At 63.1% G+C, this 112,955-nt stretch carries 108 protein-coding genes, 2 tRNA genes and 1 pseudogene (2 of these 111 only partly in view); 50 read left to right on the top strand and 61 right to left on the bottom strand.

What is annotated here, in order from left to right; translation table 11 throughout:
- The 5 genes in view from AB8841_RS24620 to AB8841_RS24640 are tightly spaced (at most 12 nt apart) and all read left to right on the top strand, a layout consistent with a single transcriptional unit that may run on beyond the window.
- On the top strand, positions 1–1,332 hold the 3' portion of the coding sequence (locus AB8841_RS24620; protein WP_370438392.1) for a dipeptide ABC transporter ATP-binding protein. It extends 534 nt beyond the left edge of the window; the window shows 1,332 of its 1,866 coding nt (coding positions 535–1,866); its start codon lies beyond the left edge, outside the window; it ends in the stop codon at positions 1,330–1,332.
- A gap of 2 nt (positions 1,333–1,334) precedes the next feature.
- Positions 1,335–3,254, top strand: a complete 1,920-nt coding sequence (locus AB8841_RS24625) for an ABC transporter substrate-binding protein (protein WP_370439357.1) — start codon at positions 1,335–1,337, stop codon at positions 3,252–3,254.
- Positions 3,251–4,270: an ABC transporter permease gene (locus AB8841_RS24630; protein WP_370438393.1), complete on the top strand. Its 1,020-nt coding sequence runs from the start codon at positions 3,251–3,253 to the stop codon at positions 4,268–4,270. Before AB8841_RS24625 ends, AB8841_RS24630 begins: the two co-directional genes overlap by 4 nt.
- On the top strand, positions 4,267–5,430 hold the full coding sequence (locus AB8841_RS24635) for an ABC transporter permease (RefSeq protein WP_370438394.1): 1,164 nt from the start codon (positions 4,267–4,269) through the stop codon (positions 5,428–5,430). The genes AB8841_RS24630 and AB8841_RS24635 overlap by 4 nt, the downstream gene beginning before the upstream one ends.
- Before the next feature lie 12 nt (positions 5,431–5,442).
- Positions 5,443–6,264: an FkbM family methyltransferase gene (locus tag AB8841_RS24640; RefSeq protein ID WP_370438395.1), complete on the top strand. Its 822-nt coding sequence runs from the start codon at positions 5,443–5,445 to the stop codon at positions 6,262–6,264.
- A 102-nt stretch (positions 6,265–6,366) separates the two neighbouring features.
- Here AB8841_RS24640 and AB8841_RS24645 read toward each other — a convergent pair whose 3' ends face one another.
- The gene (locus AB8841_RS24645) at positions 6,367–7,863 is read right to left on the bottom strand and encodes a DEAD/DEAH box helicase (protein WP_370438396.1); all 1,497 of its coding nucleotides are present in this window, start codon (positions 7,861–7,863) and stop codon (positions 6,367–6,369) included.
- A gap of 331 nt (positions 7,864–8,194) precedes the next feature.
- Between AB8841_RS24645 and AB8841_RS24650 the strand changes: the two genes are divergently transcribed.
- From AB8841_RS24650 to glpK, 4 genes are all read left to right on the top strand, one after another.
- Positions 8,195–8,830, top strand: coding sequence for an HAD family hydrolase (locus AB8841_RS24650; protein ID WP_370438397.1), 636 nt, complete (start codon positions 8,195–8,197; stop codon positions 8,828–8,830).
- A gap of 99 nt (positions 8,831–8,929) precedes the next feature.
- A complete protein-coding gene (locus AB8841_RS24655) occupies positions 8,930–10,162 on the top strand; it encodes an MFS transporter (protein ID WP_370438398.1) in 1,233 nt (410 codons plus the stop codon).
- 54 nt (positions 10,163–10,216) lie between these two features.
- Positions 10,217–11,737, top strand: coding sequence for a glycerol-3-phosphate dehydrogenase (locus AB8841_RS24660; protein WP_370438399.1), 1,521 nt, complete (start codon positions 10,217–10,219; stop codon positions 11,735–11,737).
- Positions 11,738–11,755: 18 nt separating this feature from the next.
- A complete protein-coding gene (gene glpK, locus AB8841_RS24665; RefSeq protein WP_370438400.1) occupies positions 11,756–13,252 on the top strand; it encodes a glycerol kinase GlpK in 1,497 nt (498 codons plus the stop codon).
- A 60-nt stretch (positions 13,253–13,312) separates the two neighbouring features.
- Here glpK and AB8841_RS24670 read toward each other — a convergent pair whose 3' ends face one another.
- Positions 13,313–13,735, bottom strand: a complete 423-nt coding sequence (locus tag AB8841_RS24670) for an HIT family protein (RefSeq protein ID WP_370438401.1) — start codon at positions 13,733–13,735, stop codon at positions 13,313–13,315.
- Positions 13,736–14,301: 566 nt separating this feature from the next.
- Here AB8841_RS24670 and AB8841_RS24675 point away from each other — a divergent pair.
- On the top strand, positions 14,302–14,496 hold the full coding sequence (locus AB8841_RS24675; RefSeq protein ID WP_370438402.1) for a general stress protein: 195 nt from the start codon (positions 14,302–14,304) through the stop codon (positions 14,494–14,496).
- A 77-nt stretch (positions 14,497–14,573) separates the two neighbouring features.
- On the opposite strand, the gene AB8841_RS24680 is transcribed toward AB8841_RS24675, so the two are convergent.
- The 3 genes from AB8841_RS24680 to AB8841_RS24690 form a co-directional block, all read right to left on the bottom strand.
- Positions 14,574–15,122, bottom strand: coding sequence for a hypothetical protein (locus tag AB8841_RS24680; protein ID WP_370438403.1), 549 nt, complete (start codon positions 15,120–15,122; stop codon positions 14,574–14,576).
- Positions 15,123–15,153: 31 nt separating this feature from the next.
- Positions 15,154–15,390: a hypothetical protein gene (locus tag AB8841_RS24685; protein WP_370438404.1), complete on the bottom strand. Its 237-nt coding sequence runs from the start codon at positions 15,388–15,390 to the stop codon at positions 15,154–15,156.
- Positions 15,391–15,674: 284 nt separating this feature from the next.
- Complete coding sequence (locus AB8841_RS24690) at positions 15,675–16,160, bottom strand: PRC-barrel domain-containing protein (protein WP_370438405.1); 486 nt, start codon at positions 16,158–16,160, stop codon at positions 15,675–15,677.
- Between AB8841_RS24690 and AB8841_RS24695 the strand changes: the two genes are divergently transcribed.
- The gene (locus tag AB8841_RS24695; protein ID WP_370438406.1) at positions 16,159–16,356 is read left to right on the top strand and encodes a hypothetical protein; all 198 of its coding nucleotides are present in this window, start codon (positions 16,159–16,161) and stop codon (positions 16,354–16,356) included. The two genes, AB8841_RS24690 and AB8841_RS24695, sit on opposite strands and share 2 nt — an antisense overlap.
- A 310-nt stretch (positions 16,357–16,666) precedes the next feature.
- Here AB8841_RS24695 and AB8841_RS24700 read toward each other — a convergent pair whose 3' ends face one another.
- Together AB8841_RS24700 and AB8841_RS24705 are read right to left on the bottom strand one after the other, a co-directional pair.
- A complete protein-coding gene (locus tag AB8841_RS24700) occupies positions 16,667–17,179 on the bottom strand; it encodes a hypothetical protein (protein ID WP_370438407.1) in 513 nt (170 codons plus the stop codon).
- 316 nt (positions 17,180–17,495) lie between these two features.
- Positions 17,496–18,302, bottom strand: coding sequence for a response regulator (locus AB8841_RS24705; protein ID WP_370438408.1), 807 nt, complete (start codon positions 18,300–18,302; stop codon positions 17,496–17,498).
- 183 nt (positions 18,303–18,485) lie between these two features.
- Here AB8841_RS24705 and AB8841_RS24710 point away from each other — a divergent pair, with 183 nt between their 5' ends.
- Both AB8841_RS24710 and AB8841_RS24715 read left to right on the top strand, forming a co-directional pair.
- Positions 18,486–18,695 carry a NepR family anti-sigma factor gene (locus AB8841_RS24710; RefSeq protein ID WP_370438409.1) on the top strand — a complete coding sequence of 70 codons (210 nt, stop codon included), beginning with the start codon at positions 18,486–18,488 and terminating at the stop codon, positions 18,693–18,695.
- Between the two features lie 2 nt (positions 18,696–18,697).
- Complete coding sequence (locus AB8841_RS24715) at positions 18,698–19,237, top strand: sigma-70 family RNA polymerase sigma factor (RefSeq protein ID WP_370438410.1); 540 nt, start codon at positions 18,698–18,700, stop codon at positions 19,235–19,237.
- A 130-nt stretch (positions 19,238–19,367) separates the two neighbouring features.
- Here AB8841_RS24715 and AB8841_RS24720 read toward each other — a convergent pair whose 3' ends face one another.
- Positions 19,368–19,541 carry a DUF1328 domain-containing protein gene (locus AB8841_RS24720; RefSeq protein WP_009494036.1) on the bottom strand — a complete coding sequence of 58 codons (174 nt, stop codon included), beginning with the start codon at positions 19,539–19,541 and terminating at the stop codon, positions 19,368–19,370.
- Between the two features lie 215 nt (positions 19,542–19,756).
- Between AB8841_RS24720 and AB8841_RS24725 the strand changes: the two genes are divergently transcribed.
- Positions 19,757–19,963, top strand: coding sequence for a hypothetical protein (locus tag AB8841_RS24725; RefSeq protein ID WP_370438411.1), 207 nt, complete (start codon positions 19,757–19,759; stop codon positions 19,961–19,963).
- Positions 19,964–20,016: 53 nt separating this feature from the next.
- On the opposite strand, the gene AB8841_RS24730 is transcribed toward AB8841_RS24725, so the two are convergent.
- Positions 20,017–20,877 (bottom strand): SDR family oxidoreductase, encoded by an 861-nt coding sequence (locus AB8841_RS24730; protein WP_370438412.1) that lies wholly within the window; start codon positions 20,875–20,877, stop codon positions 20,017–20,019.
- Positions 20,878–20,992: 115 nt separating this feature from the next.
- The gene (locus tag AB8841_RS24735) at positions 20,993–22,321 is read right to left on the bottom strand and encodes a solute carrier family 23 protein (protein WP_370438413.1); all 1,329 of its coding nucleotides are present in this window, start codon (positions 22,319–22,321) and stop codon (positions 20,993–20,995) included.
- A gap of 282 nt (positions 22,322–22,603) precedes the next feature.
- Here AB8841_RS24735 and AB8841_RS24740 point away from each other — a divergent pair, with 282 nt between their 5' ends.
- On the top strand, positions 22,604–23,623 hold the full coding sequence (locus AB8841_RS24740) for an alpha/beta hydrolase (protein ID WP_370438414.1): 1,020 nt from the start codon (positions 22,604–22,606) through the stop codon (positions 23,621–23,623).
- Between the two features lie 36 nt (positions 23,624–23,659).
- Here the strand turns inward: AB8841_RS24740 and AB8841_RS24745 are convergent, their stop codons facing one another.
- On the bottom strand, positions 23,660–24,607 hold the full coding sequence (locus AB8841_RS24745) for an NAD(P)/FAD-dependent oxidoreductase (RefSeq protein WP_370438415.1): 948 nt from the start codon (positions 24,605–24,607) through the stop codon (positions 23,660–23,662).
- A 159-nt stretch (positions 24,608–24,766) separates the two neighbouring features.
- Here AB8841_RS24745 and AB8841_RS24750 point away from each other — a divergent pair, with 159 nt between their 5' ends.
- The gene (locus AB8841_RS24750; protein WP_370438416.1) at positions 24,767–25,645 is read left to right on the top strand and encodes an aldose 1-epimerase family protein; all 879 of its coding nucleotides are present in this window, start codon (positions 24,767–24,769) and stop codon (positions 25,643–25,645) included.
- Between the two features lie 247 nt (positions 25,646–25,892).
- On the opposite strand, the gene AB8841_RS24755 is transcribed toward AB8841_RS24750, so the two are convergent.
- The 8 genes from AB8841_RS24755 to pseH form a co-directional block, all read right to left on the bottom strand.
- On the bottom strand, positions 25,893–27,002 hold the full coding sequence (locus tag AB8841_RS24755; RefSeq protein WP_370438417.1) for a hypothetical protein: 1,110 nt from the start codon (positions 27,000–27,002) through the stop codon (positions 25,893–25,895).
- A gap of 342 nt (positions 27,003–27,344) precedes the next feature.
- Entirely contained in the window at positions 27,345–28,598 is a 1,254-nt protein-coding gene (locus tag AB8841_RS24760; RefSeq protein WP_370438418.1) for a hypothetical protein, read from the bottom strand.
- 117 nt (positions 28,599–28,715) lie between these two features.
- Complete coding sequence (pseI, locus tag AB8841_RS24765) at positions 28,716–29,768, bottom strand: pseudaminic acid synthase (RefSeq protein ID WP_370438419.1); 1,053 nt, start codon at positions 29,766–29,768, stop codon at positions 28,716–28,718.
- A 57-nt stretch (positions 29,769–29,825) separates the two neighbouring features.
- Positions 29,826–30,920: a UDP-2,4-diacetamido-2,4,6-trideoxy-beta-L-altropyranose hydrolase gene (gene pseG / locus AB8841_RS24770; protein ID WP_370438420.1), complete on the bottom strand. Its 1,095-nt coding sequence runs from the start codon at positions 30,918–30,920 to the stop codon at positions 29,826–29,828.
- Positions 30,917–31,624 (bottom strand): pseudaminic acid cytidylyltransferase, encoded by a 708-nt coding sequence (gene pseF / locus AB8841_RS24775; RefSeq protein WP_370438421.1) that lies wholly within the window; start codon positions 31,622–31,624, stop codon positions 30,917–30,919. Before pseF ends, pseG begins: the two co-directional genes overlap by 4 nt.
- Positions 31,621–32,781, bottom strand: coding sequence for a UDP-4-amino-4,6-dideoxy-N-acetyl-beta-L-altrosamine transaminase (gene pseC / locus AB8841_RS24780; RefSeq protein WP_370439358.1), 1,161 nt, complete (start codon positions 32,779–32,781; stop codon positions 31,621–31,623). Before pseC ends, pseF begins: the two co-directional genes overlap by 4 nt.
- Positions 32,782–32,788: 7 nt before the next feature.
- Positions 32,789–33,787, bottom strand: a complete 999-nt coding sequence (gene pseB / locus AB8841_RS24785; protein ID WP_370438422.1) for a UDP-N-acetylglucosamine 4,6-dehydratase (inverting) — start codon at positions 33,785–33,787, stop codon at positions 32,789–32,791.
- A gap of 775 nt (positions 33,788–34,562) precedes the next feature.
- The gene (pseH, locus tag AB8841_RS24790; protein ID WP_370438423.1) at positions 34,563–35,138 is read right to left on the bottom strand and encodes a UDP-4-amino-4,6-dideoxy-N-acetyl-beta-L-altrosamine N-acetyltransferase; all 576 of its coding nucleotides are present in this window, start codon (positions 35,136–35,138) and stop codon (positions 34,563–34,565) included.
- An 828-nt stretch (positions 35,139–35,966) separates the two neighbouring features.
- Between pseH and AB8841_RS24795 the strand changes: the two genes are divergently transcribed.
- Complete coding sequence (locus tag AB8841_RS24795) at positions 35,967–37,844, top strand: glycosyltransferase family 2 protein (RefSeq protein ID WP_370438424.1); 1,878 nt, start codon at positions 35,967–35,969, stop codon at positions 37,842–37,844.
- Between the two features lie 399 nt (positions 37,845–38,243).
- On the opposite strand, the gene AB8841_RS24800 is transcribed toward AB8841_RS24795, so the two are convergent.
- The 4 genes from AB8841_RS24800 to AB8841_RS24815 form a co-directional block, all read right to left on the bottom strand.
- A complete protein-coding gene (locus AB8841_RS24800) occupies positions 38,244–39,665 on the bottom strand; it encodes a DUF6395 domain-containing protein (RefSeq protein ID WP_370438425.1) in 1,422 nt (473 codons plus the stop codon).
- Complete coding sequence (locus AB8841_RS24805; protein WP_370438426.1) at positions 39,662–40,612, bottom strand: glycosyltransferase family 2 protein; 951 nt, start codon at positions 40,610–40,612, stop codon at positions 39,662–39,664. Before AB8841_RS24805 ends, AB8841_RS24800 begins: the two co-directional genes overlap by 4 nt.
- An 895-nt stretch (positions 40,613–41,507) precedes the next feature.
- Positions 41,508–42,662, bottom strand: a complete 1,155-nt coding sequence (locus AB8841_RS24810; protein ID WP_370438427.1) for a glycosyltransferase domain-containing protein — start codon at positions 42,660–42,662, stop codon at positions 41,508–41,510.
- A 112-nt stretch (positions 42,663–42,774) separates the two neighbouring features.
- Entirely contained in the window at positions 42,775–44,082 is a 1,308-nt protein-coding gene (locus tag AB8841_RS24815) for a nucleotide sugar dehydrogenase (RefSeq protein ID WP_370438428.1), read from the bottom strand.
- Between the two features lie 414 nt (positions 44,083–44,496).
- Between AB8841_RS24815 and AB8841_RS24820 the strand changes: the two genes are divergently transcribed.
- Positions 44,497–45,390, top strand: coding sequence for a glycosyltransferase family 2 protein (locus tag AB8841_RS24820; RefSeq protein WP_370438429.1), 894 nt, complete (start codon positions 44,497–44,499; stop codon positions 45,388–45,390).
- A gap of 144 nt (positions 45,391–45,534) precedes the next feature.
- On the opposite strand, the gene rfbA is transcribed toward AB8841_RS24820, so the two are convergent.
- From rfbA to AB8841_RS24845, 5 genes are all read right to left on the bottom strand, one after another.
- Positions 45,535–46,422 carry a glucose-1-phosphate thymidylyltransferase RfbA gene (rfbA, locus tag AB8841_RS24825; RefSeq protein WP_370438430.1) on the bottom strand — a complete coding sequence of 296 codons (888 nt, stop codon included), beginning with the start codon at positions 46,420–46,422 and terminating at the stop codon, positions 45,535–45,537.
- Positions 46,423–46,555: 133 nt separating this feature from the next.
- Positions 46,556–47,113 carry a dTDP-4-dehydrorhamnose 3,5-epimerase gene (rfbC, locus tag AB8841_RS24830; RefSeq protein WP_370439359.1) on the bottom strand — a complete coding sequence of 186 codons (558 nt, stop codon included), beginning with the start codon at positions 47,111–47,113 and terminating at the stop codon, positions 46,556–46,558.
- A 61-nt stretch (positions 47,114–47,174) separates the two neighbouring features.
- Positions 47,175–48,236, bottom strand: coding sequence for a dTDP-glucose 4,6-dehydratase (rfbB, locus tag AB8841_RS24835; RefSeq protein ID WP_370438431.1), 1,062 nt, complete (start codon positions 48,234–48,236; stop codon positions 47,175–47,177).
- Between the two features lie 608 nt (positions 48,237–48,844).
- Positions 48,845–50,329: a phosphomannomutase gene (locus AB8841_RS24840; protein ID WP_370438432.1), complete on the bottom strand. Its 1,485-nt coding sequence runs from the start codon at positions 50,327–50,329 to the stop codon at positions 48,845–48,847.
- Positions 50,330–50,406: 77 nt separating this feature from the next.
- Positions 50,407–50,613, bottom strand: coding sequence for a hypothetical protein (locus tag AB8841_RS24845; RefSeq protein WP_370438433.1), 207 nt, complete (start codon positions 50,611–50,613; stop codon positions 50,407–50,409).
- On the opposite strand from AB8841_RS24845, the gene AB8841_RS24850 reads away from it, so the two are divergent.
- Complete coding sequence (locus AB8841_RS24850; RefSeq protein WP_370439360.1) at positions 50,604–51,014, top strand: LysR substrate-binding domain-containing protein; 411 nt, start codon at positions 50,604–50,606, stop codon at positions 51,012–51,014. The genes AB8841_RS24845 and AB8841_RS24850 overlap by 10 nt on opposite strands.
- 133 nt (positions 51,015–51,147) lie before the next feature.
- Here AB8841_RS24850 and AB8841_RS24855 read toward each other — a convergent pair whose 3' ends face one another.
- The 10 genes from AB8841_RS24855 to AB8841_RS24900 form a co-directional block, all read right to left on the bottom strand.
- Complete coding sequence (locus AB8841_RS24855) at positions 51,148–52,521, bottom strand: MmgE/PrpD family protein (protein WP_370438434.1); 1,374 nt, start codon at positions 52,519–52,521, stop codon at positions 51,148–51,150.
- A 43-nt stretch (positions 52,522–52,564) separates the two neighbouring features.
- Positions 52,565–53,368 carry a crotonase/enoyl-CoA hydratase family protein gene (locus AB8841_RS24860; protein ID WP_370438435.1) on the bottom strand — a complete coding sequence of 268 codons (804 nt, stop codon included), beginning with the start codon at positions 53,366–53,368 and terminating at the stop codon, positions 52,565–52,567.
- Positions 53,365–54,927, bottom strand: a complete 1,563-nt coding sequence (locus AB8841_RS24865) for a class I adenylate-forming enzyme family protein (RefSeq protein ID WP_370438436.1) — start codon at positions 54,925–54,927, stop codon at positions 53,365–53,367. The genes AB8841_RS24860 and AB8841_RS24865 overlap by 4 nt, the downstream gene beginning before the upstream one ends.
- Positions 54,928–54,937: 10 nt before the next feature.
- Entirely contained in the window at positions 54,938–56,137 is a 1,200-nt protein-coding gene (locus tag AB8841_RS24870; RefSeq protein WP_370438437.1) for an acyl-CoA dehydrogenase family protein, read from the bottom strand.
- Complete coding sequence (locus AB8841_RS24875) at positions 56,134–56,976, bottom strand: nitrilase-related carbon-nitrogen hydrolase (protein ID WP_370438438.1); 843 nt, start codon at positions 56,974–56,976, stop codon at positions 56,134–56,136. Before AB8841_RS24875 ends, AB8841_RS24870 begins: the two co-directional genes overlap by 4 nt.
- A gap of 65 nt (positions 56,977–57,041) precedes the next feature.
- Complete coding sequence (locus AB8841_RS24880; RefSeq protein WP_370438439.1) at positions 57,042–57,935, bottom strand: glycine betaine ABC transporter substrate-binding protein; 894 nt, start codon at positions 57,933–57,935, stop codon at positions 57,042–57,044.
- A gap of 43 nt (positions 57,936–57,978) precedes the next feature.
- On the bottom strand, positions 57,979–58,743 hold the full coding sequence (locus AB8841_RS24885; RefSeq protein WP_370438440.1) for an ABC transporter permease: 765 nt from the start codon (positions 58,741–58,743) through the stop codon (positions 57,979–57,981).
- Positions 58,740–59,888, bottom strand: a complete 1,149-nt coding sequence (locus tag AB8841_RS24890) for an ATP-binding cassette domain-containing protein (protein ID WP_370438441.1) — start codon at positions 59,886–59,888, stop codon at positions 58,740–58,742. The genes AB8841_RS24885 and AB8841_RS24890 overlap by 4 nt, the downstream gene beginning before the upstream one ends.
- A gap of 15 nt (positions 59,889–59,903) precedes the next feature.
- Entirely contained in the window at positions 59,904–60,554 is a 651-nt protein-coding gene (locus AB8841_RS24895; RefSeq protein ID WP_370438442.1) for an ABC transporter permease, read from the bottom strand.
- A gap of 83 nt (positions 60,555–60,637) precedes the next feature.
- Positions 60,638–61,618 carry a GlxA family transcriptional regulator gene (locus AB8841_RS24900; protein WP_370438443.1) on the bottom strand — a complete coding sequence of 327 codons (981 nt, stop codon included), beginning with the start codon at positions 61,616–61,618 and terminating at the stop codon, positions 60,638–60,640.
- 298 nt (positions 61,619–61,916) lie between these two features.
- Here AB8841_RS24900 and AB8841_RS24905 point away from each other — a divergent pair.
- Positions 61,917–62,857: pseudogene (locus AB8841_RS24905) on the top strand (IS630 family transposase).
- On the opposite strand, the gene AB8841_RS24910 reads toward AB8841_RS24905, so the two are convergent.
- Both AB8841_RS24910 and AB8841_RS24915 read right to left on the bottom strand, forming a co-directional pair.
- Positions 62,797–63,423, bottom strand: a complete 627-nt coding sequence (locus AB8841_RS24910) for a hypothetical protein (protein WP_370438444.1) — start codon at positions 63,421–63,423, stop codon at positions 62,797–62,799. The pseudogene AB8841_RS24905 and the gene AB8841_RS24910 overlap by 61 nt on opposite strands.
- 127 nt (positions 63,424–63,550) lie before the next feature.
- A tRNA-Gln gene (locus AB8841_RS24915) sits at positions 63,551–63,625 on the bottom strand.
- Positions 63,626–63,781: 156 nt separating this feature from the next.
- Between AB8841_RS24915 and AB8841_RS24920 the strand changes: the two genes are divergently transcribed.
- Positions 63,782–63,858: transfer RNA gene (locus AB8841_RS24920), tRNA-Pro, on the top strand.
- Between the two features lie 482 nt (positions 63,859–64,340).
- On the opposite strand, the gene AB8841_RS24925 is transcribed toward AB8841_RS24920, so the two are convergent.
- Positions 64,341–65,390 (bottom strand): acyltransferase family protein, encoded by a 1,050-nt coding sequence (locus AB8841_RS24925; RefSeq protein ID WP_370438445.1) that lies wholly within the window; start codon positions 65,388–65,390, stop codon positions 64,341–64,343.
- A gap of 468 nt (positions 65,391–65,858) precedes the next feature.
- Here AB8841_RS24925 and AB8841_RS24930 point away from each other — a divergent pair, with 468 nt between their 5' ends.
- Complete coding sequence (locus AB8841_RS24930) at positions 65,859–66,629, top strand: metallophosphoesterase (RefSeq protein ID WP_370438446.1); 771 nt, start codon at positions 65,859–65,861, stop codon at positions 66,627–66,629.
- 222 nt (positions 66,630–66,851) lie between these two features.
- Here AB8841_RS24930 and AB8841_RS24935 read toward each other — a convergent pair whose 3' ends face one another.
- Complete coding sequence (locus tag AB8841_RS24935) at positions 66,852–67,175, bottom strand: hypothetical protein (protein WP_370438447.1); 324 nt, start codon at positions 67,173–67,175, stop codon at positions 66,852–66,854.
- A gap of 574 nt (positions 67,176–67,749) precedes the next feature.
- Here AB8841_RS24935 and AB8841_RS24940 point away from each other — a divergent pair.
- Complete coding sequence (locus AB8841_RS24940) at positions 67,750–68,145, top strand: DoxX family protein (protein WP_370439361.1); 396 nt, start codon at positions 67,750–67,752, stop codon at positions 68,143–68,145.
- 62 nt (positions 68,146–68,207) lie between these two features.
- Here AB8841_RS24940 and AB8841_RS24945 read toward each other — a convergent pair whose 3' ends face one another.
- Complete coding sequence (locus tag AB8841_RS24945) at positions 68,208–68,900, bottom strand: hypothetical protein (RefSeq protein ID WP_370438448.1); 693 nt, start codon at positions 68,898–68,900, stop codon at positions 68,208–68,210.
- Positions 68,901–69,092: 192 nt separating this feature from the next.
- Here AB8841_RS24945 and AB8841_RS24950 point away from each other — a divergent pair, with 192 nt between their 5' ends.
- Positions 69,093–69,383 carry a hypothetical protein gene (locus tag AB8841_RS24950; RefSeq protein ID WP_370438449.1) on the top strand — a complete coding sequence of 97 codons (291 nt, stop codon included), beginning with the start codon at positions 69,093–69,095 and terminating at the stop codon, positions 69,381–69,383.
- 350 nt (positions 69,384–69,733) lie between these two features.
- On the opposite strand, the gene AB8841_RS24955 is transcribed toward AB8841_RS24950, so the two are convergent.
- Positions 69,734–70,345, bottom strand: coding sequence for a biotin transporter BioY (locus AB8841_RS24955; protein ID WP_370438450.1), 612 nt, complete (start codon positions 70,343–70,345; stop codon positions 69,734–69,736).
- Between the two features lie 125 nt (positions 70,346–70,470).
- On the opposite strand from AB8841_RS24955, the gene AB8841_RS24960 reads away from it, so the two are divergent.
- Positions 70,471–71,382, top strand: a complete 912-nt coding sequence (locus tag AB8841_RS24960) for an MBL fold metallo-hydrolase (RefSeq protein WP_370438451.1) — start codon at positions 70,471–70,473, stop codon at positions 71,380–71,382.
- 117 nt (positions 71,383–71,499) lie between these two features.
- On the opposite strand, the gene AB8841_RS24965 is transcribed toward AB8841_RS24960, so the two are convergent.
- Genes AB8841_RS24965 through AB8841_RS24975 form a run of 3 tightly spaced genes read right to left on the bottom strand, consistent with a single transcriptional unit; the run spans position 71,500 to position 74,607 of the window.
- Positions 71,500–72,279, bottom strand: a complete 780-nt coding sequence (locus tag AB8841_RS24965; RefSeq protein ID WP_370438452.1) for a DUF1499 domain-containing protein — start codon at positions 72,277–72,279, stop codon at positions 71,500–71,502.
- Positions 72,279–73,370, bottom strand: a complete 1,092-nt coding sequence (locus tag AB8841_RS24970) for a M48 family metallopeptidase (protein ID WP_370438453.1) — start codon at positions 73,368–73,370, stop codon at positions 72,279–72,281. The genes AB8841_RS24965 and AB8841_RS24970 overlap by 1 nt, the downstream gene beginning before the upstream one ends.
- A gap of 10 nt (positions 73,371–73,380) precedes the next feature.
- Positions 73,381–74,607 (bottom strand): DUF898 family protein, encoded by a 1,227-nt coding sequence (locus AB8841_RS24975; RefSeq protein WP_370438454.1) that lies wholly within the window; start codon positions 74,605–74,607, stop codon positions 73,381–73,383.
- A 196-nt stretch (positions 74,608–74,803) separates the two neighbouring features.
- On the opposite strand from AB8841_RS24975, the gene AB8841_RS24980 reads away from it, so the two are divergent.
- From AB8841_RS24980 to AB8841_RS24990, 3 genes are all read left to right on the top strand, one after another.
- Positions 74,804–75,292 carry a MarR family winged helix-turn-helix transcriptional regulator gene (locus tag AB8841_RS24980; RefSeq protein ID WP_370438455.1) on the top strand — a complete coding sequence of 163 codons (489 nt, stop codon included), beginning with the start codon at positions 74,804–74,806 and terminating at the stop codon, positions 75,290–75,292.
- Between the two features lie 5 nt (positions 75,293–75,297).
- The gene (locus AB8841_RS24985) at positions 75,298–76,143 is read left to right on the top strand and encodes a patatin-like phospholipase family protein (RefSeq protein ID WP_370438456.1); all 846 of its coding nucleotides are present in this window, start codon (positions 75,298–75,300) and stop codon (positions 76,141–76,143) included.
- Between the two features lie 161 nt (positions 76,144–76,304).
- The gene (locus AB8841_RS24990) at positions 76,305–76,496 is read left to right on the top strand and encodes a hypothetical protein (RefSeq protein WP_370438457.1); all 192 of its coding nucleotides are present in this window, start codon (positions 76,305–76,307) and stop codon (positions 76,494–76,496) included.
- Between the two features lie 277 nt (positions 76,497–76,773).
- Here AB8841_RS24990 and AB8841_RS24995 read toward each other — a convergent pair whose 3' ends face one another.
- On the bottom strand, positions 76,774–77,364 hold the full coding sequence (locus AB8841_RS24995) for a L,D-transpeptidase family protein (RefSeq protein ID WP_370438458.1): 591 nt from the start codon (positions 77,362–77,364) through the stop codon (positions 76,774–76,776).
- A gap of 198 nt (positions 77,365–77,562) precedes the next feature.
- Between AB8841_RS24995 and AB8841_RS25000 the strand changes: the two genes are divergently transcribed.
- Positions 77,563–78,504, top strand: a complete 942-nt coding sequence (locus tag AB8841_RS25000; RefSeq protein WP_370438459.1) for a histone deacetylase family protein — start codon at positions 77,563–77,565, stop codon at positions 78,502–78,504.
- Positions 78,505–78,629: 125 nt separating this feature from the next.
- On the opposite strand, the gene ribB is transcribed toward AB8841_RS25000, so the two are convergent.
- From ribB to AB8841_RS25015, 3 genes are all read right to left on the bottom strand, one after another.
- Entirely contained in the window at positions 78,630–79,919 is a 1,290-nt protein-coding gene (gene ribB / locus AB8841_RS25005; RefSeq protein ID WP_370438460.1) for a 3,4-dihydroxy-2-butanone-4-phosphate synthase, read from the bottom strand.
- A 288-nt stretch (positions 79,920–80,207) separates the two neighbouring features.
- Complete coding sequence (gene aroC / locus AB8841_RS25010) at positions 80,208–81,323, bottom strand: chorismate synthase (RefSeq protein ID WP_370438461.1); 1,116 nt, start codon at positions 81,321–81,323, stop codon at positions 80,208–80,210.
- Between the two features lie 50 nt (positions 81,324–81,373).
- The gene (locus tag AB8841_RS25015) at positions 81,374–82,252 is read right to left on the bottom strand and encodes a LysR substrate-binding domain-containing protein (RefSeq protein ID WP_370438462.1); all 879 of its coding nucleotides are present in this window, start codon (positions 82,250–82,252) and stop codon (positions 81,374–81,376) included.
- Positions 82,253–82,350: 98 nt separating this feature from the next.
- Here AB8841_RS25015 and AB8841_RS25020 point away from each other — a divergent pair, with 98 nt between their 5' ends.
- Positions 82,351–82,653, top strand: a complete 303-nt coding sequence (locus AB8841_RS25020; protein ID WP_370438463.1) for an antibiotic biosynthesis monooxygenase — start codon at positions 82,351–82,353, stop codon at positions 82,651–82,653.
- 259 nt (positions 82,654–82,912) lie between these two features.
- Here the strand turns inward: AB8841_RS25020 and AB8841_RS25025 are convergent, their stop codons facing one another.
- The 4 genes from AB8841_RS25025 to AB8841_RS25040 all read right to left on the bottom strand — a co-directional run bounded on the left by AB8841_RS25025 (position 82,913) and on the right by AB8841_RS25040 (position 86,219).
- On the bottom strand, positions 82,913–83,506 hold the full coding sequence (locus AB8841_RS25025; protein ID WP_370438464.1) for a histidine phosphatase family protein: 594 nt from the start codon (positions 83,504–83,506) through the stop codon (positions 82,913–82,915).
- Between the two features lie 11 nt (positions 83,507–83,517).
- Positions 83,518–84,342 carry an enoyl-ACP reductase FabI gene (gene fabI, locus AB8841_RS25030; RefSeq protein WP_370438465.1) on the bottom strand — a complete coding sequence of 275 codons (825 nt, stop codon included), beginning with the start codon at positions 84,340–84,342 and terminating at the stop codon, positions 83,518–83,520.
- Between the two features lie 122 nt (positions 84,343–84,464).
- Positions 84,465–85,421, bottom strand: coding sequence for a DnaJ C-terminal domain-containing protein (locus AB8841_RS25035; protein ID WP_370438466.1), 957 nt, complete (start codon positions 85,419–85,421; stop codon positions 84,465–84,467).
- A 264-nt stretch (positions 85,422–85,685) separates the two neighbouring features.
- Positions 85,686–86,219 (bottom strand): RT0821/Lpp0805 family surface protein, encoded by a 534-nt coding sequence (locus AB8841_RS25040; protein ID WP_370438467.1) that lies wholly within the window; start codon positions 86,217–86,219, stop codon positions 85,686–85,688.
- Between the two features lie 44 nt (positions 86,220–86,263).
- Between AB8841_RS25040 and pdxH the strand changes: the two genes are divergently transcribed.
- Entirely contained in the window at positions 86,264–86,872 is a 609-nt protein-coding gene (gene pdxH / locus AB8841_RS25045; protein WP_370438468.1) for a pyridoxamine 5'-phosphate oxidase, read from the top strand.
- 87 nt (positions 86,873–86,959) lie between these two features.
- Positions 86,960–87,682: an SDR family NAD(P)-dependent oxidoreductase gene (locus AB8841_RS25050; RefSeq protein WP_370439362.1), complete on the top strand. Its 723-nt coding sequence runs from the start codon at positions 86,960–86,962 to the stop codon at positions 87,680–87,682.
- A gap of 76 nt (positions 87,683–87,758) precedes the next feature.
- On the opposite strand, the gene AB8841_RS25055 is transcribed toward AB8841_RS25050, so the two are convergent.
- Positions 87,759–88,829, bottom strand: a complete 1,071-nt coding sequence (locus AB8841_RS25055; protein ID WP_370438469.1) for a citrate synthase/methylcitrate synthase — start codon at positions 88,827–88,829, stop codon at positions 87,759–87,761.
- 75 nt (positions 88,830–88,904) lie between these two features.
- Between AB8841_RS25055 and AB8841_RS25060 the strand changes: the two genes are divergently transcribed.
- From AB8841_RS25060 to AB8841_RS25085, 6 genes are all read left to right on the top strand, one after another.
- Positions 88,905–90,014, top strand: coding sequence for a citrate synthase (locus tag AB8841_RS25060; RefSeq protein ID WP_370438470.1), 1,110 nt, complete (start codon positions 88,905–88,907; stop codon positions 90,012–90,014).
- Entirely contained in the window at positions 90,011–90,460 is a 450-nt protein-coding gene (locus tag AB8841_RS25065; protein WP_370438471.1) for an NUDIX hydrolase, read from the top strand. The genes AB8841_RS25060 and AB8841_RS25065 overlap by 4 nt, the downstream gene beginning before the upstream one ends.
- On the top strand, positions 90,457–91,014 hold the full coding sequence (locus AB8841_RS25070; RefSeq protein WP_370438472.1) for a TIGR02301 family protein: 558 nt from the start codon (positions 90,457–90,459) through the stop codon (positions 91,012–91,014). Before AB8841_RS25065 ends, AB8841_RS25070 begins: the two co-directional genes overlap by 4 nt.
- Positions 91,015–91,222: 208 nt before the next feature.
- On the top strand, positions 91,223–91,486 hold the full coding sequence (locus AB8841_RS25075) for a hypothetical protein (RefSeq protein WP_370438473.1): 264 nt from the start codon (positions 91,223–91,225) through the stop codon (positions 91,484–91,486).
- A 355-nt stretch (positions 91,487–91,841) separates the two neighbouring features.
- Positions 91,842–92,498 carry a LysE family translocator gene (locus tag AB8841_RS25080; RefSeq protein ID WP_370438474.1) on the top strand — a complete coding sequence of 219 codons (657 nt, stop codon included), beginning with the start codon at positions 91,842–91,844 and terminating at the stop codon, positions 92,496–92,498.
- Positions 92,499–92,716: 218 nt separating this feature from the next.
- Entirely contained in the window at positions 92,717–93,499 is a 783-nt protein-coding gene (locus tag AB8841_RS25085; RefSeq protein ID WP_370438475.1) for a prephenate dehydrogenase/arogenate dehydrogenase family protein, read from the top strand.
- Between the two features lie 130 nt (positions 93,500–93,629).
- Here the strand turns inward: AB8841_RS25085 and AB8841_RS25090 are convergent, their stop codons facing one another.
- A complete protein-coding gene (locus tag AB8841_RS25090; protein WP_370438476.1) occupies positions 93,630–94,970 on the bottom strand; it encodes a dihydroorotase in 1,341 nt (446 codons plus the stop codon).
- 75 nt (positions 94,971–95,045) lie between these two features.
- Between AB8841_RS25090 and AB8841_RS25095 the strand changes: the two genes are divergently transcribed.
- Both AB8841_RS25095 and AB8841_RS25100 read left to right on the top strand, forming a co-directional pair.
- Positions 95,046–95,939, top strand: a complete 894-nt coding sequence (locus AB8841_RS25095) for a folate-binding protein YgfZ (RefSeq protein WP_370438477.1) — start codon at positions 95,046–95,048, stop codon at positions 95,937–95,939.
- Positions 95,940–96,043: 104 nt separating this feature from the next.
- A complete protein-coding gene (locus AB8841_RS25100; RefSeq protein ID WP_370438478.1) occupies positions 96,044–97,996 on the top strand; it encodes a PAS domain S-box protein in 1,953 nt (650 codons plus the stop codon).
- Between the two features lie 313 nt (positions 97,997–98,309).
- On the opposite strand, the gene AB8841_RS25105 is transcribed toward AB8841_RS25100, so the two are convergent.
- Positions 98,310–99,080, bottom strand: coding sequence for a calcium-binding protein (locus AB8841_RS25105; protein WP_370438479.1), 771 nt, complete (start codon positions 99,078–99,080; stop codon positions 98,310–98,312).
- Between the two features lie 320 nt (positions 99,081–99,400).
- On the opposite strand from AB8841_RS25105, the gene AB8841_RS25110 reads away from it, so the two are divergent.
- The 7 genes from AB8841_RS25110 to AB8841_RS25140 all read left to right on the top strand — a co-directional run bounded on the left by AB8841_RS25110 (position 99,401) and on the right by AB8841_RS25140 (position 105,451).
- The gene (locus AB8841_RS25110; protein ID WP_370438480.1) at positions 99,401–100,036 is read left to right on the top strand and encodes an FMN-binding negative transcriptional regulator; all 636 of its coding nucleotides are present in this window, start codon (positions 99,401–99,403) and stop codon (positions 100,034–100,036) included.
- A complete protein-coding gene (aac(6'), locus tag AB8841_RS25115; protein ID WP_370439363.1) occupies positions 100,036–100,491 on the top strand; it encodes an aminoglycoside 6'-N-acetyltransferase in 456 nt (151 codons plus the stop codon). The genes AB8841_RS25110 and aac(6') overlap by 1 nt, the downstream gene beginning before the upstream one ends.
- Positions 100,492–100,683: 192 nt before the next feature.
- Entirely contained in the window at positions 100,684–101,292 is a 609-nt protein-coding gene (locus AB8841_RS25120) for a DNA-3-methyladenine glycosylase I (RefSeq protein WP_370438481.1), read from the top strand.
- Positions 101,293–101,883, top strand: coding sequence for a YfbR-like 5'-deoxynucleotidase (locus AB8841_RS25125; RefSeq protein ID WP_370438482.1), 591 nt, complete (start codon positions 101,293–101,295; stop codon positions 101,881–101,883).
- A 4-nt stretch (positions 101,884–101,887) separates the two neighbouring features.
- Positions 101,888–102,406: a tyrosine phosphatase family protein gene (locus AB8841_RS25130; protein WP_370438483.1), complete on the top strand. Its 519-nt coding sequence runs from the start codon at positions 101,888–101,890 to the stop codon at positions 102,404–102,406.
- 53 nt (positions 102,407–102,459) lie between these two features.
- A complete protein-coding gene (locus AB8841_RS25135) occupies positions 102,460–105,165 on the top strand; it encodes a DUF2339 domain-containing protein (RefSeq protein WP_370438484.1) in 2,706 nt (901 codons plus the stop codon).
- A gap of 37 nt (positions 105,166–105,202) precedes the next feature.
- Positions 105,203–105,451, top strand: a complete 249-nt coding sequence (locus tag AB8841_RS25140) for an exodeoxyribonuclease VII small subunit (RefSeq protein WP_370438485.1) — start codon at positions 105,203–105,205, stop codon at positions 105,449–105,451.
- 140 nt (positions 105,452–105,591) lie between these two features.
- Here the strand turns inward: AB8841_RS25140 and AB8841_RS25145 are convergent, their stop codons facing one another.
- Positions 105,592–106,794 (bottom strand): DUF563 domain-containing protein, encoded by a 1,203-nt coding sequence (locus tag AB8841_RS25145; protein WP_370438486.1) that lies wholly within the window; start codon positions 106,792–106,794, stop codon positions 105,592–105,594.
- A gap of 9 nt (positions 106,795–106,803) precedes the next feature.
- The gene (locus tag AB8841_RS25150) at positions 106,804–108,048 is read right to left on the bottom strand and encodes an O-antigen ligase family protein (protein ID WP_370438487.1); all 1,245 of its coding nucleotides are present in this window, start codon (positions 108,046–108,048) and stop codon (positions 106,804–106,806) included.
- A 139-nt stretch (positions 108,049–108,187) separates the two neighbouring features.
- On the opposite strand from AB8841_RS25150, the gene dxs reads away from it, so the two are divergent.
- Genes dxs through AB8841_RS25165 form a run of 3 tightly spaced genes read left to right on the top strand, consistent with a single transcriptional unit; the run spans position 108,188 to position 112,088 of the window.
- Positions 108,188–110,104, top strand: coding sequence for a 1-deoxy-D-xylulose-5-phosphate synthase (dxs, locus tag AB8841_RS25155; RefSeq protein WP_370438488.1), 1,917 nt, complete (start codon positions 108,188–108,190; stop codon positions 110,102–110,104).
- Positions 110,105–110,110: 6 nt separating this feature from the next.
- Positions 110,111–110,839, top strand: coding sequence for a TlyA family RNA methyltransferase (locus AB8841_RS25160; RefSeq protein WP_370438489.1), 729 nt, complete (start codon positions 110,111–110,113; stop codon positions 110,837–110,839).
- Positions 110,832–112,088, top strand: coding sequence for a class I SAM-dependent RNA methyltransferase (locus tag AB8841_RS25165; RefSeq protein WP_370438490.1), 1,257 nt, complete (start codon positions 110,832–110,834; stop codon positions 112,086–112,088). The genes AB8841_RS25160 and AB8841_RS25165 overlap by 8 nt, the downstream gene beginning before the upstream one ends.
- A gap of 91 nt (positions 112,089–112,179) precedes the next feature.
- Here AB8841_RS25165 and AB8841_RS25170 read toward each other — a convergent pair whose 3' ends face one another.
- Positions 112,180–112,955, bottom strand: partial view of a DUF4239 domain-containing protein gene (locus AB8841_RS25170; protein ID WP_370438491.1) — the 3' portion only. 13 nt of this gene lie beyond the right edge of the window; 776 of the gene's 789 nt are visible here — the last part of the coding sequence; the start codon falls outside the window, past its right edge — the gene reads right to left on this strand; its stop codon occupies positions 112,180–112,182.

A 112,955-nucleotide genomic window follows, 5' to 3' on the forward strand; every position in this document is an offset into this window, starting at 1 on the left:
ATCACGCGCCCGTCCCTCCTGATCGCGGACGAGCCCACCACCGCGCTCGATGTGACGACGCAGGCCCAGATCCTCGATCTCATCAAGGAGCTCCAGGCCGAAACGGGCATGTCGGTGCTGCTGATCACCCACGATCTCGGCGTGGTGGCCAACATCGCCGACGAGGTCGTGGTCATGTATCGCGGCCGGGTCATGGAGGCGGGTTCGCGCGAGGATATCTTCCGCAATCCCCAGCACCCCTATCTCCAGGCGCTCATGCGCGCCGTCCCGCGCTTTGCCATGGCTGAGAACGAGCGCCTGACCCCCATCCGCGAGGTGAAAAGCTCCGCCCTGGCGCGAGTGCATGCTCCCGAGAGACCACAACCCGAAGGGCCGATCCTCAAGGCCGAGGGATTGACGAAGTGCTTCACGCTCCGGTCCGGCAGCTTCTTCGGCGAGCCGCGCACCATCCGCGCGGTGAACGGGGTCGATCTCGCATTGCCGGTCGGGCGGACGCTGGGGCTCGTCGGGGAATCCGGCTGCGGCAAGACCACGGTGTCGAAGATGATCATGCGCGGGCTCGAGCCGGATTCCGGCCGGGTCCTGTTCGACGACGGCACCGGCCTGAAGGACGTTCACCGCCTCGAAGGCGAGGATCTGACAACCTATCGTCGCTCCGTGCAGTTCATCTTCCAGGATCCGTTCTCGTCCCTCAATCCGCGGATGACGGTCTACGAGCTTCTCACCGAACCTCTCCGCATTCACGACATCGGCACCTCCGACGAGCGCTATCAGCGCGTGAAGCAGCTGCTCGACATGGTGGGTCTCGACCGGCGCTCGCTACGCCGCTACCCGCATTCCTTCTCGGGCGGCCAGCGCCAGCGCCTCGGCATCGCTCGGGCGCTGGCGCTCGAACCGCGCGTGCTTTTGTGCGACGAGCCGGTCTCGGCCCTCGACGTCTCCGTGCAGGCCCAGGTTCTGAACCTGCTGAAGGATCTCCAGGCGGCGCTCGGGCTCTCCTATCTCTTCGTGTCGCACAATCTGGCCGTGGTGGATTACATCGCCGACACCATCGCGGTCATGTGCCGGGGCTACATCGTCGAGGAGGCGCCGAAATCCTCGCTTTTCCGCAACCCCGCTCATCCCTACACGCAGGCGCTCCTTGCGGCCGTGCCGGATCCGGACCTCGATCGCCCGCTCGATTTCGCGAAGCTTCGGGCCGACGGCTTCTCGAATCCCGCGGAATGGCCCGAGCCGTTCCGCATCCCGGACGGCGAATTCGGCACGATGGAAGAGATCGAGCCCGGCCATCGGGTCCGCCTGGGACGCGCCCCGGCACTGGAGGTCGCGTGATGATGACCCGGCTGCAAACGGCGCCCCTCGTCCTCTCTCTCGTCTTCTCTCTCGCCTCGGCCTGCACCTTCTCGATGCCCGCCGGGGCGCAGGAGCTGAAGGAGTCGACCTACTTCAAGAACCATGACAGGACGCTGCCGCCGGTTGCGGAGCGCCTTCCTTCGACGCCGCTCGTCGTCGATGCGACGGGCGAACCCGGCGGCGAAATCGTGACCCTCGTGCCGCGGGCCCGCGACATCCGCTACATCTCGACCTACGCCTATACCCGCCTCGTCGGCTACGACAGACATCTCGAGCTTCAGCCCGATCTGCTCGAGTCGTTCGATAATCAGGGCGACATGGTCTTCACCTTCACCCTGCGCGAGGGCCATCGCTGGTCCGACGGAACGCCCTTCACGACGGAGGACTTCCGGTATTACTGGGAGGACGTCGCCCTCAACAAAGAGCTCTCGCCCGCCGGCCCTCCCGAATTCATGCTGGTGGACGGAAAGCCGCCGCGCGTCGAGGTGCTCGACGAACGCAGGATCCGCTACAGCTGGGACACGCCCAACCCGCGCTTCCTGCCGCAGCTCGCGGGGCCCATCGATCCCGGGATCTATCGGGCGTCGAAATACCTCAAGCAGTTCCACGCGAAATACGCGGACCAGGCGTCCCTGGACGAGAAGGCCAGGCAGCAGAAGCTGAAATCCTGGGCCGCCCTTCACAACCGCATGGACGACATGAAGGAGCAGACCAACCCGGACCTGCCGACCCTCATGCCCTGGCGCGTGACGAACGCTGCGCCCGCCAACCGCTTCGTGTTCGAGCGCAATCCCTATTATCACCGCGTCGACAGGAAAGGGCATCAGCTTCCCTATCTCGACCGCATCCTCATGGACGTCTCCGCCGGCGGGCTCTTCGCCGCCAAGGCCAATGCGGGGGAAACGGATCTCCTGTTCCGCGGCCTTACCATGAGCGACATCCCGGTGCTCAAGGAGGGTGAGAAGGTGCAGGGCTACAGAACGCTGCTCTGGCCCTATGCGCGCGGCACGGAGCTGGCGCTCTACCCCAACCTCAACGCGGTCGATCCGGTCTGGCGCCGGCTCAACCGCGACGTCCGTTTCCGCCGCGCCCTATCATTGGGCATCGACCGCAAGACCCTGAACAACGCCCTGCTCTTCGGGCTCGGAACGGAGGGCAACAATACGGTGGTGCCGGAAAGCCCGCTTTTCTCGCCCGAGCTGCGCACGCTGTACGCCGAATACGATCCCGCCGAGGCCTCGCGTCTCCTCGACGAGGTCGGCCTGACGCAGCGCGACGGCGCGGGCTTCCGCCTGCTGCCGGACGGGCGCGAGCTTGAGATCATCGTCGAGACCGACGGCGAAAGCAGCCTCGTGGTGGACGGACTGACGCTGATCGGCGAATTCTGGCGCGAGATCGGCGTCAGGCTGTTCGTGAAACCGCAGGACCGCACGGTTCTGCGCAACCGCGCCTTTGCCGGATTGACCATCATGGTCGCGGCCCCCGGCCTCGACAATGCCTTGCCCACGGCGATCATGCCACCGACGGATTTCGCCCCCAAGCGCCAGGACAACTACGCCTGGCCCAAATGGGGCCAGTATATCGAGACCAAGGGCATGAACGGCGAGGCCATCGACGTGCCCGAGGCGAAGCGCCTCGCGGAACTCTACGAGGCCTGGATGGGGACGGCCGACAAAGCCGAGCAGACCCGGATCTGGGAAGAGATGCTCCACAATCACGCGGAGAACCAGTGGGTGATCGGCACGGTGTCCGGCGCCCTGCAGCCGATCGTGGTCAGAAACGGATTGCAGGGGCTTCCCGAAAGAGCGCTCTATAGCTGGGAACCCACGGCCATGATCGGCATCTACCGGGTCGACGAGATCTATTGGAACAAGGCAGCGGGCAAAGAGGCGCGCCGATGATCCGTTTCCTGCTGCGCCGTCTCGTCACCATGGCGGTCACGCTCTTCATCATCTCGGCCCTCGTGTTCTTCATTATCAAGCTGCCGCCGGGGGATTATCTCTCCAACCTGATTTTCGAGCTGCGCGCGCAGAACGACAACGCCTCCATCGCCAAGGCCGAGTTCCTGATCAAGCAATACGCCCTCGACCGGCCGGCCTGGGAGCAGTACCTGATCTGGATCGGCGCGATGCCGGGGCCGGACGGGTTCTCGGGCCTGCTTCAGGGCGATTGGGGCTGGTCCTTCGAATATGACAGGCCCGTCGTGGAGGTGGTGGGCGACGCCCTGTGGCTGACGCTGCTCGTGAACCTCGCGGCGGTCATCTTCATCCACCTGGTCTCGATTCCCATCGCGATCTATTCCGCAACGCGGCAATATTCCGTGGGCGATTATCTGGCGACGTTCATCGGCTATATCGGACTTGCAACCCCGAGCTTCCTGCTCGCCCTCATCCTTCTCTACTATCTGAACCGCTGGCTCGGCATCTCCATCGGCGGTCTCTACGACGCGAAGTTCGCCGGCGAACCCTGGGACTGGCCCAAGATCCAGTCCCTTCTCGCGCATCTCGTCGTCCCTACCATCGTCATCGGGCTTGCGGGCACCGCCTCGATGATCCGGCGCATGCGCGCCAACCTGCTCGACGAGCTGGGAAAGCAGTATTACGTGACCGCGAAGGCCAAGGGCCTGGGACCCACCAAGGCCCTCCTGAAATATCCCTTCCGCATGTCGCTCAACCCCTTCATTGCGGATATCGGCAACCTGCTGCCGCATCTTGTGTCAGGATCCGTGCTGGTCTCGCTGGTGCTGAGCCTCCCGACCGTGGGACCCATTCTGCTGAGCGCGCTGAAGAACCAGGATCAGTTCCTCGCCGGCTTCATCCTCATGTTCGTCGCCGTGCTCACCGTCGTGGGCATGCTGATCTCCGATCTTCTGCTGGCCTGGATCGATCCCCGGATCCGCATGGGAGGCGGGCGATGAACACGCTCTCCACCCGCGCACGGCACTATGTGGATCCGACGCCCTTCGATCCGGGCGTCACGGAACCCATCGGCACGGAAAGCGAGAGCTTCTATCGCGCATCGTCGTGGCAGCTCATGTGGTGGAAGTTCCGGCGCCACAAGGTGGCGGTCGCGGCGGCCTTCGTGCTGCTCGCCTTCTATCTGGTCGTTCCCTTCGTCGAGATCATCGCTCCCTACAACCAGACGAAACGCCACGGCGACTTCCTCTACGCGCCGCCGCAGCCGATCCACCTCATTCACGACGGCCGCTTCGTCGGCCCCTACGTGTACCCCTACAAATTCACCTTCGATCTGGAGACGTTCCGCAGGGTCTACACCGTCGACCGATCCCAGCCGCAGCCGATCCGCTTCTTCTGCCGGGGCGATTCTTACGAGTTCTGGGGCGTCTGGAACACGGATTTCCATCTCGTCTGCCCGCCCGAGAGCGGCACGATGTTCGTTCTCGGCACGGACCGGCTGGGGCGCGACCTCTTCTCGCGCATCGTCTACGGCTCGCGCATCTCGCTCACCATCGGCATCATCGGCATCGCGGTCTCGTTTGCGCTGGGCCTCTTCTTCGGCGGGCTGGCCGGCTATCTCGGCGGCTGGGTGGATCACGTGATCCAGCGCATGATCGAGATCCTGCGCTCCTTGCCGGAGCTGCCCCTCTGGCTTGCGCTGTCGGCGGCGCTTCCGCCGAACTGGAGCCCGATCCTCGTCTTCTTCGGCATCACGATCATTCTCGGGCTCCTCGACTGGCCGGGCCTGGCGCGCGCCGTCCGGTCCAAGCTTCTGGCTCTGCGCGAGGAGGATTTCGTGAAGGCCGCTGAGCTGATGGGCGCCTCCAAGAAGCGCGTCATCGCGCGCCATCTCATCCCGAACTTCATGAGCCATCTGATCGCCTCGGCGACGCTCTCGATCCCCTCCATGATCCTCGGCGAGACCGCCCTCTCCTTCCTGGGCCTGGGCCTTCGCCCCCCGGTGACGAGCTGGGGCGTCCTGCTCAACGAGGCCCAGAACCTCGCCGCCGTGCAGCTTCATCCGTGGCTGCTCTTTCCCATGGTCCCGGTCATCGTGGTGGTGCTCGCCTTCAACTTCATGGGCGACGGCCTGCGCGACGCGGCCGATCCGTATCATTGATCGGACGATGACGTGCTGGAGCATCTCAAAGACCGGCTCGCCGACTGGCTGGGGATCCCGCGCCTGAATCATGCGGTCTCGTTCCTGCTGATGCGGGACCTGAACGTGCTCTCGGCGGCTCCGAAAGGCGCGGAAGGCCATGCGGGGCTGCGAACCGCGTTCCTGCACCTCATCGACGTCCTGAATCCCGACACGGTCTGCGACATCGGCGCCCTCGACGGGGCGTTGTCCCTGGCCGTGCGCGACAAGGCTCCGGAATGCGAGATCATCGCCTTCGAGGCCGATCCCAAGACCCATGCGCATCACGCGCCGGCGCTCCGGGCGCGCGGCGTCGATTACCGCAACCTCGCCGTCTCCGGCACGGACGGGCGCGCCACGATCCACGCGCCGCGCGGCCGTCCCGAGGGGAAGTCCTCGCTGCTGCTGAGGAACGAAGAGACCACCTATGACGATTACGATGTCGAGATGCGGACCCTCGACAGCCTGTTCGGAGATCGCCCGAACCGGAGCTTCTTTCTCTGGATCGACGTCGAAGGCGCTGCCGAACTCGTCCTTGCAGGCGCGAGCCGCGTGCTGCACCGGACGCTCGCCGTCTTCGTCGAATGCGAGACCGTTCCCTTCTGGCGGGAAGGAGGGAGCGCGGGCCATGTGGCCGAGACGCTGATGAAGGCGGGTTTCGTGCCCGTGGCCCGGGATCGGGAATACGGCGATGACCAGTTCAACGCCCTGTTCGTGGCAGGCCGCGTGGCCCATCGGCTCGCGCCATCGCTGTTTCAGGCGGGTTCGCCGCTGAGGAGAAGTTTGGCTGCTCCGCCGGCCCAAGGCCGGGCATGACGGAAACGGGGCCGGCTTGAGTTCTCACCATCGTCCGCCGCTTCCGTAACAGGAATGAAAAAGGGCGCCTCGCGGCGCCCTTCTCATCTCGTTCGATGCCTTTTAGCGGCGGCGCGGGCTCTTTTCGAGCCATGCCACCTGGGCTCCGTCGCGCCGTCCTTCCGCGGAGCGGGACGCGGGACGGCCCTGCTGCTGGGTGCGCTGCCCCTGGGCTGCGGGCTTCTGAGCCTGCGCGGAACGCTGCGGCTGCGCGGAACGCTGCTGCTGATGGCCGGCGGGATGGCCGCCCTGCGGCTGGGCGCCGCCCGGCTTGCCGCCGCGGCGGCGGCGCTTGGGGCCGCTCGTATCGTTCGGATCGGCCTGGCGCGACTGGCCGTGGCCCTGCTGGCCCCGGGAATGCGGAGCCGGACGCCCGCGCTGCGGCTCGCTGCGGCGCTCGGAATTCTCCGACGGAGGCGGAGCGGCAGGCAGGCCCTCCGGCAGGGGCATGACCGGCACCTTCAGGCGCGTCAGCTTCTCGATGTCCTTCAGGTAAGCCTTTTCCTCGTCGTTGCAGAACGAGATCGCCAGGCCTGAAGCGCCGGCACGCGCGGTGCGGCCGATGCGGTGGACATAAGATTCGGGCACGTTCGGCAAATCGTAGTTGATGACGTGGCTCACGCCTTCGACGTCGATGCCGCGCGCGGCGATGTCGGTCGCCACCAGGACCCGGCACGAGCCGTCACGGAAACCAGCCAGCGCCCGCTCGCGCTGCGGCTGGGACTTGTTGCCGTGAATGGCGGCGCCCACGATGCCGGCCTTGTCGAGACCGCGCACGACCTTGTCGGCGCCATGCTTGGTGCGGGTGAAGACGAGCACGCGGTCGATGGCCGGATCGCGCAGGAGCGTTTCCAGCAGAACCTGCTTGCGGTTCGTGGGCACGAAGATGACGCTCTGGTCGACGCGCTCTGCCGTGGTGGCGACAGGCGTCACCGCCACATGGGCCGGATCGCGCAGGAAGGAATCGGCCAGCGTCGAGATCGTCTTCGGCATGGTGGCCGAGAAGAACAGGCTCTGGCGGTCCTTCGGCAGCAGGGTCACGATGCGCTTCAGCGCATGGATGAAGCCGAGATCGAGCATCTGGTCGGCCTCGTCGAGGACGAGGATCTCGATATCCCTCAGGAACAGCGACTTGCGGTCCACGAGATCGATGAGGCGGCCGGGCGTCGCGACGAGCACGTCGATGCCGTTCGCCAGCGCCTTCTCCTGACGGGAGATGGTGACGCCGCCGAACACCACTTCGGTGCTGAGCCGGAGGTTGCGGCCATAGGCCTTGAAGCTGTCGGCGATCTGGCCGGACAGCTCACGGGTCGGGCTGAGCACGAGGACGCGGGGGCTCTTGGGCTTGCGCGGCTTCGGGTTCTGCGACAGGCGATGCAGGATCGGCAGCGCGAAGGCTGCGGTCTTGCCGGTGCCGGTCTGGGCGATGCCGCAGACGTCGCGGCCTTCCATGGCATAGGGAATGGTCTGGGCCTGGATGGGCGTGGGCTTCTCATAACCCTCGACGGCCAGGGCCTTCAGGATCGGCTGGGCCAATCCGAAATCGGTGAAGAGTGTCAAAGTGTATCTTTCGAACGGATGCGGTGAGCCGCAAAGCAAGTTCGGCTTAAGTCAAGCAAAGGCGCTTCAGGGCTCTCGTGGCGACAGCCCGCGTGATGGGGCCATCGTATGGGTCAAGCGATTGAAGAAGGGGACCGGGTTTTCGCCGTCGAGGCGAATTTCCGTCACGCAGTCCCGCTCAAGCGGCTCGTATCGAGCGCTGACGCCGTGCCGTTCATATGAGGGCTAAAGGCCTATCCGTCAACCTCGGAGCCTGACATAAAGGCCCAAACCATCATCGCGGGCCTGGGCCGGAATCCGGACACTCGCGTCAGAATCCATGCGGGAAACCATGCGGGGCAAAGTTTTCTTGTTCGATATGGACGGCACCTTGATCGATTCCACCGAGGTCATCGAGGAGATCTGGCATCGCTGGGCGGACCGGCACGGCATCGACGGGAATGCCGTACTCGCCAAGTCCCATGGACGGCAGGCCGCCGAGACCGTCCGCCTCTTCGCCCCCGAAGGGACCGACCAAGCGGCCGAAACGGCCTGGTTCAACACTCAGGCGGAACAGGGGACGGCGAGGATCAGGGCCGTTCCGGGCGCGCGGGATTTCCTTTCCCGCCTGGAGCCGCACGAATGGGCCATCGTGACGTCCGGAAAGCGCTCGCTCGCCGAGGAATGGATGGCGGCGGCAGGGCTGCCGTTGCCGGAAACCTTCATCGCGGCCGAGGACGTGTCCCGGAGCAAGCCCGACCCGGAAGGCTACCGCAAGGCGGCGCAGCTTCTGGGTTTCGACGCGAACGACGCCATCGTCTTCGAGGATGCCCAGGCCGGCATGGAAGCGGGGCGCAAGGCGGGGGCGAGGGTCGTCGGGATCGGCCCCTCGAGCCACCTCTCGCACCTCGCCGATGCCTGGATCTCCGACTTCCGGCAGATCGAGCCGGTCAGGGACGATGCGGGCGGCTTCAGGCTTCACCTCTAAGATCTCGTCCCCCGAGAGCAGCGGACCCAGCGGGCCGCGCTCGCGAAAACCGGATCCACTTTTCCGCACGATGCGCTAGACCACGGCTGAAGGATCGCCATGTCCGCTCCCGCCCGAATGCCCTGGGCCTTCGTCTCCGCGCTGTCCCTGACGGTGCTGATTTCCTACGGCACGATCTTTTATGCCTTCGCGCTCTTCGTGGATCCGATGGGCCGGGAGCTCGGCTGGAGCAAGTCCGACCTGATGGCGGCCTATTCGCTCGCCCTCGGCATGTCCGCCTTCTTCGCCGTTCCGGTCGGACGGCTCATCGATCTGGGCTATGGCCGCACGGTGATGACCGCCGGCTCGGTGCTGGCGGCGGTGCTCCTGGCGCTCTGGTCCCGGGTCGAGAGCTATCCCGCCTTCGTGGTCATCTGGATCGCCATGGGGCTGTCCATGAGCAGCGTGTTCTACGAGCCGGGCTTCGCGGTTCTGGCCCGCAGGCTCGGCTTCGTGGCCCGCCGGGGCATCACCTTCATGACCCTGGTCGGGGGCTTCGCGAGCACGGTCTTCATCCCCCTCACCCACCTCCTCATCGAATATCTGGGCTGGCGCAGCGCCCTCCTGGTCCTCGCGGGCTTCAACATCCTCGTCTGCGCAACGGTCCACGCGGTCTTCATCCCCCCGGCCCTGAAGGCTCATCCCCGCTCCCCCGACGCCCCGTCCCGCGCCCTTCCGGCCAGCGCCCGCTCGGTCCTGCGCAGGGCCTCGTTCTGGTGCTTCGTGGCGGCTTCCGTGCTCCAGGGCCTGATCGCGGCGGGCCTGCCGATCCACCTGATCCCCCTGCTCACCGAAAGGGGCTACGGCCTGGAGATGGCGGTGGCCGCCTTCTCGATCATCGGCCCTGCCCAGGTGGCGGGACGGATGGCCATGGCGGCGGGCGAGCGCGCCTTCGGCATGAAAGGCACCGGCATCGTCACCCTGGGACTGGGAGTCCTCGCCTTCGCGCTCCTGCCCCTGCTTCCCGCCGGGTCCTGGCTGGTCGCCGCGTTCGCCGCGCTCTTCGGCGCCTCGAACGGGATGATGACCATCGTGCGCGCGCTCCTGCCGCCCGAGCTGTTCGGCCGCGACAACTACGGCGTCGTCCAGGGCATGATCGCCATGCCCGTACGCCTGACCACCGCCTCGGCTCCATTTCTGTTCGGGACGCTGTGGGCCTGGTGGGGCAGTTACACGGCGGTCATGATCCTGTGCTTGGCCATTTCCATCGCGTCGCTCGGCTTCTTTCTGGTTGTCCTGTTGTTGCAAAAGGGGCGTGAAAAGCCTGAAAATTTGCTTGCGTTAGACGGCTAAAGAACTCATGTGCTCACTGACTGAAATGGCTTGGTTTAAAGAAAGACGCGTTCCGTGACGGCAGTAACTGATCTCCTCATCGTCGGCGGCGGCATCAATGGTGCGGGCATCGCCCGCGATGCGGTGGGCCGGGGCCTCTCCGTGGTGCTCTGCGAACAGGGCGATCTGGCAGGCTATACGTCTTCCGCCTCGACGAAGCTGATTCACGGTGGCCTGCGCTATCTGGAGTATTACGAGTTCCGTCTGGTCCGCGAGGCCCTGTTCGAGCGCGAACGCCTGCTCAATTCCGCGCCGCACATCATCTGGCCCCTGCGCTTCATCCTGCCTCACGAGAAGGGCATCCGCCCGGCCTGGTTCGTGCGCCTCGGCCTCTTCCTCTACGACCACCTCGCCCCGCGCAAGAAGCTGCCGGGCACGGAAACCATCAAGCTCACCACGCACCCGGCGGGCAAGGGCCTCAAGCCCGGCTTCGACACGGCCTTCGTCTATTCCGACTGCTGGGTCGAGGACAGCCGCATGGTGGCGCTCAACGCCATCGACGCCTTCGAGAAGGGCGCCGACATCCGCGTGCGCACCAAGCTCGTCTCCGCCCGCCGCGAGGGCAGCTTGTGGGTGGCGACCCTCCAGAACGTGGAGACGGGCGCGACCCAGGAGGTCCGCGCGAAGGTCATCGTCAACGCAGGCGGGCCCTTCGTGGCCGACGTGCTCAACGCCAAGCTCGGCCTCAACACCACGAAGAACGTGCGCCTCGTGAAGGGCAGCCACATCGTGGTGCCCAAGCTCTTCGACACGAAGGAGGCCTTCATCCTGCAGAACACGGACAAGCGCATCGTGTTCGCGATCCCCTATCAGGGGAAATTCACCCTCATCGGCACCACCGACATCCCGGTGGAATCGGTTCCGGACCGGAAGGTCGAGATCAGCTCCGAGGAAGTGCAGTATCTCTGCAACGTGGTGAACCACTTCTTCAAGAAGCAGGTCACCCCGGCGGACGTCGTGTGGAGCTATTCGGGCGTGCGCCCCCTCTTCGACGACGGCTCGTCCAGCGCCTCCGCCGTGACCCGCGACTACGTGTTCGACATGGACGCCCCGCAGGGCCAGGCGCCGGTGCTGTCGATCTTCGGCGGCAAGATCACCACGTTCCGCAAGCTCGCCGAGCACGCCCTCGACGAGCTGAAGGCCGTCTTCCCGGCCATGAAGCCGGCCTGGACCGAAACCGCCAAGATGCCGGGCGGCGACATGCCCGACGCGGATTTCGACCGGTTCTTCGCGGGCGTGCGCCAGCGCTGGCCCTTCCTGCCCGAGCCGATAGCCCTCCGCCTCGCCCGGGCCTACGGCACCCGCATCGCCGAGCTTCTAGGCGAGGCCAAGTCCATGGCCGATCTCGGCGAGGATTTCGGCGCCGGCCTGACCAGGGCGGAAGTCGATTACCTCGTACGCCGGGAGTGGGCGCGCAGCGCCGAGGATATCCTGTGGCGGCGCTCCAAGCTCGGATTGCACGTGCCGGCTGGTGCTCCGGCCAAGATTGATGCCTATATAGCCAAGCAGAAAGCAGCATCCATCGCGGCCCAGTAAGCACCGGAAGGCATGCCCATGGCTCAGTTTATCGGCGCAATCGATCAGGGCACGACCAGCTCGCGCTTCATCGTCTTCGACAAGGCCGGAAGCATCGTCTCCGTCGGCCAGAAGGAGCATGAGCAGATCTATCCCCGGCCCGGTCACGTGGAGCACGATCCGCTCGAGATCTGGCAGAATACGCAGAGCGTGATCCAGGAGGCCCTGGCGAAGAAAGGGCTGTCGCCCCGCGACCTCGCCGCGATCGGCATCACCAACCAGCGCGAGACCACGCTGATCTGGGACCGGCGCACCGGCAAGCCCCTGTACAACGCCCTCGTCTGGCAGGATACCCGCGTCGACCCGATCGTCGAGGAATTCGCCAAGGAGGGCGGCCATGACCGCCTGCGGGCCAAGACCGGGCTGCCGCTTGCGAGCTATTTCTCGGGCCTGAAGCTCCGCTGGCTCCTCGACAACGTTCCCGGAGCCCGGGAGAAGGCTGAAGCCGGCGACGTGCTGTTCGGCAATATCGACACCTGGCTCGTCTGGAACCTGACGGGCGGGGCGAACGACGGCTGCCATATCACCGACGTGACCAATGCCAGCCGCACCCAGCTCATGAACTTGGAGACCCTCGACTGGGACGAGGACATCCTGTCCCTGTTCGATATCCCCCGGGCCTGCCTGCCGAGCATCAGGTCGTCGAGCGAGGTCTACGGCGTCGCCAAGGACAATCTCGCGGGCGTTCCTATCGCGGGGATCCTCGGGGATCAGCAGGCGGCCCTCGTCGGTCAGGCCTGCTTTCAGCCGGGCGAGGCCAAGAACACCTACGGCACCGGCTGCTTCATGCTCATGAACACCGGCGAGACTCCCTACCCGTCGAAATGCGGCCTGCTGACGACGATGGGCTACAAGTTCGGGAACGAGAAGCCGGTCTACGTGCTCGAAGGCTCGATTGCGATCGCGGGCGCTCTGGTGCAGTGGCTGCGCGACAATCTCGGCATCATCCAGGCGAGCCACGAGATCGAGACCCTCGCCCGCAGCGTGGAGGACAATGGCGGCGTCACCATCGTGCCGGCCTTCTCGGGGCTCTATGCGCCGCACTGGAACTCCCATGCCCGCGGCCTGTTCGGCGGGCTGACGCGCTATGCCACCAAGGCCCATATCGCCCGCGCGGCTCTCGAGGCGACCGCGTTCCAGACCCGCGAGGTGCTGGAGGCGATGACGAAGGATACGGGCATCGCCGTGAAGGAGCTGCGCACGGATGGCGGGATGGTGGTCAACGAACTGCTCATGCAATTCCAGGCCGACATCCTCGACGTTCCCGTGGTCCGCCCGAAGGTCATCGAGACCACGGCTCTGGGCGCCGCCTATGCGGCGGGCCTCGCCGTCGGCTTCTGGGCCGGCAAGGACGACCTCGTGCGCAACTGGGCCATCGACAAGCGCTGGACGCCCGCCATGGAGGCTGCCCGCCGCTCCCGCCTGAACGCCGAATGGGACAAGGCCGTCGCGCGCTCCCTGGATTGGGCGGAATAAGCACCGAGTGGAATAAGCACGAAGAAGGGCGAGCCCTCCGGCCCGCCCTTTCTCACCCCGTCACGCCTTCAAGGCGGCCCTGAGCTTCTCGGCATGCCCGGCCAGCACGTCGTTGGCCTCCATCTGCCCCGAATGCGGCTTCAGCGGAACGCCCTCGAAACGCGGGATGACATGGACATGCAGGTGAAACACCACCTGCCCGCCTGCGCTTTCATTGAATTGCTGAACCGTCAGGCCATCAGCCGAGAAGGCCTCCTTCGCGGCTCGGGCCACGACCTGGACGCCCTTGGCGAGTTCCGCGAGGTCGTCGGGTTTCGCATCGAAAATGTTGCGGGCCTTCGCCTTGGGGATGACGAGCACATGCCCCTCGCCCCGGGGCATGATATCCATGAACGCCAGCACATGCTCGGTCTCGTAGACCTTGTGGCACGGCAGCTCGCCTCTCAGGATTTTCGCGAATATGTTCGTGTCGTCGTAGATCATTCTGCCCTCTCGTCGCTGATGTCTGCTGCGACTCATACACCGCGCACCCCGCGCAATCACTCCCGCGGACAGGGCGCGGGTCCGCCCGGTCCCTGAACTTCACAGAAGAAAGCATCCAGGCCGGGACCGTAGGCTTGAGTCAATCGACCCCTGGGAGAGAAATCTTAGAGTCAAATCAGGCCATGCCTATAGTCACCCGGGACCGTGTGCAGAATATTGCGGCTTAATCGGATCTGATCTCAAGGGCAGCTCGACAATCGGAATCTTGCAGGATCGCATTCCGGCACTCGTTAGAATCAAATACTAACGCGACCATCGCGTTAACTTCTTAAATATAGCCATTAATCTTCTATGCTTTCACAACTTGTCGCACCCCTCACCACTAAAGGTACAAACAACAGAGTATTGCCATTATTTAAGCGTAGCAATCAAACTGGAATACGTTCTCCATCTACTTTGCTTTTTTTCATAAAAATTTTTTGCAAAGGTTCCAGCTCCCCTTCCGGAACCATCGAATTAGCGAGCGGTTGTTCAACCACGAACATCATTGGTCAAGGAGGCATAAGATGGCGCCAAGTGGTTCGACTTCGAAGCGCGGTTTCGCGTCCATGGATTCAGACCGGCAGCGTGAAATCGCAAGTAAAGGCGGCAAGAGCGTTCCCGCCGAGAAGCGTTCCTTCTCGCAGGACCGTGAGCTTGCTTCTGAGGCAGGCCGCAAGGGCGGTCAGGCTTCGGGCAACACCCGTGGCACTCAGGAATAGGATCGGTCGATCCGCACACGAAAAGGGGCCGCTGAGCGGCCCCTTTGTTTTTGACGGATCGCATGAAACGCGTCGCGTCAAAGGCCCAGATGAAGCCCTGGCTTACCGAAGGCCTCGACGACAACGCCCTGCTCACGGGCCTCGACGCCGATTACGGACCTGAACTCGTCAACGTCCGGCACCGGGAAAACGATGGTTCCGAGATCGATCTGCCGCGCCAGCTCCCCGGCCAGCGCGGTCAGAAGGTCAAGAGGAGAGACGTCGAGAAAGGCCGAAGCCTCGCGGGCCAGGTCGGATCGGGGCCGACGCGACGCCCCGATCAGAACCAGAAGGCAGTATTCATCGAGGCTCCCGCACCGCGAGCGGAACGGGCGATGATCGAAAGCCCGCCCCCGCTGGCGGCTCAGAGCAAAGGCAAGCAGCAGCGCGTCCGAGACGATCCCCTTGGCGGCGCCCAGCGAAACAAAGGCGGAGAGCGCCCGCTCGGGACCGTCAAGAAGCGAAAGGTCGTATTGATCGTCCAAACTTCCGATGGACCGGAAGACGTCGATCACCGGCACTGCGGTGGGATGGAAGAGAACTGTGACGGGATCGGGCCCAGACGGATTCGCGAGTGTTTCGATCATCGAACAAACGAGCCTGAAGCGATGCCGGTCTCTACGGGCGGTGCTGAAGGCCCGGAGCGATCCTCCGGGACCAGGCCGGCACCACGAGGTGGCGCCGGAGCATGAGCGGGCACGTCACCTCATCCTGCTGACCATCCTGCACGATCCCGGTCAGCATCCAGGCTACGTTCGGCCGCTCACGGGGGGAGGAACTCGAAGCGAGCCGGCAGAACTCGTCGGGGAGTTCCTCCTGGCACAAAGCCGCATCCAGTTCGTTGGTGGCTGTCATCGGGGTCTCCGCATCTGTCTCGGCGGGGCAACGTGCCCGAAACGGCCGGGTTCCTTACATCGAACACTTCCCGTCCGAGCCGCGGCGACTTTTTTGCAGACGACCTCCGGAACCTTCTTCCGATCCTGGCGTTGTAGAAATAACCGGTTCGAATGCCCCCTTGAGCCGGCACCTTTCAAGGCGCAGCCACGAAGTGGCTGCGCCTTTTATTTTGCTTTTCGGCCATAATAAAAAGGCGCCCCGGAAAACCGGAGCGCCCTGAACCGGCCAGAGCCGGCTTCTCATCACTGCTGGGTCGTGTTGCCGCCCGCGCCGGTCGAACCCGTGGTCGAGCGGTTCGCATTGTCGTCGCGCTTGGCCTTGAAGACCGGAGCCGCCTGGAGTTCGGCCTTCGTCATGCGAAGGATCACGCGATCCGGCTCGTGCGACGAAGCGGCATTCCCGCTTCCCGCGGTGGCGTTGTTCGTCGCCATGTTCGAATTCGACGTGTTGCCCGAGGCGGTCGAGCCGGTGGTCGACACATTGCCCCCGTTATTGTCCATGGCCTTCGCCTGCTGGCTGCTGGCGAATTCCAGGGCGTCGAACGGAACAGCCACATTCTTCTCACCGATTCCCAGGAAGCCGCCGACGCCGACGACCACCGCCATCACCCGGCCATCACGGTCGACGACCACGTCGTTGATGTCGCCGATCGACTCGTTGTTCGTGCTGACGACGCGGGTTCCAATCACATCGGAGGCCATCACCTGGTTCGGTTCAAGCCGAGTCATGAACTGCCCCTGCGAGCCGCTCTGGTTCATTGCCGACGAACTGGCCGAGGGAGCTGCCGCCGAAGGATTGGTCGCCGAAGGAGGGACCGCGGACGAGGAGCCGGTAGCGCCAGGCTGCATCGCCGGGGAGCCCGATGTCGCCGAACCGGAACCGGTTGCCGCAGGGCGATCGGTCGGGGCGGAAGGCGAGATCTGAGCGAGGGCGGGCGCAGCCGCGAAAGCCGTCACGACAAGGCAAGCTGCCATATGCTTCTTCAGCATCGTGATATTCTCCTGAATGTCCATTGAATCGCGATATGCGCCAAGTGCGCAGGGGCAAAACGCCATGCCGCAGCAGCCGTTCCAAATTTGCCTGTATTCAAAATGCCGTCCTTGAATTTCATTTCCAATAGCGAAGATGAATACTTGTTAACTCCATGATGATTAGACGAGTAAAGCTCAAATTGATCTTTGGAATTCTCACGAAACCAGGACCATCTCAACCTCGCCCTGCGATGACGATCGCCTCAGGACAGAGGCTGTTCCAGGGCCGCAAGGCAAAGGCTCGGCATTCTGTTGGCGCTGGCCTTGGCCAGGGGGCTCACGTCGCCCATGCAACCGACCGGGGGCTTCTGCTTCGGCGCCCTGGGCTCCCCGCCTTCACGCGCCGCAGGCGAATTCTGGACCGTCGGAGCCTTCAGGTCCTCCTTCATGGTCAGGGCGGGAAGATCGGTGTTCTTCACGATCGTGGTGATGCCCGAGCGCGGATCGGACCGGTAGAGGACCTCGCCGTCGTCGCCGCGCAGGATCACGGTGGCATGGGAGAGCCCGACGATTTCTACGATCGAGACGATAGCGGCGCCGTCGGCGGGGCGCAGGACCGCCAGCCGGTCGCCCTTGGGAGCCGCCCGATCCTCGTTCAGCGTCGTCTTCAGCAGGGACGATCGAAGGGCTCCGATGCCGGAATCCGCGAACGCGATACCGCCAGCCAGAATGGCAGCACCGGCCAGAACGCTTAATCTCGTGACGGTGAGGAGCATTCGTGTCTCCTTGCTGCTTAGCTCAACCATTCGAGAAAACAACGCGGCCTTATCTTTGATGTTCCGGAACGACTTCACTAACAAAATCCAAGAAAAAAGGCTGGAACCTTTATTTTCCAAGGAGCGTTCTTAAGGTACCGGCCTCCTGGTCCTCCCCGCATTCCCCTTGTGCATTGGCCGGCACCTTAAGACGGGCGTCAACGCCCGTCTTTTTTTGTCTCGATTACAGCGTAGCAAAAGAAAAGCCCGGCTTGGTAGCCGGGCAATTACTTGGTCAGATGCTTGACCGTTTACATGGCAGCGGCGGAGAATGCCGTCAGGCGGTCGCGGCGCGGGGCTCGCGGCGCTTGGCGCTCTGCTGGAAGAACAGGGCTTGGCTGATGACGGCCGAGACATTCGCCGGTTGGAAGGGCTTGGCGATGAGGAAGGCCGGCTCGGGCCGCTCGCCGGTCAGGAACCGCTCCGGATAGGCCGTGATGAATATCACCGGCACTTCGAACGACTTCAGAAGGTCGTTGACCGCATCGAGACCCGAGCTGCCGTCGGCGAGCTGGATATCGGCGAGAATCAGGCCCGGCTGCTTCGCGGAAGCGAGCTTGACCGCCTCGGTCCGCGTCCGGGCGACGCCCGTGACGTTATGGCCCAGACCCTCCACGAGGGCCTCGAGATCCATGGCGATGAGCGGCTCGTCCTCGATGATGAGAATATCGGTCGCCATGTCGGCGGCCAGCTCGCGACCGGCCTCGTCGACGAGTTCGCGCACCGTCTTCGTATCCACGTCGAGGATCTGGCCGACCTCCTCCTCCCCGAATCCTTCGAGGCAGGACAGGAGGAACGCCTGGCGGGGAAGGGGCGTGATCTGGCCCAGGCGGACCTCCGCCGGCAGATCGCGCTGGATCTGCTCGCTGCGACCGTTCACGGACAGCGAGTTCCAGATCCGCGTGAAGACTTGAAAGAGTTCAACCTTGACATTACCGGAGGGGCCGATCGTCTCGGGCTCGCTCACCAGAGTCTCGAGGGTCGCGGCCACATAGGCGTCGCCAGCCATCTGGCTGCCTGTGAGGGCACGTGCATAACGGCGAAGATACGGTAAGTGCTGGACGACAAGCTGCGCTGTCGACATTCGCTTCCCCTTAATATGTGCTTTTGACTCGTTGTACCGATGGCTCTTCCAACGTGGCAAAGCTGGAAAAGTTCCAATTCTGGAACTGTATTCAACAACAGGCGTTATTGCTCGAAAATGAGTATAGGGCTACTGCCAAGGTTGGCCACCCTGAATAATATGCGGGATGGCAAGGGGAATCAGATGAATAGCGACAAGGGGAACAAGCTGGCTCGGGCGCTCCCGAGCGCACCTCCGAGTGACAAGCTTGGGACCAATGCGAAACTGGACAGCAGCAGCCAGAAACGAATCGGCGACCAATTGCGCGCCATGTACGACGAGTTGATGCAACAACCGGTTCCGGACCGCTTCAAGGATCTTCTGGATCAGCTCGATAAGAAGAGGGAGGAGTAGCCGTGACCTCCGAGCCTGACCTCCGAGAGGCTCTGCTCGCGGCCGTACCCGGTCTGCGGGCCTTTGCCATCTCCCTCTCGGGTCAGGTCGACAAGGCGGACGATCTCGTTCAGGACACTCTCCTGCGGGCGCTCGCCAATCTCCACCGCTTCGAGCGCGGCACCAATCTGAATGCCTGGCTTTTCACCATTCTCCGCAATCTCTTTCATTCCGAATACCGCAAGCGCCGGCGCGAGGTCGAAGACCCGGACGGCTCCTATGCCGGGCGCCTGAAGATTCAGCCCGAGCAGGGATCGCATCTCGATTTCGAGGATTTTCGCACGGCCCTTGCCCAGCTCCCCTCCGATCAACGCGAAGCCCTGCTCCTCGTCGGCGCTTCGGGCTTTTCCTATGAGGAAGCCGCCAGCATCTGCGGATGCGCCGTGGGCACCATCAAGAGCCGCGTGAACCGCGCCCGCCTGCGCCTCGCCACGATCCTCAACGTGAACGACATGGACGATCTGGGCCCCGACAGCATGACCCGCGCGGCCCTTCAGGGCTGATCCAAGAGCCGGTCGTTTCCGAAAAATTTTCCATCCAGGGAAGCCTCCATCCCGGAGAAGCCCTATCCAAGAAAAACGCCGCCCCTGGAGGCGGCGTCTTCATCGACAAGGAAACTTATCGCGCGAAGCGTCACATGGGGCTTCGTCCGCGAAGGAGACCGATGACGGCCGAAATGGCGAACAGCACGATCGCCACGAAGAAGATCAGCTTCGCGATCTCGACCGCGGTGCCGGCGATCCCGCCGAAGCCGAACAGAGCCGCGACCAGCGCGATGATGAGAAAAGTGACAGCCCAACCAAGCATGGTGTTACCTCGCTAAATTTTAAGATCAGCTCATTTTAAGATCAGCTCTTGGCCGATGACCCTCAACCAACGCCAAGCGCGACCGTGAAGTTCCGCCGGACAGAGCGTCGCCCAGGATTTCGAGAAGCTCGGCACAAGTATTTTCCAGTGATTTAACGACGATGGAACCGGGCTCCCCGCAGGCACGTTTTTCAGAAGACTTGGGAGATATGTCGATGACTCGTTCCGTTGCCCTTCGCGCGTGCATTCTTTTCATCGTTCTTACTTTGCTCGCGGGTGTCACGGGCATTGCGTCGCAGGCTGAAATCGCGGAAGTCGCCTTCCTGATCGGAGCATCGCTGTCGGCCGTGCTTCTGTTCTTCGCACTGACGGTGCAGCAGGCTCCCTCTCCGATTCCCGTACGCGTGCGCCGCCGCCATTGAGCGCGATCATGTCCGACGTGAAAAGGCGGCTCGAAGAGCCGCCTTTTTCGTTGTCAGGATTCCGTGGGATCGCCGCCGTTGGGATGCAGGATCGAACCGGTGATGTAGGAGGCATCCTCGCAGGCGAGGAACAGGTAGGAAGGCGCGACCTCGTTCGGCTGCCCCGGCCGTTTGAGCGGCGTATTGGCGCCGAAGCTCTTCACCTTCTCGACCGGGAAGGTGGAGGGGATCAGGGGAGTCCAGATCGGCCCGGGCGCGACGCCGTTCACGCGGATGCCCTGCTCCGCGAGCTTTTGCGCAAGCGAGCGCGTGAAGGCCACGATGGCTCCTTTCGTCGCACTGTAGTCCAGGAGTTCCGCGCTGCCGCGATAGGCCGTGACCGAAGCCGTGTTGATGATGGCAGCCCCCTTCTTCAGGTGCGGCATCGCCGCCTGGACCATGTAGAAATAACCGAAGATGTTCGTCCGGAAGGTGCGGTCGATCTGCTCGGGACTGATCTCGGAAATCCCGGACTTGGGGTGCTGCTCGGCCGCGTTGTTCACGAGCACGTCGAGCTTGCCGAAGCGCTGGATCACCTGATCGACCGCAGAGCGGCAGAATTCGGGATCGCCCACGTCGCCCGCGACGGTGAGGCACGTGCGCCCTTCCCTCTCCACGAGCTGCTTCGTGGCGCGCGCATCCTCGGTCTCGTTGAGATAGACGATGGCAACGTCGGCGCCTTCCCGGGCGAAGAGGACCGCCACCGCGCGACCGATGCCGCTGTCGCCGCCCGTGATCAGGGCGGTCTTGCCCTGGAGGCGGTTGCTGCCCGGATAACGCGGTTCGTAATCGGGCCTTGGGTTCATCTCGGTCTCGTGGCCGGGCTGCTGGTCCTGCACCTGCGGCGGAAGCGTCTGCTGTTGTCCGGAGCTCATGGCATCATCCCATTTTTGGAAAGAACGATGCGGACCCTCGTGTCGTCTTCTTCAAGAAAGGAGGAGCCCGCGTCGAGGCTCAACGCGGGCTCCTTCAGGCGTGTTCCTGTGTGGATCAGGCGCGGGCCGGGTCGGCGGCACGAGCCGGCATCATGTTCAGGACGTGGTAGAGGATGATTGCCCCGAAGGTCGCGGTGCCGATGCCGTCGAGCGTGAAGCCCGCGACGTTCAGCTTGAAGTTGCCCGCGCCCAGGATCAGGGCCGTCGCGACGGTGATGAGATTGCGCGGGTTCGAGAAGTCGACCCGGTTCTCGACCCAGATGCGGCCGGCGGTTGCGGCGATCAGGCCGAACACCACGATGGAGAGACCGCCGAGAACGGGCCCGGGAATGGTCGCGATGAAGGCACCGAACTTCGGCGACAGGCCGAGCAGCAATGCGAAGCCTGCCGCGATGACGAAGACCAGGGTCGAGTAGATCCGGGTCACGGCCATCACACCCATGTTTTCGGCATAGGTGGTCATGCCGGTGCCGCCTGCGGCGCCGGAGAGCATCGTGGAGAGGCCGTCGCCCATGAAGGCACGTCCGAGATAGGGATCGAGGCTGCGGCCCGTCATGGCCCCGATGGCCTTGATGTGACCGAGGTTCTCGGCCACCAGGATGACGGCCACGGGGGCGATCAGGCTCATGGCCCTCATGTCGAAGACGGGGCTCTGGAAAGTCGGAAGGCCGAACCAGGCCGCCGCGCCGATCTTCGCGAAGTCGATGGGCGTTCCATAGCCCAGCAGGTTCGCGGAGACGAAGTAGATCAGGTATCCGGCGGCGCCGCCGAGGAGCACCGGCAGACGCCGCGCCATGCCCGGTGCATAGACGGCGACAAGCCCGACCGACAGGGCCGTGGCGATTGCGATCCAGCGCGCGAAATCGGAACCGGCGGCGTTGTCGGGCGTCACGCCCGATGCGCTGTTGATGGCGACCGGTGCCAGCACGAGGCCGATGGCGGCCACGATGGCGCCCGTGACGACCGGCGGCATAAGCCGCTCGATCCAGCGGTGCCCCGCGAGCTGCACGATCAGGCCGATGATGAAATAGACCGCGCCCGCCGCGATGATGCCGCCGAGAGCGAGCGGAAGGTTCGGATTCGGGCTGCCGACGGTAGCCCCGGTGGCCACCAGGACGGGGCCGATGAAGGCGAAGCTCGAGCCCAGATAGCTCGGCACCCGGCCGCCGACCACAACGAAGAAGACGAGCGTGGCAAGACCGGAGAACAGGATGGAAACGTTCGGATCGAACCCCATCAGGATGGGTGCCAGCACCGTGGAGCCGAACATGGCGACCACATGCTGAAGGCCCACGACGACCATCTGGCCCGTCGGCAGCCTCTCGTCGGGCATGATGGCGCCTTCGGTTTTCAAGGTCCATTTAGGCAGGAAAATATTGGTCATATGTTATTCCCCCAGACAATGACGCTTGAGGCGGCACCCTAGTGCCAGGAACGGAGAAAAGGCTAGCGGCCGAACAGACTTATTAACTGTTGCTAGAGCATCGGACCCAAAAGTGGGATCCCACTTTTGGGGTCGAATCCGATGCTCCCCCTATAGAACGGCGCATCGTTCGGAGCGAAAAACCGGGTCCACTTTTTCGCACGATGCGCTAGAGCCTCATTTCTGGACAGGTGCCCCTTCAAGCGACACATCATGTCCGCCCGTAAGCGATGAGGACCAAGGATGCGCAAGGATCATAACCTGCCGGAAGGCGTGGTGCACAGTCTCCGGATCGACAGCGAATGCCTGAAGGGAAACCTTCTCGGCGATCCCGCCCGGAGGCGGATCGACGTCTATGTGCCGGCAGGCCACGACGGGCGGGGCCTGCCCCTCCTCGTCGACCTCGTGGGCTACACGGCCGGCGGCCCCGCCCACACCAACTGGAAGAATTACGGCGAGAACCTTCCGGAGCGGCTCGACCGCCTGATCGGAACGGGCGCGATGCCTCCCGTCGTCGTAGCCTTTCCCGACTGCTTCACGCGCCTGGGCGGCAATCAATATGTCGACAGCGCCGCGATGGGACCGTGGGAGACCTTTCTCATCCGCGAGATGCTGCCCTTCGTGGAGGAGCGTTTCGGCTGCGGCGGCGACGGGCGGCGGGGCGTATTCGGCAAGAGCTCGGGCGGTTACGGCTCCCTCGTCCACGCCCTGCGCCACGGCGGCTCGGTCTGGGCGGCGGCGGCCTCTCACTCGGGCGATGTGGGCTTCGAATATCTCTACCATCTTGGCGAATTCGCGGGCGCCCTGCGCCACCTCGCGGGGCATGGCATGTCCATCGAAACCTTCCTGGACAAGTTCGCGCAGGGACCGAAAGCCAAGGATCAGGACTGGCACGTGCTGATGATCCTCGCCCAGGCCGCGAGTTTCGATCCCGACCCGAGCCAGTTCTGCGGCATCCGGCTGCCCGTGGATCTCCACACCTGCGAGATCATCGAGGAGCGCTGGGCCAACTGGCTGCGCTGGGATCCGCTGCGCATGGCTGACGACGGGGCCTGCCAGGAGAACCTGCGCAGGCTGAAGGCCTTCTACATCGATTGCGGGGACGTGGATCAGTACAACATGGTCTACGGTTCCCGCCAGCTCCACCGCAAGCTCGAGGCGGCGGGCATCGCCCATGTCTACGAGGAGTTTCCCGACAACCACTCCTCCGTGGATTACCGCATGGACGTGAGCCTGCCCCTGCTCGCGAAAGCCCTTGCCTGAAGGAGCTTTGCCTGAGGGAGCGTTTGCCTGCCCGGCTCAGGCTCCTTCCGGCTCGTCCTCGGTCGGCAGCTCGCAATGGTTGTGGACATGGGTCGCCGCATGGGCGGCATGGCTCATGCCCACGACGATCTGGTCGAGGCCGCGGACGATGTCGCCGGCCGCATAGAGACCCTTGACTGTCGTCTGGCAATGCTCGTCGACGAGCAGACTGCCCGACCCGTCATGCTCGGCCCCCAGGGAAATGGCCAGATCGGACCGGTACTTGAGACCGAGCGCGGAATAGAGCACGTCGAAACGGTGCTCCTTTCCGCCGGCATGCAGCGCAAAAATGCGGTCGTTTTCCATGTCGAGGGATTCCACGGGCGCCTCGACGACCTTGATGCCGTGCTCGTCGAGACGTCCTTTCTGGTCGGGCGTCAGTTCAAGCGTCTGCCCTAGCGTCAGCAAGGTGACGTCGCGGGAATAGGTGCGGGCGATGAACACGGCCTCGCCCAGCCCATGCGCCCCGTAGGCGATCACGGCGATCTTCCGATCCCGGGATTCGTAGCCGTCGCAGATCGGGCAGTAGCGCACCAGGCCGCGCTGCACGGCGTTGGGCACGTCCGGCAGGTCGGGCTCGATATCCACGGCGCCCGTGGCGAGAACCACGCGCCTTGCCGAAATCTGGCCAGTGCCGCCCTCGTCGTCTTCGACGAGGGCGATGAAGCGGTCCGGCTGCTTGCGCAGGCCGGTCACCCGACCGCTGCGGATGCACTTGCCGTATTGCTCGAGGTTGACCCTGGCCCGGGTCAGGAGATCCTTGCCCGAGATGCCGTCCGCGAACATCGGGATGTTGTGGCTGGTCGGTATCCAGGCCGCCCGGGGCGTCCCGCTGTCCACGATCAGGAAGCGGCGCTTGAACCGCGCAAGATACAACCCGGTCGTCAGACCGGCCGGACCGCCGCCGACGATCAGGCAATCGAGAATGTCTGCGCTGGCCGCCATGCCGCCGCGATCCCCCTTTTTCCGATCCCAGAGGAGGCACAACTCGCCAAAGCGGCAAAAGATCACCTTAAAGCGGCCTGCCGATTGTCGAATCGTGTTGAGTGTCTGAGAACCGTTGGACACGATGCGCCGGGAGCATCGGTCCTTCAGGAGTGCGCGATGACGGTCACATTGTCCAACGGCCACCTCAAGGCCCAGATCGCCTCGCAGGGGGCGGAGCTGATCCGCCTGTGCGACGAGCACGACCGGGATCTGCTGTGGGACGGCGACCCGGCCTTCTGGACGGGGCGCTCTCCCCTCCTGTTTCCCATCGTCGGCCGCCTGCGCGACGACCAGGTGCTCATCGACGGGCGCGGCCGCTCCATGAAGCAACATGGCTTCGCCCGCACCTCTCTCTTCGAGATCGTCGATGCGACCGCGGAAGCCTGCCGCTTCCGCCTGGATGCGGACGACATCACGCGCGAGCAGTTTCCCTTCGATTTCCGGCTGGACATGGCCTATCGGCTCGACGGGGCCGCGCTGATCTTCGCGGCATCGGTGTTCAACAAGGACGATCGCACCCTGCCGGTCTCCTTCGGCTACCATCCGGCGCTGCGCTGGCCCCTGCCCTATGGCGGCGACAGATATGCGCACGAGATCCGTTTCGAGACGGCGGAAACGGCGCCCCTGCACCGGCTGTCGGACGGATTGATCGGAGACGCCTCCCGCCCGACGCCCGTGAAAGGAGACCGCCTGCCCCTGCACGACGACCTGTTTCAGGACGGCGCGCTGGTCTGGAGCGCGCTGTCGAGCCGCAAGGTGCGCTACGGCGCGCCCGGCCGACGCTCGCTCACGGTGTCGTTTCCGGACATGCCGCATCTCGGCATCTGGACGAAGCCCGGCGCCGGTTATGTCTGCATCGAGCCATGGCAGGGCTATGCCGACCCGGTCGGGTATGAGGGGGAACTCAAGGACAAGCCCGGCATCGTCCTGGTCCTGCCGGGCGGAAGCCGCGAATTCACCATGACGATCGCTCTCGATCCGCCGGAGAACCGTTAACGCCCCGTGGCAATGCGACCGTCGCATCCGGGTCCGAGCTACCCGCAGCAGATGTGTGGCAGTATCGTATTCGATACTTCATATCGTTGATATGCCGTCGGGCCTTTCCCGTCGATGAGGGACTTTCCGGCTCCGGCCGAAAAGAAGGCGCCTGAAGTGGGCCGCGCCGGACGTCTGCTTTCGATGCCGGCGCTCTCATCCTAAGGCAGCGCCCTTCCCCCTGGGCGGGAGTGCGCATCCAAGGCCGTCAGCTCAGCGTCTCGGGAACGGTTTTCTTGAGCCGTGGATCATGGGTCAGGAATAGGAGAAAATACGGCAGCGACGCATTAATCGTCTGCATCCCATGGAAAATTCCTCCAAACCCATGCGCGAAAAGACGCAAGGCAACCAGGTACGACACCACGGAGGCGATCGAGCGCGTCGTCAGCTCGACGTTGTTCCCGATCCAAACAAACGATAGCGCGATCACGATTGCCAATGTCAAATTGCTCAGCAGGTGATTCCAAGAACTCAGGATCAAACGAGCTCTATGGGCACTCTGGTAGTCATTATACTTACTGTCGTTTCTGATCTCTTCCAGGGCTGAAGGAGCATCGATCCTCTCGACATTGAGCCACTTCTTCTCCAGCCGGGTCAGGGATGCACTATAGCCCGCTGTCACCGCTCTCATATGATGGCCGATATTCGTGCTATGGACGGCAGCATAAATATATATCGGACTCAAAAGAACAAGAACGAGAATTACAAGCATCGTGAGCACTGGAAAAACGACCATGCACGTCACGAAACCTGCAAGCATCATGAAAAGGGATGTGCAGGCATGAATGATGTTCCACAAACTGCGGGACATGATCCGAGGCGCCTGCCTCGTGAGATTAACGGTATCCTGCCTGGAGAGCTTGTGAGACGCGCCCTGCTGAGAGGCAACGATCGTCATCCCCTGGACTAACGATGCGTTTTCGTAGTCCATGCTGATTCCGACAGCTACTTTGCTTCCTAAGAAACTCAAAAGACTTCCAATGGTCAGAACGCCCGCCATGCCGATCGCGGCCAAGGTCAGGCCGCTTTGGAAGCCACTGTAGGCTTCGGTGCCATGGGAAAGCGACTGTGTCAGGATATGCGTGCCGACGATGAAACTTGCAGCATCGGTCAAGCGGCCGGCCGTGATGAGCATCATGCCCCCCAAACAGCGCCAACCGTACTGTGGCAGCACAGTGACGAGAAGCCAGGACGTGATCAGGCGGATTCTGTTGAGCAGCCGCTTGCCGATCTGAGGACGCCAAGATCGCCTCTCGAAGCCTGATCGCTTGCCGGCAACATCGTCATCGAGGTCGTCGGTCTCAAATTCGTCCATCATTTACGAGCACTTCCGTCGGCAAGACCCCGCTCCGGATACAGTCGACACTATGGGAAAACTTTGCCTTCCGCGCTGACACGAGGCCACTATATTTGAATCTGTCAGTCTAACCCGAATTCTTAAGGTATCTGATACTTTTCCGGAACAATTAACATCACCGGGAACTCTGTGCAATCATTGCACATGCCTGGAAGGCATTGGGCTTTGCCTTGGCGCGGTGAAATCCCGTCAGCGCGGAGAGGCCCCGCTGTCCTGCCTTATACCCTTGTCCCGGAACTTCAAAGGTAAACTCTGACGTCCACATGCCGCACCGTCAGAGGCGTCCTTTCGATCGCTCCAGCGTCAGACGACGCCCGCCGACGCAGCCTTTTGCTTGACCCTGAACAGCTGGTGCAAAGCTTGGGCCATAGCCCGCCTCTTCAGCAGTCGGGCCATGAACCGAGCCAGTTTGCGCCTGGCGGCCCACTGGTCCTCCCTCATCGACGGCTCGAAACGACTGCCTCTCTTGAGCCAGTCCTCATTATAGAACCCGCCTGTCCAAAAGCTTTTCTCAAGGTCGCCCGGCTCGATCGAGGGCGCGAAGCCGGCTTTCACAAAGCCGTAGTAATCGGCGTCCACGCCATCAAGGTCGAAGAGTTGATAAACAGGATGCCCCTGGCTCAACAGTTCGACAACGACCGATGAATTCCCAACAATCGCGACATGCCTTGCATCGGGAGTGTTCGTGCGGAACTTGAAGTAGGTCGCCTCCTCCTCGTTGAACGTCAATGGGGTGTTCGGGTGCAGCTTCACGAAGTAGTCCTGCACTGCGGGATTGCGCCGCAGGCTTTCGATAGCGACCTGAAGATCGGCACGATCGAAGCGCGAGGTAGGGTAGATGCCGACGATAGCCTCCCCCGTCAATGGGGCCATGACATCCTGAAAGCGCGCCTTGTCGAATATGCGCGAAACGACGAATGTCTTGCCCTTGACCGGCCCGACCCGCCTGTATGTGTCGAGGGATCTCTGATTTCGGAGAACGGATGCGGTAAAATCCAGAGGTGGAAAGATCTCCGAGACCTCGGCATGCTGAACATAAATCACCGGAACGCCGAGGCTCTTCATGGCCATCGCGAAGCCCACCTGGGAGGGCGAATGATCGTTTGCTACGACAGCGATCCGCGGCAGGAGATGCCGCTTGTCGGCATAAGAATGCAGGACCCCCAGAAAGATGCCGGTGTACTGCAGGAGTTGGTTAAGGTGTGATCCGCTCACGGTGCCGCAGCGATGCACCCACTGGACACCGGCGTGAAGGACTTCCGTCCTCACTGTCTCGACGGCGCTCGCGATCCTGCTCGTGTGGGCCCTGAAATCGCGTAGGAAGAACTTGTGCGAGTAACGGATGCTATGCTCGTCGAGCACCTTCAGGAGAAATGTGAACTCCCTCAGATTGTTCGCGGTCCCTCCGAAGAAGCAGAGATCGGCGTAGCCCACATCAAATGTGCGCACGGTCTTTGGCCTGCCTTCCAGATATTCGGCATAGAGCCGAGCCAGTTCGGCACCACTCGACCTTGCCATCATCTCGAGTTGCTCGGGAACCCGCTCCCCGACGATCATCCGGAAAGTGTCTCCCTTCGTGACAATGTCGCCGACACGATTGCAGCCCTTGGCGTAAGCCTCCAGCACTAGCGATCGCCTCATCACAACTTGGCATCTCCCGCTTGCGGCAAGAACTTACCTTGCACGCATCAAATCCCAGGTTAAGGCCGTGCCCCGTTTTACCGCACGGTGGACCGGCTGACCGAGCATCTGCTCGAAGTACTTCGGCGGAAGGCCGCATCCAGGGCGGATCGCTCGAAGATTCTTTTCTGTCAGGATCTCTCCTGCCTCCATGTCTTCAACGATATAAAGCGAGCGGCGGTACTGGAGTGACTTCTCCTCCGCCTTGAGAGGACCATAGCTGATTTTTCCCAAGGCCTGCCAGGCACGCTGTGTTTCGATGACAAGTTGCGCCATCTCAGCAGGCTCCATGGAAAAGGCACTGTCGACGCCTCCATCGGCCCGAGCAAGCGTGAAATGCTTCTCGATGACAGTGGCGCCGAGAGCCACGCTTGCAACGGAAACCCCGATCCCCATCGTGTGGTCCGACAGACCGACCTCGGTTTCAAAAAGCTCGCGCATGTGCGGAATGGTCAGAAGATTCGTGTTCTCCGGTGTCGCAGGATACGTACTTGTGCACTGGAGCAGGATCAAATCGTTGCATCCCGCTTCCCGAGCGGCGCGTACAGTCTCGTCCACCTCGGAGATTGTCGCCATGCCAGTCGAGATGATGATCGGCTTCCCGGTTGCGGCGATCCGGCGGATGAGCGGGAGGTCCGTATTCTCGAAGGAAGCGACCTTGTAGCAGGGAGCATTCAGCCCCTCGAGGAAATCCACCGCCGAAGCGTCGAAGGGTGTGCTGAGGCAGATCAGCCCGCGTCGCGAAGCGTGCTCGAAGATTGTCCGCTGCCAATCCCAGGGCGTATGCGCCTGCTCGTATAATTTATAGAGTGAGGTGCCGGACCAGAGGCTGTTCGGATCGGAAATGAAGAATTCACCCTCGTCGAGATCAAGGGTCATCGTATCGGCAGTGTAGGTCTGAAGCTTGATCGCGTGAGCGCCGGCATCGGCAGCAGCATCCACGATCTTGAGTGCCCGCTCGAGCGATTGGTTATGATTGCCGGACATCTCTGCGATGATGAACGGCGGGTGACCCTGGCCAATCGTATGGTTGGCGATCTTGATCATCGTACAAACACTCTGGTCTCAAAGGTTATAAGATATAACAGAATGACCGGCCAACCGCTACACCTTGCCGCTCGTCGGCCCGGACAGGGTGTCGGGCATCAAAAGTTCGGCGGTTCTCAGGGCCCCCCATCCGTCGACGGCGGACGGCCCGATTCGAGATAGATACGACAGTCGTTCCCGATCGAGCAGAGCAGAAATCCGTTCTCGCAGGCTTTGCACGGTCACGGCCGACAGTTCGCCCGCATAGTCGATAAGGCCGGCCGCCGATAACGCACGGGATGCCTGCACCTGATTCCCGGCAATTGCGACAATGATTGCCGGAAGGCCAAGGCATAGCCTCTCCCATGTCGTGGCCCCACCGGCCCCGACAGCGAGATCGGCACGGCTCATCAAGTCCGCCAAGTGAGGACGCGGTTGATGGAGCACGACCCGACCACGCCTCGCCGCCTTCACCTCGATCGCTTCGCGGTGCGGGTTGGCGGGACCTATGACGACATCTACATCGAGCTTCGACAGCTCAGGGGCAGCCAATGCATCGAGTGCAAGTCCTGTCACGTTGTCGATGTCCGCGCCTCCGAAGAAGACCAGCACGCGTTCGACCTTGTCACGCAGCCGTGGCCCCAGCAGCCGATACTCAGGGCGCAGGAGCGCATATCGTGGTCCGAGCAGCAGCATGCAGTCGGGGGGAACAAGCCCTTTGTACCGGTCGGAGGCCTCTGCGCCATAAGTCTGATCGAGCAGAATGTCGCAGTCATGGGGACGGTTGGCGAGATCGTCGATGACCATGATCCGTCTCGCCCCTCGTTGCACAGCCCGCTCCCAATGGGCGTCCAGGGCATAATGATCGACGATCAGCAAATCTGCGCCGCCGCCTTCCATCCCTCCCAGCGTCTGCTTGGCGTCCTCGTCCTGCGATACGCCAAGCCAGGCGGAGTAGCCCGGCCCCGCCTGCGCATCACGAACGGGAGGAGGCAAGGCCATGACCCGAAAGCCTTCATCCTCGACAAGTTTGTTCGCGTGTCCCGGGTGCGCGCGGCAGATGAACCGCACATCCGCCCCTCGGGCCCTCAATTCGCTTGCCAGGGTCCGGCAGCGGACCAGATGCCCGGTGCCGATCTGCGGAGAGGCATCGGCCCGGATGAAGACTTTCAAGCATCACCCCTCGGCGCCGACGTATCCTCGGACAGAGCCCGATGCATGATCTCGGCCCGCCGCCAATCGTCCGGCGTATCGATATCGACCACGCGCCACTCGGGAACAACAAGCCCGAAGCCATTCGCGTGAACAGGTAAACCGGCAGCCCACGCGTCCCGCCGCCCCCAATAGAACTGCCCCGCATCGTAAAAGGCCGGCTCCAGATCCTGGGTTCTTATGTTCACTGCATCAGGATTGAACGACGTTATCCTGCCATCGCCACTTAGGCGCAATGCGCGCTGGATCGCTGAGGGAAAACGAACTACTGGAAACGCGTATTCAGCGCCCGTTCGCTCCAGTAGAGACAACGCCTCAACGAGATCCTTCCGCTGCAGGAAAGGGACTGCAGGATAAACGCAGCATACCGTCTCGAGGTGTGTGCCCCCTTCCTCGAGCGCCGCGATGGCATGTGCAATGACCGGAACCGTTGGCGTCCAGTCATCGGCGAGGGCGGCCGGCCTCAACAGGGGGCGCGCACCGAGTTCCCGGCCGAGAGCCAGAATGGCCGGATCCTCGCTTGAGACGGCAACGATGTCGAACAGTCCGGACTCTAAGACGGCCGAAACCGCATAGGCCAGCATCGGCTTTCCGGCGAACGGTTTGACATTCTTTCCCGGGATGCGCTTGCTGCCGCCGCGCGCCGGAATGACAGCGGCCTTCATTGGCCAGAAGCCTCTCGCAGTTGCGCCACAACGAAATCCTGGTCCGCTTCACTCAAAGTTGGAAAAAGCGGCAAGCTGATGGCCTCGGCATAGTAGCGCTCTGCCTCCGGGAAGTCGGACCGGACGAACCCGAACCTGGCGAAGTCAGGCTGCCGATAGACCGGGATATAGTGCAGATTCACCAAAATTCCGGCCTCGCGCAGCCCCTCGAACACCTCGCGATGGCCGCGGGAGATTTCTTCAAGACGCAGCCTGATGATGTAGAGATGAAAGCCCGAATAGTCGCGCGGGTCTCGCCACGGCACCACCACGGGAAGATCGCTCAGCAAATCATCGTAGCGCGCCGCAATGGCGTGCCGCCGCGCCACATAATCGTCGAGACGATGGAGTTGGCTCAGCCCCAAAGCCGCTTGCAACTCCGTGAGGCGATAATTGTAGCCCAGCTCGAGTTGCTGGTAATACCAGCCCCCTTCCGATGGCGAGATCATCTCAGCCTGGTCGCGCGTGATGCCATGGCTGTTCAGGCGGGCCATACGGCGGGCGAGCGCGGGATCATTCGTCACTGCCATGCCGCCTTCCCCAGTCGTAACGATCTTGACCGGATGGAAACTGAAGACAGTGATGTCGGAGTATCGGCAGTCGCCGATCGGTCGGTCGCGGTAACGTCCGCCAATAGCGTGGGACGCATCCTCAATGATTGAGAAACCATATTGCCGTCCGAGCGCATGGATTGGCTCCATGTCGGCAGGGTGTCCCGCAAGATGAACCGGGATGACAACCTTCGGCAGCGTGCCCTTGCGCTTCGCCACTGCGAGTTTGTCGGCGAGGGCCGTGACGCTCATATTGTAGGAGCGGGGCTCGATATCGACAAAGTCGACATCCGCCCCGCAATAGCGCGCGCAGTTGGCGCTCGCGACGAAGGTGATCGGGCTTGTCCAGACGGTGTCACCAGGCGATACGCCAAGGGCAAGGCACGCAAGGTGAAGTGACGAAGTCGCGCTGTTCGACGCAACGCCATACTTCGCCCCGACGCGCTGTGAGATTGCCTCCTCGAACCGGGGAACAAGCGGTCCCTGGGTGAGAAAAGCGGATCGAAGGGCCGCCGTGACCGCCTCGATATCGGAATCGGTGACGTCCTGCCGGCCGTACGGGATGATGCCCCGATCAGATTTTGCCGATTCGTCCGCGGTTTCCATCGATCCAAGCACGGAGTGTTTCTCCATCCATCCATTCCCGATTGGTATCGGAACGATACACAAAGTCTTCCGGCACCTTATGACCGTTTTTTATACGATTGGGGTCGGCGTGCCAATTATTGATGGCCGGCAAGATCTTATAGTATTCTTTGTACTCATAGGTATACGGTACATCCTCCTCGCCGATCATTTGCTCGTGCAGCTTCTCACCAGGGCGGATCCCGATGATCTTGTGCTGGGCGTCCGGAGCCACGGCCTTGGCGATGTCAATGACCTTCATGGAGGGAATCTTCCTCACGTAGATCTCCCCGCCGACCATATCTTCGAAAGCGTGCCAGACCAGTTCGACAGCCTGCTGGAGGGTAATCATGAAGCGAGTCATGCGTGGATCGGTGATCGGCAATTCGCCACTCGCGGCCAGAGAGAGGAAAAAGGGGATGACCGACCCTCTGGATCCCATGACGTTGCCGTAGCGGACAACGGAAAATTCGGTGTCCTGCGCCCCGACATAAGAGTTGCTGGCGACGAAGAGCTTGTCCGAAGCGAGCTTCGTAGCCCCATACAAATTGAGGGGGCTGCTCGCCTTGTCGGTTGATAGCGCAACCACTCGCCGCACCTTCCGATCGATGCAGGCGTCGATGAGATTCATCGCACCAAGGACATTGGTCTTGATGCATTCGAACGGGTTGTATTCCGCGATCGGAACGATCTTGGTCGCCGCAGCATGAATGACATACTCGACGCCATCCAAGGCGCGCTCCAGTCGATCCTTGTCTCGGACGTCGCCGATGAAGAAGCGGACACGAGGATCATCACCGTAGAGCTTGGCCATTTCCCACTGCTTCATTTCATCGCGGGATAAGATCACCAAGCGGCGGGGATTATACCTTTTCAGGGTCATCGGGACGAAGGCGTGACCGAAGGAGCCCGTCCCACCCGTCACCAGGATGGAAGAATTTGTCAGCATGGAAGGCCGTTCTCAAAACGCCTAGGTTGATTTTCGTAACGCATTGAACCGCAACGTCCTTGCATATGCGAGCGGGCATTGCAAATGCAATGTAGTTTCATACCCACGCCCGGCGGAGATCTATTTCCGTTGCGTCGTGACAGCGACAAGGACAGAACCCGCAAGAGGCCGGCGGGTAGATCGAAGCAGTCAAAATCCTGTGCCGAGCCCTCAGGCACCTCCCACGCTGCCCGATCAGGCTGCGCCGCCTGGCTTCAGATGGAGCGATCACGTCGATGAAGCCCCATCCATTTCCGCCGATTCCGGCAGCCTCGATAAAAGCGACGCCTTAGCGCATCGCGCGGACCCGGCGGGTTGCGCGAGTGACGCGCTCCTCTCCAGCATCGAACGCAGAAACGGGAACCGGTTTTACGGCAAAAGATGCTCGAGCGCATGAACTGACTGCATCTGACGGGTTCGATATCACGCCCGATGCTGTAGAAGGGTCCGTGCCCTGCTCCTCCGTCCTTCTGGCGGGCCGCCCGAGAAGGGACCCCGACCACGCGCCATGGGACGAGTCAACTGGCTCGTGCGAGCCCTTTTCGGCGAAGCGGATCCCGTTCGCCGTTCAAACGTTCGCGCATCCGATCTAAGAAATAATTCTGCGCCGAGGCACGCAACTCTCGCGTCTTCCGCCAAAAACGCCTCCCTCGGCATGGATCAGCGCTCTGACCGTACTATCGAACCCGAGGGTCAATCGGCCACGGATTGGCGATGTTACGGCACAACCCTCTTACTACCTCGCTGAAAGCATTCTTGCCATGACTTCGTCTCGGCGCTGGAGCCACTCTCTCCTCTCGATACCAAGGCGCACGAAGTCGAAAATTTGAGCGCCGATCCTTTGCTCTGCCAGTCGTTCTTTGATCGAGAAGCCGAATTTTTGGTGCAACCCCACAACGGCTTCGTTGGATGAAAGCACCTCGCAGTATAAATACTCCATCCCAAATTCAAGAAAAATAAAGTTGAGCGCAAGCAACTCCATTCTTGAGCCGGTCCCCTTGGGAGCGTCCGGCTTAGCATAGAACGCCCAAGAAGAAGATTTATTCAAGGTGTCGACATCTTTAAAGATCACGACTCCAAGTGGTTCATTTTGAAATTCATAGATGAAATGGATCTGGTCTTTTCTATCTTTAACCGCATTCCACCATCGCACATGCTCCTCCCATGCAATGACGTGCTGGGTAAACATCTTCGACCTGACCGAAGGCGAATTTCGCCAAGCCAGCATATCGGCCAGATCATCTTCGGAGACGTTTCGAAGGCTGCCAAATTCGCTCGTCGCGGTGCGCCGCACATCTTTCTGACTGTCCATCGATAACCCTAAGCTCACAAACATTGGAAAGGCCGATGACTGCTTATGCAGTCAGCGGAATGAAATAGAAACATCCCGACTGCTCGGCCGCAATAGATTGGATGCCTAGCTCATCGAACCCAAAAAGGGGAACCGGTTTTGCGTGAAAAGATGATCGAGAACAGAGGCTGACAGCATCGGATGTGGCTTCGATGTCACGTCCGATGCTCCAGAGACACCCCCTTCATGACGCGATGCATTCGACGAAGAGGGCATCCGCCCCTCTCTGCGACCGTCTGGACCGACGCTCGACGCCCCCCCCGCATTCGGACTCGCGACACGGTGTTGCGAAATGCTCGGCGACCAGTCGCATGTCACTGCCCTGCCAAAGCACTTCCTGGGTAAAAGCCGAAGTGATGGAGATCATTTCTGAAATTCGTTTGATGTTCAGCAGGATGTCACGCACTTTATCATGGCGACACTCCGAGACTCGATCAACATAGAGCTTAATCATCCGAACCTTCGGTGCCGTTCATCGGCGATTGGCGATCATCGCGCCTTCGAATCAGAACTCCGGCCAGAAGACCAAGCCGCAAAATGCGCATGGATCGAGAAAGCCCCCTTTCAACTCCATAGGGATCGGCCGCATTCAATGAACATACGTTCGTAAGGTCTTTCGACAATGAGCCCCTATTCCCATCAGAGATTCAATGTTGATTGATCTTTGGTCAGTACCGGGTCTGGACAATTTTACCAGTTCTGAGCATAAAGTTTATCGCTTCTGCGTCGTCGCAAGGCACACGGACCAGCATTATCCTATTGCAAATACTTGGATTGGGCTTCAACAGAATGAGTGCCGCACAGAACCTCGCACGATTATTTCCGACTTCAGTGCGCGTTGCTCTAAAGAAGTATTGTCCAACATTGATCGAGACACTTGCGATCGCGTTCGATTCGGCGTCATTAACGATGAGGAAGCGCGCTGGGCGCCGTGCCCCGAATAACAAGCAGGCTCATCGTCTTTTCGAACAATTACGGGCTGGATTCAGCCACAACGCAGAGGAGTTGGAAAGCCTGAAGCTTGCAGCCCCACATCAGCCCAAGGCGGCGGCCTCGGCCGCGTGGTACCTGGCACGATGGCAAGTTCAGAATGGGGACTACGGCAAGGCCCTTGGAAACATCATGCTGGCAACAGCGGCGAATCCGAAGCTCTGCACCCATTTCCACGTCCAGATCCTCACCGTTGAATGTCTCCTGCAACTCGGTCGTCCAGGGGATGCAAAGCAATGGCTAAAGTGGGCTTCGAAATGGAGGCCCTTTCAGTTCAACACGGATCTCGACCTGACTGCAGCCAATATCTCCTACGCGATTGCGAGCAGCACCGGTGATCCGATGGCCGCCGATTCTGAACGTCTTGCCTTGCTCAACAGAGCCTATACGAAAGCGGGCTTCTCGAAGATTGAGAAAATTGACGGGAGCGCACCCCTTTCACTCGACAACATTACCGTTTCTCACCCGCGCCCTGTCGATGCCCCAGCGAAGCTCAGCGTTCTGGTCCCTGCCTACAATTGTGCTCGCACATTGCCGATCGCGCTCACCAGCATTCTGAACCAGACCTGGCACAACCTTGAAGTTATTGTCGTCGACGATCGGGGCCCCGACGAGACCTGGCGCGTCATTCAGGAATTTGCCCAGCGCGACAGCCGGATCGTTCCTGTCCGCCACGAAGTCAATGGCGGCGCGTACTCCGCCAGGAACACCGCGCTGGCACACGCCACGGGTGAGTTCGTCACTGTTCACGATGCGGACGATTGGTCTCACCCGGAAAAGCTTGCTGCGCAGATGCAGCATGCCATGTCCAACCCATATGGCATCAGCACGACAACCGGCGTTCGAGTCTCGTACGACCTTCGCTTTAGACCCAGCACCGGCGCGGCTGCGATGCTCATGCAGAATCTCTCATCTCTGCTGTTGAGACGAGAAATGCTGATCGAACTCGGCGGGTGGGATAGGACCAGGGTCGCTGCGGATTCTGAACTCTACGAGCGTATCAAGGCAAAACACAATCTCAAGACGAACGTGCTCTTCCAAAGCACCCCTTTGACGCTCATTCTTCTTGAGCAGACATCGTTGACGCAAACGTCGACGACAGGGCTCGCAACCCTCTATTACGGTGCACGCCGACAGTACAAAGAAGCCTATCGCTTCTGGCACGCCTCCGAACGGGCCCGCCAGGAACCCGATTTTCGTATGACGGATACCCGCCGTTTTCCAGCGCCACGGATTGTGCTTGGGCGCAAGGAGCCCATTACGGATATCGATGTTGTCATAATCGATGATTACGCCAACACGGTCCCGTCGTTCGAAGGCGACAAAGCGCTCTGGAACGCCTTGGCGGAAGCCGGTCGTCGAGTCGGGATTGTGCACTGGCCAACATTCAAGACAGCAACCGCCAACGTTGCGCTGCCGATCCGCGCCGCGATCGCCGCAGGTCTTGTCGAGAATATCGTTCCGGGCGAGACGGTTCGTTGCAAATCTGTTGTGGTCATGAAGGCCGAACTTCTCGATGAGCCGCCATCTCCGCTTCCGTCAATTTCCTCCGCGGGCGTGTACGTCGTGAGCGGCCATGAACTGCAGCCCGAGCAGATCGCTGAGGCGGAACGTTGTCTCGGCGGTTCTCCTCGGATCGTGGGGACGGACGATCTGAAGCTCGTCCTGGACTTATAGATCGGAGCTGATTGCGCGCCAGTCCGGCAAGGTCTCCCATTGATACGCGCCTGCCTTCGATGATCGCAGAGAAGTTGCCGGAGTTGCCGGAATGCCTGGATACGATCCAGCATGAGGCCATCATGACTTCAATGGGCCCACTGCAGTATTCCTGCTAGCGCATCGTGCGGCCCCAGCGGGCTGCGCTCGCGAAAAGCGGACCCGGTTGCTCGCAAGAACGATGCGCTCCTCTCGGAGTGAGCATCGGATTCAATCCCAAAAGGGCAAATCCACTTTTCACGTCCGATGCTCTAATGCATTCTCCTACGCTGCTGCATTTAGTTCATATTGCCGAAGCCGCGCGATCGTCAGCGCATGGGAAACGGGACGAGCAGTCCAGAGCCTCCTCCCGGTCCGTCTTCACGACCCTTGGCGCTGCCGCGAACGGAACCTGGACCATATGCCGAGGAGTCCCGGGACTTTCTTTTCGACCGTTTCCCGGATATGAAATGTTGCACCAAGAGCCGACGACAGGGCAGCCTGCCCTCGCTTGTAACGCTCGTCATCGGTCAATGTGTGCAAGTTCCAGTTCTCCATGATTTCGATGTCGTCACGAGTCATTGCGGCAACGTGCCGACCGAGCTTTGATTTGAACTCCTCTCGAACGATCTCCGGCACATACTCGTAAGCGGGCGAGTAGAATCTTTCGAGGAACCCCAGGCCTTTCCCATAGTCGTACATCGGCGTCGTCTTAAGCTTCAACGCCTGATAGATCGGATCATCATAATTCCACTGGCCATGGAGACTATAGGCGAGGCCGTCCTCGTGGTGAATGGGCTGAGCCAACAACCGGTTGGAAACCTCCCGGCTTTTGCGCACGATGTCGAAATATCCATCGGGCACTTTCCTGCCCGTAATCCTGGCCTCGAGAAGGGTCTTCCTGAAGCACTTGAAGCACCTCATGCAAGGCCGCCCCGCTTCTCCGCGAACGCATGACTGCGGTAACCACTCCGGCACGCATTCAATAGCGATGCGGGACGTTGTCACCTCGCTCAACCCTGCCACCGGAAGGCACATTGGCAGAGCGGCCCCGTCGAAAACGGGCGCCCAGTTACGATAAATGGCTCGGCTTTTAAGGTCGGAGAAATGCTCGTGCCCGAGGAAGTACGCGGACTCGGCGATCGTTCCGAATGAAAACGACCGAAGTCCCAGTTGATCGGCATGAAGAACGCCTGGAGCGGCATTGGACCAGTCGACCGGAAAGCCGATGGGATTGCGCACATACTCAAGGCTCGTCTCAAGCTGGCGGACGTCGTACCCTGCCCTTGCGACGGCATCGCAGCTGCTTAGCGCAGCATCGGCACGATAAAGCGAGTCTTTGGCAAGTGCGGGCGGACTCGATCTTTTCATGAAGATCGGGACGGCGTTCTTCGGCATCAGGAAGAGCGCGGCACACGAATCCACACCTCCGCTGAAAGCCACACCGTCGCGGGCATTGCTCGGCATTTCACGTGGCGCAATTTTCGGATCCACCGGGCCGATTTCGATCTTCAGGTTCTTATGCACGATCTCGGCGAACGTGCTGCTAACCGGCCGATCCAGAACGATGCTCCGCATTGTGAAAGCCCGAAGCACCAAGAGGCACATCAGGCCATACAGGTCCGGATGGGTTTTCTCGAGGGACCATCCCGGTTCCAGGGAGAAGGAGACTTCATGATGTCCCAGTTTGCCTTTGCGGGCGCTGTAATACTCGACATCCTCCTGATCGGGGGTCACCGACAGCTTCAGTACGGATGCACTTTTACCAGGCCCTGCAGGCACGAGGTCAGAAGACACTCTCATATGATCTTCCTTGATGAGGGGTGTATGGTTGTTGTCTCGTCGACGAGTGAAGGGGCCGAGGCAGGCGAGCCATCGCGGCTGCGCCCGCTCCACGGATGGATGAAAAGGGCCTCGGAAGATTCGCCTCTCGCGGGCAGAAAGACATCCGGCGCCGCAAACGGACGGCTCTCCAAGGGAAAGGGCATGAAAAGGCTGTTCGCCGTCTCGTGCCAAAGGCCGAAGGATCGGCGATATGCGCTTCGCGACGGGCTGAAAATGCCAAGATCACTGTCGATCTCGAACTCGCCACTCCCGGACAAACTTCCCTCCGACCAGCTGACGAAAGAAAGCAGCTTGTCGATCTGGCGAATGCTACGGCGCCCGAAAACGCGCTCCACGCGCAGATGGAACTCGCCGTCGCCTGCTGCGCGCACTGAGTCATACCAGCCGGCTCTTTCCATGACCGGCTTTCGCCGGAACATGAGTGAAGAGGCATCCGGCCGAATATAGCCGCTCAGCGCCCTGAAGCCCTGCCGGCTCGAACAGCGGATATGCTTCACCCATGTCGCAACGATCGAGGCATCTCGCTGCAACACAGCGACTGCCATTGCGATCTTCTGCGGATGCGCCCAGTCGTCCGCATCCTGGGTCGTGACATACTCGCCCTCGGCCGCGGCCAGAGCCAGGTTTCGTGCGACGTAGGTTCCGGCATTCCTCTCGAGGCCTATCAAGCGGAAGCGCGGATCGGTGGCGGTGAGTTGCGAGACGATCCGCCTCGTTTCATCGCTGCTGGAGTCGTCGACGACGATGACCTCGATGTTTCGATAGGATTGCGTGCGCAATGACTCTAAAGCGTAGCCGATCGTGGCGGCGCTGTTATAAGCCGGCATCACGATGGAAACGAGGGGCCCCTCGGCCTCGGCGTATTCGACAGGAGGAGCTTTCAGGTTTTCGCAGATGAACGGCACATCCGGATCGACCAGAGCAACCGGTGTAACGGCCTGCACCGCGAGGATGTCATTGATCGCGGCAAGCTGAAGATCGTAGCGCCCCCTCAGGAAATGGGATTGTGCCTCGAACATGGTGAGTTTGATACGGCTCGCCGGATCGCCTGCCCGGCTCCTCAGCGCCTCCTTCAATGCGACGGCTTCCGCGTCCCATCCCTGGGTCAAGAAGTCATGAGCGCATTTCAGGACAGAGTCGAAATCCTTGAGAACGAGTTTGGATCTGGAGGAAACAACGCGCGCGGCGACCGCCCTGTGAGTCTCGGGATCCAAGCGTTTCGCAAAAGGGTAGAGCCTGCATAAAAGCCCGTCAGCCGCAGCCTGGCGGGAGCTTTGAAGCAGCTCCTCAAGCGTTGCCCTGATCGTTTCCGATTGCCTCAGATTGGCAGCCGCGGTCATGTAGAGCTGCCGGCACTCCGCATCCATCTTGACGTCATCAGACATCGACTCGTACGCGCGGATCGCTTCTTCGAAACGGTGAGCCGCGCAGTAGCAGCGCAGAAGCGACTTCCAGACGCGGTCCTGCTTTGGCTCGATTGCCCGGAGACAATCAGCCGCAGCATTGAAGTTCCCCGCCTCCATCAGCCGTCCAGCGCGCAGCAAGGTCAGACCCTGAGGTCCGAAGCTTATCATTCTAAGCCCGAAGACGATTTTCCGGAGGAAGCCGATCCTCCGTAGCTGAGAGCGAGTTCTCAGAAGGATATGCCGCATTAGGGATAACCGCTCTTCGACCTGCGGGGAAAGGATCTATTATCGCGCAGGCCGCGTTTGACGCAAGCAGGCGCCAACCCTTGACGTGATCCGGCCGCGATGGAAGCTCCTCGCTGCAGAAGACCGATTTTTCTTTCACCACAAATCGTCATGATGAATGCGTGCCGTTGGGTGACGTTGCGCTGGGGTCCCTCCCGGCCGGGCGTGCCTCGGAGCCCAGCCGCAAGAGGACGTCGGGAACAACCAAGGCACGCGCATAGCTGTGTCGGTAGTATGTGAAGTCCGCGTGATCCCGCACGGAGCATCCTTCGGGCAAGAGCGGAACGATCCGAAGCTCGCGATGCTCATGGGTCGTCCAGGCGAGACCGAGCTGGTCTCTGCGGCTGAAGCGCTCGATCTGCTGCCACCACGAACGGAAAGCCTCCCGAGTTTTATCGCTTCGCATCGGAACGATCATGAAGCCGGTTTCGTACAGAGGATGGTTTGCGGGCAGCCCTCGCTCTCGGTAATAGTCGACCTGCTCCTGGATTACGGCAGCGGCATCCTTCTTAAGCTGCCTGCAAGCCTCCGCCTCGTCATAAAAGCACGCCCGGTGAGGATGCGACACCAGGCCGAGGTCACCCGTCTCGAGCCGGATCATGTCGATGTATTTGCGGATATCGCCTTTCAGGATGATGTTGGCGTCGAGCCAAACCGCGAACTCGTGCGTGGGAAACAGCTCATGGGGGTGCATTTTCACATATCGCGCCACCCGCGTCGGATCAGGGTGCTGGTAAGGGGGCGACCGCATCTGCCAGATACCGTAAGTGTTGCGCGGACGATCCGTGAAGCAGACATAATCGATGCCAGGGTCGATCGTGTCGGGAAGCAGCAGGTTGTCGTATTCGCCAAAGATCGCCGTGTAGAAAACGATCTTGCGCTCATCCCTCGGAACAGCATCGTGCTGGTATGCTGTAATTTGGCGTTCGATATCGTCGCTGACGCGCCACCGGTTATCTAAAAATGCTTGAGAAGCTTGCCTGGGCAAACCTGTCGCAACAGCATCCTTGAGCGCTTCGACTCCCTGCCTTCCCCATCTTGTGAGGCGCGGAAGCCTGCGTGCCAGAAAGCGCAAAGGGACCGTCATCTTCCAGTACAGGGAATTCTTCATCCCCCGGATTTCGGCCTGCAGGCTCCTGATCTCGCCTTGCAGGTCCTCGACCTCTCTCCCCAGCCTTCTGATCTCCGCCTGCAAGGCGCTGGGATCGCGCTCAATGCCGCTGAGGCGATCCGGCTTCTGGTTGTGAAGAGCGTCTTCGGTCATCGGTTCACACGCCCTGCCAGTCGGCACCGTAGAGGGCAGAAACCAAGTCGCTCCCACAGGTTTTCACATCCTGCAGAAGGACGGTTTCTGTCCAATTCGGCCTGAGCACGCCTCAGGCCTTCACCACATTGGGCCGGGCTCCCAGGTACCGTCCACGGGTGTCGACGATGAGCTTGGAATGGCTTTCGATGGCTTCGTAGTCGAACTTGTCGTGATCCGTCGCCAGCAGCACCAGGTCGTAGCTGGCCAGCACTTCCGGCGTCAGATCGACACTGGCCAGATCGAACGAGTAGCGCCTCATCTTGGGGAATGTCGGCACATGCGGATCGCTGTAGGCGATATGGGCGCCCTTGGCCTGTAGGAGGCTCATCAATTCCACAGAGGGAGACTCCCTCATGTCGTCGACGTTCTTCTTATAGGCGATGCCGAGAACGAGGATCCGGCTGCCCCGGATCGACTTCTCGCGCTCGTTCAAGGCATCGGCAATCTTCTCGACCACCCACTCGGGCATGGCGCTGTTGATCTCGCCCGCAAGTTCGATGAAGCGTGTATGCACGCCGTATTCCCGCGCCTTCCAGGTGAGATAGAACGGGTCGATGGGGATGCAGTGCCCCCCCAAACCGGGGCCCGGATAGTACGGAACGAATCCGAATGGCTTGGTGGCGGCTGCACGGATCACCTCGTGGATGTCGATTCCCATCCGGTCGGCGATGATCTTCATTTCGTTGACCAGGCCGATATTGACGGCGCGGTGGATATTCTCGAGCAGCTTGGTGAGTTCCGCCGCCTGCGTCGAACTGACCGGCACGACAGTATTGATGACCTGTCCATAAAGCGCGAGGCCCGCCTCAAGGCAGGAGGAGGTCGTGCCGCCGCACACTTTCGGAATGGTATGCGTGCTGAACTTCGCATTGCCCGGGTCCTCGCGCTCGGGCGAGAACACCAGGAAGAAGTCTTCCCCGACCTTGAACCCGGACCTCTCGATCCGCGGCCTGAGCTCCTCTTCGGTCGTTCCGGGGTAGGTCGTGCTCTCCAGGGACATCACCTGACCGGTCCGCAGATGCGGCACGAGGGCATCGACTGTGGTCAGCACGTAGCTGAGATCAGGTTCCCGGTACTTGTTCAAGGGTGTCGGAACGCACAGGATCAGCGCATCGACCTCTTTTGCCCTTGAAAGATCTGTCGTGGGCTCAAAGCCGCTTTCAATTGCTTTCGCGATGCCTTGAGCAGGAATGTGTTCAATATAAGTCTGCCCGCTCTTGAGAATATCGACCTTGACCTGGTCAATATCGAAGCCGACTACTTTATAGCCAACTTCGGCGTAGCGGATTGAGAGCGGCAACCCAACGTAACCAAGCCCTACGACACCGATCACAGCAGTCTTGTCATTCAGTTTTTTAAGCAGAGCATCTTTGTGCATTGCAAATCTCGACCTTAGCCTTATGGGGCAGCGCTTCCTATGAAAATCATCGGGTTAGGGTCGCCAGGATCCAGACAGCGCACAGGAGGCGCTCCCCGAAAGAAGGCTGCGACCACCCCGCCGCGAAACGGATGACAGCCGCCATCACGCCGCTATACCGTCTCAGCCCCACACCAGCAACCCTTAGCAATATTATGTCTCTATCCGGATCGGGGGATCGGGCAGGAAAGCGCCGAAGCGGGCCTGTATTCACCGGTTGCCCCCTCTCATGGATCGATCTACTACAGCATCGGACGTGAAATCGAACGCACATCCGATGCTGTAAGTCACCGATTTCGAGCATCTTTGCACGCAAAACCGGTCCCCACTTTTGCGTCCGATGCTCTAGACACAGTTCGACGCGGGAGGACGAGGGTGCGCATTTTAGCTGTTGCCGTAACCTACAATCCGGACACTGGCCTGCTCGCCCGTGTTCTCGACTCGATTGCCTCTCAGATCGACGGGATTGCGGTGGTCGACAACGGCTCCGTCAATATGGCCGAGATCGGTCAGATCGCCCAAGGCGTGGGAGCCCAGGTCCTTTCCAACAGCCAGAATCTAGGAATTGCGGCCGCGCAGAACCAAGGCATCGCCCTGGCGCGCAAAGATGGCTTCACGCATGTGCTCTTGCTTGACCAGGATACGATTCTTGCGCCTGGAGTCGTGGCAGATCTGGCACACCAGCTGTCGCTTCTTGAACGGGACCACGGCAAGGTTTCGGCCATCGGTCCCGCCTACTTCGAGCGTCACAGCAAGCAGCAGACGCGCGCCTACCGCGCCAACGGGCTCCGCTTATTACGGATTTCCCTTGAAAATCAGGCCCGGCCGATCGCGAGCGACTCCATCATCGCGTCAGGATCCCTGATCCCCCTCGCGGTCTTGGAGCAGGTTGGAGAATTCAAGGAGGACCTCTTCATCGATCTCGTTGACGTGGAGTGGTGCTTCCGGGCTCGGGCAGCCGGATTCGCCGCGTTCATCGCACCAAGCGCGGTGGTGGACCACCATCTGGGCAGCGGCACCGTCAAGATCGGACGCCGTCAGATAGCCGTCCACACGCCGGTACGGAATTACTATTGGGTGAGGAATGCCCTTTGGCTGGCCCGCCAGCCCTATACGCCCCTGGCGTGGCGTCTCTACTTCATCAGCAGAAGCCTTGCCTTTCTCGGGGCCTACACCACGCTCGTCGACAAGAAGCGTTTAAGGCTGCAACTGATGGGGCGGGGCATCCGGGACAGCTTCATCGGCCGCTTCGGACGTATCCGCCCGTAGCACAGGCCTTGTCCACAAGCCCTGGCGTCCTCGGCAGGAGAGGTCTCTCATCGATCCGATGCTCCCTCCGAGAGGAGCGCATCGCTTAAGCGGACAGCCGGGGCCACGTTTCACTCGCGCGGCCCGCTGGGTCCGCACGATGCGCTACGAGCCTGGCATCGCAGATGCTCCCCTGGCAATGTTCAGGAGATACTGACCATAGGTACTTTTGGCGAGCTTGGTTCCGAGTTCGGTGAGCTGCTCGCGGCTGATCCAGCCAGACGTGAAGGCAATTTCCTCCGGACAGGCGATCCGGAACCCCTGCCGCTTTTCGAGAGCGCGTACGAACTCGGCCGCCTCCACGAGGCTATCGGGAGTTCCCGTGTCTAGCCAAGCGTAGCCTCGGCCCATCAACTCCACCTGGAGTTGGCCCATTTCAAGGTACGCCCGGTTCACATCCGTGATCTCAAGCTCGCCTCGAGCCGAGGGCTTGAGCCCGGCCGCGATGTCGATCACTTGATGATCATAGAAATATAGTCCCGTGACCGCCCAGTGGGAGCGCGGGACCTTGGGCTTCTCTTCGATGGAGACAGCCCTGCCGCTAGCGTTGAACTCGACGACGCCGTATCTCTCCGGGTCGGTTACATGGTAGGCGAATACGGATGCTCCGGAGGTGCGTCCAGCGGCCGAGCGCAGCAGCTCGGTCAGGCCATGACCATAATAGACATTATCTCCCAGGATCAGGACCGACGGTCCGCCGGCCACGAACTCCGCCCCGATGATATAGGCCTGAGCCAGCCCTTCCGGCTTTGGCTGTTCCGCATAAGACAGGCGAATGCCCCATTGCTCGCCCGAACCCAAGAGGTGCCGGAAGCGTGGCAGATCGTCCGGTGTCGAGATGACGAGGATCTCTCGTACCCCCGCCAGCATGAGCGTGGTCAGGGGATAATAGATCATCGGCTTGTCGTAGATGGGGAGCAGTTGTTTCGACATCACGTATGTCATCGGGTGCAGACGCGTGCCACTTCCGCCCGCCAGGATGATGCCCTTCACGTTGATCCCCTTTCGTCGGCAGCCGGGTCGGCGGCCACATCTATGATCCAGTTCAGGTCCAGAGGGTGCTCCATCCGTGAAAGGACCCCCGTCAATCCCCCTGCTGCCGTCGGCGCCCCGTATGTCCCGGCCATCAATCGAAATAGACGGGGAGTTCCGCAAGCCGCGGCTGCATTCGATCCTTGTCCGACAGAATCGCCTGCCCCTGCGGCATCGGCCATTCGATCCCTAGCGACGGATCGTCGAAGGCAATACCATGATCGTGGGCTGGCGAGTAATCGGCAGTAACCTTGTACTGGATTTCCGTATCCGGTTCGAGGGTGCAAAAACCGTGGGCAAATCCGACCGGGATCAGGAGCTGACTCCCACTTTCAGCTGAAAGCTCCACAGCTACGTGCCGTCCATAAGTGGGGGAGGAACGCCTGATATCCACGGCCACATCGAAGATGCGCCCCCGGGCAACCCTCACGAGCTTGGCCTGAGCAAAGGGATGACTCTGAAAATGCAGCCCACGGACGGTCCCGACGGCGGCCGACAAGGAATGGTTGTCCTGCACGAACTCCTCAGTGATCCCTGCCTCGAAAAAGCGCTTTCGGCTATATGTTTCGGAAAAGAATCCGCGGTGATCTCCGAAACGCCTTGGCGTTATGATCTTCACGTCCGGTATCGCAGTCGGCTGAACATTCAGCATCATTCATCTCCAGCTTTGCTCTGCCGAACCCTTTTCAGGAGAGCATCCGGCGGCGCCGCTCTCAGGCGCCGATACCGAGACGCTCGCCTCGATATCCTCCGGAGCGGACCCTTTCCCACCATGTCCGGTTCTTGAGGTACCATTGCACCGTCTTGCGGAGCCCGGTTTCGAAGGTCTCGGCTGGTCGCCACCCCAGATCATGCGCAATCTTGGTAGCATCGATCGCATAGCGGAGGTCGTGTCCCGGGCGATCGACGACGTAAGTGATCAGCCCTTCGCGGGGCCCGATCCTTGCATCCGGAGCCATCTCGTCCACTAGCCCGCATATGGCCCTGACAACATCGATGTTCCTGCGCTCGTTCCAGCCCCCGATATTATAGCTCTCGCCCACCCTGCCCCTCTCGGCCGCCAGAATGAGCGCCTCCGCATGATCGTCCACATAGAGCCAGTCGCGCACGTTCCTGCCGTCGCCGTAGACCGGCAGCGTCTTGCCCTCCAAGGCGTTCAGGATCATCAGCGGGATGAGCTTCTCGGGGAAGTGATACGGCCCGTAATTGTTGGAGCAGTTCGTCACGACGGTCGGCAGGCCGTAGGTGTGATGCCAGGCACGAACGAAATGATCCGAGGCCGCCTTGGAAGCGGAATACGGGGAATTAGGTTGATAGGGATAGCTCTCGTGGAACAAGCCTTCCTCACCCAGGGCCCCGAAGACTTCATCGGTCGAGATGTGGTGGAACCGGAAATTGTCGCGGCGTTCTCCGCGGAGGGTTCGCCAGTAGCGCAGACTCTCCTGCAGCAGGACGAAGGTACCGACCACGTTGGTCTGAACAAACTCTCCGGGGCCATCGATGGAGCGGTCCACATGGCTTTCTGCCGCCAGATGCATGACCACATCGGGCTGAAAGCGTTCGATGATGCCCAGCATCCGGGCAGCATCCGCGATATCGGCCCGCTCGAAAGCAAAACGGGGATCGTCTACAACGGAGGCAAGGGAATCGAGGTTACCGGCATATGTGAGCTTGTCCACGACCAGCACCTGATGGGGTGTCGAGCCGATCAGACGACGGACAACGGCAGAACCGATGAATCCAGCCCCACCGGTCACCAAAAAGCGTTTTCTCATTTTGGCACTCTTTCTGCCGTCTGTTTCGAAGCACCTGAAGCTCGGGCGAACGACAGAAATTCTAGATGGGCTCAGAAGTCAAGATCCGCCCTCACACTCAAGAGCTATCCTAAGCGATTGAAAAGAAATACAAACGATCATGCTCGCTTGATTGTTATCAATTTAAGCTTCCAAACTCCGTACAGCTAAATCATTCTTAGAATATGCTGCCCAAGTGCCTGAATATATCGAACGGCAACGCAATTATACATAGTTATAGAACGTTATCGCCAAGCAATACAGTGAGGCCATGTTTCGCCTTACATCATTCAATGGACTGTCGCCGCCTCGTAAGCGGAGTTATTGCGTACGATATCACTTATCGGCTATTTAGATACATCCATCCGGAAGACCGCCCATCAGCCCGGAACTCTCTATCGCATTGTGCGAGAATGTGGCCCGGTTTTTCGCTCTGAACGATGCGCCATTGAAAGAGTGGAGCATCGGACCCAAAGTGGAATCTACTTTGGGTCCGATGCTCTAGACGACGGAACCCCACAGGCGAGATCGTTCCAACTGATGATTGTTCGCGACGACCATCGGTTCGCCATGTTGCCCCAAAGACCTGGTCAGCCTCCGGTCTGGCGCGTCGCAACGGAAAGGCCCCAATCAAGAAGGCTCTCTGCGCGGGCCAAACTTGCAGCCTCGACATAGACACGCAGCTCCGGCGCATTCCCGGACGCGCGGAAGTGAACGATCTCGCCGCTGCCTGCGGTGACACGGAGCCCATCCCTCGCATCGAGGTTGGCCGCGCCACCCAGGAAGGCGAACAGGTCGTGGCGAAATTCGATGTCCTGCTGAAGCCGAGAAAGAAATGATCCCGCCCTTTCGCTTGCGACATTCTTCAGGCGATTGCTTGCAGCAGCCTTGAAAGAGAAGTCGGCCGCAACACCGGAGAGCGGCTGCGTGCGTGCGGAAACCTCGCTCAAGACGCAAAAAATTGGCAGCATGGCATCACGGGTAGGAAGCGCCTTAAGGCAGCGCCCTTCCTGCGCGACATCGGAGCCAAGCAGCACACCGCCATTGGCTTCGAACCCAACGATGACGCGCGCATCGGATCCTGTCGCCTCGCTCATCCCTTCGATTACGTAAGGAGATCCGACTTTCGTCCGGATGACGCGTTTGAAAGCTCTGGATGCTTCCAACGCCGAATTCGACGTGACAGGCGTCACGATCACGTCGGCGCCGAGGCGGCGCGCCGTGATGGCCCCAACAAGGTCGCCACGCAGAAACGTCCCCGTTTCATCGGCAATCAATGGACGATCCGCATCGCCGTCAGTCGATACGATCGCATCCAGGGACATATTGCCGGCCCATTGCCGGGCCAGGGTCTCGTCCTCCGGCCGCAGCGCCTCCGTGTCGACGGGGATGAAGCTCGTTGCGCGGCCGAGCGCGATCACCTGCGCGCCGAGGGATTCCACCATGTCGACGAGGATGTCGCGCGCCACGGAGGAATGCTGGTAGACTCCAATCGTGAGTTTCGACAAGGCCCCTGCGCCGAAGAAATCCAGATAGCGCGCCTTGTAGGCGGCGAGCATGTCCGTATCCGGAGTTCCGACCTGGGATGGCGAAACTGCCCCAAGATCAGGAAGCACGCTTTGAAGATTTAACCTGGCATGATGTGCCAGGATGCGGACTTCATCCTGCTTGCCGATTTCTCCCTCAGCCCGATAGAATTTCAAGCCGTTGCGGTCTTCCGGGATATGGCTCCCCGTGACCATGATGGCAGGAACGCCTTGCCGCAAACTATGATAGGCCAGCGCCGGCGTCGGCAAAGCACCGCAATCGACCGGGAGCAGGCCAGCGTCTCTTAATGCCGCGCAACAGATCCGTGCAATGCTTGGGCTGCTGGCGCGCAGGTCCTGCCCGACCAGCACCGCCCCGTTCATTCTCTCCGGGGCCCCGTCTTCTTTGAGTACTTCCGCAAAGGCGCGTGTGTAGGTATATGCCGGAACTCCATTCAGTTCCGTCACAAGCCCTCGCAGCCCGCTGGTGCCGAATTTCAGAGAGCTTTCGCCCGGGATTGCCGATTGGAGTGCTTCTGCCTGGGTCATCAGCAGATTCATACGGCCTTGGAGACGGTAGCGTCCAGGGGACCGCCCGGATCCTTCGGATTACTCCAGCGAAGGGATCAAGGCTCGTTCGGATCGTTCAGAAGGCAGTCCTTGCCCGGCACGTCTGTCACCACCGCTCCGAGCTGGACGTAGCCCTGGTCGAGCACCGCAGCATCGATCTCGAAACGGAGGGGGTCGATCTGGCGATCCGCTGCGGCCGGGGCAGCCTGCGGGACGGGTCTCGGTCCGCCTGTTCGAGGAACGCTGCTTCCCGATTGCCTCACCTGCCCTCGCCGATGCACTCCGGAGCGGCGAGCCGGAACGGATCCTGCAACACCCGCTCGTGCACGACTCGGATGCCTCGGCATGGCGAGCCTGGTTTGCAGAGCACGGTATGGACTACCGTCCCCGGCCGCAGGATCGTCGTTTTGAGGATTACAACCTCGTGCTCGATGCCGCAGCCCATGGCCTCGGGGTGACCCTGGCCCGTCCGCCCCTCGTTGGGGAGGCGTTGCGGAGTGGGCGCCTCGTCCCTGTTAATCCGCGAACGGCCCTGAATCCCGTCGCCCACTGGCTGGATCGCCCGGCAACCCGGCTGCGGCCGTCCGCGGCTGTCCTGGCGCGACGGATCATGGCGGAGGCAGGACTGGCCGCGGCCTTAGTAGAAACATTTCTGAAAACGTAAGACAGCCGTTAGCCGCCACTTCCCGATCCTGCAACGTAACACCGCACTAAGACCTGCCCGATCCAGGGAAGCGTCGGCTACCATCCGGTTGAAGCCGGTCAAACCGATCTGGCCCAGGCCCGTCCGGCTCCGTTCAACACGCTGCTCCACAGGAAGAATTTCGGGATGAGCAAGGTTCGCAGACCGCATCCTCAAGCGGGGACAGAACGGCGTCGGCTAGGTCGTTCGCCGCAACTTCCGTCCGATCGAGATCCGCGACGGCGTGTTCAACGGCATCCCGACGTGACCGTGGCAGCAACTCCGTCAGTGTTCGGAACTTCTGGAGGATCTCGTCATCGGTCAAAGGCGATTCCGGATCGCCGCGCGCAGACGTGGGGCCGGAGGTCAGGACCGTGCCGTCATCGAGGGTGATGGTCGCTGCGGCGATGCGCTCGGCTGGAAAGCGGGCACTAAACGCCTCATCCTCGACGAGACGGATCCGCGACGCTAAGGCTGCGATCGCACCGTCGACAAGACCACCCGCCATGATCTCGTCCGCCCCGAGCTGCCCGCGGACGAGGAGCGCCGCAACCGGGAAGCCCAATGCGTACTGCGCCTGTTCCGTCGTCGTCGGCAGAACCGTTCCGAGCCTGACGCCATGGCTGAAGGTCCGGATCTCGATGGCCGCGATGCGCGACGCCGGAACGTCACCGACAAGGCGCGATGCGGCCTCGGCTGCGGGCTGGGCCCAGCGACAGACTGGATAGGGCTTGAAGTACTGCTCAAGGATGTACCAGCGCTCACCCAGGTCATCCCAGATCCCGGAGCGATCCGCCTCGATCAGGACGGCCGGGGCACCCGTAAAGCCATCGGACGCGAGATGAGCTGCCGAGACCCCGGCGAGCGCGCCCCAGCCCGACCCGTCCTTCACCATGGTCGGATGGTCGATGCATCGCATCATCTGGCTGCGAGGACCATGGTACTCGGCAATCCCGAGCGCATGGCGTGTCCGCGTCTCGTCCAGTTTCAAATGCCGTGCGAGCATCGACGCGCAGCCGAGTGCGTTCCAGGCCCCGGACGTGTGATAGTCCTCGACGCTGCCGTGTAGCGCCATGCCTGCGCGCGTCGCGATTTCGTATCCGAGCACAAGCGAGGTCAGCAACTCGCGACCGTCCCACTGTCGGGACGCGTCCATCGAAGCAAGGGCGGCTGGCAGAAGGGCAACACCCGCGTGTCCCTTGGTCAGCCTATGGCCGTCATGGGCGTCGAACGAATCGATTGTCGAGGCACCTGCATACGCGGCACCGGCAGGACTTGCACGCCGCCCGTCGAAGAGAAGCCGGGCCCCCGTCCCGCTCGCGCCCATCTGGGAAACGGCGAAGTTGTGAACGATGCGGGACAGTTCGGATTGCCGTCCGCTGGCCGCGACCCCGATGAGGTCCAGAAGGCAGCGCTTGGCCTGGGCAATGACCGGATCTGGAAGATCGGCATAGGAGAGACGGTGAATGAACGAGATCGCAACGGTCATCGGCTTACAGGTACCCAGACAGCATCGTGACGCGGGAAGGGAATCAATCCCCCGTGAACTTCGGCGGGCGCTTCTCGAAGAATGCCTGGACGGCCTCTTCATGATCGCGGGTTTGATGGCAGAGGCTCTGCAACCCGGCGGCCATTTCCAGCAGCGTATCGAACTGGACATTCTGCGACTCCCGAAGGAGACGCTTGGACATCCGCAGATGCCGCGGCGGATTGGCTGCGATCCGTTCCGCGACCTTCGCGGCCTCAGAGAGAAGATCGTCGTCCGGCACGACCCGCGAGACCAAGCCCCAGGACAGGGCGGTGCCTGCATCGATCGGGTCACCGGTAAAGGTCATTTCGGCGGCACGGCTGAGCCCGATGGCACGCGGGAGGAGCCACGAGCCGCCGTCCCCAGAGATGATCCCGACCTTGACGAAGTTCTCGGCGAATACGGCGCTTTGGGCGGCGATGCGAATGTCGCAGGCGCAGGTGACGTCGAAGCCGGCACCGTAGGCCGGACCGTTCACGGCCGCGATGGTCGGAACCTCAAGGTGGTAGAGCTTGGCAATCGTCTGCTGGATCCCGCGTCGGTAGCGGTCGCGGAGTTCCGCAGGAGCCCCCGCAAAGCTGCCTGACCGATCGCGCATCTCCTTCAGATTGCCGCCGCCCGAGAAGGTCTTGCCGGCCCCGGTCAGGATGACGCAGCGCACCGATCCGTCGCTCCCGACGCGATCGAAGGCATCATTGAGGCCCGCGAGGATCTCGGCATCCGTGACGAGATTGCGGCTCTCGGGCTTGTTGAGCGTCAAGGTGACGATATGTTCCTGCTGCCGATATAGGACGGCATCGGTCATCATGCAGCCTCCTGCGAATAGCGGGCGAGCAGCTCGCGCTTGAGAACCTTGCCGCTGGGGTTCGTGGGCAACGCGTCGACGAACACGATGCGCTTGGGACGCTTGAAGGGCGCAAGGTCCTGGCTTGCACGGCAGTACTGGTCGATTGTTTCCGCCGACAGGTCTGGTGTTGCCTTGACGATGAAGGCGGTGACAACGCTGCCCCACTTCGGGTCGGGGGTCCCGACGACGGCCGCTTCCAGCACGCCCGGGCACCGGTACAGGATATCTTCGATCTCGCGTGGATAGATGTTTTCTCCGCCGGAGACGATCATATCGTCGGCCCGACCGCGGAAGGTGTAAAAGCCCTCATCGTCGCGACTGAACAGATCACCGGTCAGCAGCCAGCCGTTACGCAGCTTTCGCGATGTCTCCACCGGGTTATTCCAGTATCCGGCCGTCATCTGCGGACCGCGCACGAGGAGTTGGCCAACCTCGCCGGGACCGACGAGTTCGTTTGGATTACAATCCCCGTCGTCGCCCACACGGACAATGCGGCAGTTCGTGATCAAGGTCGGCTTGCCGCAGGATCCGAGGTGGCTCAGGGCGTCGTCAGGGTGCAGCAGCAGCGTGAGGCTCGCCTCAGTCATGCCGTAGCCGTTATAGATGTTCGGGCAGAACCGCTCGATCACCTGCTGCATGGTCGAACTGGCGATCGCAGCGCCACCGGTGGTGATCATGCGCAGGGATGAGACATCGAACTCCGAGAACCGCGGGTGGAACAGCATTTCCTGGATTTGCGTCGGAACTGCAAAGAGTGTCGTGATCCGTTCGCTCTGGATGGTCTCGAGCGTCGCAAGGGCCTCGTAACGCTCCATGATGACGTTGGCGCCGCCCACCATCATGTGCGGATTGAAGTAGGCTTGCATTCCGCCCACATGATAAAGCGGCGCGATGTGGAGGGCGATGTCGTGATGGGACAGCTTGTATTCCATCGTGCAGTTCTGCGCGATGGCCACGTCGTTGGCGTGTGAGTGCATGACGCCTTTTGGCTTGCCCGTTGTTCCGGATGTGTAGACCAATGCCGAGAGATGCTCCGGGCGGATGTCAAGGCGATCCCCTGCCAGCGGCGCATGCTGCTCGGCCAAGGAACCAAAGTGGTGATGGCCTGGCGGTACGGCAGCCGGATCGCCGCCATGGACGATATAGGCGTACACGCTGCTCACGCTTTCGGTGACCCGGAGCACGGCGTCCCGCAAATTGTCGCCATAAACCAGGACCCGCGCCCCGGAATCCCGAAGGATGTAGGCGACCTCGCCTGACGCCAGGCGGAAGTTCATTGGCACAGCCACGGCCCCAAGAAGCTGACACGCCATGTAGGTGGTCGCAGACGCCTCGGAAGTGTTGAGATAGAAGGCGACGCGATCGGTCGGTCGCACACCCATCTCGGCCAGGGCTCCGGCGAGGCGAAGGATGCGCCGGTGCCAGGCGGCGTAAGTCCAGCGCCGGTCTCCTTGGGCCAGGGCCGTCCGCTCGGGGTACTTCTCGACACTCTGCATAAAGAGATTTGCGATCGTAGTCATGTTGGTCGCTTCAAAGGTTGGGCTTCACATCAGGGAGGTCGGCGGACGCGATGAGGTACCGCGCCATCTCGGAGGTGCCTCCGACGATGGGAAGGGCGCGGGCATCGCGGTAGAGTTGTTCGGCGCGGCCATATTCCTTGGTGATCCCGTCGCCGCCGAGGATCTGCACGGCCCTGTCGGCGCAAAACACCGCCGTTTCCGTTGCCACGAGCTTCGCCATCGCGGCGGGTTTGGCGAGCTCCTTGCCCGTGATACCGGCATCGTAGAGCTTGGCGGCCCGATAGGTGAGAAGTTCTGCGGCGTCGATGCGCCAGCTCATTTCGGCGACCGTGCTCCAGATCAGTTGCTTGGATCCGAGTTTCTGACCGAAGGCCTCCCGAGTCTGGGCATGATCGCGGGCGATCCCGAAGGCGGTCCGCGCAACTCCGAGTCCCGACCCGCCGAGGATCGCGCGCTCGAAATTGAACATGCTGACCATGATACGGGTGCCCTGCCCCGGCTCCCCGAGCATGTGGTCCCGCGGCACACGTACGTCCTTCATCTCGACTTCGCCGACGATGCACCCGCGTCGTCCCATGAAGGTGTAGCGCCGCGGAAAGGTCAGCCCCGGCGTTCCGGCCGGTACGACCACGGCCGAGAGGCCCTTGCCAGCCGGTGCCTCGGGATCGGTGACGCCATACATGATGTACACGTCCGCAACGCCGGCGTTGGAGATGTAGCGCTTGAGGCCGTTGATGACCCATTCCCGCGATGCCTCGTCATAGGAAATGCGGGTCTGGAGGCGGGACGTGTCGGAACCGGCCGCGGGTTCGGTGACCCCGATCGCTCCCACTGACCTCCCGTCGATGATGTCGCCGAGGTAGCGCTCCCGCACCGCTGGCGCCGCATAGCGATGAAGTGGGTAGGCGCAGCTCAGGGCGGTGCCAATCGTCGTTTCGAACGCGTAGTTGATCGCCGCCGCCTCTTCGGAGAGGATCGTGGCATGGGTCAAACCTGGCTTTGCCAGCCATCCGCGGTACAGGTCCTTGAACATCAGGGTAAGGTATCCGGCCTCTCCCAGCGAGCGGACCACGGCCTTGACTGCATCCCAACTGTCCTCGTCTTCGATGGCGGATGCCCGCGGCTCGAGCTCACGCGCCAGGAAGGCGCGCACTTCGGCACGAAAGCTGCGGTCCTCATCATCGAGGATGAAGTCCTGGAGCTGATTCATGAAGGGAACCCCTCGGAAATGCGGGTGAAGGCGCGGGCCAGGAATGGGGCGGCGCCATCCCGTACCGTCGGAAGCAGGAAGCGCGCCTGACGCACGCTTTCATAGTCTAGGGTCGCCGTGATGAGCGCTTCCTCGGCACCGGCCTGGGTGATCACGCGCCCGGTCGGATCAAGGATGCGGGATCCACCCCAGAACGTCAGGTCATCCTCGCGCCCAACCCGATTGGCGAGAACCAGGGGAAAGCCGTAAGTCATCGCATGGAACCGAGAATTGATCGCCCAACCCTCGCTGTTGTCGAACGCTTCCCCAACCGCCTCCCGGGCGGAGCTTATCGGCGCCAGAAGCAGGCTCGTCCCACTCATGGCGGCCAAATGGACCAGGGCCGGATTCCAGAGATCGGCACAGATCATCACCGCTGCCCGCCAGGACGGCCCAAGCGGGTGGGGCTTGATGCCATGGCCAGCGCCGAAGAACTTTCCATCCTCAAGGCGTCCATAGGTGGCCAGATTGATCTTGCGGTGTACGAAGGCGACTTGGCCTTGCGTCAACCCGAAGGCACTGTTGTAGAACAGGGCACTGGGCGCTTCCTCGACCGCACCCACGATCGTGAGCATGTCGCCGCTTGCGAGGCTCAGCTCGCGGAGGATGGCATGATCGGCAGAAAGCGCAACGCGGGGTCCCTCGCGTCCGCCTGAATGACCGACGAGCGAGAGCTCCGGAAACAGCAGGACCTGAACGCCGGCCGCACGTGCATCGTCGATCACGGCCAGGTGCTTGCATTGGTTCGCACCGAGATCGCCAAGGGGTGTTTCGATTTGGGCGGCTGCGACTTTAAGCATGGGTGTCACGCAAGCGAGTAATGGAAGTAGGCGGCTGGAGCCGCGGGGGCTCCAGCCGCGCGATGTCAGATGAGACCGTTGGACTTCAGGAAGTTCGCCGAGACTTCCTCGATCGACTTCTTATCGACATCGACGCTCGCGTTGAGCTTTGCCATGGTGTCGTCGTCGAGTTTTGCGGACAGGCCATTCAGCAGCTCGGCCAGCTTCGGACTGGCATCCAACGCCTGCTTGCGGACCACGGGCGTCAGGGCATAGGCCGGAAAGAAGTTCTTGTCGTCCTTCAACACCACGAAGTTGAAGGCCGGAATGCGCCCGTCCGTTGCGAAGGCTAGAGCGACGTCAACCTGGCGCTCCTTCAGGGCCGAATAAGTGAGCCCAGAATCCATGCGCTTCACGTTCGCGCGACCGAAGTTGAACTTGTAGGTTTCCTCGAGCGGCTTGAGCCCGTCGGGGCGCTCGGCGAACTCGGCGTTGCTCGCGAACGTTAATTTATCGCCTCCGCTCACCTTTCCGGCCAGATCGCTGATCGAGACGATGCCGTTCTTCTCCGCGGTGTCGCGGTTCATGACGAGCGCATAGGTATTGTTGGCGCGGGACGGATTGAGCCAAACGAGTCCCTTCTGGGCATCCAGATCCTTGACGCGCTTGTAGGTCTCCTCCGGCGAGAGCTTGTCGGCGATCTTGTTGTAGGTGATCAGCGACGTGCCGGTATACTCCCAATAGACGTCGACCTGGCCATTCTCCTGAGCCTGCCGGAGAACGGCACTGCCCATCCCGGCGCGCTTATCGGCCTTGAAGCCCTTGGCGTTCAGGAGCTGCGTCGTCATCTCGGCCATGATCTGTTGCTCGGTGAAGTTCTTGCCACCGACGACGATGGGAGTCTGCGCGAATGCGGAGCCAAGCCCCATGGCGGCGAAGGCGGCGGTAGCCAGGATGACGCGACGGTTCAGATACTTCATGACGTTCTCTCCTTTGAATGGCCGAAGGATTGTTCCTCGGTCCTTATGTCTCCGGCATCACGCCGCGCGGCACGACAATTCGCGTGACGAGAGCGATGACGAAGTCGGTGATAACGGCGAGCATCGCCGTTGGAATCGCGCCGGCGAGCATCATGCCGGGTTCGCTGAGATCGATGCCCGTGAAGATCAGCTCGCCAAGACCACCTGCACCGATCAGGAAGGCGAGCGGCACGGTCCCGACATTGACCGTCACGGCAGTGCGGATGCCGGCGAAGATCACGTAGAGGGCATTCGGCACCTCCACGCGCCATAGGATTTGCCACGGCCTCATGCCCATTCCGGTCGCAGCCTCGATGAGATGGGGCGGCACTTCCAGGATGCCGATGTAGGTATTGCGCACGATGGGAAGAAGCGTCATGAGCCAGAGCGCGAAGATCGCGGGGAGCGCTCCTATCCCAAGCACGCTCATGGAGAGGGCAAGCACTGCAAGGGTCGGAATGGTCGTGCCGACGTTCAATGCCTGCATAACGGGTTCGGCGACCTTGCGGCAGGCCCTACGGCTCAGAACAATACCAAGAACCATTCCGACCAGGATAGCCAAGCCGCCGGAGATGGCCGCCAGTTGCATATGCTGAACGGAGAGGAACGCAATGTCATCCCAGCGCCTGATGATGTCATCCAGCAAGCCCAGGGCCTGTGCTGCCAACAGCGCAACGGCCATTGCCGCTGCGATCACGATTCCCCGGACGGGCAACCGGACTTTCGAAAGCCGGCCGACGGCAATCGCGGCTCCCATTTCCTTGGTCATGCGACGGCTCCATGATGGATCGGAACGACATTGGCGCCATCCGGCTGACGATAGGTCTCGCCCAGCCGGCGCATGATACCGGCCTGCGTCACCTGGCCGACGAAACGGCCCTCCTTGTCCACACAGGCCAGCCATGTCACGCCATGCATGAACATGAGCGACACGGCCGTTCGCAGATCGGCCTCGGCGTCGATCACGCCCGGGAGCTCACGTGTCTTGGATGACACGGGTCCCGTCCGGCCGCTCGCATCCTCCTCGTGCAGCCAGCCGCTTGGCGAGCCGGCGGCAGTCAGGACCACGATGCTGTCGGTCTTGTGTTCGCGCATCAGGGCATGAGCGCGCCCGAGATCGTCGGTTTCGAGGACCAGGCTCACCTCCCGATCGCTCGCCTGCCCGACGGTCACGAGCCGAAGCCGCTTGAGGGTCCGGTCCGCGCCGACGAAGTCGGCGATGAAGGCATTGGCCGGATGGGCGAGGATGTTGTCGGGCGCGTCGAACTGCTCGAGCTTTCCCGCCCGGAAGATGGCGATCTTGTCTCCCATCTTCACGGCCTCGTCGATGTCGTGACTGACGAACAGGATGGTCTTGCGCAGAGTCTTCTGCATGCGCAGGAACTCGTCCTGGATGATCTCGCGATTGATCGGGTCGATCGCGCCGAACGGCTCGTCCATGATCATGATCGGAGGATCCGCCGCCAAGGCCCGGGCTACCCCTACGCGTTGCTGCTGGCCGCCCGAGAGCTCGCGGGGGAAACGATGCAGGAAGATCGCCGGATCGAGAGCCACGAGCTCCAGCAGTTCGGCCGCGCGCCGTTTGGCTTTTGCATCGTCCCATTTGAGCAAACGAGGGATGACGCAGATGTTTTCCTCCACCGTCATATTCGGGAAGAGACCAATCTGCTGGATCACATAGCCCATGCCGCGCCGGACCTCGACCGGATCCATCGTGTCCGTGTCGCGCTCGCCGACGAAGATCTTGCCCGACGTCTTCTCGATCAGGCGGTTGACCATCTTCAGGGTGGTGGTCTTGCCACAACCGGATGGGCCGAGAAGAATACAGATCTCGCCCGTCGGGACTTCCATGTTGATCCGGTCGGCGGCGACCACGGATCCGAACTTCTTCGTGAGATCTTCAAGCCTGATCATGAAATTCTCTCCCTCTCACACGCGCAGGCCAGCGGGCGTGAGATAGCGCTGGACCCATTGGAGTCCGTAGTCGGCGACGATGGCGAGCAGGCTGACGCACAGGGCGCCAGCAATGAGCTGGCGGCTGTCGGTCTGTGAGATCCCGCGGCTGATCAGGGATCCGAGCCCGCCAGCTCCGATGTAGGTGGCGATGGCGGTCACGCCGATGTTGATGACAACCGCGACCCGCACGCCGGCCATGATGACCGGCACGGCGATTGGCAACTCCACCTTGAGCAACCGCTCGAGGGACGTCATGCCCATGCCCCGGGCAGCCTCGCGCAGGGCTGGATCCACGTTATTGATGGCCGTGTAGGTATTGCGGATGATCGGGAGCTGCGAATAGAGCAGGACGGCGATCACGGCGGGCAGATAGCCGATGCCCTGACCGATCAGCGATAGGACGGGGATCAGGACGCCGAACAGCGCAATGGACGGGATCGTCATAACGATCGCAGCGATATAAAGGACGATGTCCGCGGCCTTCTTGTTCTGCGTGATCGCGATCCCGATCGGGACACCCGTCAGAACCGCAAGTCCCACCGCCACACCGACGATGGAGACGTGTTGTCCCGCCAGGAACAGAATGGTTTGCGCGTTGTCGCGCATGAATGCCAGCGTTTCCATCCCTTGAACCCTCGGCGCGTTGTCGCGCTCTAATGACCGAAAATGGCACAGGTCACTCGACAAGACCCGCCTGGAACCGTCATTTATTCGCCCGAAACCGACATATTACGCCGCGTTTGCCGGGGCGTCTGGCGGAAGGCCTGTCGAAAGCAGCGTCCGAAATGGGAAGGGTTTGTGAATCCGGTCCGCAAGGCAACCTCCGTCACCGGAGTGTCGGTCTCGCTCAGGAGCCGCTTGGCCTCCCGAAGGCGAAGGCTCAGGTAGAAGCGTGCAGGTGTGGACTGCAAGTGACTGACGAAAAGGCGCTCCAGATGCCGTTCGGTGACACCGGACCGGATGGCGATCTGGCTGATCGCCATCGGCTGCTCGATGCACGTCTCCATTAGGCTCAAGGCCGTCACGAGGGCCGGAATGGTCGTACCGTAACGGCCGACGATGTCGGTTCTCTGGGTCTCCTCGGCCGAGCGGATATGGGTATACAGGAACTGCTCCGCGACCCCGGACGCCAGCGTGGAGCCGAACTGGCGTGCAATGAGGGCGAGCATCATGTCGAGGCCGGCGATACCCCCACCGCAGGTGAACCGCCTGCGATCGATGACGAACAAGGTGCGGCTCGGCTTGAGATCAGGAAACTCATCCGTGAAATCCTGGGTCGTCTCCCAATGGATCGTGAACCGATAGCCCTTGAGAAGCCCGGCCCGAGCGAGCAACAGGCTCGCCGTGCTCACCGCCCCGATGTCACAGCCGCGGCGCTCCTGCTGCCGCAGCCACCTGAACACCGTGGTCTCGCGATACTCTGCCACATTGAGGCTCGCCACCACGATGAGGGCATCGAATGGAACTGGGAGGTCCAAGCCACCATCCCGTTGAAGGCGAAAGCCGCTGCTTGATGGGACTGCTTCTCCGGAGGGGCTGATCAGGTACCATTCGTAAAGGCTGCGGCCCGCGAGCCGATTGGCAGCGCGCAAAGGCTCGCTCGCAGCACTGAGCGCCATAAGAGAAAATCCAGGCAGGATAAGAAAGCCGAAGCGGATTGGCTTGCTTACCTCCGGGGTGGTGTCCATGGTTGAAGCAACCCTCTATTCCATAGTGTTGACCTTGGCCAAGTATCAGCGAAGTGGTCAATAAGGGATTGATCAGGCACTGGCCCTTTTACTTGCCACCGGATGTCACGACTGGCATGTATTCCTGCGTCCGCGAATGGTCCAGGGCACGTCGTTCCATTCAGGAATCGGCATTGACCGAGTGACCGTCATGTTCTCCCTCTGCGTCTAGAGCACGTTCTCTTTCGACGGAAACTGGTTTCGATCTGGGGCAAATCTGCTTCAATCAGTGTCTCTGGGTTGCAGAAGGTTGGCTGTGATGACACGCCCCTACTCCTTCGACCTCCGGGAACGCACTGGCCCGCTATGAGGCCGGCGCGACCACCCGCGCGATCGGCGCCGCGCTCGCGATCAGTCCGTCCTGTGTGTCGAAGTGGCACAAACGCAAGCGCGAGACCGGCAGCCTCGCGCCGGGCCAGATCGGCGGACACAAGAAGCCGGTGCTTTCGGGAGCCCGCGGGGCTTGGCTCGCAGAGCGCGTGCGCACGGCGCCGTTTACCCTGCGCGGGCTGGTGGCCGAGCTGGCCGCGCGCGGCGTGAAGACCGACCTGCGCGCCGTGTGGGCGTTCGTGCATCAGCTGGATCTGAGTTTTAAAAAAAAGCCCTCAGGCCGCCGAGCGGACGCGACCTGACATTGCCCGCAGGCGTCGGCACTGGCAGGCCCATCAAGGCGAGATCGCCGCGTCCCGCCTCGTGTTCCTGGACGAGACCTGGGTCAAAACCAACATGGCGCCCTTGCGCGGCTGGGCTCCGCGCGGCCAGCGGCTCGTGGGCGGTGCGCCGCATGGGCATTGGCGCACCCTGCCCCTCATCGCCGCCCTGCGCCATGACCGGGTGGACGCGCCTTGGGTGCTCGACCTCCCCATCGATGGCGAGAGCGTTCGCCTCTATGTCGAGCGAGCCCTGGTGCCGACCCTGCAGCCCGGCGACGTGGTGGTGCTCGACACTCTCGGCAGCCACAAGCAGGCCTGCGTGCGCCGCCAGATCCGCACGGCGGGGGCTCATCTGATCTTGCTGCCGTCGTACAGCCTCGATCTGAACCCGATCGAGCAGTTGTTCGCCAAGCTCAAGCACGGGTTCCGTAAGGCCAAGCTCCGGACCGTCGAGACCGCCTGGCGCACCATCGGCGAGCTCCTGGATCAGGTCACGCCTGGCGAATGTGCCAACTCCCTCAAGAACTCAGGATACGCTGCCGTGTGAACGAAACATGCTCTAGCGGCTGAAGGCGCTGTCGGAAGCGGCATGGCGGTCGGGTCGACGTCGGGAGCATGCTCCGCAATCAAGCCCTGCAGGCGCGCGGGCTTCGGGGGAACGACACCTTTCCGGCGACAGAGATCCAGAATGGTCTTGACCTCACCCGCCTCGGAAGGGTCGAGCCCGCAGGAGCGCATCCACTCGGAATCGACGGGTGCGTCAGTGCCCCGCCCCCGCTCCGCGAGAAGTCGGTAGACCGCGCCGCTGATCCGGTCCGCGTGCTCCCCGCTCATCGGCTCAGGGGTCTCGAGCGTTCGATCGACCGTAGCGACGAGCTCAAGCTTCGCGGCATGGCGGCGGGCCACCGTGACGAGGATCGCCCTCGCCTCGTCCGGGGTCAGGCGGCCGCGCCGCATTTCGTCGAACACGACTTCGCTTATCGCGATCAGCTCCGCTCCGATCCGGCGCGCCTCGGTCCAGTGGGTCGACTGCAGGCTGATCTGCAGGACCCGCCGTCCGTTCGCGCCGCAAGCCGGGAGCCGGGAGCCGGCGCCGCCAGCAATATACCGCACCGCGGCGCATAAGATGAGAACCGACCGGCATGTGTGACACCCATGTGTGACAGGGATGTGCAGCAGTACGGAGCGCTTCGCCCGAAATCGGGAGAAAAGCTTTCGGCTTCAGGAACTTAGCATGGAATGGCTGGGGCGCCAGGATTCGAACCTGGGAATGGCGGTACCAAAAACCGCTGCCTTACCGCTTGGCGACGCCCCAATGGTGGGCGTGTACATAATCGGCGGCATCGGTCCTGGCAACCCGATTTTACGACCGTCCAGCGCTGAAAAGATATCTGCCGGGACATGCAAATCCCCCTTGCGGCATCCGTCCCCCCTCGCTATAAGACCGGCCTCCCCGATGAATAATCGGTGTCGGAGTGTAGCGCAGTCTGGTAGCGCACCTCGTTCGGGACGAGGGGGTCGTAGGTTCGAATCCTATCACTCCGACCATTTTCCCGCTTCTGGATTAGATATATATATATGAAGCGCGACGGTCGGCCGTGGAAATCCATGGATCGGCTCAGGCTATCTTTCCTGCGTAACCGGGAACGTGAAATGATTGCGGAAGGGCCCATCCAGCTTGATTGGGGCTCCCAGCGAGAACTCAAAATTGAGCTCGGCTAGCCTCCCTGCGGACAGCATATCGAACCTGCATGCCTCTACGCTGCTCCGGACATATCCCGCTCGCATGCAAAAGAAGCCCCAGAAGCTCCGCCTGCCCTAAGTGCGGCGGGCGTGAAAAGTGGGAACCAGGTTTGCGCGAAAAGATACTCAATAACATAGACTGACAGCATCGGATGTGGGTTCGATGTCACGTCCGATGGGCTAAAGCCCTGCGCAGAGCACCCAAATCTTCTGCCGCTGTCGCTCGCCCTATCCTTCCTTCGTCGTAACGAGAGAAACAAGGGAGTCATCGTCGTGGGGCTCTACCCCTACGGCTGCCTTGAAAGGGACTTGGGTTTGCCGGTGGTCGAAACCAACCGCTGACGGAGCCACTGCGTAACGGGTTGGTCAAGGAGCCTGTGGGCCATCTCAGCGACGATCACGGACGCAATCATAACGGCAATTACGTAAACCCAAGGGGCGGCGGATACCGGTATAGCGAGCTTTATCGCGATCATGCGACAGCCCCAAATCACCAATGTATGCAGGAGATAAAGCGCGTAAGACGAGTCACCCAGGACCGCAAGGGGGCGAAGCCACATAGGCGGTGGGCCGAACGTCCCCAGGGTTGCGCCAACGACGATGAGAGCTGCCGGGACCCCATAAGCATAGATGCGCTCCCACTTGGAAGGGTAACCATCGCCGATTTGAACGAAGTAGACGAAAACCGCGATACCAATCATTGCTGCCGCAATGGGCCAAGGCAAGCGCAGCCCCTCCTTGTAAGCAAGCCCGATCCCAAGACCAAATACGAAATTCAGGATGATCGGTTGGGACAGGAACGTAATAGCATCTGCGCCCGCTCGTGTTCTTCCGGCGGCGACAATTCCAACAAGGACTAAGATGAGACCACAGATCGCGAAGCGACGCGGAAGAACAATCGCTATCGAGAACAGAAGGTAGAAAAACATCTCGTAGTTCAGGGTCCACCCAACAGGATGGGTCGGCTGCATGACGCCATCGGGGCGTGGGTAGGGAATGAAGAAATACGAAGCTAGCGTATGCGCTAAGGTAAAACCGCCGCCGACACCGAGAACATAGAGCGAGGTTGTCGCCCAATACAACGGGACGATCCGGATCAGTCGCCGTAACAGGAAGAGCTTGGTTGCTCCTGGCGTTCCAAAGAGGCGGCCTGATGAAACCACCATGATGAATCCGGAGATGACAAAGAATATATCGACGCCGGCCGATCCTATCACAAGTTTAGGGATAGCATGGGGAAGCCCAAACCCTTCAGCCAGATTAAGCTGAATGTGATGCCCCACAACCATCAAGGCGGCCGCAGCTCGCAATAGCTGGACAGAAAACAGAAAGAGCACGCTTGGCCCCAATCGATGCAGTCATCCCAATGAGGTGCGCTCTATCAGCGATGGGCTTGGCGTCAAAGTGCTACGATGGTGATGCGCAAAGAATATAAATTGGGGCGGCGACATAGGAACGTTCAAAGACGCAATATCGCATCGGCGGGCAAACCCCAGGCAGCAACCTGCTGGTGATAGCATCGTGTACTTATGCAAGCGTGACCGGAACTGTATTTCGGCCAGAGGGCGCCTGGAAACTCAAGGGATTGCACGGACTAATCTTTTGGTCATGGAGCGACTCACCGCGAGATCAATCCGGCTTTCTGTGATGGCCGGTAGGCCCTCCCGGTCTTCGGCAAAAGGGCAGATGGGCACGGGGCAGCTTTAGCTCAGCGGCCACGGGCGCAATTTCGTGCCCACGCCAGAACGAATGGCGGTAGGCTCGAATTCCATCACTCCCACTGTTTTCCGCACTTGCATCAAAAGGTGGACAGAGCCTCGCCGACGGGCGATGGAAAGCCCTGGCCCGTTTCGCGGTCCTCCTCCCATCGCCGCTACGAGATCAACGTGAAGCTCGTCATCGTCTCCGACATTCATGGCAACTACGATGCCCTGCAGGCTCTCCCGGAGGAATACGACGAGCTTTGGGTGCTCGGTGATCTGGTCAATTACGGTCCTCAGCCGGCCGAAGTCACCGCCGCAGTGATCGCACAGGCCTCATTGGTCGTGCAGGGAAACCACGACCATGCGGTGGCCCACGAGGACGATTCGGCCTGGAGCCCGCGCTACCGCGCTATGGCCGAGGCGACGCGGCGCTACACCTCCTCGGTCCTGAGCGACGCGCAGAAGGCCTATCTGCGCAGCCTTCCGGAGCAGGTCCGCATCAAGCGCGAGGGGACCACCTTCCACCTGCTTCACGGCACACCGGCCGATCCGCTTCGCGGACGCTGGCCGACCGACGAAGCGGAATGGGAAGCGGAACTCGCCGGGATTACGGCCGATGTCCTCCTGTGCGGCCACAGCCATGTGCCCGTCCTCAGGCGGCTTGGAGGCAAGACGCTGCTGAATCCCGGAAGTCTCGGCCAGCCCCGGATGGGGGGCTCCTGCGCAAGCTATGCGGTGTGGCAGGACGGCGCTTTCGAACTCAAGACGTTCCACTATCCGGTCCAGGAGACGGTGCGAAAGCTGAAGGAACTCCCTTTCCCTTCGGAGATCACGGCGGAGCTGGTGGAGATTCTGCAAACCGGCAAAGTATAGGCTTCTTGCACGGAACGAGGGCCCTGGCGGTGCGAGTGGAGGCCCTGAGCGGAGCCCTGGCTCATCGTCCGCCCCCGAGGACCGCGTGCGCGAAAAGCGAATCCGGTTCTCGGTGCAGAACGACGCGCAAGAGAATTTTCCGGCGAAGTGGACCCGGTTCGCTGTCAGGAAAATGCGGCCGAGCCAAAGAATAGAGTTGATTCCACGTCAGTGGGAACAGCTCTAATGGGTCGAGAAGCGGCCGTTCTCGTCATAAGTCTCATAATGAAGGGTCTGAGCCGGAACGGCCTCCAGCTGACGCGGGGCTTTCGGCCAGTCCTGAGTCGTCTCGTGCGCCTGGGGCATGTAGCGGGGGCGGAAGCGCAGGTCGACCAGGGATCGCAATTCGGGAGCTGCCAGGTCGAGCACGTTGGCGTCGCGCCAGCGGCGGTGCAGTTTGGGACGGCCCGTCATGCGTCCCCAGAAGCCCTGCACCTCCTCCTCGACCTGCAGGATGATGCGGCCCGTGAAGGTCTTGCGGAGATTAAAGCGTCCTGTCAGAGCCATTCAACTCTCCCAACTTGAGGTTTTCTGCAAAGGCGGCGTTCGAAGGTCCAGATCGCCGAACAGGGCCAAAAATCCTGACCTCCTGGTTCGCCGGACCTGCCGTTACAGGCCAATGCAAGCGCAGGCTTTCAGGTTCCGACCCATGCGCAGGAACCAAAGGTCGCAATATCGAGAGGGGATGTTCCGCACCGTTTCACTCCGTTCTCAGCCTTCGCGGCGATGAGCCCGGCGATCGGTGCGGGAGAAGGAACGATCGCCGGGCCGGAGGGAACGCAGGGTACTGGGAGGACCATGAGTTCCTTTTTCAACGACGCGGACGCGGCGTGAGATCGATCGTAACGAGCTGACCGGTACGGGGATCGAGGATGGTCATGGCGGCCTCCTGTGCTGTTGACACAAGGGAAACGCCGCAGGCCGGCGAACGATCAAAGCCTTCTGCGCGCATGGTAAGCAATTCGTTACCGGAGCGTGTGCTTTCACACCTGGAAAGGCGGAAGCCCGGCCTTTAACCCGAGGCATCGCAGATGGCGCGAATCCACCGGCGCCGTCGTGACACCGACCGGAGACATTCTTGATGCATTCAACCTCGTTCGAGTCCGTATGGACGCCCCGCCTTCTCAGCATCCTGCGCATCGTCGCGGCGCTGATCTTCATGGCGCACGGCACTCAGAAGATCCTCGGCTTTCCCACAGGCGCTTCCCCAGCCATGTTCAGCCTCCCCTGGATTGCGGGCGTGCTCGAACTCTTCGGTGGGGGCCTTCTCGTTCTCGGCCTTTTCGTTCGCCCCGTGGCGTTCCTGCTCTCGGGCCTGATGGCCTGCGCCTATTGGATCGCCCATGCGCCGAAGAGCGTCTTTCCCGTGCTCAACGGCGGCGACGCGGCGATTCTCTACTGCTTCGTGTTTCTCTACTTCGTGGCGGCCGGCGGCGGCATCTGGAGCCTGGACAACCTGCTCCGCAAGACCCGCTGAGCGGACACCGTTCAGATTCAGACAATGAAAGGCAGGAGACCGAAAGGGTCTCCCGCCATTTTTCATGGCTGCTCTTTGCCCGAGCCGGTCATGCGGCGAAGGCGCTCGTCCTCGAGCTCGACGTGCAGAGTGTGGTCGTCTTCCTCATCGAGCGGATTGGGCATGAGGTCCGTGGTCAGGCCCGTCGTGGTCGAGGCGGCTGCTCCGATCGGGGGAGCAGCCCCTTGGGAGCGCCAGTCCGTCTCCTGCTCACCCGGCTCGACGCGCCCTTCGTCGTCCAGGATATTCACGACACGCTCGATCTCCGCCTCGTCCACGCCGACCGTCACGAGGGTTCCGCCCTGGCGAACGCCATCCACATAGGCTTTGGCCTGGTCCTCGCTCAAGCCGGAATCGGCCAGGGCTCCCATGAGCCCGCCGACCGCGGCCCCTGCCCCGGCGCCGATGAGCGTCGAGATCAGCCATCCGGCTCCGATCACCGGACCGAGTCCCGGAACCGCCACCGTGCCGAGCCCGGCCAGGAGACCCGCGCCGCCGCCGGCAATCGTGCCCGCCGCGGCCCCGGCGCCGGCGAATTCGTGATTCAAATCCTCATCGTCCAGCGAGCGGGTCGCATGATGCGAGGAAACGTTGTCGGTGTTGTTCGAGATCAGGCTGACCTCGAAATGGGGAATATGGGCCGCCTCCAGCCGCTGCACGGCCTTGGCCGCCTCGTCGTAAGTGTTGAAGAAGGCAGTGATTCTGCGCTCGGCCATCAGTTCGTCTCCGGGATTTCTCGGCTGTCCTGAATAGCTAATGAGCGCTTGATGGGACGGTTCCGCCTTTCTTGCCTCCCATGGCCAAGTTCTGTTGCAACACTGCGCGCCCGTGACGCCTTCCTGTCCGGCGGGAATGTTGTTAGTGTTCGACAAAAGAACGCCGCACGCGGCGATTTGGGGGCTCCCACCATGCGACATATCCATCTCGATGAGGGCTTGCGTTTGCGTTTTCCCGGCCGCAGCGAAGATTTCGACCAGGGCGTCGAGATCGGCATGATCGCCGTTCTCATGGACCAGGAAACGCCTGAGTTCTCACGCTGGATTTCCCGCTCCACTCTCGGGCAGGTGGAAGCGATCGCCCGGCAAATGGGCTACCGCGTCGTCGAAGAGGGTGGCGACGAGGAATGGGTCGATCTCACCTTCCGTCACGGCAGCATCAAGGCGCGGCCGAATCTCCGGCTCGTGCATTCCGCAGGCTAGAGCATCGGACGCAAAAGTGGGAACCGGTTCTTCGCGAAAAACGATGCTTCGCCAAAGAGAAAGAGCAAGCATTCTGATCCCGGCAGAATGCAATTTGCTCTAGCGCATCGTGCGGACCCGGCGGCCGCGCTAGAGCATCGGATTTGAAAAGTGGGATCCACGTTTGGGATTGAATCCGATGCTCCCTTCTTAGATCTGCGCATCGGATGTGGGTTCGATGTCACGTCCGCTGCCGTCAAATGTCGGACGCAGGATCCAACTCGCGCCCGATGCGCCGGGATCGAGGTCCCCTCAACAACGAAAAAAGCCGCCCGAAGGCGGCTTCCTGTTCACGGTGCTGAAGAGCTCCCTTACCGGGTGCGGTCGTCGCGGCGGGTGACGGACCAGGCGGCCTGCATCAGGGCCACGGCCAAGGCGGTCTTTACCACCGTCGCGGCGACGAAGGGCGCGGCACCCACGGTCCAGGCCTTCGCAAGCGGCATGACCAGCGAAAGCTGGGCGAGACCGAACACGAAAACCAGCGCATGGCCAAGGCTCATCATGACGATGACGCGCAGGAGCGAGCGGTCCCATCCGCGCTCCGCCATGAAGCCCATGGCAATGGCGGCGGCCAGGAAGCCGAAGAGAAAGCCGCCCGTAGGGCCCATCATGTAGCCGATGCCGGCCGTCGGGCCGGCGAAGACGGGCAGGCCCATCGCGCCCTGCGCGAGATAGAGGCCGATGGTCGCACCGCCGAGGCGCCAGCCATAGGAAGTGCCGATGATCAGCACGACCAGGGTCTGCAGAGTCATGGGAACGTAAGGCAGGGGCACCTGGACCTTGGCGGAAAGGGTCAGGAGCGCTGTGCCGACAGCCATCAGGATGGTGGCGCGGAGCGCGGAGAAGCGGGCATCGTCCCGAGACGGCCAGATCAGGCCGACGAGGGTCGATGGAGTGGTTGGCGAGGTTGCGCCAGTCGACATGAAACATATCTCCCAATCGATCCGCCTTTCGCAGGCGGCCCGCGAAGCCTTATAGGAGGGGCAGGCCCGCCTCAAGCCGGGGCACGGCCGGGATGTTCAACCCCCCAGATTTCCCAGGATCCTTCATGGCAGACGATCTCACCTTCGATGCCCGTCCCCCGGCCCGGTCCGGCGAATCGATCCGGGTGAGCCCTCTGGTCCGCCGAATCGTCGCAGGAAATCCGGGGCCGATCACCTTCACGGGAACCTGCAGCTACATTGTCGGCTCGGGCAAGGTGGCGATCATAGACCCGGGACCGGACAACCCCGGACATATCGAGGCCCTGCTCGACGCCGTCAGCGGCGAGACGGTGACCCATATTCTCGTCACGCACACCCATCGGGATCATTCTCCAGCCGCCCGCGCCATTCAGGCCGCGACGGGTGCGCTCGTCGTCGGCTGCAGCCCGCACCGGAGCGCCCGTCCCCTGTTCACCGGAGAGGTGAACTCCCTGGAGGCAAGCTCCGACAGGGAATACGCCCCCGACCGGGAGCTTTCGGAGGGCGACGCGGTGCGGGGCCCCGGCTGGACCCTGGAGGCCGTGGCAACGCCCGGCCATATGGCCAATCACCTCGCCTTCGCTCTGCCCGAGGAGAAGGCCCTGTTCTCGGGCGACCATGTCATGGCCTGGTCCACCACCGTCGTCGCGCCGCCGGACGGCTCCATGAGCGCCTTCATGGCTTCCCTCGACAAGCTCAAGGGGCGGAACGAGACGGTCTACTGGCCGGGCCACGGCGGCCCCGTCCAGGACCCTCAGCGCTTCGTGCGCGCTCTCATTCACCATCGGCGGTTGCGGGAGACCTCGATCCTGTCCAGGCTCAGGGCGGGCGACCGGACGATCCCCGAAATCGTGGCGGCCATCTATCAGGGCCTCAACCCGGCCCTCGTGAATGCCGCCGGCCTGTCGGTCTTCGCGCATCTGGAGGACCTCGTCGCCAGAGACCTTGTGGTGACCGACGGCGCCCCGAGCCTCGACGGAGAATACCGGCCGGCGTAGCGCATCGTGCGAAGATTGGACCCGGTTTTTCGCCAGAACGATGCGCTCATCTTCAGAAGGGAGCATCGGACGTGAAAAGTGGATTCCACTTTTCACGTCCGATGCTGGAGGGCCGGCCTATTTCACCGCGAGAGCCAGATTGGACGCCTCATCGAGGAAGGCGCGGATCCGCTTGGCGTTCGTGCCGAAATCGTGATGACCGATGCGGGAAGCGGAACGGATGTCGATCCGCGTGCCATCGACCCGGGGCCGGACGCGCACCGTGATGTCTTCGGGAATCTTCAGGATGCGGGTGTAGTCGATCGCCTCCAGCCGACCGGCGCCGGTTCGTCCGCCGGGCGGCACCGCCTCGATGATCTTCCATCCCAGATTTTCGGCCGCCTTGCGTACCAGCGGAAAGGCGTCCTCTGGCGGGATATCGAGCGAGAGCGGCGCGATCTGCACATAGGCCTCGCGCTGTAGTTCACGCTCCTCTGGCGGCACGTCCGGCGGGATGCGTCCATCGCGGGCCGTCAGGGCCGCGTGGGAGCGTGAGAAGGCCGGAGGGTCGTCCGTATCGGTACTGACGTCGTTGATCGCCGGCAGCGTCACCGCCTTGAGACCCATATAGGCCGGGTAGCCGAGAACGAGCGCGGCCAGGACAAGCCCCTTGATGGCGCTGCCGAGGCCCCTTCGCCCCTCCTGCCAGATGCGCACGAAGGCGAGGAACGAGAGCCCTGCCGCGAGAAGCGCAATGGCGAGCCCGAGCCCCAGAGCGATGAAGCCGGATTGGTAATCGATGCGGCCGAAGCGGATCAGCAGAGTGGAGAGAGCTGTCACGACGAGCGCGAACCAGGCCACCATGGGCGACCATCGGGCCGGCCGGGAGTAGGGTTCTTCGATAATGAGACGGCGCATCAAGGGGTCTTACAAATCTCTTTGAGCGCGCGCCACTCCTGTTGCGTCAGAAGAGGCTCGCCGGGCTGAGAAGGCACCTGTTTTTCCAAAGCTTTCAAGCGCTGGCCGGTGACGGGGTGGGTCAACAGAAAAGCGGGAATGCGTCTTTCGTTCCCCTCGCCCTCCTGCTCGTCGTCATCTTGATCGGCTTCGATGCGTTTGAGCAACAGCGCCATCGGATGAGCGGGCCGTCCCAGCGACACCATGGTTGCTCCGGCGAAATCATCCGCCGCCGCCTCGGCCTCGCGGGAATAGGCGCTGTCGATCAGATAGCGGCTTGCGAAGACGATGGCTCCGCCTCCCGTCACGTCGCCGAACAGGAGGCCGAACAGATAGGAGGTTCCGCCCGACTGGATCATCTTGCGCAGACCGTCCCGGGCCGCGACATGCCCGATCTCGTGCGCCAGCACGCCGGCGATCTCGTCGGCGGATTCGGCCTTGTCGAGAAGCGCCCGGAACACGTAGATCCGCCCTCCGGGAAGAGCGACGGCGTTGGGAATCTTGGAATCGAGCACCGCGACTTCGAGGGCGGCCTCCACTCCCTTTGCCTTGCTCAGGCGATCCGTGAGTCCGCGCAGGGCCAGGGAGCCCTCGGGTGCCTCGCAGACCCTGTCGCCGAGCAGGGTGTGCAGCTGATTGTCGACGGCCTTGCCGATGCGCTGTTCGGCCTCGACGGGAATGAGGGGCGTGAGCGTCTGCGCCAGAAGCGGCATCAGGAACAGCACGGACAGGATGATCGAGACCGCGGTTGCGGCGGACCAGAAGACGATCCGTCCCCTGGGCTCGCGGTCATGGTGATCATCGAGCCGATGGCAATGCTGCCGGACGACCACCTGGGCGGCGGGATCCGCGACGTCGAGGCGCGTCAGGTCCGGACCGCCATCGCGCGTCAGACGCAGGATGCCCTCGGGCGCATCCTTGCGCCGGACATCGCCGACCGGCCAGGAGGCGATCCATTCGCCCCCTTCGTGGATGTCGAGGCTGGATGCGGTGATCGTGAGAACGACCGCCCTGCGCCGGGCGCTCGCTCCATCGTAGAAGACCGCATCCATCACGGTTTCCTTAAATTCCGACGCTGAAGTCGAGGGCGTCGGCAAGCCCTTCGCCCATGCCGCCCGCAGGTTGCCCGGCAGCAACGGCGTTGTCCAGCGAGCGCAGGTTCGACACCGACGTGGTGTTGACGATCGCCGCCCACAGGCCGCGAACGAGGAAGTAGCGCTGAATGATGCCGAAACCGAGCAGGAAGACGAGATAGGCCACCGCCACGAGAAAGCCGACGACGACCGCGCCGCTCGTCCACTCGCCGGCCTGCATGTCGAGCAGGGCCTCCTGGAAGAACAGGCTGACGACGACAGTGCCGATCGCGAAGACGATGCCGAAGGCGATCGCGTAGCCCAGAGATGAGAAGAGCACCTTGAAGAACAGGCCGTAGAACGTACCCGTCCCCAGCCTGCTCGCCACCGCCGCACCGCCGATGCGCAGGCCGTCGATGTGCCAGCGGGTGAAGATCGCCATCATGATCGGCCAGAGCAGCGCGAGGAGCGGAAACGCGAAGAGCGGGCCGATCCCGGCATAGATCTTTTCGTGTTCCGGAAAGGTCTCGGCCAAATGAAAGCTGACGGCGATGGTGCCGCCGAGCGCGATCCACGAGAGAGCCCAGAGCCACCAGCCGCGCTTGAACAATGTCCAGCCCGTGCCGGTAAATTCGCCCTGGACGCTGCCGAAATAGGTGTGGCGCATGCGGTAACGCTCGAGATGGGCCATCGCCCACGGCAGGGCGAGGCCCAGCGTGAACAGATTGGCGACATCCCACAGGATGGCCCGGAAGGCATAGGCCCAGCCCGACCCCTTCATCCAGAAGCGGACGCCGCGAAAGACGGTTCGCGTCGCCCGGTAGCGGCGGGCGCGATAGCTGCCGAAATGGGCCAGCACGTACATGATGAGAAAGAGAGGAAAGCTCGCGAAGGCAGCCTGCTCTTCGAGGATGAAGGAAAGCACGAAGATCGCGATATAGAGCGGTCCCAGGATGGCGAGAGCGATCAGGAAACCGATCAGCAGCTCCTTGCCGGTGCCGGTATATTCGAAGGACTCGCCCTCGATCTGCGTGTTGGCCCACAGATGGCGGCGCAGCTTCGTGGTCAGCCAGAACCGATAGAAGCCGAAGGTGGGGATCTGAAAGAGGCTTCCCGCCACCAGCATCTTCAGAAACTCGCCCCCCCGCCCCGAGAAGGACATGGAGGAGGCTTGGGAGGGAGTAAGCGGTGCCTGGGAAGAGAGCGAGGCCGTCATGGTCATAATCCTCGAGGAAGATGGCACGAGCCTTAGCACATTAAAGAAATTATATAACATGCAAAAACGGGTCGTGACGACTTTTTCACCGGTGTTCCAGGTCCGATGGTCATTCTCATCGCGAAGTCCTGCGGCAGGGATGGCAGCACGAATCGTTTCGCCCTAAACTATCCCATCCTTTCAGGAGCGCTTGACCGTGACGTCTCTCTCCCCCGTTCCCGCGGATCTCGGAGCCGATCCGCTCCGGATCTGGTTTCGCGTCATTCGCCTGCATCGCCGTGCGCTCAATACGGTCGCCGGGGAGCTGAAGGCGCTCGGCCTGTCGATCCCGCAATTCGACCTTCTCTCGACCCTGACGGAGCGGGAGGGACTGAGCCAGCAGGAACTGGCCGAGCGGCTTTATGTGACGAAGGGAAATGTCTCCGGCCTCCTCGACCGGATGGTGGAGGCCGACCTCGTCGAGCGCCGCTCCATTCCCGGCGACCGGCGCTCGAACGCCCTGTATCTGACGAAGAAGGGGCGCGATCTGGCCGAGAAGGGCATCGCCACGCAGCGCTCCTATGTGCAGCGCACCCTGGGCTCCCTCCCGGAACAGGATCTCATGGATCTCGAGCGCATCGTGCTCGCCTGGCGCGAACGCGCCCGCGCCGAGGAGGACGCGACGCTCGAAAGATTGCAGCGTTAGGAGCCATGTTCGACGCGGTGGCATTCGCAGGCGGCGGCAATCGCTGCTACTGGCAGGGCGGCTTCTGGGAAGCGGCAGCCCCTCTTCTCGGCCTGGACCCCGCCATGATCGTGGGCGTCAGCGCCGGGGCCTGGTCCGCCTGCTACAGCCTCCTGGACCTCGGTCGGATGGTCAACGAGATGGTGGCCGAAGGCTGCAGCCAGGGCCGCCGCAACTTCGAATGGCGCGCCTGGCGCAGCGAGGGCTCGCCCTGGCCGGTCTCCCTCATGTATCGCAGCCTCATCGAAGCCGTCATCGACGAGGCGGCGCTCGCCCGCCTGAAGAGAGGCCCGGAGATCCTGATCGGCCTGGCGCGCAAGCCCCGCCGCCTGCCGCTGGCCCTCGCGATCCCGCTCGGGATCGCGGCCTATCAGATCGAGAAGAAGTGGCGCTCCCCCGTCCATCCGCGCGGAGGGCGGGCGCTGGGCTTCGTTCCCGAATTCGTGCGGGTGCAGGATCTCGCGTCTCCCGCCGAGCTCTCGGCCGCCCTGATGGCCAGCGCCAGCGTGCCGCCCTTCATGCCGGTCGGTCGCATCGGCGGCACGGCGGCCCTCGACGGCGGCCTAGTGGACAACGTGCCGGCGGAGCCTCTGATTCCGGTCGAGGAGCGGGGCGGCAGAACGCTCGTCATCCTGTCCCGCCTCTACCGTGCCTTTCCGCAGGTGAAAGGGCGCCTCTACGTCCAGCCATCGCAGCCTGTCCCGATCGGACAATTCGACATCACCAATCCCGACGGCATCCGCAGGGCCTATGAAATGGGCCTGAAGGACGGCGAGGATTTCGCCCGCCGCCTCGGTCGGCGGAACCCGTAACGGCCGCGCAGCGAGTGCATCATACCGTTCATCCGGGATTAAGCCTGTCGGGACTATCCCTTGGACAACCAATGCGTGATTGCGGGTCTGCCTCAATGAGGACGCGTCTGCCCCGATCATGACGGCAGGCGTGAACGCCAGCTATGCCCAGGAGGAAATCCATGACCGTGCGTGCCCCGAACCGAGACCAACAACCGCATTCCAAGGCCCCGGCCCAGGCTATTCCGGCCTTCAAGCCCGTCGCCCTCCCGGCGCTCGCGGCCGCCATGCGCTCGGCCAAACGTCAGCCGGCCAAGCCCAAGACAGTCGAGCTTCCGGCGATCCTTCGCAAGGAAGCGATGCTGGACGATTGAGGGTCGACCGCCCTGCAACGAAAAAGCGCCCTTCGAGGGCGCTTTTCTTTTGGTCCTGGGGCTACAGCGTCGGACGTGAAATCGAACTCACGTCTGGCGCTTTAACATTTTGATCTTGAGTATCTTTTCACGCAAAACCGGGTCCACTTTTCCGCACGATGCGCCGGAGCATCGGACCCAAAAGTGGAATCCGCTTTTGGGATTGAATCCGATGCTCCCACTATAGAACAGCGCATCGTTCTTGCGAAAAACCGGGTCCACTTCTCCGCACGATGCGCTAGCGCACGATGACGGTCGTGTTCAGCGCCACGCGGTTATAGAGATCGATCACGTCGATGTTGCGCATCCGGATACAGCCGGAGGACACCGCCTGCCCGATCTTCTCCGGCTCGTTGGTGCCGTGGATGCGGTAGAGCGTGTCGCGGTTACCTTCGAAGAGGTAGAGGGCGCGCGCGCCGAGCGGGTTGGCGGGGCCGCCGCTCATGGCATGCACATGGGGCCAGCGCGCCTTCATCTCCGCGGGCGGGTTCCAGTTCGGCCACTCCGCCTTGCGGGCGATCCGCGACGTGCCGGTCCAGCCATAGGCCTCGTCGCCGACGGCGACGCCGTAGCGGATCGCTTTCTTGCCGTCCTGCACGAGGTAGAGGAGGCGCTCCTTCGTGTCGATCACGATGGTGCCGGGCGCCTCGCCGGTCGGGTCGTCGACGATGTAGCGGGCATTGCGCGGCTCTTCCTGGGCCGGCGGGATCTGTGCCATCCATTCCGCGTCGCGCGCGGAGACCTGGGGGTCGGGGACGCCCTTGTAAGTGCAGCCCGCCAGGGCGGCTGCCATGGTTGCCACAAGGAAGACGAGGCTCGAGAGGCGCATCGAAGGAAAGCTCTGTTGGCCGTCGCGAAGACGGCATGGGTTGACGTAACGCTCACTTTTGGATCGGCAGATCCGAGGTCGAAGCGAATCATCGCCACAATGCCACGGTTGGTGCAGGAGAGGTGTTGCATCGCAACAACATGGACAATCGGTTGCGCGGCTGCGACACTGTTTTTCCACCCTTAATCAAGTGCTTGCATGTCAACGCTCTACATCAGCCATTCATCCAGCCTGGACCATCAGACGCCCCTCGGCCACCCCGAGAGGCCGGACCGCATCCGCGCCATCGAGCGCGCTCTGGAAAAGGAGCGCTTCACCGCGCTGATCCGCGAACAGGCCCCCATGGCCGAGATGGAAAGCCTTACCCTCGCCCATCCTGAAGACTATGCCGTACGGCTGCGGGATATCAGCCCCCGGGAAGGGCTAGTCCGAATTGATGAGGACACCGTGATGTCGCCCGGCACCTACGAGGCCGCCCTGCGCGCCGCCGGGGGCGCGGTTTTGGCCGTGGACGAGGTCATGTCCGGCCGGGCCACGAACGCCTTTGTCGCCATGCGCCCACCCGGACACCATGCCGAACGCGTCAGGGCCATGGGCTTCTGCTTCTTCAACAATGCGGCGATCGCCGCGCGCCATGCCCAGAGAAAACACGGCGCCGAGCGCGTCGCGATCTTCGACTGGGACGTCCATCACGGCAACGGCACGCAGGACATCTTCTGGAGCGACGCCACCGTTCTCTACGGCTCGACCCACGAGGCGCCCCTCTATCCCGGGACGGGTGCTTTATCGGAAACGGGCGAGCACGGCACGATCGTCAACGCGCCGCTCAATGCGGGTGACGGTACGGAAGCGTTCCGCGAAGCCGTGGAGACCGCCATTCTTCCGCGCATCGACGCCTTCGCGCCGGATCTCATCATCGTATCCGCCGGCTTCGACGCCCATTGGCGCGATCCGCTCGCCAGCCTCAATCTCACGGAGACGGATTTCGCCTGGGCCACGCAAAAACTGATGGATCTCGCCGACCGGCATTGCGGGCGGCGGATCGTGTCGGTTCTCGAAGGAGGTTACGACCTCGAGGGTCTCGCCAAGTCGACCGCCTTCCACCTCGATGCCCTCATGGGACGCGAGATGCACACCTGAGGCCCGGCGCTGTAGGCCGGCCATCCATACCTTCGGCGCGGCGTGTCTCAAGACGTGGATGGCTGCAACAAGGCGGCCATGATGGAGAGAGGGGACTCTCTGCCATCCCCGTCAGCGGCGCCCCGTCAGCACTCGATCGGCTCTTCGCCGATCAGTTCGATGCCGAAGCCGGAGAGGCCGACATAGGAGCGGCTCGAGGTGGCGAGGTTGCGGATCGAAGTCACGCCTAGGTCCTTCAGGATCTGCGCGCCGAGCCCGATCTCGCGCCATTGGCTGGAGCGCACGGCTTCCGAGGCGCTCTCCTCGCTTTCGGAGAAATGGGTCGCCGGTACGCCCGCCGTGCCATCGCGCAGGTAGACGAGGACGCCCCTGCCCTCCTTCACGAATCGCTGCAGGGCGGCGGCCACGGTCCGGCCGCCCTCGAACACGTCGGTCAGCGCGTTGGCCCGGTGCAGACGCACGGGAATATTTGCGCCGTCGCCGATGCGCCCATGGACGACGGCCATGTGCTGCACGCTGTCGAACGGCGTCGAATAGGCATAGCCCGTAAACGAGCCCCAGGGCGTCTCCACCGGGAACGTGGCGATGCGCTCGACGAGTTTCTCGCGCGACTGGCGATAGGCGATGAGATCGGCGACCGAGATGCGCTTGAGATCGTGCTGCTCGGCGAAGGCGTCGATCTGCTGGCCCTTCATCACCGTGCCGTCGTCGTTGGCGAGCTCGCAGATCACGCCCACCGGGGGCAGGTTCGCGAGCCGGCAGAGATCGACGGCGGCCTCCGTGTGGCCGGAGCGCATGAGCACGCCGCCATCCTTGGCGATGAGCGGGAACACGTGGCCGGGACGCACAAAATCGGTGGCTCCCATGTTGTTGTTGGCGAGCGCCCGCACGGTGTTGGAGCGCTGCTCGGCGGAGATGCCCGTGGTCAGCCCGTGCTTCACGTCGACCGTGACGGTGAACGCCGTGCCGAGCGGCGCGTCGTTGGAGGCCACCATCGGGTCGAGGCGCAGGCGGCGCGCCTCCGCGACGGTCAGCGGCGCGCAGACGATGCCGCAGGTATTGCGGATGATGAAGGCCATCTTCTCGGGCGTGCAGAGGGAAGCGGCGACGATGAGATCGCCCTCGTTCTCACGATCGTCATCGTCCGTGACGATCACGATTTCACCACGGGCGAAAGCCTCGATGGCTTCGGCGACGGAGTTGGACATGAGGGCCTCCTGGGCGGATAGGGGCAGAAAATCATTGGGCGTGACGGCCCCGCGGGTTTCGCGGGCGATCATTTGCGCGGTGTCCCGCGACAGCCAGGCATGGTCGGAGTTGCACATCTGGGTAATGGCGCCGGGAGTGACGCCGATCCGCCGCGCGAATTCCACGCGCGACACGCCGTTGCGGGACAACCATTCAGCAAGCTTCATGGCCCAGGCTTAGCGGATGTCACGATTTTAGTAAAACTAAAATTTGATACACTCTTCTCTCGAGCGGCAGGGCCAGGCCTAAAAGGCCCTGCTGCTGCGGCTCATTCAGACAACCTGCGATTGTCATCCTACCAGGGCTGGACTGGATCCGGCCATCCACGTCCTGGAAACCACCGCGCCTCGAATCCATGGATGCCCGGCCTTGAGCCGGGCACGATGAAGGAGGATCGCGAGGAGTACTGCGAGGAGTATAGAAGGAGCACCGGCAAAGAGAGCGCTACGAAGCCCCTACCCGCCGAAAGGCCAGGCAGGCCCCTCGCCGACCTGCCCGCGATGGCGCAGGAGGTGATCGGCGAGGACGCAGGCCATCATCGCCTCGCCCACCGGCACCGCCCGGATGCCCACGCAGGGATCGTGCCGGCCCTTCGTCATCACTTCGGCTTCGGCGCCCGTACGGGTCACGCTGGAGCGCGGGGTGAGGATCGAAGAAGTCGGCTTCACGGCGAAGCGGCAGACGACCGGCTGGCCGGTGGAGATGCCGCCCAGGACGCCGCCCGCGTGGTTCGACAGGAAGGTCGGCGCGCCCTGGTTCCCCGGCCGCATCTCGTCGGCATTCTCCTCGCCGCGCAGAGTCGCGGCGGCAAAACCATCGCCGATCTCCACGCCCTTGACCGCGTTGATCGACATCATCGCGGCAGCGAGGTCGGAATCGAGCTTGCCGTAGATCGGCGCGCCGAGGCCCGCCGGCACGCCCTCGGCCACGATCTCGATCACGGCGCCGATGGACGATCCCGCCTTGCGCAGGCCGTCGAGATACTCCGTGTAGAATTCCGCCGCCTTGGCGTCCGGGCAGAAGAAGGGATTGCGCGCGATCTCCTCCCAGTCCCAGTTATCACGGTCGATGGCGTGAGGCCCCATCTGCACGAGAGCGCCGCGAATGGTGACGCCGGAGAGAACCTTGCGCGCCACCGCTCCCGCCGCCACGCGGGCCGCCGTCTCGCGCGCGGAGGAGCGCCCGCCGCCGCGATAGTCCCTGATGCCGTATTTCACGTCGTAGGTGAAATCCGCATGGCCCGGGCGATAGGAGTTCTTGATCTCCGAGTAATCCTTCGAGCGTTGGTCCACGTTCTCGATCATCAGGGCGATGGGGGTGCCGGTGGTGACCTGCCGGCCCGTGCGCTCGTCCGTGAACACGCCGGAGATAATCTTGACCTGGTCCGGCTCCTGACGCTGGGTGGTGAAGCGCGACTGACCCGGACGGCGCCGGTCGAGCTCGGCCTGGATCTCGGAGGACTCCAACGGGATCATGGGCGGGCAGCCGTCGACGACGCAGCCGAGGGCGGGCCCGTGGCTCTCGCCGAAGGTGGTGACGCGGAAAAGGTGACCGAACGTGTTGTAGGACATGGCGCACTTCGACAATGTTCAGGGCGTCTTAGAGCCAAAGCGCGCGGGTGTCACGCCTCCGCCGCACCGGAATGCTTCAGAAGAACCTCGGCAAAACGCTCGATAGCGGGACGCTGCATGGCCTTGCGCCAGACGAAAAGCGTCCTGGCGCTGCTGAAGTCGGGATCCGAGATGGGATGAATGCTGAGGCGGGATCGCTCGGTGTAGGTCCGGATGACGCTCAAGGGCATCATCGCAATCCCCATACCGGCAGCCGCGCAGCCCAGCATGGCGTGGTACGACGTGAGTTCAATCATGCGCCCGATGGGAGTGCCGGAACGGGCGAACCAGCCCTCCAGGCGTGCGCGATAGGGGCATCCAGGATGGAAAACCAGAGCCGTCCGGGGATCCACGTCCTGCGGTACGGCAATCGCCGGATGCGCGGCTCCCCCGACGATCACCAACTCCTCCTCGAAGATGGCGAGAGCGTTCAAACGGTCGTCGTGGACGGGCTCCGCGACGAGGGCTGCATCCAGCTCGCCCAAGAGAACGAGAGCAAGCTGCTCTCTCGGCGATCCCGTCCTAAGTTCGATGGACACCTCGGGGTAGCGTTCGTGATACTCGCATAGGGGCCGAGGGAGACGCGCCGCGGCCGTGCTCTCCATGGTACCAAGGCGCAAGATCCCGAAGGGACGGGTTTCGTGAATGGCGGATCGCGCCTGCTCTGCAAGGCCAAGGATCTGCTCCGTGTAGTCCAGCAGAATTCTGCCCGCCGATGACAGCCGCAATCGTTTTCCCTCGCGCAGGAAGAGGAGGACCCCAAGACTGTCTTCCAGCTTCCGAATGCGGACGGTGACATTGGACTGGACGCGGTTCAGCTGCTTTGCCGCGCGCGTGATTCCTCCATGACGCACAACGGCCTGGAAGATGAGCAGATCGGAAATTTCCATATTTCGCCATGAGAACGATATAATCTGTATTATTCATTTTACGAGATTACTTATCTGAGGCAACTCTACAGCCAGAGGCTTAGAGCAGGATTTGCAGCATGATCGTCGTCGTATTCCGAAGCCGTCTCAAGGAAGGCATCGAGGAAACCTACAGAGATGAGGCGCAGGCGGTTTCTTCGATGGCGAGGAAAATCTCCGGCTATGTCTCTCACAAGTCCTTTGTGGCCGACGACGGCGAGCGCGTAACCATCGTCGAATACGAGTCAGAGGAAGCCCTCGGCGCTTGGGCCCGCGACCCACGCCACGTGGCAGCGAAAAGGCTCGGGCGGCGAGACTTCTATGCCGAGTACAAAGTGCAGATCTGCAACCTTGCTCGCGAAAGCCGCTTTGCTCGCGAATAGGCGCGTCGCGATCCACGCCGTCGATCAGCAGGGTTCGGGCGTGGCAGGCGGCGTGGATGATGTCGAGGATGCCGCGCATGATGAGCCATGTCATGCTGAGCAGGGCAAGGAGTTGCGGGTCGATGGGCGAGGCGCGCCGGCTGCCGCAAGCTCCACCGTCAACGCCGCATCTGCTACGGCCGTCCACGCCTTCGGAGCGGTTGCGTCATCAAGACGTGGATGCCCGGCTCAAGGCCGGGCGACGGTGAGGACGAAAGCCTCACACCCAGCGGTGATTGCGCCCCTCGAAAACGAGCACTCTGCCCTGCCAGATGTCCATGCTCGCCGCCTGGCGCGATGAGATTCCGCAGCAGATCGACAGGAAGGCCCGGGCCACGCCGCCGTGGGCCACGATGACGGTATCGCGGGTCAGGTCGTCCAGGACGGGGCGAATGCGGTCGACGAGCATGGCGTAGCTCTCGCCTCCCCCCGGCGGGGCATAGTTCCACTTGTCCTGCTCGCGCAGGGCCGCGAGCTGCGGCTCCGCCTTGCGGACCTCTTTCCAGGTCATGCCTTCCCAGGCCCCGAAGGTGATCTCGACCAGGCGCTCCTCCAGCCGATAGCCCTGGGGCTGGAGACCAATGGCGCCGCGCAGGATCTCCATGGTCTCGCGGGTGCGCCGCATCGGGCTCGCGACATAGGCGAGATCTTCGTAATGCGGACGGATCGACTGGAGGCGGCGGCCCGCCTCCTCGGCCTGGACGCGGCCCAGGTCGTTGAGCGGAATATCCTTCTGACCCTGGAGGCGGCCTTCCAGATTCCAGTCCGTCTCGCCGTGGCGGATGAAGTAGATCGTCGGGCGAGGCGAATTCATGATCGGCCGGGTTACTCTTTGTCGAGGGAAAGGTCGGGGGCTTCCGGATTCTTCATGCCGACGACATGATAGCCGGCATCCACGTGCATGATCTCACCGGTCATGCCGCGCGCCATGTCGGAGACGAGGTAGGCGGCCGTCTCGCCGACCTCCTCGATGGTGACCGTGCGGCGCAGGGGCGAGTTGTATTCGTTCCACTTCAGAATGTAGCGGAAATCGCCGATGCCCGAGGCCGCGAGCGTCTTGATGGGGCCCGCCGAGATGGCGTTGACGCGGATGTTCTTGGGGCCGAGATCGGCCGCGAGGTAGCGCACGGACGCCTCGAGCGCCGCCTTGGCCACGCCCATGACGTTGTAGTGGGGCATCCACTTCTCGGCGCCGTAATAGGTGAGCGTCACGAGCGAGCCGCCATCGGTCATCAGCTTCTCGGCGCGCTGGGCGATGGCCGTGAAGGAATAGCAGGAAATCAGTAGCGACTTGGAGAAGTTGCCCTCGCTGGTGTCCACATAGCGGCCGGTGAGCTCGTCCTTGTCGGAGAAGGCGATGCAGTGGATGACGAAATCGAGCGAGCCCCAGAGGCGCTTCACTTCCTCGAACACGGCGTCGATGGTGGCGCCGTCCGTCACGTCGCAATGCCCGACCACATGGGCGTCGAGTTCCTTGGCCAGGGGTTCTACGCGCTTCTTCAGGGCGTCGCCCTGATAGGTGAAGGCAAGCTCCGCGCCCTGCTGGCGGGCGGCCTGTGCAATGCCCCAGGCGATCGAACGGTTGTTCGCTACGCCCATCACCAAGCCACGCTTACCGGCCAGAATGCCGGTGGCCTTTGTCTCCGCCATGAGATTCACCTAGATCGTCGCTGGACACGTGAAAGAGCGGCTTCTTTAGCCGACCCTGCAGGCCTGGGGAAGCCCTCTTGGTCGATAGGAACGGAATCCAGGTGACTAACCGTCAACTATCGTTACTCCGCCTTCGCGGAACGCCGCTTGCGGGCGTAATCCATCAACTCCTCGGACACGACCTGGGGAAGCTTGATCTCCACGGTGACGAGAAGGTCGCCATGTCCGCCACCCTTCGTCGGCAGCCCCTTGCCGCGAAGCCGGAAGGTACGCCCGGAATCGGTCATGGGCGGAATGTTCATGCTCACCGCGCCGGTCAGGGTCGGGATCCGCACGGGACCGCCGAGGATGGCCTCCTCGATCTGGATGGGCAGCTGCTGGCGCAGATTCGCCCCTTCCATGGTGAACCGGTCATGAGGCGCGATCTGGATGGTGAGCAGTGCATCGCCCGGGTTCACGCCCGGAGCGCCCTGCCCCAGGCCGCGCAGGCGGATCACCTGCCCGTCGCTCACGCCCTTGGGAATGACCACGTCCACGTCCCGGCCTGTGGGCAGCCGGATGCGCTTTTTGGCTTCCGTAGCGGCCTCCTCCAGGGTCACGGTGAGCGTGGCCGACACGTCCTCGCCCTTCTGGGGGCGGGCGCGTCCCTGCTGGCGCATGCTCTCGGCCCCAGCCGAGCGGAAGGCCTCGCCGAAAAGCTGGGAAAAGATGTCCTCGCCCGCATCGCCGCCCGAAAAGCCGCGGGCATTGCGCCGGCCGCCGAAGGGGCCGCCGCCACCGCCGAAGCCGTAGCCCTCGAATCCTTGCCCGCCCGCGCCCCGGCCGCCGCCGAATCCTTCGAAGCCCTGGAAGCGCGGCTTGCCTTCCGCGTCGATCTCGCCCCGGTCGAACTGAGCGCGCTTCTCCGAATCGCCCAGGATCTCATAGGCCGAATTGGCCTCGGCGAACTTGTCCTTGGCCTTGGGGTCGTTCTTGTTGCTGTCCGGGTGATAAGACTTGGCGAGCTTGCGGAACGCCTTCTTGATCTCCGCTTCACTGGCGGAACGGGACACGCCTAGAACGTCGTAGGGGTTTCGCATCGTGGACAATCCATGAACCGTCTGATTGGGGCAGAACCGCCCCACGGAACTCAGAGTTCATATGGGAAAAGTGTTGCTGCTTTGCAACGAGCAGTTCGGCGAAGCTTGACGCATCGTGCGTCCCTGAAGGGGCACAAGGGGCGATGTCCTACAGCATCGGACGCGGAAAGTGGATTGCACTTTTAGGATTCCCTCCGATGCTCCCTTCTTGGAAAAAGCGCATCGTTCCGGCGAAGATCCGGGGCCACTTTTTCGCACGATGCGCTAGGCCTTGGCGACTTTCTTCTCGGGCCTGGCCGGGCCGTTCCCGGGCTTCGTCTCGCCTGCAAGCGGCCGAACCTCCTTGACCGTCCAGTCGGCGCCCGAAAGTCGGCAGGCAATGCCGCGCAGGGAGGCGGTCGCCGGACCGCTCAGATGCGCGTCGAAGGAACGGCAGATCTCGTCATTCTTCACGAAAGGAGCGCCAGCGGGCGTGAAGCTCCCCCTCATGGACGTGTCCGGGTTGTCCCAGGACACCTGGGTGCCAGGCCCCTGGGGATCGAGGGCGACGGCCAGGGCAGCCTTCGCCCGGCGCCAATCCTCGTCGTTCAGCTCCGGCGAGAGCGGCGATGGCGCGGCGTGCGGCTCGGCCGGCGCAAGAGCTCCCGTGGTCTTGGGCTCCTCGACATCCATCCCCGCCATACCGAGAGAGAAACTGCACGCCGAGGTCGACAGGGCGACGATCCCTGCGGCCAGGAGTTTCCCGGCTTCGCGCAGGATCCCATCTGATCTATAACGGCGCGTATTGATCCACGGCACGCGTCGGGTCCCCGTATCGAAAAGTCACACACCGAGATAAACCATTGAACCAGTTAATAACCGGTGACTTCACCGAATCCGAAGAGCCCTTCACCCTGTTCCGGTCCTGGCTGAGCGAGGCGGAGGCCTCAGAGCCGAACGACCCCAACGCCATGGCGCTCGCCACCGTCGACGAGACTGGGCTGCCCAATGTCCGCATGGTTCTGCTCAAGGGCTTCGACGAGAACGGCTTCGTGTTCTACACCAACACGGAATCCAACAAGGGCCGCGAGCTTCTGGGACAGAAGAAGGCCGCCCTCGTGCTGCACTGGAAGAGCCTGCGCCGCCAGGTCCGCGCGCGGGGACCCGTCACCATGGTGAGCGACGCGGAAGCCGACGCCTATTTTCAGAGCCGCCCCCGCGACAGCCGCATCGGTGCCTGGGCGAGCCAGCAGTCCCGCCCGTTGGAAAGCCGTTTCGCGCTAGAGAAGTCGGTAGCGGTCAACGCCGCGAAGTATGCCATCGGCGAGGTGCCGCGCCCGCCCTACTGGACGGGTTTCCGCATTGCGCCGGTCTCCATCGAATTCTGGCAGGACAAGCCTTTCCGCCTCCATGACCGCGTGGTCTTCAGCCGCGAGGGAGACGGATGGCGGAAGGTCCGGCTTTATCCGTGAGACTTGTGCCTCCGGATCGGATAAGGATGGGCCTTCGCTCATAGAGATTTCGCCATGTCCTCTTCATCCAACACCTCCCGCCGCATCATGCTGCTCACCGGCGCCAGCCGCGGGATCGGGCATGCCACGGTCAAGCGGTTCTCGGCGGCCGGCTGGCGGGTGATCACCTGCTCCCGCCACGGCTTTCCGGAAAACTGCCCATGGGAGATGGGTCCGGAAGACCACCTCCAGGTCGATCTCGCGAATGCCGAGGACACCCTGCGCGCCATCGCCGAGGTGAAGGAACGGCTCGCGGCCGAGGGCGGCTGCCTGCACGCGCTCGTCAACAATGCGGGCATCTCGCCCAAGGGCCCCGGCGGCTCGCGGCTGAACGCGATCAATACCGCCTATGAGGACTGGCTGCGGATCTTCCAGGTGAACTTCTTCGCCTCGATCATGCTCGCTCGCGGCCTTCAGGACGAGCTGACCCGCGCGAAGGGGTCCGTGGTGAACGTCACCTCCATCGCAGGCTCGCGCGTCCACCCCTTCGCGGGCGCGGCCTATTCCACCTCGAAGGCGGCGCTCGCCGCGCTCACCCGCGAGATGGCCGCCGATTTCGGTCCCTTAGGGGTCCGTGTGAACGCCATCTCGCCCGGCGAGATCGATACCTCGATCCTGTCCCCCGGCACGGAGAAGATCGTCGAGCAGATCCCCATGCGCCGCCTCGGCACCCCGGACGAGGTGGCCAAAGCCATCTACTTCCTCTGCACCGATGCGAGCTCCTACGTGAACGGCGCTGAGCTGCATATCAACGGCGGTCAGCACGTTTAGGGAAGCTCGAACCACCCATCGGCATCCCGTCCCCTGTCATCCCCACCTGCGTGGGGATGACAGGGGAGCTTCTCCTTCAGGCCGCCTTCGCTGGCCACGGCCCCACGTAGCGCGATTGCGGGCGAATGATGCGGCCGGCTTTCTCCTGCTCGACGGCGTGAGCCACCCAGCCCGCCGTGCGACCGGCGGCGAAGAGCGGCGTGAAGCCTTCCCGCGGCACGCCGAGCGAATCCAGAAGGATCGCGGTGTAGAACTCCACGTTGGTATCGAGACGGCGGCCGGGCTTGCGGCGCTGGAGCGCTCCCAGGGCCGCCTGCTCGACGGCCTCGGCGAAGGCGATGCGGTTGTCGTCGCCCCTCAGCCGCGCGGCGGCAGCCTTGAGCACGTCAGCGCGCGGGTCGCGCACCCGATAGACCCGGTGGCCGAAGCCCATGAGGCGCTCGCCGCGCGCCATGGCGTCGTCGAGCCAGGCTTCCGCATTCCCGACGGTGCCGATGGCATCGAGCATGTCGAGCACCGGGCCGGGAGCGCCGCCATGAAGCGGCCCCTTGAGGGCGCACAGCCCGGCGACGACGGCGGAGAGCAAGCCGGCATCTGTGGAGGCCACCACACGGGCCGCGAAGGTCGACGCATTGAGGCCGTGGTCGATCACCGTGACGAGATAGGTGTCGAGGCCCCGCGCCCTGCCCGAATCGACCGGCGCGCCCTTGATCATGCGCAGCAGATCCGCCGCGTGACCGGCGGAAGCGTCGGGTGCGACGGGCGAAAGTCCCGTCGCTCCCCGGATCGCCATGGCGGCGGCGACCGCCGACCCGCCGACGGCGAGCAGGGCGGGCTCTTTGTCCGCGTCCGGCAGGGCCGAGAGCAGAAGGCGCATGCCTTCGACCGGCGTGAGGCCGGACAGGTGCCGCGCCAGGGGCGAGAGATACCGGAAGGCCCTCTCCCGCGCCTCGCCGAACCCGGCACGCGGATCGGAGGGCACGCCGGGCACCAGGCCGTCCCACAGCATTGCGGCGACATCCTCGAAGGGGACGTGGCCGGCCAGCTCCTCCAGGTCATGCCCCCTGATGATCAGGCGACCGGCCTCGCCGTCCACATCGCTCAGAACGGTTTCGGCGGCAACGACGTCATCGAGTCCGATGCTCATGAGATTTCTCCTTGTTCCCGAGGACCATCGCGCCGCACTTGCGCAACCGTCAATCTTGAATCAACATGTCAACATATGGGCATCGAACTCACCTCCGCCGAAGCAGCCTCCTCCCGTCTCGGGATCAGTCGGTCGAGCCTGTATGCCTATGTGAGCCGGGGTCTGATCCGGTCGTTCTCCTCGCCTCACGATCCCCGCCAGCGGCTCTATGCCCTCGACGACGTCGAGGCCCTCGTCGCCCGCAAGACCCGGTTCCGCCGCCCGACTGCCGCTGCGGCAACCGCTCTCGATTGGGGCCTCCCGGTGCTGGAGACGAGCATCACCCGGATCAAGGACGGACAGCTCTTCTATCGCGGACACGACGCCCTCGGCTGGGCGCGGGCCGCAACCCTGGAGGACACGGCGCTCCTGCTGATCGGCGGCCTTCCCGACGAAGCGTTCCGCCTCCCCTCCCGGCTGCCTCGCGACCTTCCCGCACCCGCAGGCGGCATGCATGCATTCATCTCGAACGCCATGCGCCTCCTCTCGGAACCCGTCCCCAAGGAGATGCGGATCGTGGAGGTGGCGGCGATCCTGCGCCTGATGGCGGCTGCGGCCAGCGGGGCCGATCCGGGGCTGGAGCCTTTGCATCTGCATCTGGCCCGCGCCTGGAAGGCGCCGCAGGCATCCGAAGCGATCCGCCGGGCACTCGTCCTCTGCGCCGACCACGAACTCAGCTCCTCCGCCTTCGCGGTGCGGGTCACGGCCTCGACCGGCGCGTCCCTGCGCAACGCCGTGATCTCCGGGCTCGCCGCCCTGAGCGGCCCCTATCACGGCGGCATGACCGAGCGGGTGAGAGCCTTCCTGGAAGCACCCGACAAGGTCCCCGTTCCGAATTTCCGGCACCGGCTCTATCCCGAGGGCGACCCCCGGACTGCGGCCATTCTCGAGAATGTGCCGCTGCTCGCCTGCGATGGAACGATCCTCCGGGCCATCGCGGATACCGCGGGCGGAACGCCCAGCGTCGATGCCGCCCTGGTCATGCTGGAGCGCGCCTATGGACTCCCGCGTGGGACGGCCTTTACCCTCTTCTCTGTCGGGAGGAGCGCCGGATGGCTGGCTCACGCCATCGAGCAGCGCAGCCAGGCCCGACTGATCCGGCCCCGCGCCCGCTACAGCGTGGACGAGGGGCCACCATCGCCATGACGGATGACCGCCTATACCCCTCCCGCCCCATCCTGGCCGCCTCGGTGGCGGTGATCCGCGACGGGCGCATCCTGCTCGCCGCCCGCGGGAAGCCGCCGGGCGAGGGACTCTATTCCCTGCCGGGCGGCATGGTGGAAGCCGGAGAGACGCTCGTCGAGGCGGCCCTCCGGGAGCTGCGCGAGGAGGTCGGCGTCGAAGCGGAGATCATGGGGCTCCTTGCGCCCGTGGAATTCATTGAAAGGGACGGGCGAGGCCATATAAAGCATCATGTCGTCATCGCCGCCCATGCCGCGCGCTGGGTCTCCGGCGAACCCCAGACAGGACCGGAAGCAAAGGACATCCGTTGGGTTACGGAACGGGATATTGCGGATCTGCCCATGACGGCGGGACTCGGCGGGATTCTGGAGCAGGCCTTCAGGATCGCCCGCGGGGACACGCGTCCATGAAGCGCGTCGTCGCTCTGCTCATCGCTCTCGCCATGCTTCCCGCCTCCGTGCAGCCGGGAGCGGCACAGGGCTTTTTCGAGCGCCTGTTCGGCCCCCCTCGGGACCCGAACGCGCCTCGGCAAGGCTACCAGGCACCACCGCCGCAATACCGCCCGCGCCCGCAGCCGCAACAACGGCGGCCGCAGCAGACGGCGCCCCAGCCGCAGTCCAACCAGCAGCAGGCCGCGCCCGCTCCCGCGGCCGAACCGCCACCCGCTCCCTATGAAAAGGAGCTGCTGCGGCTCGCCGAGATCATGGGCGCGCTCGCCATGCTGCGCCCGCTCTGTACCGCGCCCGATGGCGGCGAATGGGGCCGGCGCATGCAGATCCTGCTCGAGACGGAAGGCACTACGCAAGGCCGCCGCGAACGCTTGGCTGGGGCCTACAACAAAGGCTACCAGGCCTATGCCCTCACCTACCACGTCTGCACCCCTTCGGCCCAGGAAGCCTCGACCCGGTTCATTCGGGAGGGCGAGCAGCTCGCCCGCAACATCACCGGACGCTACGGCGGCTGATCGGCCGTCGTGCCTGGACGCTCTCGACCCCCTCCAGTCGGAGAGTGCGGCGATAAGCCCGTTATCTGCAAAGGGTTTTATCCACATTTTTCGAGTACGGTCCTCTCGCATTAACCTCTTCGCAAGGAGATGCTGGCTGTCGGACGGCGCGATGTCCTAAGGTCGAATCAACCGATCCCCCGCGCCGCCCCTCAAGGGGCATGGATTCATGAACGATAACGACGTCCCTCTCACCGAACTGCCCGAACTCAGCGCCATCAAGCAGGCTGCCCTGAGCTATGTCACCGAAGCCTTCGCCGAGGCCGAGTTCGACGGGCTTGACGCCGACTGCATGGCCCAGGCGGCCCTGTTCGCGGCCTTCAGCGAACTCGTCGCGACCTACGGCGAGGACGCCGTTGCGGAGTATGCTTCGACGCTCGCGGACAAGATCCGCAGCGGCGCATTCTCGATGGCGGGCTCGCTCAAACATTAGAGCATCGAACGCAAAAGTGGGAACCGGTTTTGCGTGAAAAGATGCCCGAAATCAAAAAGTTAAAGCATCGGACGTGAATTCGATGACCTGGCCGATGCGCTAAGACGTGGATGCCCGGCTCAAGGCCGTGCATGACGCTGGAGAGCATAACAACAAGCATTCCGTCATGGCCGTGCTCGTCACGGCCACCCACGTCTTTCGAACCGCTGCGCCGCAAAGGGGTAGGTCCCCGGCCGGAGCGTTTTCACGCGCCTGAAATTTCGAAAGACTTCGTGACTGGCCTGCGCAATCTGTATAACATTGCGCAACTCCGCAACATCGACGCTCTGTTCAACCGGGTGTCGAGAGACCCGTCATGCCCAATCTTCCGACCTTCCTGACCTTCTACACGGCCGTGGTGACGCTTCAGCTCGCGCCGGGCCCCGACATGATGCTTCTGCTCAGCCGTGGCATCGGCCAGGGCCGGCGCACCGCCCTCCTGACCGCCATCGGCATGACCGTGCTGGCAGGTCTCGTCCAGCTTCCGCTTCTGGCCCTGGGCGTAACCTCGCTGCTTCAGGCCTCGCCCCTCGCCTTCGACCTTTTACGATGGTCGGGAGCCGCCTATATCGTCTGGCTCGGCGCCAAGCTCATCGTCGGGTCCCTCGGCAGGCGCGCGTCCATGCGGGCGACGGCGCAACCGATCTCGGCCGTTGCCGCACTCCGCCAGGGCATGATCAACAACCTGACGAATCCGAAGACGATGATCTTCATGCTGGCCTTCCTTCCCCAGTTCATCGATCCGGCCAACGGCTGGTCCGTGACGGCGCAGTTGCTTTTCCTGGGCGCCGTCCAGAAGATGTCCGCCTTCATGATTCTCGGAACCGTCGCCCTGGGAACCGGGACGATCGGCAACTGGATCTCGCGGCGGCCGACCCTCATCGCCTGGCAGGAGCGATGCGCCGGGATCATCATGATTGCCCTCGGGCTGCGCCTTGCCCTGACTGGCGAAGCGCCGCCGCTTCGGCGCTGATGCGAGGAAGGGTCGATGACGGGCTTGACCTGGTGCTGAAACTCGCCATGATGCGCGCATGACCTCGATCCGCCACATCGCTTTTTCGTATTATCCGCCGTCTTCATAGGAGCGGCACGGGTCGATTGTTACTGTCGAAATGATGCCGCCGCGAGGCGGCGTTTTCATTTCCAGATGGCGTCCTCGCGGCGGTCCCAAACACCACCGAGGACCATAGGATGAGCCGCCCTACTCCCTTCCCGTCCGACAGGCCCCGCCTCGCCCTCATCGGCGCCGGCGCCTTCGGAGAATTCTGCATCCCGCATCTGCGGCGCTTCTTCGAGATCTGCGTCTTCGATCCGAGACCTGATCTCGATCTCGTCTGCGAGCGGCACGGCGTCGTCGCCGCGGACCTCGCGAGCGCTGCCGGGCAGGACATCGTGCTTCTGGCCGTGCCGTTCCGTCATCTGCGGTCCGTCGCACGCGCCGTCGCGCCGCACGTGAAGCCCGGAGCGCTCGTGATCGATGTCTGCTCCGTGAAGGTGAAGCCGCTCGCGATTCTGCAGGAGGAGCTTCCCGCCCATGCCGAGATCGTCGGAACGCATCCCCTTTTCGGCCCGCAGAGCGGCCGCGACGGGATCGCGGGACTGCGCATCGCGGTCTGTCCGGCGCGGGGCCGCAGAGGCGCTCTCGTCGAACGTTTCCTGCGCAGGCGCCTGGAACTTTCCGCCGCGCGCATGGCGGCCGAGGAGCACGACCGGCAGATGGCCTATGTGCAGGGCCTCACGCACCTGATCTCACGGATCGTGCTCGCCATGGACGTGCCGCCCCTGGAGCACAAGACGACGACCTACGCGCATCTCGAATCCATGATCGGCATGGTGCGTCACGACTCCGACGGACTGTTCCGCACGATCCTTGCCGACAATCCGTTCGCCGGCGCCGTGATGCAGTCGTTCACGAACGCCACGCGGGACGTGCTGCAGCCTTTCGGCTATCCCGCCAACAGCAGCGCCCTCTGAGGTCAGCGGCGCCGATCTAGCGCATCGTGCGAAAAAGTGGCTCCGGTTTTTCGCGAGCACGATGCGACGTTCAAGGACTGGAGCATCGGATTGGATCCCAGAAGTGGGCCCACTTTTCACGTCCGATGCTCTAACGCGCCGCGCCCACCGTCTCGTCGAACTGCACCGTTTCCCCCTGCGACGGCGTCTCGAGGCCGCCGTCCCACATCACCACGTGACCGCGCACGATGGTGCCGATGGGCCAGCCGGTGACCCGCCTGCCATCGTAGGGGGTCCACTGGGACTTCGAGGCGATCCAGTCGTTGGTGATGGTCTCGGTGCGCTTCAGGTCGACCACCGTGAAATCCGCGTCGTAGCCCACCGCGATGCGGCCCTTGCGGGCGATGCCGAAGAGGCGCTTGGGTCCCGCGCTCGTCATGTCCACGAAGCGCTCAAGCGTGAGCCTACTCGCGTTCACGTGATCGAGCATGATCGGGACGAGCGTCTGCACGCCCGTCATGCCGGAAGGCGTGTTCGGATAGGCCTTGTCCTTCTCCTCGCGCGTATGCGGCGCGTGATCGGAGCCGAGAATGTCCGCAATGCCCTCGTCGAGCCCCTGCCAGATTGCGGCGCGATGATGCTCGTCGCGCACGGGCGGGTTCATCTGGATATAGGTGCCGAGGCGCTCGTAATCCTCGGGCCCCGCCAGGGTCAGATGGTGCGGCGTGACCTCGACGGAGACGAGATCCTTGTAGTCCTTCAACAGCACCATCTCCTCCGCCGTGGTGACGTGGAGCACGTGGATGCGCGCGCCGGTCTCCTGCGAGATGCGCACGAGGCGCTGCGTGCAGGCGAGCGCCACTTCCGCCGAGCGCCAGACCGGGTGGGAGCGCGGATCGTTCTCGACGCGCAGGCCTTTGCGGGCGCGCAGCATCGCCTCGTCCTCGGAGTGGAAGGCGGCGCGGCGCCGGGTGTTGCGCAGGATATTCGCGATGCCCTCGTCGTCCTCCACCAGCAGCGAACCCGTCGAGGAACCCATGAAGACCTTGATGCCGGCGGCGCCCGGCAGGCGCTCCAGCTCCGCGACGTCCTTCGCGTTCTCGTGGGTGCCGCCGACCCAGAAGGCGAAATCGCAATGCATGCGGTGTCGGCCGCGCCGGATCTTGTCGGCGAGCGTCTCCGGCGTGGTGGTCTGCGGATCGGTATTCGGCATCTCGAAAACCGCCGTGACGCCGCCCATGACGGCCGCGCGGGAGCCCGATTCGAGATCCTCCTTGTGATCGAGGCCGGGCTCGCGGAAATGCACCTGCGTGTCGATGACACCGGGCAGGATGTGAAGGCCGCGGCAATCGATCTCCCGGCCCGCGGAGGCCTGCGAGAGATCGCCGATGGCCGCGATCCTCCCCGCCCGGACGCCGACGTCGCGCTCGACGCGCCCGTCCTGATTGACGACGATGCCGCCTTTGAGGATCAGGTCGAAGGTTTGGGGCATGGCAATCTCATCCCTTGAGGCTGGAGCAAAGGGGGCATATGTCACGCCTGTCGTGAAGAGCAACTGGAGCGGGACATGCCGTCAGTCCATTTAGCCGACCGGGGCGTGGTAAGGGTTTCGGGCGAGGACGCCAAGAGTTTTCTGGACGGCCTCGTCACCTGCGACCTCGACCGGGTCACGCCGGAGGCCCCGCGTCTCGGCGCCCTGCTGACGCCCCAGGGCAAGATTCTGTTCGATTTCATCGTCTTTCAGGCGCCGGACGAGATCGGCGGGGGCTATTATCTCGACACCTTCAGGGTCTTCGCCCCCGATCTCGCCAAGCGTCTGCGCTTCTACAAACTGCGGGCCAAGGTCACGGTCGAGGACATGTCGGAGACCATGGCGATCGTGGCGGGATGGGACGAAAGCAAGCCCGACGACGAGGTCGGCCTCGTGGCGCAGGACCCCCGCCTGCCCGAGCTCGGCTGGCGCGCCATCGTGGCCGCGCAGGACGCCGGCGAGTTCGACAAGGCTCCGGCCACGGCCTACCACGCCCACCGAATCGGACTCGGCGTGCCCGAGGGCGGGCGCGACTTCCTGTTCGGGGACGCCTTCCCCCATGAAGCGCTGATGGATCAGTTGCACGGCGTCGATTTCGACAAGGGCTGCTATGTGGGCCAGGAGGTCGTCTCCCGCATGCAGCACCGGGGAACGGCCCGGACCCGCCTCGTACCCGCCGTCTACGAGGGCGGCTTCGCGGCAGAAACCGGCGTCGCGGTGACGGCCGGCAACAAGGCGCTCGGCAAGACCGGAACGGGGGTCGAGGGACGAGGCCTCCTGATGATCCGCCTCGATCGCGCCGCCGACGCCATGGCGGCCGGGCACCCCATCCTGGCGGGAGGAATCCCCGTCCATCTCGAAAAACCGCACTGGGTGAGCTTTCCGTACCCAGGGGAAGATGTTACTTCGTCAGGGGTCGGACCGGCTTAGGAGTCCATTCCAAGGAACCGGATCAATCGAAACTGCGTTAGCCGCGAACGGACCTCTCACGCGCCGGAAGTCATGCGCGGAGACGCCTTTCCAAGGGTTTCTCGATGATTGCTGTACGAGCGCACGAGACGGCGCGGGACAAGGAACGATTTCAGCTTCTTGTCGACGCCGTCACGGATTACGCCATTTATATGCTTGATCCGAATGGGATCATCGCAAGTTGGAACTCCGGAGCACAGCGCTTTAAAGGTTATATCGAAAGCGAAATCCTCGGAGAGCACTTTTCCCGCTTCTACACGGATGAGGATCGCGCCACGAACCTGCCGCAGCGCGCTCTCGAGACGGCAGCCCGCGAAGGCAAGTTCGAGGCCGAGGGCTGGCGCGTGCGCAAGGACGGCACCCACTTCTGGGCGCATGTGGTCATCGACCCGATTTGGGACGGCAGTGGCAACCTCCTGGGCTACGCCAAGATCACCCGCGACCTCACGGAGCGCCGCAAGGTCGAAAACGCCCTGAAGGAAAGCGAGGAGCGCTTCCGTCTACTGGTGCAGGGCGTCACGGATTGCGCCATCTACATGCTCGATCCCGGGGGCCACGTCTCAAACTGGAATCCTGGAGCGGAGCGCATCAAGGGCTACACCGAAGACGAGATTCGGGGCCAGCACTTTTCCCGCTTCTACACGGACGAGGACCGCGCCACGAACCTGCCGCAGCGCGCTCTCGAGACGGCTGCCCGCGAAGGCAAGTTCGAGGCCGAAGGCTGGCGCGTGCGCAAGGATGGAACCCGCTTCTGGGCCAGCGTCCTCATCGACCCGATCTACAACAACTTCGGAACGCTGATCGGCTACGCCAAGATCACGCGCGACATCACCGAGCGCCGCGACGCGCAGGAGGCGCTGGCCCAGGCTCAGGCGGCGCTGTTCCAGTCGCAGAAGATGGAAACCGTCGGGCAGCTGACGGGAGGCATCGCGCACGACTTCAACAATCTCCTGACGATCATCGTCAACAACCTGGACCTGTTGACCCGCAACGTGACCGGCGCCCGGGAGACCCGCCTCATCGAAAGCGCGCAGCGCGCGGCCGAGCGGGGCGCGAAGCTGACCCAGCAGCTTCTGGCCTTCTCCCGCCGTCAGCCTCTCCAGCCGACGCTGCACGATCCAAACGCGCTGATCGTCGGTTTCGAGGCAGTCCTGCGCCGGGCCTGCGGCGAGATGGTGAAACTGCGGCTTTCCCTTCCCTCCCGCATCAGCACGATCAGCGTGGACGGGGCCCAGTTCGAGGCCGCCCTTCTCAACCTCGTCGTCAATGCCCGCGACGCCATGCCGGAGGGCGGCGACCTGACGATCTCACTCGACGACACCGTTCTCGACGGGCCGCGGGCCGCCGCCAAGAACATCACGCCCGGTCCCTATGTCCGTCTGACGGTCCGGGACACCGGCTGCGGCATGACGAAGGAAGTCGCCTCGCGGGTGTTCGAGCCCTTCTTCACCACGAAGGAAATCGGCAAAGGCACGGGCCTCGGACTGAGCCAGGTCTATGGCTTCATCACGCAGTCGGGCGGGTATATCGAACTTGAGAGCGAACCGGGTCGCGGCACCATCATCGCCATGCTGCTTCCCTCCCATGGCGACGGACAGGGCGATCCAGGCGAAGAGGATTCCGCGGAGGCGATCAGGCCCACCCGCGACACCGCCGGGACCGTGCTGATCGTCGAGGACGAGCCCGCCGTGCTGGATGTGGCCACGGAGATCTTCGACAGCCTCGGATACGACGTGTTGACCGCCTCCGATTCGACGCAGGCCCTCGAAGTGCTCGAACGGGACGTGCCCATCGACGTGCTGTTCAGCGACGTGGTCATGCCCAACGGCATGAACGGCTTCGAATTGTCCCGCAAGGCTCGCGAGCTCAGGCCCGGCATCAAGGTCCTGCTCGCGTCCGGCTATCCCATGTCGGCCCTGCCCTCGGAAGGATTCGAGGAGGGTGTCTCCTTCATCAGCAAACCCTATCGCTGGACGGAGCTGGCCGACAAGCTCCGCACCCTGCGGACCAGCTCCTGAGCATCCCTCCATCGCCTTGTCCCGGCCGCCTCATGAAAGCGTGGGTGGCCGCATCGAATGCGGCCATGATGGAGTCCGTTGCGATACCCTCCCTCATCATGCCCGGCCTTGTGCCGGGCATCCACGTCCTTGAGGCGCAGTGGCTCCCAGGACCTGGATGGCCGGGTCGAGCCCGGCCATGATGGTGAAAGACCACGGCGGGAACGGAGCACCGTCACCGACCAGCGCATCGTGCGGACCCGGCTGGCCGCGCTCGCGAAAAGTGGATCCGGTTTTCACGAACGTGGCCCTTCGGGTCCACTCGAACGATGCTCTAGACCAGGATGAAGCTGTGGGCGGTGAGACGGTGGACGCCGACGAGATCGATCTCACCCATGATCGGCGGGTTCCAGGTCGGGTCGGAAGCACTGCGGAACTGCACGATCGTGTGCCCGCCGATATGATCGTAGCGCACCTGCAGGCCCGTGCTGTCGTCGAACTGAGCGGTGCCGAGAAACTTCGGAGCGCCCGGTGTGAGGAAGGGGCTGAGGAAGTTCTGGTAGTTCGAGAGATCGATTACATCCTTCCTGTCCTCGAAGTCGAGGATCACGTCCCGCCTGCCCTCGCCGGGAGCACTCGTGGAGACATTGGTTGGGCCGGTGACGCCGACCCAGAAGCGGAACGTGTCCTCGCCCCGGCCACCGAAAAGGGTATCGCAGCCCTTCGACCCGTCGAGGACGTCATTGCCGTTGCCGCCGCTGAGGAAGTCGTTGCCATTGTCGAATTCGATATCGCCGCCGACGAGCGTGTCGTTTCCATTGCCGCCGAACAGCCTATCGCTGCCGGAACTGCCGAACAGGCGATCATTACCGCCGTCGCCAAAGAGCCAATCGGAGTCTCCGATGACGAAATAGCTGCCCGACACGGTATCATCGCCATTGCCCGCATGGATCTCGTCCCTCCCGCGCCCGCCCGTGATGGTATCGTTACCGCTGCCACCGAAGATGAGGTTCCGGTCGGTTGCGGACGGGATGCCCGATACGCCCGTGGAATGTTCCGTCGGAGAAATCAGATCGCCGCGGCTGGTGCCGAAGACTCGTGCCATGTCATCCCCTCCCGTAATCAGAGTGTCTGCCATGCCCCCGTAGAGAGATTATAGCCGGTTCGGGGCCGCGGGCCTGTTGGGCAATGGCCGTACTCCATGCGGATCACTCTCGCATCCTGCAGAGAGATTGCACACGGGATGGCGTTTCCGTCCGCCTCGCTGGCGGGAATCACATCCGTCCGGCCCTTGGAAGGCACGAGCTGCCTCCACTTGCGTGGAATCAGCTCTTTTCTTTGCTGTGCCGCATTTTTTGGACGGCGAACCGGATCCACTTCGCCGAAAAATGCTCTAGCATTCCGACGACACGAAACGGGTATGCCATGTATCAGCCGCCGCACTTTCGCGAGGATCGCCTCGAGGTTCAGCATGCACTCGTCAGGGCGCACCCCTTGGGCCTGCTCGTGACCTATGGGAAGACAGGCCTCGCGGCCAATCCCATCCCTTTCATGCTGGATGAGGAGGCGTCTCAGCTGGGCACGCTGCGGGGGCATCTCTCCCGCGCCAATCCGCAGTGGCGCGATTTCGACCCGGCTCTGGAAGCCCTCGTGGTCTTCCAGGGGACGCAAACCTATATCACGCCGTCCTGGTACGAGGCCAAACGCGCGCACGGAAAGGTCGTGCCGACCTGGAACTACGCCATCGTTCAGGCCTATGGGACCCTGCGGGTCATCGACGATCCCGCCTGGCTCCTGAACCAGGTCTCGGCCATGACGTCCCTCCGGGAGGCCACACGGCCCGAGCCGTGGGCCGTCAGCGACGCGCCCTCCGATTTCCTGGATGCGCAACTGAAGGGGATCATCGGCGTGGAGATCGAGATCGCGCGCATCGAAGGCAAATGGAAGGTGAGCCAGAACAGGCCGCAAGCAGATCGCAAAGGCGTTGTCGCCGGTCTGCGTGAAGATGGTGGCGAGCCTGCCCTTCAAATGGCCGATCTCGTCGAGACACGAGGGATATGATGCAGATCGTCCCTTGCGATTGTCATACCCTGGACGCCTGGACGGCACTTCGACGGGAACTGTGGCCGGACACCTCCGTAGCGGACCACGTCCTGGAAGCCCGGGCGGCTCTCGAAGATCCCGGCCAGGCCATGGCCTTCCTGGCGCAGGATGCACGTGGCGCGCCGGCAGGTTTCGCAGAGGCGGCGCTCCGTCATGACTACGTGAACGGATGCGCCACGTCCCCGGTCGCCTTCCTGGAGGGAATCTACGTCCGTCCGGCCTTTCGAAAGCAGGGCGTTGCCCGCCTGCTGATCGAAGCAGTCGAGAAATGGGCCCGGGATCTCGGCTGCGCGGAACTGGCCTCAGATGTGGAGCTTCACAATCAGATCTCTCACATCTTGCATCTGGCGGCAGGCTTCGAGGAGACCGAGCGGGTCGTCTATTATCGCAAGCCGCTCGGCCCCCGCCGGTAATCTCCGCGCATCGGATCCACTTCTGGGATTGAATCCAATGCTCCCATCTTGGAAAGAGCGCATCGTTGCGAGCGGACCCGAAGGGCCGCGTCAGCGAATACCGGGTCCACTTTTCGCTGGCGCGGCCCGCTGGGTCCGCACGATGCGCTATCGGATCTTCCCGTTTCCATCGAGGCCCGCTACACCTTGCCCATGACCGACGGATTGATCCTTCACCCCGACGACAAGCACCGCTGCTGGTGGCCCGGCACGGATCCCTTCTATGTCGCCTATCACGACACCGAATGGGGCGTGCCCGAATTCGATGACCGGGCCCTCTTCGAGAAGCTCATTCTTGACGGGTTCCAGGCGGGCCTCTCCTGGATCACGATCCTGCGCAAGCGCGAGAATTTCAGGAAGGCCTTCGCCGGCTTCGATCCTGCCGTGATCGCGCGGTTCGACCAGTCGCATGTGGAAGCGCTCATGCTCGACAAGGGCATCGTACGCAACCGCGCCAAGATCGAGGCGACGATCGCGGGCGCGCGCGCATGGCTCGACATTCAGGAGCGGAAGGGCTTTTCCGCCTTTCTCTGGGGTTTCATCGACGGCCGCCCGATTCAGAACAACCTGGTCAGCCGCAGCCACGTCCAGGCGGAAACGGACGTCTCGCGGCGCATCTCGAAAGCCTTGAAAGCGGAGGGCTTCAACTTCGTCGGGCCCACTATCGTCTATGCCTTCATGCAGGCGGTCGGCATGGCGAACGACCATCTCGTCGGCTGCTATCGCCACGCGGAATGCGCAGCACTCGCCGAGACGCTCTGAATGGCGAAGGAACCTCGCGTCTGGCAGCGGATGCTCTCCGGCCGCCGCCTCAACCTGCTCGATCCCTCGCCTCTCGACGTGGAGCTCGACGACATCGCGCACGGCCTCGCGCGCGTCGCGCGCTGGAACGGCCAGACCATCGGCGGGCACATCTTCTCCGTGGCGCAGCACAGCCTTCTCGTCGAGGCCATCGCCGATCATTTCGATCCGGACATGCCGCGGACGACGCGCCTCGCAGTGCTCCTGCACGATGCGCCGGAATACGTGATCGGCGACATCATCTCGCCGTTCAAGGCCGTGATCGGCGACGCCTACAAGGCCATCGAGGCGGGGCTGCTCGGCGCGATCCACCTGCATTTCGGGCTGCCCGCGGCCCCGAGCGCCGCCCTGAAACGCTTCATCAAGCAGGCTGACCGGCAGGCCGCCTATCTCGAAGCGACGCATCTCGCGGGCTTCGGGCGCGAAGAAGCGATCAGGTTCTTCGGACGCCCCGAGCCTATGCCCCGCGACGTTCAGGCGCTTCTCGACCCCTGGCCCGTGGCCGAGGCGGAGGATCGCTTCCGCGAGCGCGTTCTCGCCGCTCTGGCTTGACGCCATGCCGACGCTCCATGTCTGTCCCCTCTCCAGGCTGAAGGAGACGGTCGCGTCCGTCGGCCCGAGCCACATGGTGAGCCTCCTAGGCGTAGGCGCGAGCGTGGAGCGGCCGGATATCATCCCGCCGGACCGTCATCTCGTGATCGGCGTCAGCGATATCGTCGAGCCGATGGATGGGCATGTGCTGGCCGGACCCGAGCACATGGAGCGGCTTCTCGCCTTCGTGCGTGCCTGGGATCGGGACGCCCCCCTGCTCTTCCATTGCTGGGCGGGAATCAGCCGCTCGACGGCGGCGGCCTATATCGCCGCCTGCGCTCTCGCGCCAGAGCGGGACGAGGGCGAGCTTGCCCTTGCCTTAAGGGCAGCCGCCCCATCGGCCACGCCCAATGCGCGTTTCGTGGCTCTCGCCGACGAACGCCTCGAACGCCGGGGCCGCATGGTGGAGGCTATCCGGGCCATCGGCCGGGGAGCGGAGGCTATGGAAGGGGCCCCCTTCATGTTACAGATTAACAGGGGCTAGAGCGATTCCGTCCGGACGAGGGCTGCCCCGAAGCTGAATCCGGAGGGGCTTTCGTGGACGACGCGTTGATCGGCTTTGCCATTCTTCTGGCTGTTCTCATCGGGATCGGCGCTCCTGTTGCAGCCGTCATCGCCCTGGTCCTGGCGCACCGGTCGCGGCGGGACCTGCGCGGTCTTCTGCTGCGCCTGGACCGGGTCGAGGCGGAACTCCGGGCGTCGCGGGGGACTTCCGACGCAGTCCCCGGGCAAGGCCCCGCAATTCCTGCGGAACCGGTCCCGGCCCAGCCGATGCCGGCCGCCCCGCCCGAGCCCGAGGAGGTCAGGCCGACCTCCGTTCCACCGATCTCCGCCGCTGCGGCCCGGCCAGCCCCGCCCCGCCAGGATCTGGAGGAAACGCTCGGCTCCCGCTGGGCCGTGTGGGTCGGCGGGGTGGCCCTGGCCCTCGGTGGCATCTTCCTCGTCCGCTATTCCATCGAGCAGAACCTGCTCGATCCTCGGACCCGCATCGTGCTCGGCATCCTGTTCGCGCTCGCCCTCGTCGGGACCGGCGAATGGATGCGTCGCCGCGCAAGTGGCTTCGATCTGCCGGGATTTTCGAGCGCCAACGTTCCGAGCATCCTTACGGCGGCGGGCATCTGCACAGCCTTCGCGTCGGCCTATGCAGCCTATGCTCTCTACGGCCTCATCGGCCCCGGCGCGACCTTCGTGACGCTCGGGCTCATCGCGGTTCTCGCCATGGTGGCCTCGACGCTCCATGGTCCGACCCTGGCCGCCCTGGGCCTGCTCGGCGCCATGGGAAGCCCGCTCCTCGTCTCCTCGGACGAACCGCAACCCTGGGCGCTCGTGGTCTATCTCGCCTTCGTGGTCCTGCCCGCCTATGGCGTCGCGCGGCTCCGGCTCTGGCGCTGGCTGGCGCTTGCGGCGGCGACCGGCGTGCTCCTATGGACCCTGCCCATCTTCTTCATCCGCGAGGCGAACGGGCTTCCGGCCATGGTGCATCTGGTGCTCCAGGCGGGCCTTGCCGCCTTCTTCCTTGCCGCCGATCCCTATCGCCATGTGCCGGACGACGAGGCGCTGATCGACAGAGCCGCCAGCGTGGCCCTGCTCGCCTTCGCCCTGGCCGGAATCCTCGTGACGTGCTCCATCGGTACGGGCGACGGGCGGCCCGTCTTCGTGAGCGCCCTGGCGCTCGTTCTCCTGGCCGCTGGCATCCGCATCGCCAATGTCTCGGCGGCGGCTGCGAGCAGCGCCGTTCTGGCGGCCGGGGCGCTGGTGGTCTGGCCCCTTGCGGGCGAGATCGGGAATGCCCCGGAGAACCTGTTCTCTCAGAATGGAGATGTCTTCGCCGTTCGCCCCTACGCCCTCGACACCTATCTCACCCTGGCGGCGCTCCTGCCACCGGCGATCGCGGGAGCGAGCCTATGGCGGCTGGCGCGGTCCCAGGGCCTGCGCCTTCCAGTCGCCGCATGGTATGCGGCGGCAGCGGGCGCCGGTCCGCTCCTTGCCCTTGTCGCCGCCTATTGGCGTGTGACCGCGTTCGAACGCAGCCTCTCCTTCGCTCTCGTGGCGGGCGTTCTGGCCCTCGCCTTCGTGCTTGCCGCCCAATGGCTCATGCGGCACAGGGCAACGGACGAGGATGTGGCCATCCGCCTCGGATTGGGGGCCACCGCCTCGGCTGCTCTCGGCGCCGTGGCGCTCGGCCTGACTTTCGCACTCGAGAAAGGCATGCTGACCGTTGCCTTCGCGCTGTCGGCCCTCGGAACGGCCTGGGTCGCGGAGCGCATCGCGATCCCGGCTTTGCGCTATGCGGTGGGTGCCATCGGCCTCATCGTGCTGGGACGGCTGATCTGGGATCCCACCATCGTCGGCGGCGATCCAGGCCCCATGATCGTGAACTGGCTTCTCTGGGGCTACGGGGTTCCCGCCGTCTCCTTCTGGCTGGCGGGACGCCTGCTGGAGCGGAGCGGCCGCGACCGGGTCGTCCAGCTCGCCGAGAGCCTCGCCATCGTCTTCGCGGCCTTTCTGGTCTTCTTCGAGATCCGCCATGCCCTCCACGCGGGCGATCCGCTGGCGACCGATTTCAGCCTGCTGGAAGCCGGCCTCGTTGCGACCGAGAGTCTCGCCTTCGCGATCCTGCTCACGCGGATGAGCGTCCGGCGCCCCGATCCGGTCTATCGATGGGGATCCCTGATCTTCAAGGCGGCCTCGTTCGGTCTCTCCGCCATCGGGCTTCTCCTGGTCGAAAACCCGCTCATCTCGGGGCATCCGGTGTCGGGCGGGACCGTCTTCAACAGCCTGATCCTCACCTATCTCCTGCCTGCGATCCTTGCGGGAGCACTGGCATGGACCGAGCAGCGCGCCAGACCTTGGATCCATGCCCTGGCCTCCGCGATCCTGAGCCTCGTTCTGCTGAGCGCCTATATCGGGCTGGCTATCCGGCGGATTTTCCAGGGGCCGAAGCTGGACGTTTTCTGGCGCGGCTTCGCCCAAGGGGAGCAATGGAGCTATTCCGTGGCGCTGCTGCTCATCGGCATCGCGCTTTTGGGTTACGGAATCCTTCGCGGCAACCGCTTTGCACGTATCGCCTCGGCGGTCTATCTTGTGCTGGCCGTTCTGAAGGTGTTCATCGTCGACCTGTCCAATCTGGAAGGCGTGATGCGGGCCCTGTCATTTATTGGCCTCGGGCTTGTTCTCATCGGGATCGGCCTCGTTTATCAGAGATTCCTCGTCCGACGGCCGAGCAATGCCGCCATTTCGTGAGATGGCGGAACGACAACGATTTTTGACGGATAGCTGCATGACCGACACCACTTCCATCAAGACCCTCCCCTTCGAGAAGGCCCTGGCCGAACTGGAGGAGATCGTGCGGCGTCTCGAACGTGGCGACGTGCCGCTGGAGGATTCCATCGCCATCTACGAGCGCGGGGAAGCCCTCAAGAAGCATTGCGAGCAGCTTCTGAAGAAGGCAGAGGCCCGGATCGAGAAAATCACCATCGGCCCCGACGGTGCCGCCTCCGGCACGGCGCCCCTGGACGTCGACGCTTAGAGCATCGAACCCAAAAGTGGATTCCACGTTTGGGATCCATTCGATGCTCCCTCTATAGAACAGCGCATCGCTTGCTGCGAAAAACCGGGTCCACTTTTTCGCAGGAACGATGCGCTAATATTCCACGCTCCGCCTGTGCATCAGCGCGCAGGACGCCGTTCGAGAATGGCATCGACCTCCCGCAGAACGGCTGCGGGGTCGATGCTGAAGGCCTGCTTCGGGCCCTCCGGTCCCCCGACGACCGGCTCGTAATCCGCTCCCGCCTCGGCGGCCCAATGGAGGCCGGTGCTTTTGCGGGCATTCTGGGCCATCAGCTCGATCAGCAGAGGCTGGCGGCGGGCCCAGAGAATGTTGGCGAGACCCGCCCCATGGACGGCCATGACGGTTTGCGCCTCTCCAAACCAGTCGATCTGCTCGTGATGGTTAGACCAGGACGCCTCGACGATCTTGAACCCTCGACCCCGCAAGCCTTCGATCAGTTCGGCCTCCCCCGTCACCTGGCGAAGTCGCGTCTGGCCGCGCGTGAGATAGATCCGGGGCGCGGCCTCCGGACGCGGGCGGTCCGCATAGGCCGCATCGAAGACGGAGCGGGCATACCCCAACGCTTCGGGCGTCGCGAAGACCCGCTCGAGATTGCAGCAATGGCTGCGTGCATAAAGGTATCGCTTGGCATGGACGCGCTCCCACGGAGCGAGCTTCACATGGCTTAAGGGAACCCCGATTCCTCTCAAGCCTTCGATGAAGCTCTGCACCATCGGGTTGACCGATCGGGCCGTGACGATGGTGAGCGCCTCGCCGGGAGCGAGGGCCCCGCGGTGAAGGGCATAGGCCAGAGGCATCAGCACGTCGGTGAGCAGGTGCCCGTAGTGCCTGTAGGGCGGGATCGCGGCAACGGCGCCCTTCACATGCCGCGTGCTGAAGGCTGCCGGGGCGGGATAGGCGAAGTGCCAGTTGCTGTCGGCGGTCGTATCGAAGGCGAGCTGTTTCCCGGTGGCGTAATCGACCGGGGTCAGCGTATGGCCCGGGACCAGGACATCCGCCACGAAGGCGATCACCCGATGGGCCGTGTCCGGATCCGGGAACCGGCAATGTGCATTCACGACGTCGACATCATGAGAACGCACGAAGGCCCGTTGGCGGCTGTAACGCTCCTGCAGGAGATTGAAGGAGCGGACACTGTCCTCCCGGAGATCGACCTTCTCCGCAGTGGGCCAGCCGAAATCCGGGAAGAAGGACACGGCTTTTCGAAGCACCGGATAAGGGCCGGTCAACCCCTTCATCACCCGGAAGGCGATCGGTTTGATGTCGAACTTGCGGTGAAGTGCCGAATGATGCCTTGCCATTGAGTGCCGTCAGATCTGTCGGAGCTCACCGGTGCCGGGTAAAGGAACTCCCCCCTCCCTCCGGGTCGTCGCCTGGCTCGGGGTCAGAACCAGAAAAAGCGGCAACCAGAGGAAGAGGTAATGCATATTGAAGAAGGCGAACGGATTCGACAGATCCGTTCCCATATAGCCGAACGAAAAGAGGATCGAGGCCAGGCCGAAGAAGCGCAGCGAACGGTCCTCCTGCCGCGTCAGCTGCCTGGCGTAGAACCCGATCATCGCCCAGAATGCCAGAAGGGCCATGAGACCGTAATACATGGCGGTCCCGAAGAGACCGTTATGAGGGTGGCTCATCCAGGTCTTCTGGAATCGAAAGCTCGGGCCGGTCCCGAGCATGGGGTGAAGAACGATCTGCTCGCGTACCCAGCCCCAGATTTCGCTCCGGAACGACGGACGGCACCAATCGGCGTCACTGTCGCAGATGATGGCCTTGATCATCGGCTCCAACATGCCAAGGCCGGTGATTGCGATCCAGATGCCGCCACAGGCAAGAAGCACGGCAGCCGTCCCCCCACGCCGGCTGAGCCAGAGAGCCAGCGGCAATGCCAATGCCAGAGCGATGATCGGGGCCCGGCTTTGGGTCCAGGCCAGACCCAGCAGAAGCGTGACGATCAGGAACAGGTGCAAGGACGCAACCCGGCGCACGGGCGGGCGGTCGAGCCATAATGCCGCGAAAGCGATCAGGGCGACGGCGAAGCCACCGGCGCCGGGAATGGGGTTACGTCCCCGTCCGAGGGGAAACAGACGATCGAAGAGATCGTCGGCTGAGACAATGTGCAGCAGGAGGGCCGCGCAAGCGCTGGCCCCGCCGGCGATGGCGATGACGGACAGAATCTGCCTCGTGCTCAAGGCGCGCGAGACCTGGGCCACGGACAGGAAGAACGCCCCCAGGAGCACGAGATTGAAGAAATCGGATATGTTGTATCCCGGACCGCCGATCAGGCCCCCGAGCGCAACCCACGCACTAAAGAAAACGCCGAAGAGAACCAGCCAGGCGCTGTGCGTGAACGCCGCTGCACCGGCTCCGCTGAACAAGGCCAGGATGGCCATTAGAACGATCGCGCCGACGGGAAGAGCATGCCCCGGGATGAAGAAGGACGCTACCACGAAAACGAGGAAAGCCGCCGCGCTGACGGAATTGAGCCAATCCTGACCCGCATGTTGCTTTCGCAGCCAGAGAGCAGCATATGTCAGTCGGGACGAGATGGAGAACATCGGAAGCGGCATCCTCTTCCCGACGTGGGACTTGGGATATTGTTTCTGCCGTCTATCATCTGGCTTCTATGCTTTCAACCTTTACGGCGCTGCCAAGCTTGGGCTCCCGGCGAAGGACATCCTGGATTCTGGTGACTACGTGAGCGCAACGCATACACCTCTTCTCGACACCATCACGATCCCTGAGGATCTTCGTCAACTCTCGGAAGGGCAGCTGCGGCAGGTTGCGGACGAGCTGCGCACGGAAACGATCAGCGCGGTGTCGGTGACCGGCGGGCATCTTGGGGCCGGGCTCGGCGTGGTCGAGCTCACGGTCGCGCTGCACTATGTCTTCGACACCCCGCGCGACCGCCTGATCTGGGATGTCGGCCATCAGGCCTATCCCCACAAGATCCTCACCGGCCGCCGCGACCGGATCCGCACCCTGCGCCAGCCGGGCGGCCTGTCCGGCTTCACCAAGCGCGCCGAGAGCGAGTACGATCCGTTCGGGGCCGCCCACACCTCGACCTCGATCTCGGCCGGCCTTGGCATGGCGGTGGCGCGCGACCTTGCCGGCCAGGCCAACAACGTCATCGCGGTGATCGGCGACGGCGCCATGTCGGCCGGCATGGCCTATGAGGCGATGAACAATGCCGGCGCCCTGCATTCGCGCCTGATCGTGATCCTCAACGACAACGACATGTCGATCGCCCCGCCCACCGGCGCGATGTCGTCCTATCTCGCCCGCCTGGTTTCGGGCGGCACCTATCGCGGCATCCGCGAAACCGCCAAGCAGCTCGCCCAGAAGCTGCCGAAGTTCCTCTACGAGAAGGCGCAGCGCGCCGAGGAGTTCGCCCGCGGCTTCTGGACCGGCGGCACCCTGTTCGAGGAGCTCGGCTTTTACTATGTCGGGCCGATCGACGGCCACAACCTCGATCACCTGCTGCCGATCCTGAAGAACGTGCGCGATGCCGAGACCGGGCCGATCCTGGTCCATGTGGTGACCCAGAAGGGCAAGGGCTATGCCCCGGCCGAGGCCGCCGCCGACAAGTATCACGGCGTGGCCACCTTCGACGTGGTGACCGGGGCGCAGACCAAGGCCAAGGCCAATGCGCCGGCCTACACCAAGGTGTTCGGCGAGAGCCTGATCGCGCAGGCGCGCCAGGACGACAAGATCGTCGCCATCACGGCCGCGATGCCGTCCGGCACCGGGCTGGATCTGTTTGCCAAGGAGTTCCCGGCCCGGACCTTCGATGTCGGCATTGCCGAGCAGCATGCGGTGACCTTTGCGGCCGGCCTGGCGACCGAGGGCTACAAGCCGTTCTGCGCGATCTATTCGACCTTCCTGCAGCGGGCCTATGACCAGGTCGTGCACGACGTGGCGCTGCAGAACCTGCCGGTGCGCTTTGCGCTCGACCGGGCCGGCCTGGTCGGGGCGGACGGGCCGACCCATGCCGGGGCGTTCGACCTGGCCTATCTCGGCTGCCTGCCGAACCTGGTCGTGATGGCGGCCGCCGACGAGGCCGAGCTGGTGCACATGGTGGCAACCGCCGCGGCCCATGAGGCCGGCCCGATCGCGTTCCGCTATCCGCGCGGCGAGGGCGTCGGGGTCGATCTGCCCGCGCAGGGCGTGCCGCTGGCGATCGGCAAGGGCCGGCTGGTGCGCCAGGGCAGCCGCATCGCGCTGCTGTCGCTCGGCACCCGGCTGGCCGAGGCGCTCAAGGCGGCCGAGGAGCTCGAGGCGCGCGGGCTGTCGACGAGCGTGGCCGATGCCCGCTTTGCCAAGCCGCTCGACACGGCGCTGATCCTCGATCTGGCCCGCCAGCACGAGGTTCTGGTGACCGTGGAGGAGGGCGCGATGGGCGGCTTCGGCGCCTTCGTGCTGCAGCTGCTCGCCGAGCAGGGCGCGCTCGATCGCGGCCGCCTGAAGGTGCGCACCCTGGTGCTGCCCGACCTCTACCAGGACCACGACAAGCCCGAGCGCATGTACGCCAAGGCCGGCCTCGACGCCGCAGGAATCGTCACCAAGGTCTTCGAGGCCCTCGGCAAGGAAGAACCCCGCCAGGCGCGAGCCTGATCCGCCATGACCCGCAAACGTGCCGATGTGGTGCTCGTCGAGCGCGGCTTCTTCACGAGCCGCGCGCGAGCGCAGGAAGCGATCGCCGCCGGGCTCGTCACCGTGAATGGCGCCGTGGTGAAGAAGCCCTCGGATGCGGTGGCGGACGATGCGCTCATCACCGCCGCACAGCCGCATCCTTACGTCTCACGGGGCGGTGTGAAGCTGGCGGCGGCTCTCGACGCCTTCGGCATCGACCCCAAGAACTGCATCTGCCTTGATATCGGCGCCTCGACGGGCGGCTTCACGGACGTGCTGCTGATGCGCGATGCCGCGCATGTCTACGCGGTCGATGTCGGGCATGCGCAGCTTCACCCGAAGGTGGCGGATGACCCACGCGTCACCAACCTCGAAGGCACGGATGCGCGCTCTCTCACCGGAGACATCATCCCCGAGCCTGCCGATCTTCTCGTCTCGGATGTGAGTTTCATCTCCCTGAAGCTCGTGCTGCCGGCCGCTGTCGCCCTGCTGAAGCCGCGCGCGACGATGGCGGTTCTCGTGAAGCCGCAGTTTGAGGCGGGCCGCAGTCACGTCAAAAAGGGAATCGTGCGGGACGAGGCCGTACACCGCGCCGTGTGCGACGACATCAGCGCCTTCATCGCCTCGCTCGGCTTTGCAATCGACGGGGTCGTCCCCTCGCCCATCGAGGGCGGAGACGGCAACCGCGAGTTCTTATTGGGAGCCCACCGTGGCTGATCAGGTTGTCATCAAGCGCCTCGGCGCGAAAGCAGACGGTATCGCGGAAACCGCGTCCGGTCCGGTCTTCGTGCCGAAGGCATTGCCGGGAGAGACCGTCACCATCGAGCGCAACGGCCCGCGCGCGGATCTGATCAGCGTCGATGTGCCGTCGCCCGAGCGCGAAACGCCGTTCTGCCCCTATTACGATGAATGCGGCGGCTGCGCGACGCAGCATATGAAGCACGGCTTCTATCAGGCCTGGAAACAGGAGACTCTCGCCCACACCCTGCGCCAGGCGCGGATCGAGGCTCCCATCGACGCTCTGATCGACGCCCATGGGGAGGGTCGCCGCCGCGTGACGCTGCATGTGCGCTTTCCGGATCGCGCCATGCATGTGGGCTACATGGCGGCCCGCAGCCACCAGATCGTCGAGATCGCCTTCTGCCCCATCGCCGAACCCGCACTGAAAGAGCAGGCTCCTGTCATCGCACGCGCCGTCGGCGAGCATCTGAAGGCCGCCCGCAAGCCGCTCGACATCCAGATCACCAACACGCAGACGGGTTTCGATGTGGACGTGCGTGGGCACGGGCCGTTGAAGGACGCTGACCGCCTGAGCCTGATCGATCTCGCAGCGCGGCTCGATCTCTCACGCCTGTCGATCCATGGCGACGTGATCGTGGAGCGCCGCCCGCCTGCGATCCTGATGGGACGCGCATCCGTCGTTCCGCCTGCAGGGTCCTTCCTGCAAGCCACGCGCCTGGGCGAGGAAGCGCTTGCCCGTTTCGTGACGCAGGCCTGCGAGCGCGCCAAACGCGTCGCCGATCTGTTTTCGGGCTCCGGGCCTTTCGCCCTGCGGCTTGCGGAAAGGTCGGAGGTTCACGCGGTCGAGTTCGATCAGGGCTCGATGACGGCTCTCGACAAGGCCTTCCGCGCGACGCCGGGCCTGCGCCGCATCACCACCGAAACGCGCGATCTCTTCCGCCGTCCGCTTCTCCTGCCCGAACTCAACGCATTCGATGCGGTGGTGCTCGACCCGCCGCGAGCCGGCGCGGAGGCGCAGGCCAAGCAGCTTGCCGCCTCGAAAGTACCGCTCGTCGTGAGCATCTCCTGCGACGCCGCCACCTTCGCGCGCGATGCCGCCATTCTGATGGACAGCGGCTATCGCCTGGAACGCGTGATCCCGGTCGATCAGTTCAAGCACTCGCCCCATCTCGAAGTCGTCGGCATCTTAAGGCGCGACGTCGCAAAGATCTCGCGTCGCAAATAGGACTCGCGTCGGGCAAACGGATGAAAATTTCTCTGACCCGCGAAAAGCTCCCTGCCCCTCGTTGCGACAGGCGCGGGGTGCCTCCCGAAGATCAGGGCTGAGCTTTCGCTTCAAAATCCTCGATCACGGCCATGAGTGCCTCCGGCTTCACTCTCACGGGCCCTGCGAACGGATGGTTGATGGCGATGATCACGAGCAGGCCCGAGAAGATCAGCACGGCCAGCACTCCCGTCATCATGGCTTGGACGCGCAGGTTCTCGGTGCCGAAGAACAGCGTGAAGCCGACCGTCAGGACGGCCCCGCCGGCGAGGACGAACCAGAGCACTCCGGGAACCGCGCCGGAGGCCAGCACGAGCCTCGTGCGGCGGGCCTCGGTCAGAAGGTCGAGCTGGTGGAGAGCTTCGGCCAGAAGCGTGACCCCACGGCCGTCGCTCGGCATGTATGTCAGCAGGGCCGCGTAGGTGGCATCGAGGGCCAGCGTAGCCTCATGGCTTGATCCGCTCCGTGCCATCGCGGCCCAGTCCTCCGTGGCCGCCACCTTGGCGTAGCGGGTCAGGCTGTCGCGAAGACGATCGCCGGGGCCCTCTCCGATTCCGTTGGACAGGCGATAGAGGGTCGCTGCGGCGCCGGCCTCCTGAGCCGCCGCGTTTTCCGCCTGGCTGAACTTCTCCCAGACGATGATGACGGCAAAGGCCAGCAGCACCGCATAGAGCACTCCGACAGTCGCGAAGGTGAAGCCGGCCACCTCATTGTTGAGCTTGAGCCTGTCCGGCGTGATACGCCAGCGCACGAGGACCGGACCGGCCATGGCAAGCAGGGTTGCAACGCCGATGAGAATTGCGCCCGAGATCCAGAGAGGTTGGGTGT

It is taken from the genome of Microvirga sp. TS319, from assembly GCF_041276405.1.
Classification (GTDB): Bacteria; Pseudomonadota; Alphaproteobacteria; order Rhizobiales; family Beijerinckiaceae; genus Microvirga.

Excerpts from the sequence above, each read along its gene's own strand:
- AB8841_RS24680 (WP_370438403.1), bottom strand. The coding sequence starts at position 15,122 with ATGATCGAAACACTCGCGAATCCGTCTGGGCCCGATCCCGTCACAGTT.
- AB8841_RS24865 (WP_370438436.1), bottom strand. The coding sequence starts at position 54,927 with ATGACTACGATCGCAAATCTCTTTATGCAGAGTGTCGAGAAGTACCCC.
- AB8841_RS25015 (WP_370438462.1), bottom strand. The coding sequence starts at position 82,252 with ATGGAAATTTCCGATCTGCTCATCTTCCAGGCCGTTGTGCGTCATGGA.
- AB8841_RS25020 (WP_370438463.1), top strand. The coding sequence starts at position 82,351 with ATGATCGTCGTCGTATTCCGAAGCCGTCTCAAGGAAGGCATCGAGGAA.
- AB8841_RS25060 (WP_370438470.1), top strand. The coding sequence starts at position 88,905 with ATGGGCATCGAACTCACCTCCGCCGAAGCAGCCTCCTCCCGTCTCGGG.
- AB8841_RS24730 (WP_370438412.1), bottom strand. The coding sequence starts at position 20,877 with ATGAGCTCCGGACAACAGCAGACGCTTCCGCCGCAGGTGCAGGACCAG.
- AB8841_RS24705 (WP_370438408.1), bottom strand. The coding sequence starts at position 18,302 with ATGTCGACAGCGCAGCTTGTCGTCCAGCACTTACCGTATCTTCGCCGT.
- AB8841_RS25065 (WP_370438471.1), top strand. The coding sequence starts at position 90,011 with ATGACGGATGACCGCCTATACCCCTCCCGCCCCATCCTGGCCGCCTCG.
- AB8841_RS24960 (WP_370438451.1), top strand. The coding sequence starts at position 70,471 with ATGGCAGACGATCTCACCTTCGATGCCCGTCCCCCGGCCCGGTCCGGC.
- AB8841_RS25150 (WP_370438487.1), bottom strand. The coding sequence starts at position 108,048 with ATGTTCTCCATCTCGTCCCGACTGACATATGCTGCTCTCTGGCTGCGA.
- AB8841_RS24800 (WP_370438425.1), bottom strand. The coding sequence starts at position 39,665 with ATGAGAGTGTCTTCTGACCTCGTGCCTGCAGGGCCTGGTAAAAGTGCA.
- AB8841_RS25035 (WP_370438466.1), bottom strand. The coding sequence starts at position 85,421 with ATGCGAAACCCCTACGACGTTCTAGGCGTGTCCCGTTCCGCCAGTGAA.
- pseH (WP_370438423.1), bottom strand. The coding sequence starts at position 35,138 with ATGGACAGTCAGAAAGATGTGCGGCGCACCGCGACGAGCGAATTTGGC.
- pseB (WP_370438422.1), bottom strand. The coding sequence starts at position 33,787 with ATGCTGACAAATTCTTCCATCCTGGTGACGGGTGGGACGGGCTCCTTC.
- AB8841_RS24815 (WP_370438428.1), bottom strand. The coding sequence starts at position 44,082 with ATGCACAAAGATGCTCTGCTTAAAAAACTGAATGACAAGACTGCTGTG.
- AB8841_RS25095 (WP_370438477.1), top strand. The coding sequence starts at position 95,046 with ATGCCGTCAGTCCATTTAGCCGACCGGGGCGTGGTAAGGGTTTCGGGC.
- rfbB (WP_370438431.1), bottom strand. The coding sequence starts at position 48,236 with ATGAGAAAACGCTTTTTGGTGACCGGTGGGGCTGGATTCATCGGTTCT.
- AB8841_RS24870 (WP_370438437.1), bottom strand. The coding sequence starts at position 56,137 with ATGAATCAGCTCCAGGACTTCATCCTCGATGATGAGGACCGCAGCTTT.
- AB8841_RS24950 (WP_370438449.1), top strand. The coding sequence starts at position 69,093 with ATGCGACATATCCATCTCGATGAGGGCTTGCGTTTGCGTTTTCCCGGC.
- AB8841_RS24855 (WP_370438434.1), bottom strand. The coding sequence starts at position 52,521 with ATGACCGTTGCGATCTCGTTCATTCACCGTCTCTCCTATGCCGATCTT.
- AB8841_RS24670 (WP_370438401.1), bottom strand. The coding sequence starts at position 13,735 with ATGATCTACGACGACACGAACATATTCGCGAAAATCCTGAGAGGCGAG.
- AB8841_RS24795 (WP_370438424.1), top strand. The coding sequence starts at position 35,967 with ATGAGTGCCGCACAGAACCTCGCACGATTATTTCCGACTTCAGTGCGC.
- pseI (WP_370438419.1), bottom strand. The coding sequence starts at position 29,768 with ATGATCAAGATCGCCAACCATACGATTGGCCAGGGTCACCCGCCGTTC.
- AB8841_RS25145 (WP_370438486.1), bottom strand. The coding sequence starts at position 106,794 with ATGGCAAGGCATCATTCGGCACTTCACCGCAAGTTCGACATCAAACCG.
- AB8841_RS24955 (WP_370438450.1), bottom strand. The coding sequence starts at position 70,345 with ATGTCGACTGGCGCAACCTCGCCAACCACTCCATCGACCCTCGTCGGC.
- AB8841_RS24935 (WP_370438447.1), bottom strand. The coding sequence starts at position 67,175 with ATGGCTCTGACAGGACGCTTTAATCTCCGCAAGACCTTCACGGGCCGC.
- AB8841_RS24890 (WP_370438441.1), bottom strand. The coding sequence starts at position 59,888 with ATGATCAGGCTTGAAGATCTCACGAAGAAGTTCGGATCCGTGGTCGCC.
- AB8841_RS24885 (WP_370438440.1), bottom strand. The coding sequence starts at position 58,743 with ATGACCAAGGAAATGGGAGCCGCGATTGCCGTCGGCCGGCTTTCGAAA.
- AB8841_RS25120 (WP_370438481.1), top strand. The coding sequence starts at position 100,684 with ATGACCGACGGATTGATCCTTCACCCCGACGACAAGCACCGCTGCTGG.
- AB8841_RS24625 (WP_370439357.1), top strand. The coding sequence starts at position 1,335 with ATGACCCGGCTGCAAACGGCGCCCCTCGTCCTCTCTCTCGTCTTCTCT.
- AB8841_RS25110 (WP_370438480.1), top strand. The coding sequence starts at position 99,401 with ATGTATCAGCCGCCGCACTTTCGCGAGGATCGCCTCGAGGTTCAGCAT.
- AB8841_RS24970 (WP_370438453.1), bottom strand. The coding sequence starts at position 73,370 with ATGGATGCGGTCTTCTACGATGGAGCGAGCGCCCGGCGCAGGGCGGTC.
- AB8841_RS24900 (WP_370438443.1), bottom strand. The coding sequence starts at position 61,618 with ATGGACACCACCCCGGAGGTAAGCAAGCCAATCCGCTTCGGCTTTCTT.
- pseF (WP_370438421.1), bottom strand. The coding sequence starts at position 31,624 with ATGAAGGCCGCTGTCATTCCGGCGCGCGGCGGCAGCAAGCGCATCCCG.
- AB8841_RS24630 (WP_370438393.1), top strand. The coding sequence starts at position 3,251 with ATGATCCGTTTCCTGCTGCGCCGTCTCGTCACCATGGCGGTCACGCTC.
- AB8841_RS25000 (WP_370438459.1), top strand. The coding sequence starts at position 77,563 with ATGTCAACGCTCTACATCAGCCATTCATCCAGCCTGGACCATCAGACG.
- AB8841_RS24700 (WP_370438407.1), bottom strand. The coding sequence starts at position 17,179 with ATGCTCCTCACCGTCACGAGATTAAGCGTTCTGGCCGGTGCTGCCATT.
- AB8841_RS24655 (WP_370438398.1), top strand. The coding sequence starts at position 8,930 with ATGTCCGCTCCCGCCCGAATGCCCTGGGCCTTCGTCTCCGCGCTGTCC.
- AB8841_RS24685 (WP_370438404.1), bottom strand. The coding sequence starts at position 15,390 with ATGACAGCCACCAACGAACTGGATGCGGCTTTGTGCCAGGAGGAACTC.
- AB8841_RS24735 (WP_370438413.1), bottom strand. The coding sequence starts at position 22,321 with ATGACCAATATTTTCCTGCCTAAATGGACCTTGAAAACCGAAGGCGCC.
- AB8841_RS25125 (WP_370438482.1), top strand. The coding sequence starts at position 101,293 with ATGGCGAAGGAACCTCGCGTCTGGCAGCGGATGCTCTCCGGCCGCCGC.
- AB8841_RS25105 (WP_370438479.1), bottom strand. The coding sequence starts at position 99,080 with ATGGCACGAGTCTTCGGCACCAGCCGCGGCGATCTGATTTCTCCGACG.
- fabI (WP_370438465.1), bottom strand. The coding sequence starts at position 84,342 with ATGGCGGAGACAAAGGCCACCGGCATTCTGGCCGGTAAGCGTGGCTTG.
- AB8841_RS24710 (WP_370438409.1), top strand. The coding sequence starts at position 18,486 with ATGAATAGCGACAAGGGGAACAAGCTGGCTCGGGCGCTCCCGAGCGCA.
- aroC (WP_370438461.1), bottom strand. The coding sequence starts at position 81,323 with ATGTCCTACAACACGTTCGGTCACCTTTTCCGCGTCACCACCTTCGGC.
- AB8841_RS25100 (WP_370438478.1), top strand. The coding sequence starts at position 96,044 with ATGATTGCTGTACGAGCGCACGAGACGGCGCGGGACAAGGAACGATTT.
- AB8841_RS25080 (WP_370438474.1), top strand. The coding sequence starts at position 91,842 with ATGCCCAATCTTCCGACCTTCCTGACCTTCTACACGGCCGTGGTGACG.
- AB8841_RS24745 (WP_370438415.1), bottom strand. The coding sequence starts at position 24,607 with ATGGCGGCCAGCGCAGACATTCTCGATTGCCTGATCGTCGGCGGCGGT.
- glpK (WP_370438400.1), top strand. The coding sequence starts at position 11,756 with ATGGCTCAGTTTATCGGCGCAATCGATCAGGGCACGACCAGCTCGCGC.
- rfbC (WP_370439359.1), bottom strand. The coding sequence starts at position 47,113 with ATGCTGAATGTTCAGCCGACTGCGATACCGGACGTGAAGATCATAACG.
- AB8841_RS24695 (WP_370438406.1), top strand. The coding sequence starts at position 16,159 with ATGAACTGCCCCTGCGAGCCGCTCTGGTTCATTGCCGACGAACTGGCC.
- ribB (WP_370438460.1), bottom strand. The coding sequence starts at position 79,919 with ATGAAGCTTGCTGAATGGTTGTCCCGCAACGGCGTGTCGCGCGTGGAA.
- AB8841_RS25090 (WP_370438476.1), bottom strand. The coding sequence starts at position 94,970 with ATGCCCCAAACCTTCGACCTGATCCTCAAAGGCGGCATCGTCGTCAAT.
- AB8841_RS25085 (WP_370438475.1), top strand. The coding sequence starts at position 92,717 with ATGAGCCGCCCTACTCCCTTCCCGTCCGACAGGCCCCGCCTCGCCCTC.
- AB8841_RS24945 (WP_370438448.1), bottom strand. The coding sequence starts at position 68,900 with ATGGCCGAGCGCAGAATCACTGCCTTCTTCAACACTTACGACGAGGCG.
- AB8841_RS24880 (WP_370438439.1), bottom strand. The coding sequence starts at position 57,935 with ATGAAGTATCTGAACCGTCGCGTCATCCTGGCTACCGCCGCCTTCGCC.
- AB8841_RS25070 (WP_370438472.1), top strand. The coding sequence starts at position 90,457 with ATGAAGCGCGTCGTCGCTCTGCTCATCGCTCTCGCCATGCTTCCCGCC.
- AB8841_RS25050 (WP_370439362.1), top strand. The coding sequence starts at position 86,960 with ATGCTGCTCACCGGCGCCAGCCGCGGGATCGGGCATGCCACGGTCAAG.
- AB8841_RS24720 (WP_009494036.1), bottom strand. The coding sequence starts at position 19,541 with ATGCTTGGTTGGGCTGTCACTTTTCTCATCATCGCGCTGGTCGCGGCT.
- AB8841_RS24895 (WP_370438442.1), bottom strand. The coding sequence starts at position 60,554 with ATGGAAACGCTGGCATTCATGCGCGACAACGCGCAAACCATTCTGTTC.
- AB8841_RS25025 (WP_370438464.1), bottom strand. The coding sequence starts at position 83,506 with ATGAATTCGCCTCGCCCGACGATCTACTTCATCCGCCACGGCGAGACG.
- AB8841_RS24760 (WP_370438418.1), bottom strand. The coding sequence starts at position 28,598 with ATGATCGTCGGGGAGCGGGTTCCCGAGCAACTCGAGATGATGGCAAGG.
- AB8841_RS24875 (WP_370438438.1), bottom strand. The coding sequence starts at position 56,976 with ATGCTTAAAGTCGCAGCCGCCCAAATCGAAACACCCCTTGGCGATCTC.
- AB8841_RS24975 (WP_370438454.1), bottom strand. The coding sequence starts at position 74,607 with ATGACGGCCTCGCTCTCTTCCCAGGCACCGCTTACTCCCTCCCAAGCC.
- AB8841_RS24985 (WP_370438456.1), top strand. The coding sequence starts at position 75,298 with ATGTTCGACGCGGTGGCATTCGCAGGCGGCGGCAATCGCTGCTACTGG.
- AB8841_RS25130 (WP_370438483.1), top strand. The coding sequence starts at position 101,888 with ATGCCGACGCTCCATGTCTGTCCCCTCTCCAGGCTGAAGGAGACGGTC.
- AB8841_RS25140 (WP_370438485.1), top strand. The coding sequence starts at position 105,203 with ATGACCGACACCACTTCCATCAAGACCCTCCCCTTCGAGAAGGCCCTG.
- AB8841_RS24690 (WP_370438405.1), bottom strand. The coding sequence starts at position 16,160 with ATGACTCGGCTTGAACCGAACCAGGTGATGGCCTCCGATGTGATTGGA.
- AB8841_RS24635 (WP_370438394.1), top strand. The coding sequence starts at position 4,267 with ATGAACACGCTCTCCACCCGCGCACGGCACTATGTGGATCCGACGCCC.
- AB8841_RS24750 (WP_370438416.1), top strand. The coding sequence starts at position 24,767 with ATGACGGTCACATTGTCCAACGGCCACCTCAAGGCCCAGATCGCCTCG.
- AB8841_RS24725 (WP_370438411.1), top strand. The coding sequence starts at position 19,757 with ATGACTCGTTCCGTTGCCCTTCGCGCGTGCATTCTTTTCATCGTTCTT.
- AB8841_RS24990 (WP_370438457.1), top strand. The coding sequence starts at position 76,305 with ATGACCGTGCGTGCCCCGAACCGAGACCAACAACCGCATTCCAAGGCC.
- AB8841_RS24740 (WP_370438414.1), top strand. The coding sequence starts at position 22,604 with ATGCGCAAGGATCATAACCTGCCGGAAGGCGTGGTGCACAGTCTCCGG.
- AB8841_RS24840 (WP_370438432.1), bottom strand. The coding sequence starts at position 50,329 with ATGACCCAGGCAGAAGCACTCCAATCGGCAATCCCGGGCGAAAGCTCT.
- AB8841_RS25075 (WP_370438473.1), top strand. The coding sequence starts at position 91,223 with ATGAACGATAACGACGTCCCTCTCACCGAACTGCCCGAACTCAGCGCC.
- AB8841_RS24755 (WP_370438417.1), bottom strand. The coding sequence starts at position 27,002 with ATGATGGACGAATTTGAGACCGACGACCTCGATGACGATGTTGCCGGC.
- AB8841_RS24995 (WP_370438458.1), bottom strand. The coding sequence starts at position 77,364 with ATGCGCCTCTCGAGCCTCGTCTTCCTTGTGGCAACCATGGCAGCCGCC.
- AB8841_RS24675 (WP_370438402.1), top strand. The coding sequence starts at position 14,302 with ATGGCGCCAAGTGGTTCGACTTCGAAGCGCGGTTTCGCGTCCATGGAT.
- AB8841_RS24860 (WP_370438435.1), bottom strand. The coding sequence starts at position 53,368 with ATGATGACCGATGCCGTCCTATATCGGCAGCAGGAACATATCGTCACC.
- AB8841_RS24650 (WP_370438397.1), top strand. The coding sequence starts at position 8,195 with ATGCGGGGCAAAGTTTTCTTGTTCGATATGGACGGCACCTTGATCGAT.
- AB8841_RS24965 (WP_370438452.1), bottom strand. The coding sequence starts at position 72,279 with ATGCGCCGTCTCATTATCGAAGAACCCTACTCCCGGCCGGCCCGATGG.
- AB8841_RS24810 (WP_370438427.1), bottom strand. The coding sequence starts at position 42,662 with ATGACCGAAGACGCTCTTCACAACCAGAAGCCGGATCGCCTCAGCGGC.
- AB8841_RS25160 (WP_370438489.1), top strand. The coding sequence starts at position 110,111 with ATGACCCGCAAACGTGCCGATGTGGTGCTCGTCGAGCGCGGCTTCTTC.
- AB8841_RS25055 (WP_370438469.1), bottom strand. The coding sequence starts at position 88,829 with ATGAGCATCGGACTCGATGACGTCGTTGCCGCCGAAACCGTTCTGAGC.
- AB8841_RS24940 (WP_370439361.1), top strand. The coding sequence starts at position 67,750 with ATGCATTCAACCTCGTTCGAGTCCGTATGGACGCCCCGCCTTCTCAGC.